Origin of the sequence: Marinomonas spartinae (genome assembly GCF_016461715.1) — a bacterium.
Lineage (GTDB): Bacteria > Pseudomonadota > Gammaproteobacteria > Pseudomonadales > Marinomonadaceae > Marinomonas > Marinomonas spartinae_A.
The window spans coordinates 57,672-160,927 of record NZ_JAEMUI010000009.1; the positions used below are offsets into that span (position 1 = coordinate 57,672).

Sequence of the window (103,256 nt, forward strand, 5' to 3'; positions counted from 1 at the left end):
CATTGCAAGCTCACGTAATGCAGATAAATTGGAGAGCGAAAAAAAAGTATCTAACGCCACTCGCGCGTATTCAGGAAGGTAAACTTTTCCTTGCTTAAGCCGATCAATCAACGCAATGGGGGGCAAATCAATAAAGCGAATGTCATAGGCATCATCGATGACGTTATCCGGTACGCTCTCGTGAACCGTCACCCCTGTAATTTGAGCAACCACATCACGTAAACTCAAAATATGCTGGACATTGACCGTGGTATAGACGTTGATTCCAGCCGCTAATAATTCAGCAATATCTTGATACCGCTTAGTATGGCGACTTCCAGGAACATTGGTATGAGCAAGCTCATCCACTAAAATCAATTCTGGTTTTTGCTCAAGCGCTGCATCCAAGTCAAACTCAGTTAAAACAGTATCATGATAATGGACTTCCTTACGTGGTAAGACATTCAACCCAGCCATTATGTCTTGTGTCTCTTTGCGCCCATGAGTTTCCAACAAGCCAACGAGCACCTCGACACCTTGCTGAACGCTTTCCTTTGCCGCGCTAATCATTGCGTAAGTCTTCCCCACACCAGGAGCTGCACCAATAAAAATAGTCAGCTTACCCTGCGAAGATTGTTGTAACGCATTTAAAATGGCGTCTGCTTTTTGATCACGATGCTCTTCGCTCATTTTCGCGCCCTATGTGGTAAGTGCTTCAACTAATCTTATCTAGTCATTATTTGGACTGAGTGTTATTAGTATCGGAGAGTGTATCTAGCGCTAAATTCAGCATCAAAACATTTACTCTTGCCTGACCAAAAATAGCCCATTGTGGGTGTTCAATGTGCTGATCAACTAATTTTTTTACCGTATTAACAGACAAATGCCGTTGCGCGGCCACCCTATCCACCTGCAACAAAGCTGCTGCTGGAGAAATATCTGGATCCACACCTGAACCGGATGCTGCCAATAAATCCACTGGAATTTGACTCGCAGTAACATGATCCGATGTCTGAATCGCCAAACTACGTTGCTCCACTTCTGCGCGCAATTTAGGGTTACTCGGCGCAAGGTTGCTACCGCCGGTAGACTTTGGGTCATAACCTACTGCACTAGGGCGCCCATGAAAATAATCTGCACTTTGAAATAATTGACCAATCAATTTCGAACCAACAGGTTTGCCATTATGGTTAATCACACTGCCCGTTGACTGAAAAGGAAACAGTGTTTGCGCTACCATAGTGACACTACCTGTATAAATAATACCGCAAAGCACCAGCATCACTAGTGACATTCTGACAGCCAAAGCGATTTGTTTGGATAAACCACCTTGATGCCATTGAATAGCACCCTCATGTAAATCGTCTGTTACTTGTGCATTCATGATCGTGGCTCCTAAAAAAATGAACTGATAATAACATCAAGTATCTTTATGCTAATAAAAGGCAACAACACACCACCAAGCCCATAGACCAGCATATTGTTTCTTAACAACTTCTCAGCCGTAATCGCTCTGACTTTAACTCCTTTCAATGCAAGCGGAATTAAAGCGGGAATAATCAAAGCATTAAAAATCAATGCCGCAATAACGGCCGATTGTGGGCTATGGAGATGCATCACATTGAGTGTTCCAATGGTTGGAATCGCGGTAACAAAAATCGCCGGTAAGATAACAAAATACTTTGCCACATCGTTTGCAAGAGAAAAGGTCGTTAAAGCGCCGCGTGTAATCAATAACTGCTTACCGATTTCAACAACGGACAGTAATTTCGCAGGGTCGGAATCCAAATCCACCATATTGCCAGCTTCTTTCGCCGCTTGTGTGCCTGAGTTCATGGCAAGCCCAATGTCCGCTTGTGCTAAAGCAGGCGCATCGTTTGTTCCATCCCCCACCATGGCAACTAAGCGCCCTTTGGCTTGTTCTTCTCGAATCAAAGCAAGCTTATCTTCTGGTTTGGCTTCGGCGATAAAATCATCCACACCGGCTTGCGCCGCTATCACCCCAGCCGTCACGGGATTATCGCCAGTTACCATGACAGTGCGAACACCTAAGGCCCTTAGTTGGGCAAAACGCTCTGCAACGCCTGGTTTCACCACATCGGATAAGGCAATCACCCCCAAAACGGCTGTATTTGAAGCAACGACCAGAGGTGTGCCTCCCTGTTTAGCCACTTTGCGGACAAGACCATCCATATCATCAGGCCAGGATAATTGGTGATCTCGCGCCCACGTCTTCATGGAATCACTCGCTCCCTTCATCATCAAAGAGCCGTCAACAAGCTGAACACCAGAAATACGAGTTTTCGGCGAGAAAGGAATAAATTCCGCATCCGCAGGCGCTTCAGGTTTATCAATGCCCTTGTTTTCCGCGAGCAAAACCACAGATTTCCCTTCAGGGGTTGGATCATCAAGGGACGACCACACCGCCGCTTTAATCATCTCGATGCTATCCGCATCTTTGGAGACCAGAAACTCCGTAGCTTGTCGATCACCAAAAGTAATCGTGCCTGTTTTATCCAGTAGTAAGGTGTCAATATCACCAGCGACCTCAACCGCTTTCCCCGACTTTGCCACCACATTGGCTTTTAGCGCACGGTTCATGCCCGCAATACCAATGGCGGGTAACAAACCACCGATGGTCGTCGGAATAAGGCAAACCAGCAAAGCTATCAGCATGGTGTCATCCAAGCGGGCTCCCATAAAGTTCGCCATCGCAGGTAGAGTCATGACAATCAATAAAAACACAGCACTTAGCGAAGAAAGCAAAACAGTCAGCGCTGTTTCATTCGGTGTTTTTTGTCGCTGAGCACCCTCAACCAAACCAATCATACGATCCAAAAAACTGTTACCAGGGTCATTCGCTACTTCCAAAACTACTTCACCACTGAGCAATTTTGTGCCACCGATGACACTAGAGTGATCTGTGCCAGATTCTCTCAATACCGCTGCCGATTCGCCAGTCACCGCAGACTCATTCACTGTTGCCACTCCGACAATAATGTCACCATCAGCCGGAATATATTCGCCTGCCCTGACTTTGACTCGATCGCCTTTTATCAGATCAGCAGCAGCCACCCAGCTTTCACTTTCACCTTTGATACGACACGCCTTGAGAGATTGTTTTGCAGAACGAAGACTAGAGGCTTGACCTCGGCTTTTTGCCTCAGCTACTGACTCGGCCAAGTTCGAAAACCAAACCGTTAAAAACAAAATGATGGTCGTAATCAGCGCCATAGCATAAGGCTTATCTTGCACGGCTTGATATAGCGTAATGGCTGCACTTAACAAGGTACCCACCCAAACGATAAACATCACAGGGCTGGACGCCATTTTTAGTAAAGATAGTTTTTTTAATGAGTCCACGCTGGCTTGGCGCAACTCAGACATTGTCATGGTTTGAACTGTTTGATTTTTCATTGATTAATTCCCCACATGAACAGCAGACAATTGCAATGCTTCGCCGATAGGTCCAATAACTGCGGCAGGAAGAAAAGACAACACATTAAGAACCAGGATGACGGCAATCAGCGTGACACAGAACGTTGGTGTTTCTAATGTCAAACCACCAGAACTAGCTGGAGTCACACGTTTTTTCGCCATGAGTCCAGCGATCATTAAGGGAATTACAAGAGGCAGGTATCGTCCTAACAGAATCATAAAAGTCGCACTGAGATTCCACCATGTCGTGTCATTTTTCAACCCTGCCATGCCAGAACCATTGTTTGCAAACGCTGAGGCATACTCATAAAAAACCTGTGAGATTCCATGAAATCCTGGATTACTGTTCCCCGTAATACTTGGGAAAGACACGGCAATGGCAGTGAATCCCAGAATACACAAGGCAGGCAGCACGATTAAGCTAGATAACAGAGTCACTTCTTTAGTTTCAATTTTGCGTCCGAAAATTTCTGGTGTACGACCTATCATCAAACCAGATAAAAAGACCGCCAACCATACATAGACAATAAAGTTAACAAAGCCACATCCAACACCGCCCCAGATCGCATTAACCAGCATTCCTGAGCGCGCCATCAAACCACCGAGTGGATTGAAAGAATCCATCGAGGCATTCACTGAACCATTCGATGTTTGTGTGGTTAATGCTCCCCATAAGGCAGAAAGTTCGGAGCCGAATCTCACCTCCTTGCCTTCCATGTTGGGACCCATTGCACTGGCTCCAACAAATGCGGCATTGGCTTGATTTTCACTGTAAATTGTCGCTGCTGTAAAAGACACACTGAGAATAGCCATAGCAGCAAAGGACATCCACGCAAATTTTTTGCGTCTTATCAGCCCCCCTGCCATAAAAACAACAGCAATAGGAATCAGGACAATGGCAATGGTCTCAATCACATCGCTCAAAGGCGTTGGATTTTCTAACGGGTCGGCACTATTTGATCCATACCAGCCCCCACCATTGGTTCCTAGTTGTTTAATCGCTACCATGGCAGAAACAGGGCCAACAGGAATCGTTTGCGATGACATGGATGATTGTGTATCCAGCGTCTGGACGTGCTGCGCACCGAAAAAAGTACTCGGCACACCTTGCCAAGCAAGCAAGAGCGCAACAATAAGAGACAAAGGCAGAAAGACACGCACTACGCCACGAACCACATCAACATAATAATTACCAAGGTCCCGTTCTTCTCCTTCTTTGGCTGTCTTATTATTCTTACCACCTATCATGCCACGTAATACAGCCACGCAAATCGCCAACCCCATCGCCGGCGAAACAAATTGTAGCGTCACAATAAGAAAACCTTGGGAAAGATAAGAAAGCTGAGCTTGACCTGCATAATGCTGCTGATTGGTATTGGTAATAAATGATATAGCGGTATGAAATGCCACATCCCAGGAAAGGGGCCCAATATGATCAGGATTAAACGGCAGTACTTGCTGGAATTTAAGAAGCAAAAACGCCACGACACCTAAAATCAGGTTGCTCATCAAAAATGCCATACCGTAGGTACGCCACGTCATGGACTCATTTGGATTCACTCTCATCAGGCGATATAGAACTGATTCAATAGGAGAGAAAAAACCATCGGTTATGTGTTTTTGCCCAGAAAACACTCCTGTCATATAGGATCCTAGTGGAATGGCCAACGCCACGGCAATTAGGCAGATCAGCACAATTTCAAACATAATCTTGCCCCCCTAAAACTTTTCTGGTGCAAACATTGCCACCATCAGATAAATAAAAAGCACAATGGATAGTACCAGCAGTAACCACGCCATCTTCTGTCTCCTCATGGATGTAGTAGGTAAGGAGACAATAGAGATGAGCGGCGTAAAATATCTAGATAGATATATTGAGAAGGCGTAAAAAATCCATAAAGACTGACATAGCATCAAGCTTTATTGGCACTGAATAGAGCGTTTATTGAAGAGGCTTATAGAACAAAATAGAAAACAAAAAAGCGCTTCTTAGGACAAGACAAACAAAAGCGCTTTCACTGCTGTAAATATCGTAGAGAGCATCACGAACACCTTAATAGGTTTTCTTATTTTTGCTCTTATCAGACGATTTAGCTGGTGCCTGAACTGAATGTTGAACGTATTCTTCTAAAATACCAGCGGTAAAGGCTTCGCGCTCAGAAAGAGACGAAATACTCTCCGCCTCCCAGTTAATCAGACGGATGAATACCGAATACTTTTTGATGTATTCATAACCTATGTCTCGAACACTGATACCGTGGCTACCCATCAAATGTATCACTTGTTCTAGATTTTTTTGGGTTTCAAATTGCCCCCCTTCGTTTGCAGCAATCAACAACCGCTGAATGTGTTGAATGGGGTTTTCAGAAGCTTTAGATTCCTTTTTTACCGCGCTGGCGGTCAAAAACTTATCCAGCATTTCTTCGGTGTATAACTCTCGCTGATGAATGTCTTCGATTTGTGCTGTTTCTCGCTCCAGAAGACGAATAAACAGGCTTTTGTTTTTAATGTCGGAAAACTCTAAATCTTTTAAGGACAAGCCGTTGTCTTGCATAATATCGAGAACAGTCGCGTAGGATTCAGACGACTCAGGACTTGAAGAAACGGCTAACGCGAGATGCCGACGCAGCTCGTGCATTATTTTCGCCGCACGGTAATCTTCCTTACGCTGCAAATGCTGTTTAAAAGCCTCAACATGCTGATTAAGCGACTGCGTCAGCGACTCAAAACCATGCAATGCTTCTTGCTCATCCCGCAGGCTGGACAAGCGAATACGCGCTCGTTCTTGCTCCCATGCTTCATGCGCTTTGGCACGAGCTTGAAACGCTCGCTCCATAGCCTCTTCAAAACTTCGCTCAATGCGTGCGCGCTCAGCTCGTTCCAGTAACTCCTCTTGTTCTTGCTCTAACCGATAGCTCTTTTTGACCTGCAAATTCTCTTCTGCCAATTGCAGCTGCTGTTTAAGAGCGTCCATCTGAGACTGTACCTTGGCTTCATCAAAATCCGCCAAGCGCTCATAAATCTTAGACCAATACCTGTCATCGGAAAAAGGGATGGCTGGATCACTGGTTGAATATTGGGTTCTCAGGGTATCAGCGAACTCCTGTGTGTTAGGACGAAACGCTTGTGCAGCATTAATGACATTGTCAGATGACATGGTTCCAGACGTCACATTGACGCTTGATATAATCGATTCATTCGAATTAGACATAGGTTGTTCAGTATCCAGGTGAAGATTGTCCATCGGTTCCGCTACTTTTTCATTAGAGACTGTACTTTTATCATCAGTTTCATACTGCTGTACTGATTCATTTGGCTCAACTGCTTGGCTTTGTTCTACTGACTGAGTTTGGTTTGATTCTGTACTTGCAACAGGCGCCTCCTCTTCACTGTTAGTCTCAGTATCAGCATTTGACACTTCGGGTTTAGAATCGTCTTCATCCAGACCCTTTTCCACTCCAGCTTGATTGCCATATGAGTGTTTAACGGCTTCAGAAAAAGGGTCCTCATTCGATGAGTGAGCTTGCTCAACCAACCCTTCTTCGATGTCATCTAAAATTGTCCTGACCGATGCATAAGCTTTACTCGGATCCACCGTCTTTTCACTGAAACGACGTTGATAGACTGACTCCTGAAACACAGGTTTAGCTGGCACTTCTTTTGTGTGTCTTGGCGCCGCCCCTCCCCAACTAACACGGTACAACATACTGGTATCACACAATTGCAGAATAGGTAATTCACGCTGCAGTATAGAATATTGTCGAATTAAAGATTCCGCATGACGAAGCGCAACAACGGATTCACTAGAGTTTGTAGAAGTCGCTAAATTAAGCAACTTAACAACCTTACTAATGGCCTTCTTTCTTCTACGTATATTCATACAAATTGCCTTTCCTATGTCTGCCAGTGTCGTCCGTTCGTTAATAATACAGTTCGGCATCGCCATCGGGTAGTGTCAAATCATCTGACAATAGCGATCTAACCTTTTGCAAAATACTCACCAACTCTTCTTGAGAATACGCAATGGCAGGCAGTTTCCCCCAAACTGGCTCAGGCCAACAGGCATCATCTTCAAACCTAACAATGTGGTGATAGTGAAGCTGTGTCACTTTGTTACCAATCGCTGCAATATTGAGTTTGTCTGCGGAAAAAGCATCGTGCAACGTTTCGCTTAACAGGCAGCTTTCTGCCATTAACATGCTGCGGTCCTCTTCAACCAATTGATATATTTCACTAATACCATTGCGTTGTGGCACCAGTATAAACCAGGGATACTGACGATCATTGATAAGTCGCACCTGGCAAAGTGGCAAATAACCGATCAAGATAGAATCGCGTTCTAGAGTGGGATTTAACTCAAACATCTTATACATTCCTATTTACATCAAAGCCTTTCATAAGCACTATAGCACTCCTACATTAAAATCACCCAAAGACTTGGAGTCAGCATGACTGATATGCAATGTGTTTTGGACGTACAAGCCAAATTAGCAGAATGCCCACGTTGGGATGAACACACCCAAACGCTTTATTTTGTTGATATTGATGCTTTCAAATTACACGCATTTAACATTAATGCAAACACCTTAGAAACCCGTCAATTCGATGAAGAGATTGGTTGCTTCTCTCTTACTGAAAATGGGGGCTTCATTGCCGCCTTTCGATCTGGTGTATACCAATTTGATGATTTCAATGGGCCATTGAATACCTATTGGCTGGCGACCTATGATCAGAATACAACACGTTTTAATGATGGTCGATGTGATGCAAAAGGACGCTTTCTTGCCGGCACCATGTATAGCCCAAAAGATGCATTTAAGGGAGCATTGCATCAATTTACCAACGGCAAACAAACTGTTATTGATCAGGCTGCTTGGACATCTAATGGCCTAGCCTTCTCACCTGACAACAAAATCATGTATTATTCCGACACGCCGAATCATATCGTCTATCAATTTGATTATGACCTTGAGACTGGGCAAGCCACCAATAAACGAACCTTTATTGAGTTCCCCCGTGGCAATGGACGCCCTGATGGGGCTGCTGTCGATAGCGAAGGCAATTATTGGTCAGCCCTGTATCAAGGTCAACGAGTGGTAAAAATCAGCCCTGAAGGGAAGATTTTAAAAGAATATCCTGTTCCAGCCATTTATCCGACCATGGTCGCCTTTGGTGGCCCCGATATGAAAACGCTGTTTGTGAGCACCTGCCGAAGCGCACAGACCGACGAAGAGTTACAACAATTTCCACAGGCTGGCGGTATTTTTGCCATTGATGTGGACATTGCAGGCTTAACTGAGCCACGCTTTGCTGGCTAAGACATTAACTTTTATAAGACATAGACTCTATTATCATGCGCGCAAGCAACTATTTATTTTCTACATTACGTGACACTCCAACCGACGCTGTTGTTACCAGCCACCAATTGATGGTTCGTGCTGGCATGATCCGCCAAGTTTCTAAAGGTTTATATACTTGGCTACCAACTGGCGTGAAAGTTTTCCGCAAAGTGGAAAGCATCGTACGCGACGAAATGCAAAAAGCCGGTGCTCTTGAAGTGATTATGCCGGGGGTACAACCTGCGGAGCTTTGGCAAGAATCTGGCCGTTGGCAAAAATATGGTCCTGAGTTACTTCGTCTTGTAGACCGCCATGGTCGTGATTACTGTTTGGGACCTACTCACGAAGAAGTCATTACGGAACTTGCTCGCAATGAACTCACCAGTTACAAACAATTGCCTGTTAACTTCTTCCAAATTCAAACTAAATTCCGTGATGAAGTCCGCCCTCGTTTTGGTGTTATGCGTTCACGCGAGTTCAGCATGAAAGACGCGTATTCATTCCATATCAGCCCAGAGTCGTTGCAAGAGACATACGATGTCATGCATAAAGCGTACTGCAACGTCTTTGATCGTATTGGTTTGGATTACCGCCCTGTTCGCGCAGACACTGGCAGTATTGGTGGTGCATACTCCCACGAATTCCACGTTTTAGCGGATTCCGGTGAAGACGACATAGCTTTCAGTGATGAGTCCGATTTTGCTGCGAATGTTGAACTTGCAGAAGCGGTTACACTAAAAGAAAAAGCCGATCCAGCCACCCAGGATATGACAGAAGTCTTTACGCCTGACTGCAAAACCATTCAGAAAGTGGCTGAGTTTCTAAAGCTGGATGTCACTCAAACAGTAAAAACCATGCTGGTTAAAGGCATCGACGAAAACGAAGTAAGTACCATTGTGGCCTTGGTTCTTCGTGGTGACCACAATATTAATGAACTGAAAGTTGAGAAACTAAAGGGCATTGTTGCTCCATTCGAATTTGCCAGCGAAGAAGATATTCTCAACAAAATTGGCTGTGCCCCCGGCTCTATCGGCCCACAAGGTTTAAAAGAGAAAGGGATTCGCATTATTGTCGACCGCTCAGCCGCCGTGATGTCCGATTTCTGTGCTGGTGCCAACAAAGACGACTACCACGTCACTGGCTTAAACTGGGAAAGAGATTGCTCTGATTTTGAAGTGGCTGATCTACGCAACGTTGTGGAAGGCGACCCTTCTCCTGATGGCAAAGGAAAAGTCGTTATTAAACGCGGCATTGAAGTGGGTCATATTTTCCAACTGGGTCAACAGTACGCAGAAGCCTTAAAAGCCACCGTGTTAGATGAAAATGGTAAAGCCCAAATCATGCACATGGGTTGTTATGGCATTGGTGTGTCTCGTATCGTGGCGGCAGCCATCGAACAAAACTTTGATGACAAAGGCATCCTTTGGCCAGAGAGCATCGCGCCATTCAGTGTTGCTATTATTGCGATGAACTACGACAAATCCGAAGCCGTACGTGAAGAGTGCGAGCGCTTATACACCGAACTGACGGCAAAAGGAATTGATGTCCTTCTGGATGACCGCAAAGAACGCCCTGGTGTTAAGTTTGCTGACTGTGAATTGCTCGGTATTCCACATCGCCTAGTAGTGGGCGACAAAGGCCTTGCAAATGGCACGCTAGAATACAAACATCGCTCTAAAGGCGATAACCAAGACATCGCGCAAGCTGATGCAGTGGACTTTATTGTTAAGCAACAAGCTTAACCCTTATAAGCCGCCTAGTGACAAGTTAGGCGGCTTATCTCTCCTAATATAGCACGACAAATAAAGGAAGCAGCATGACGACCATTTACCATAACCCTCGTTGTTCCAAATCCCGACAAACACTTGCTTTACTCGAAGAAAATGGCATTCAACCCGAAGTGCGCTTATACCTACAAGATGTACCGAGCATCGCTGAGATCAAAGAATTGATTAAACAGCTTGCTCTTTCCCCTATCGAGTTGATGCGTACAAAAGAAGCCTTGTACAAAGAACTTGGTTTATCCAAAGAATCGACGGACGAAGAGCGTATCCAAGCCATGCACAACAATCCGAGTCTAATCGAACGTCCTATCGTCATCCACAACGGCAAAGCAAAGATTGGACGCCCACCCGAGCAAGTGCTGGAATTATTCTAATGGGTACCCCCTATGTTTTAATTTTGTTTTACAGTAAGCATGGTTCAATTGCCGAAATGGCCAAACACATTGCCAGAGGCGTCAACAGTGTTGGTGGTATTGAAGCCAAAGTCCGTCAGGTTCCCAATGTGTCTGAGACCTGCGAAGCCACCGCACCCGAAATACCAGACGAAGGCTCTCCCTATGTTACATTAGACGAGTTGGCAGAGTGCTCTGGTCTGGCAATTGGCTCGCCTTCTTATTTTGGTGCCATCGCTGCGCCACTTAAACACTTTATCGATCAAACCTCCATGCTTTGGCTGACAGGCCGTTTGATCGATAAACCCGCCTGTGGGTTTACTAGTGCGAGCAGCATGCATGGTGGTCATGAGCAGTGCCTTCATTCCATGATGACACCCCTTTTGCATCATGGCATGGTTTGGGCTGGTTTACCCTACAACAATAAAGCGCTCCTCAGTACCACTGCAGGAGGAACGCCTTATGGTGCAAGCCACCTTGCTAGCAAGACGAACGAACATCAGCTGACAAATGATGAAAAGTCTTTATGTGAAGCACAAGGTAAACGCATTGCTGAGCTGACTATAAAACTGGGCAAATAGTCCCTTTTATTCCTCATTTCAAAATCGCTCAATAAAAAGGCGAAGTGACATTGACTATCACTCCGCCTTTTTCCTTTTACTTGTCCCATCATTGCCTAGATATATTAGATGCTTAAAGCCTTGGCAACTCTATATGTTTAAAAAGTTGCTCAGCATCTTGTCGATTCGCGGCTTCCATTGCCGCAACAACGACATCCTTGGTTAAATGAGGTGCAAATGATTCAATAAATTTATACATATAGCCACGAATAAAGGTATTGCTACGAATGCCAATTTTTGTGCAACTGTCTTCAAAAAGATGTGAAGCGTCAAGGGCTACCAAATCAGAATCCTGCTCAGGGTCAAAGGCCATAGATGCCACGATACCCACCCCCAAGCCGAGACGAACATAAGTTTTAATGACGTCTGAATCGGCTGCGGTAAAGACAACATTTGGATCTAAACCTGCCTCTTGGAACGCTTGGTCCAATTGAGAGCGTCCGGTAAAACCAAAAACATAAGTCACAATGGGATGCGCAGCTAATGCCTCTAAAGTCAATTTGCTCGATTGGGCCAGCGGATGCCCTTTGGGTACAACAACGCAACGATTCCACATATAACAAGGCAGCATGACTAGATTGCCGAACAATTCTAGCGCCTCGGTCGCGATAGCAAAATCCACTACACCATCATTTGCCATCTCGGCAATTTGCATGGGTGTCCCTTGATGCATGTGCAGCGTCACATCCGGATAACTGTCAATGTATTCATGAATCACTTTTGGCAAAGCATAGCGCGCTTGAGTATGCGTTGTAGCAATATCCATGGCGCCTTTGCGTTCATCGCTAAACTCATTGGCTACACGTTTAATGTTTTGCGTTTGATTCAAGATCTCACCCGCTAAGGCAATAATCTTTTCGCCCGCTGGGGTAATGTGTGTTAAATGCTTGCCGCTTCTTGCAAAGACCTCAATACCTAACTCATCTTCGAGCAAACGGATCTGCTTACTTACGCCTGGTTGTGAAGTATAAAGGCTTTGCGCGGTGGCCGAGACGTTCAAATCATGACGCGCTACTTCCCATATATATCTTAGCTGCTGTAACTTCATCGGACACCTTATTCTAAAAAGAGTTAAAAACATAATAAAATATTACTTTATAGAATAGTAAAAAACCTCTAGTGTTTCCAGCTCGAATCGCCATAAAGACAGAGTACGATGGATTTTATTTGGTATATTTTAGCAGGCTCCGTTGTAGGGCTTGCCATTGGCATCACGGGAGTGGGCGGTGGATCACTTATGACGCCACTTTTACTACTCTTTGGTTTTCCTCCCCATATTGCCATTGGCACGGATCTTATGTATGCAGGGATTGCCAAAAGCACCGGCGTCTACTTACATGCCAAAAAGGGCAATGTGAATTGGCGTATTGTTGGCGCTATGGCAGCAGGCAGTTTACCAACCTCACTTGTCACTATATGGTTACTGTCCCAGTTTGACAAGCCAGATAACTATCAACACATCTTAACCACAACCTTAGGGTTAATGCTGTTAATAACAGCTCTTGTCATTATTTTTCGCAGTAAGTTACTAAGCCGCTTTGATTTGCGCTTACCGGAAAGAACCAGCTTGAAACTGATTTTTGTTTGCGGCATTGCACTAGGGGTATTAGTAACGCTGACTTCGGTTGGAGCTGGCGCACTAGGGACAGCGATTATGATGATTCTCTTTCCCGTCATGCGAGCCAAGAACATCGTTGGTACTGATCTCGCTCACGCTGTGCCACTTACATTGATTGGGGGAATTGGGCACCTACTGCTTGGCAATGTGGACTATACCCTACTGGCCGGCCTTTTAATTGGCTCCATCCCAGCCATTTACCTTGGCACCTATGCTTCCAGCTATCTTCCCAACAAAGTATTACAGCCCCTTTTAGCCACAGCATTAATGGCATTTGGCCTAAAATACCTCTTCTTTTAAAAAAAGATCCTTAAAATGGGGGGCAATAAGGTTCATAAAAGATGTAAAACACGATAATGTTCCAACACGTAAAAAAATAGTAACTAGGAATCCCTTGTAATGAGTAATCGACATCTTGAGGACTTAAATATTGCCTCATTCTCTCCTTTAGTCACTCCAACAGAACTAAAGGCTGAACTACCTATTAGCGAGTCCGTAAGCAAAGCGATTGCGCAATCTCGTGAAACAATAAAAAACATCATGGATGGTAAAGACCACCGCCTTGCCATTGTTATAGGTCCCTGCTCTATTCATGATCCAGAAGCCGCCCTTGACTATGCAAGACGCTTGAAAGCATTGGCTGAAAAAGTAGATGACTCGATTTATATCATCATGCGCGCCTATTTTGAAAAACCAAGAACCACGGTAGGCTGGAAAGGCCTTATTAACGATCCCAACCTTGATGGTACCTTTGATATTAATAAAGGCTTGCGTATCGGCCGTAAGTTATTAATTGATCTTGCGGAACTTGGCTTGCCATTGGCCACCGAAGCTCTTGACCCCATTTCCCCCCAGTATATCCAAGACTTGATCAGCTGGTCAGCCATTGGTGCTCGTACAACCGAATCACAAACGCATCGAGAAATGGCGTCTGGCCTATCTGGCCCTGTAGGCTTTAAAAATGGTACAGATGGCTCAATGACAGTAGCAATAAATGCGATGCAATCTGTTTCACATCCGCACTCTTTTTTGGGAATTAATGAAGCAGGCCAAGTCACGGTTGTTAACACCAAAGGGAATGATTACGGACATGTTGTCTTGCGCGGTGGTGGCGGTAAACCCAACTACGAAGCGCAATTTGTCATTGAAGCAGAAGAAGCGCTTGCCAAAGCCAACCTGAAAGCGAACATCATGGTGGACACATCCCATGAAAACTCCAGTAAAAAACCAGAACGCCAGGTCATTGTCGCCGAAGACGTTACTCAACAAATTCTCGATGGTAACCAATCCATTATGGGATTAATGATCGAAAGCAACATTGGATGGGGCAACCAAAAAGTCCCTGCAGATAAAAAAGACCTCACCTACGGTGTATCCATTACGGATGCCTGTATTGACTGGCAAACATCGGAGAAGACAATCACTGATATGGCCAATGCGTTAAAATCTGTTTTGCCCAAACGCAAGCGCTAATAATTCATACATTCTTCTTCAAGAAACGTAGTTAAAATGCAAAAAGGGACGATAGAAATATCGCCCCTTTTTGCATTTGACTGTCCTGTGCACTCAACCACAAACACTGACAGGGTGAATTCAGTACAATAACAATGGTTACATAAAGGCATTGTCCGTGACGGTATGGTCAGTTGCATCTTTCACTGCGGTCAAACCAGCCACTTTTTCAATCAAGGTTTTTTCAACACCTTCTTTCAAAGTTAAGTCGACTGCACTACACCCCTGACAACCGCCACCAAAGCGAAGTACAGCAACTTGCCCATCAATCACTTCTACTAAGGTTACCTCCCCGCCATGAGCGGCAAGGCCTGGGTTAATATCTGAGTAAAGAATATAGTTAATTTGATCTTCGATTGGACTATCCGCTGAAACTTTCGGCATTTTAGCGTTGGGCGCTTTAATGGTTAGCTGCCCTCCCATCTTTTCCGTCGCATAGTCTATATAAGCTTCATCCAAAAAGTTCACTGAATTTTTCTCAATGTAGACTTTCAGTTTAGGAAGATTCAAAATTTCGTCTGTCTCATTCACTTCATCAGGACGGCAGTAAGCAAGACAAGTCTCCGCATAAGGCGTACCTGGTTGTTGGATAAAAATACGCACAGCAATCCCCTCTACACCCTGTTTTTCCAGCAGTGAAGCAAGGTAGTCTTGAGCGCCATCAGTAATAGTAATATTCATAACAACCCTTCTAAATCAGTCATACATCTAATGAGTACATAGTAACTCAGATTGACAATAAAGCCAAAGACCAACTAAAAAAGTAGGGTATTTTTCCACTATTCATTTTTGCTTGAACCGTTGATTAGAGGAGTTAATTAATTGAATAAGGCTTATTAGAAAAACCGCTAAAGATATAGATAAATATTCATTTTTAGAATAAAGGAAATTTGCTAGAGTTACGCCATTAAAATTTATTAACCACGGCTTATTTCTCTATGTACCAATACGACGCAATTGACCAACAGCTTGTTAATGAGCGTGTAGCACAGTTTCGCGACCAGACACGCCGCTACTTAAATCAAGAACTAAGTGAACAAGAATTCTTACCACTGCGCCTACAAAATGGCCTCTATGTTCAGCGTTATGCGCCAATGTTGCGTATTGCCATTCCTTACGGCATGCTATCCAGTGATCAACTAAGAACTTTGGCAGGCATTACCCGCCGCTATGACAAAGGCTATGGACACTTCAGTACTCGTCAAAACCTACAACTGAATTGGCCAAAGCTTGAAGATGTGCCAGATATTTTGGCTGAGCTTGCTCAAGTACAAATGCACGCCACACAAACCAGTGGTAACTGTATTCGTAATACAACGACAGACCAATACGCTGGCGTTATTGCGGACGAAGTTGTTGACCCACGCCCTTACTGTGAACTGATTCGTCAATGGTCTACCTTCCACCCAGAATTCGCCTTCTTACCGCGTAAGTTTAAAATTGCGGTGAACGCCACAGAATCGTCTGATCGGGCTGCGGTTCAGGTGCATGACATTGGTCTACAAATTAAAAAAAATGACGCTGGCGAAATCGGCTTTAAAGTCATCGTTGGTGGCGGTTTAGGTCGCACTCCGATGGTTGGTTTAACCATCAATGAATTTGTACCACGGGAAGATTTGCTAACCTATTTAGACGCCATCATTCGCGTCTACAACCAAAAAGGCCGCCGCGACAACAAATACAAAGCGCGTATTAAAATCCTAGTTAAAGCCATGGGAATTGATGAATTCCGCAAACTGGTCGATGCTGAATGGCGACATATACGAGGCAAAGAAAGCACCGTCCCCATGAGTGAGTTCACACGCCTGCAAAGCTTTTTTACCGAGCCAAACTATGAAACGCTAACAGACAACCCTGAAACACTCACTGCTAAGTTAGCAGACAGTACAGGCTTTGCCCGCTGGTTTGAGCGCAATACCTTTGCCCACAAAAAGCCTGGCTATCGCATTGTCACTTTATCATTGAAAAAACCAGGTCAAGCTCCTGGTGATGCCACAGCAGAGCAAATGGAAAAAGGCGCAGACTTCGCTGATCAGTATAGCTTTGGCGAGTTACGAGTTAGCCATGAGCAAAACCTTGTGCTAGCAGATGTACGCCAAGACCAATTAGTTGAATTATGGGAAGCCGCTAAAGAGGCTGGGTTCGCAACCCCTACTTTGGGTCTATTAACCGATATGATCTGCTGTCCAGGTGGTGATTTCTGTGCGTTGGCTAACGCAAAATCCATCCCTATCGCACAGCAAATCCAAGAAACCTTCAACGACTTGGATTATTTATACGATTTAGGAGACATCGACCTAAACATTTCCGGCTGTATGAATGCCTGTGGCCACCATCACGTTGGCAACATCGGCATTTTAGGTGTTGATAAAAAAGGCGAAGAGTTTTATCAAATTTCCATGGGGGGCTCCTCTGGCCATGATGCCAGTATTGGCAAAATTCTCGGCCCTTCATTTGCGCAAGAAGAAATCAGCAGCGTGATCCAAAAGCTGATGGATGTCTATGTGAGTCATCGTACAGATGAAGAACGTTTTATCGATACCTTCCGTCGTATTGGAATGGCACCATTTAAAGAGGCTGCATATGCTAAAGTTAATTAAAAATGGCAAGATTATCGACAATGAACAAATCTGGATTCAGGATAATGACACGCCAATAACCAGCAATGCTATCGTGCCTTTAGCAAGATGGCACGCTGAGCAAGAAGCCATTGGTAAGGTCGCTGGTATTTGGATAGACGCAGGAGAAGGCACAGAACAACTTGAAGGTGTAGACCTAACTCAATTCGCTGTCATCGGTATCAATTTCCCTGCCTTTACTGATGGCAGAGGTTTCAGCTACGCACGACTATTACGAGAGCGCTTTAACTATCAAGGTGAGATCCGAGCCTTAGGTTATTTCATTCCAGATCAGCAAGGTTATCTTTTACGTGTTGGTTTTAACGCTTTCCAATTCAATGCTGACGTTGACCTAGAAAAAGCATTACTACTGCACAAAAGCTTTTCTGTTGCCTATCAAGGGGATGCAAATGACCCTAGACCGATGTTTTTGCGTCGTTAAACATTAAATCTTTTGTCAACACTCCAATAAAAGGTCCATTCATGGGCCTTTTTCTATTGCGTATTTAGGTCTCGCTGATTATCGTAGGAAACGAGTCAAAGTGATTGATTGTTAAAGGGTCTTAACGTGTCTAAAAAAAATATAACTTGCCTTCTTGTAGGGTTATTACTATCAGCCGTTGCGCAAGCAACTACTGTCTACGTGTCTGACGTTCAATTTGTCGCGATTCGTCAAGGACAAGACAATAATTCGCCCGCCGTTGAGCGCGGTATAAAAAGCGGTACACCTTTACAAGTCTTGGAGAAAAGTAATGGCTACACCAAAGTAAAAACCCCTAGTGGGAATGTAGGCTGGGTGGCGGACTACTTCTTAAGCGACGATCAAGTCACACGAGAGCAAGTGATTCAGCTTCAAGAGCAGCTCACTAAACTATCGCAAAGCAAAGTCGACTTAAACAAGCAATATGATGAAAGCCAGCAAAATGTTGCTGCCCTTACAACACAAGTATCAAACCTTGAAAAGGACAAAGCCCAACTGACGCAGCAACTTGCCTCAATGAAGGCCCTGACCGACAAAGCAAAGACAATTGTTGAGAAAAACGACAATGTCGCTTATCAAATTGATACACTAAAACAACAGTTGGCTGCTGCTAAAGCCCAAGCCAAGGACAAAGGCGATAGCAATCAACAGAAATGGTTTGCCATTGGAGCAGGAACGCTTCTTGGTGGCGTACTCATTGGTATTCTCATTCCGTTGACACGTCGCAAAAAAACCAGCTCGGGAACGTGGGTATAACACAAAGTATTATTATCTAAGGGAACCAAATGGAAGCATCCATCGTACACTCCTTCTTTTTGATTTTTGCAGGAGCGGCTGTTGTTGCTTCCATTGCTTTATATACAAGGCAACCCATGATTATTGCCTATATTGCTTTAGGGGCTTTGTTTGGTCGTTATGGGTTTTCTTTAATCACTGAACCAAAACTCATGGACCAAATGAGTCATATAGGGATTATTTTTCTACTCTTTCTTCTTGGCTTGGATATGCAACCTAGCCACCTTATCAACATGCTTAAAAAAGCCGCCTGGATAGCCCTATTAAGCTCCATTGTCTTTGCAGCCGTTGGCTACATGGTGGCCATTGCTTTTGGCTACACGAAAACAGAAAGCTTGATCATTGGCATTGCGATGATGTTCTCAAGTACCATTGTTTGTATCAAACTGCTGCCAACAACGGTGTTACACCACAAGCATACAGGGGAACTGGTTGTCGGATTATTACTCCTGCAAGATATGATTGCCATTGGCGTTTTACTGGAACTAAACAGTTTTGCCGCTGGTGCGGATAACTCAGCGGTGCAGTTTTTAAGACCTCTCATTGCCCTCCCCTTGCTTGTAGGCGGTGCTTTTCTATTCGTAAAGTATATTTTGATAAAATTAATCACTAAATTTGATCGATTCCACGAATATATCTTTTTAGTGTCCATTGGTTGGTGCCTCTCCATGGCCGTATTGGCTGAATCTTTAGGCTTGTCAGCTGAGATGGGGGCCTTCATCGCTGGCGTTGCCCTTGCAACCAGCCCCATATCCCAATACATTGCAACCCATTTAAAACCACTAAGAGACTTTTTCTTAATCCTATTTTTCTTTACCATAGGCGCCAGTTTTGATTTCAGCTTATTAGGAGTAGTGATTGTGCCAGCCTTAATACTGGCCATTAGCTCAATGCTGATCAAACCTGTTGTTTTTCGATTCTTATTGAAAGGCATCAAAGAAGACGCGAGTACGTCTTGGGAAGTGGGCTTTCGCCTAGGCCAAGTCAGTGAGTTTTCGCTGCTTATCGCCTACCTTGCGGCCAATATTGGTTTAATAGGCACAGCGGCCTCAAACGTGATTCAAGCAACGGCAATACTGAGCTTTGCTCTGTCTACTTATGTCGTGATATTGAATTACCCAAATCCCATCGCAATTTCAGATAAATTGCGTCGAGATTAGGCCAGATTTCCATGTCGATTGAAGATTTTCTACAATGCCAAACGCTTTTATTGAAAGGTTTGAAGCTTAGTCTTTCTTTAGTCACATAAAATATAATAGAATAGCGCGAAATACCTGACTGCTAACAAAAAAGTCTTGTATAATATCGCGCAAATTTCGTCCTCAATTATTTAGAGTAATGTAATGGCTGACTTATCAAAATACAGAAACATCGGTATTTTTGCTCACGTTGACGCGGGCAAAACTACTACTACTGAACGTATTCTTAAACTTACCGGTAAAATTCATAAAATCGGTGAAGTTCACGAGGGTGAATCTACTACTGACTTCATGGAACAAGAAGCTGAGCGCGGTATTACCATCCAATCTGCAGCGGTCACTTGTGAGTGGAAAGGTCACCGCCTAAACGTTATCGACACACCTGGACACGTTGACTTTACCGTTGAAGTATACCGTTCCCTTAAAGTACTCGATGGCGGTATCGGTGTATTCTGTGGTTCTGGCGGTGTTGAGCCTCAATCAGAAACCAACTGGCGCTATGCGAACGAATCCGAAGTATCTCGTTTGATCTTCGTTAACAAACTAGACCGTCTAGGCGCTAGCTTCTACCGCGTTGTAGAACAAGTGAAAAAAGTACTTGGTGCTACTCCTTTGATCATGGTACTTCCAATCGGAACAGAAGATGAATTTTCTGGCGTTGTAGATCTTCTAACTCGTAAAGCTTACGTTTGGGATGAAACTGGACAACCAGAAAACTACGAAATCAAAGATGTTCCAGAAGACATGCTTGATCAAGTGGAAGAATATCGTGAAAAGTTAATTGAAACGGCAGTTGAGCAAGACGACGATCTAATGATGGCGTATATGGAAGGCGAAGAGCCTTCTGTTGAAGACCTTAAGCGCTGCATCCGTAAGGGTACTCGCGACCTTGCTTTCTTCCCAACTTTCTGTGGTTCTGCCTTCAAAAACAAAGGCATGCAACTTCTTCTTGACGCAGTTGTTGATTACCTACCAAGCCCAACTGAAGTTGATCCTCAGGATCTTACTGATGAAGAAGGTAACCCAACGGGTGCGAAAGCAATCGTTGATGCGCAAGAGCCTCTTAAAGCGCTTGCCTTCAAGATCATGGATGACCGTTTTGGTGCCCTAACGTTCGTACGTATCTACTCTGGTATGATCAATAAAGGCGACACTATTCTTAACAGCTTCACTGGTAAGACTGAGCGTGTTGGCCGTATGGTTGAAATGCAAGCAAACGACCGTAACGAGATCTCTTCTGCACAAGCAGGTGACATCATTGCGATTGTTGGTATGAAAAACGTACAAACTGGTCACACGCTATGTGATCCTAAACACCCTTGTACTCTTGAAGCAATGGTATTCCCAGAGCCAGTAATCTCTATCTCTGTTACACCAAAAGATAAAGGTGGTAACGAGAAAATGGGTATCGCAATCGGTAAAATGGTTGCAGAAGACCCAACGTTCCGTGTTGAGACTGACCAAGATTCTGGTGAAACTATCCTTAAAGGAATGGGTGAGCTTCACCTAGATATCAAAGTAGATATCTTGAAACGTACTTACGGCGTGGATCTAATTGTTGGTCAACCTCAAGTTGCTTACCGTGAAACGATCACGAAAGAAGTTGAAGATACTTACACTCACAAGAAACAATCAGGTGGTTCTGGTCAGTTCGGTAAAATCGACTACCGCATCAAACCTGGTGAAGTGGGTTCTGGCTTCAAATTCTCTTCTTCTGTTGTGGGTGGTAACGTACCGAAGGAATTCTTCCCGGCAGTTGAGAAAGGCTTTAAGTCTATGATGGATGAAGGCGTCCTAGCTGGCTTCCCAGTTCTAGACGTTGAAGTTGAATTGTTCGACGGTGGCTACCACGCAGTTGACTCTTCTGCAATTGCCTTCGAAATCGCTGCAAAAGGCGCTTTCCGTCAGTCTATGCCTAAAGCTGGTCCACAACTGATCGAGCCTATCATGAAGGTCGACGTGTTCACTCCAGATGATAACGTTGGTGATGTCATTGGTGACTTGAACCGTCGTCGCGGCATGATCAAAGACCAAGAGAAAGGTTTGACTGGCGTTCGCATCAAAGCAGACGTTCCTCTAGCAGAAATGTTTGGTTACATCAGTACTCTACGTACGATGACATCTGGTCGTGGTCAGTTCTCTATGGAGTTCTCACACTACCTACCATGTCCTAACAACGTAGCAGAAACCGTTATTGCGGCTCAAAAAGAAAAGAAAGCTAAAAAAGACTAATCTTTAGCTTTTTGCTAAATTTAAAAAGCCGATGCACTTGCATCGGCTTTTTTATTTCCCCCATGCTGTCATGCAGAACATCTCTGTTCATTGCGGAGCAAAAAAAAGCCGACACACTTACGCGTATCGGCTTCACTTATTTAAGTTTTTACTAGAAAGGCACGGGATATTCTCTCAAGACCGCCATGATATCACTCAGGGCTTCTTCAGATAACACCATATCAAACGCCGCCATATCTTCTTTTAATTGCGCTAAAGACGTGGCACCAATAATAGTGGAGGTAACACCATCAACTTGATCACACCAACTCAAAGCCAGCTGAGCTGGAGTCATATTATGCTTAGCAGCGACTTCTAAGTATTGGCTAACAGACTTTTCAACCAGTGCTGTATCTCTGAAAAGGCCATTACGTTGAGCGTATGTCCAACGACTCCCTTCAGGACGAGCACCATTTAAATACTTGCCAGTCAATGCACCAGCCGCCAAAGGAGACCATGGTAAATACGCAACATCTTCATGCACACAATTTTCAACTAAATATGGCCAATCTTTTGTATGCAATAGGCTAAACTCATTCTGAATGGAAGCAACACGTGGCAAACTGTGCTTATCACTTAGTCGGATAAACTCATTAATCCCCCATGTAGTATCGTCAGATAAGCCAAAATGACGGATCTTACCAGCTTTAATGCAAGCCTCAAGACCCTGAAGAATGTCGAGCATTTGTATGGACTGCTCATCGCGATCTACATTGGTAAAAGAAATATCCCCTGGGAAATGTTTGGCAAAATGAGGTGTTGTACGATTTGGCCAATGCAGTTGATACAAATCGATATAATCTGTCTGTAAACGCTTTAGAGATGCGTCAACGGCTTCAATCACGGTTTTGCCAGAGATATTGCTCCCACCACGCACATAAGACATACCAGGCCCCGCTATTTTCGTCGCAAGAATAAAGTCTTGACGACGAGACGGGTGACGAGAAAGCCAATTACCGATGATGGTTTCAGTTTTCCCATAAGACTCTTTCGTTGGTGGCACAGAATACATTTCCGCCGTATCCATGAAGTTCACAGCATTATCTAGAGCGTACTCAATTTGCTCATCGGCATCCGCTTGAGTATTTTGCGTGCCCCATGTCATGGTTCCCAAACACACTCTTGACACTTCAAGCCCTGTACGACCAAGCGGTACATATTTCATTGCTTTCTTCCTTATATTTGGTTATACGCATGCAGAACATGCTGGATAAAAATCTCGTTAGCCAATGTAATAAAATTGATTGCTATGCGCCAGTTTCATAAATGAAAACAATAAGGAGCGCTCTACCTTATTACATAAATAAAACGCTCTCATGCAAAATCATCTATCCGCTAATTTTGCTCCGGCAACGTCACATTCAACTCTAACACCGAACAATCATCTGTGTTTTCGAGCTGAATTTGCACGTCTTCATTACCGATTTCAACATACTTACGAATGACATCAATAATTTCCTGCTGCATCTGAGGGAGATAATCAGGTTGATGACGCTTACTGCGTTCATGAGCCACAATGATCTGCAAACGATCCTTTGCAACCGAGGCGGAACTGGGTGTTTTCTTTGCTTTAAAATAATCAAAAATGCCCACATTAGCCCCCTAACAGCCGTTTAAAGAATCCTTTTTTCTGGACATCCAAGAAGCGCAAAGGACGCTCCTCTCCCATTAACCTATCAACCGCATCCGTATAAGCCAGTCCCGCTTCGGATTCTTGATCCAAAATAACTGGGGTTCCTTGGTTAGAGGCCTTCAAAACCGCTTCAGACTCAGGGATAACGCCCAACAAAGGAATGGCAAGAATATCTTCCACATCGGTCACACTCAACATTTCCCCAATAGCAACGCGCTCTGGGTGGTAACGAGTAAGCAATAAATGCTCTTCAATTGGCTCTTTGCCTTCTTCCGCGCGGCGAGACTTACTCTGTAAAATCCCCAGAATACGATCCGAGTCCCGCACAGAGGAGACTTCAGGGTTCGTTACAACAATCGCTGCATCAGCAAAATACAGGGCCATTTGCGCCCCTTTTTCGATACCTGCAGGCGAATCACAAATAATGTATTCAAACTCTTCAGACAGCTCATCTAATACCGCTTGAACACCTTCTATCGTCAAAGCATCTTTATCTCTAGTTTGAGAAGCAGGTAAAATAAATAAATCTTTAGTGCGTTTGTCTTTTATCAGCGCCTGAGAGAGAGTTGCTTCTTTATTGATCACATTCACAAAGTCATACACGACTCTGCGTTCGCACCCCATGATCAGATCTAGGTTACGTAAACCCACGTCAAAATCGATAATAACCGTTTTATGTCCTTTTAATGCAATGCCAGTCCCTATTGCTGCGCTGGAGGTGGTTTTACCCACTCCCCCCTTGCCTGAGGTGACCACGATGATCTTTGCCAATGCTGTATCCCCCGATCACTCACTCGTGAGTAGATCTAAATATAAATGAAAAATAGTTACTAAAGTGGTGTTATATCTAAGCTATCGTCGATTAATACAACTTGTGCAGGTTCTTTCCAAATAATTTTTCTCAATGCATCACTTAGCATGAAATTACCCGCAATAGAAACCAACTCTGCTTCTAAACTCTTACAAAAAATCCTAGCTTGAGTATCACCTTTTACCCCAGCCAATGCCCTGCCACGCAGCGCACCATAAACATGAATATTGCCATCCGCTAATACTTCGGCGCCAGCGCTTACTTGGGTGAGAATAATTAAGTCCCCCTCCGCATACACTTGCTGACCAGAGCGAATTGGCTTGGTTATCACCTTGGTTGCTTGAGGCACGAGGCGTTCCTCAACAACGGTTTTAACGACCACATCAGGGCCCGTATCTTTGGGCGTCGCTTCTGGCACCAAAATGGGACGCGCCTTACTTGCGGGCAACATAGGTATTTTAGCCTGAGAAAACCAGACCGGCTTATTTTCTTGATCACAACGCCAGCCAATGACTCCCAGCCCCAGATCTGCTAACGAAATAATCAATGTATCAAAAGCATCAAGGGGTAAATCTTGCTTCAACTTGGAGAGATCAATAATAATAGGTGCCTGATTAAAAAAGTGTGGCACTTGTTCAATCTTTTCTCTTAATTGAGCCACAATACTTTCTAACGACAAGGTTTGAATTTCAAGTAAAATGGTCGTTACGACACTTCCTTTTAATTGGAAGCCTAAGTCTGTCATGCAAACTGTCCTTTTTTTGTGCCCTATAAACGCTCAACAAGATAAGTTTTGTGCTTAGAGACTAGATGAGTTTTTAAAACCCTTATTCTATCAAGCCTGTCGATTAAAGAAAGACATCAAAGATAAGTCTTTGATGTCCGTTAATCTTTATTACACGCTCTATAATAGTGCCTGATTACTCATGCTTTGTACAATAATGAATAGCCAAACAACCCATTGATTTTACTAAAAATTTAAAGCTTATTTACAAGGTTGTTCTAGTACATCTGGGGAAAACTTTTGCATCATAAAAACCCCTGTATCGATAACGCTTATCCAGATAAGCAAAGTGATACAAACGCTAGCTCTGCGTATCCTGTATGGCAAATTCTGGAGCTAATCGACTGACCCCCAAACCACTTTGCTTGGTTAGGCGGATTTGCACAGGAATCCGCTCTTTGAGTGCAGAGATATGGCTAATAATGCCAATGGTTTTACCAGAAGACTGCAAGTTATCCAATGCATCCAAAGCAGACTCCAAGGTTTCATTGTCCAATGTGCCAAACCCTTCATCTAAAAACAATGAATCAATACTGGTTTTATGGGAAACCAAGTCAGACAGGGCTAACGCTAAAGCCAAACTCACCAAAAACGATTCACCACCAGATAGGGTTTTGGTATCTCGCGAGGCATTGGCCTGCCAAGTATCCACCACAGCAAGTGCTAACGCCTCTTCAGCTTTGCGCTCTAGCTGATAACGACGATGCAATATAGTAAGGTGCTGATTCGCCAAGTATACAAGGTGGTCCAGCGTTAAACCTTGGGCAAAGCGTCTAAACTTAGCCCCATCGGCCGAGCCGATTAAATAATTCAGCTTATCAAGATAAAGCATACCATCACGGCGTTCTTGCAACTCTTTCGCCGCCTCTTTGGCATCCTCCCGGCGCTGTAACTCCTCCTTGATCTGTTGCGAAACAACGCCCCATTGACGATGTAGGGTTTGCCGATCCTGCTCTAACTCAGACACCTGATCAGCAAGTGTGGTTAAATCCACATCAGCTTTTTTCGCCTCTTCTGGCTGAGTGGCTTGCAGTTCTGTTAACTGTTTTTCAGCTCGATTCACCAACACGTCAGCTTTAGAGAGTGTCTCTTTAAGAGTTTGGTAAGTGGCTTTTAATGACGCTATTTCATCTTGCGTCAAACACGCTTCATGCCAAACCGCTTCAGTTTCAAATTCAGCTTGTCGTAAGGTAGCAGACCAATGCGTTTGAGCCGTATCAACCTCGGCTTTTAATATATCAAACGCTTTTGTCAGCGCTTCGACCCTTGCCCTATTCGACGTCAAGACTTGTTGCGCTGTTTGGTATTGCGCTACCAGTGTTTCATGCTGCTGCTCCGCCTCTTCAAACTGAGCCTGAACACTGGTTTTCCACTCATTCAGCTCTTTGCCATCTAGAATTTCCGCAATGTCTTGTTTTATGGATGTGAGTTGCTGATCCAGCACCATGAACTCCTGCTCAACGCTTGCTAACTGTTGAGCCAATTCAGCTTTGCCGTCATTGAGCGTTTTAATCTCAAAGCTTAGCTGTTCCAGTTGCTGATGCTGTTGGTCGTAATGACTTTTCGCAGAGCGCCAATCCTGCATGGCGTGCTGCAGGGCTTCGATACGCTCAGAAACTGGCATTGCCATGAAGGCTTCTGGCAAGTCAACTGCGCGCATCGATTGCTGCAACGCCATATCTCCTTGCTGAAGCGATTCACTCAGCTTAGCAATGTTGTCATTTAACCCTTTAATAGACTGTGCCAATAATAGCCTTTGTGACTCATGCTTAGAGACTTGTTCACGCTCTGCTTGCAACTGCTGATTCAACGTTTGCCATTGAGATTCCAATTGCGCTTTTTCTTGCAACAAAGGTTGTAGCTCAGCAGCAATTTGCTGTTTCGCTTGCCAATCCGCTTGTAACGACGATACAAAAGCACTCACTGCATCATGACTAAATACATCCAAAGCCGCATTCGACGATAACGTCTGACCAAGGGCAATTAACTCGCTTTCTTGCTGGGCTAATTGCTCTGCCAGTTGCGATTGCTGGGCAGTCAGCATATCCAACTCACGCTTAGCAACCTCGCTATCCGTCTTACGCTGCTGTCCTTCTTTGGTAAGTATGTCGATCTCTTTTCGAAGTGTCTCTAATTCTGCCTGGCTCCCTGAGTCCGTCTGATAATGCGCATTCTCAAGCTGATGATGAACAGAGCCGCATAAAGGACAAGGATCGTGCTCACCCAATTCGTCACGCAAACGTGTCAAGGCCGTAATCTGACGTTCGGCTTCAACCAGCTTTTCTAGGCTCTTTTGATGACGCATTTTATCTTTGTAAAAGGCTCGCTGCTGCTCCAATTGCTGATGTTGTTCGATTAGATTGCTATTTAGCATCGCAAGCTTGCGTTTGAGCTCTTCTTGGGAATAGCGACTGTTCACAACGGTTTTATGAAGTTGTAAAAAGTATATAGAATCTTGCTGGCGTAATTGTGCTTGCTGATACGCCTCTTGCCACTGAGCGGGCTCAGTTTGCTCAGTTAACCCCATTATCTGAGCCTGCAACTGCTCTAATCGCTGAGTGATTTGCGTATACTGAGCTTTCTTCTGCTCAAAACTTTGATTGGCTTCAGCAAAAGCCTGCTGCGCCACTTGATGCTTGTTAGTTTTCTCTGCCAGCTCGTTTTGCAATTGCGTCAGCTGCTCTTGAGTATTAGAAAGCGACTGAAACTGATGGCGCCAGCCAGTCAATTCTGCCTCAACTTTTTCCCCATTGGGCCACTGGTTCAGCTTAGCTAACGACTCTTCGCTGGCTCTGGTTAACGTTTCGAACGCCGTCTGTTTTTGTTGGCTTAGCGTTTCTTGCTGGCGAAGCTTATCTTTATGCTGCTTAACACGTGTTTGTACCGTTTTATGCTGCTCTGTAAGGCTTTCTTCTTTGGAAATCAACGGCTGAATTTGGTTAGCAATAATCTCTTTCAACGATTCCCATTGGACGGATTTTTCTTCAAAAACGACTTTGGATTCGCTCTGCTGCTGTTCAAGCGCTTGAAACTGACTTTCGCTCTGGGTTAGCGTCTCTTTTGCTTCTTGCCACTCAACTTCTTGGCTTGCTAAACGCGAGACTAACGCTTGTTTTTTATCAAACTCAGCCATTAAGGCATTAGCCCTTTCTGCTAGTTCGAGCTTATCTAATTCTGGCTGAAAGGCGTCTAGTGCTTGTTTGGCTTCAGCATGACTGTCTTGATAACTTTTAAGTTCCGACTCCGTTTGTTGGAACTTTTGATACCAATCCAACAATGCCTTTTGCTGCTTATAGAGCGTTTCAGATTGTTGGTCTTTGGCTTTAAAGCCATGTTCCTGCTCTTTTAGCACTGTAAAGGCTTCATCACTTAATAGCTTTCTTTGCGCATTGGCCGACTCCAGCGCTGCAATGGCTTGCTTTTCCTGCTTATGCTTTTCAAAGACCCATTTGGAAATATCGCCGTAAATTTCCGTGCCAGTCAGCTCCTCAAGCAATTCTGCTCTGTCGTTGGCTGTAGCATTTAAGAAAGCAGAAAAACCGCCTTGAGCAAGGAGCATGGACTTGGTAAATCGCCCAAAATCCAACCCTGTCAGCTCAGCCACCTTGGCAATTTTTTCATTGATTTTGCTGGTAATAATGGTGCCATCGCGCTCACTTAATTCACAAACAATGGGTTGTAAATTACCATCGCTTAAACCACGGGAACGGCGTTGGCTCCAAAAGGCACGATAGCCTTTGCCCTTGATTTCAAATTCCACTTCTGCCAAGCATTCCGCCGTATGGCGCGTCATTAACTCATTTTGTGTAGGCGAGACTTTTAAGCGCGGTGTTTCATGATAAAGCGCTAAGCAAATGGCATCCAGCAAGGTCGATTTACCGGACCCCGTTGGACCGACAATAGCAAACACGCCGGCGTCATCGAACGGCGCTTTGGTAAAATCAATCTCCCATTCGCCTTTTAGAGAGTTTAGGTTTTTAAGACGTAGTTTACAAATCTTCATACATCGCTCTCTTTGCTTTCTTCCATCTCAACCAAACAGGATTCAAATAATGAGGTAAGCTGCTTCGTCTCTTCCTCATCTAGTGTCATGGCACTGGTTAGGCTTTGTTGAAACACATCCGCCACCGTCAATTCTGACAAGGTTTGGCGCTGTTCAAATGTCGATGAAGCTGGCACATCGCTCCGCTTACGCATCACTCTTAACAGTTCGATTGGCCTCTCTTCGATCGCTTCCATCAAACGCTTTTGTACATCACTTAAGTAATCATCTGCCACCACAGTGACTTCCAGCCAAAGGGTTTTGTCTGCTTGTACCTCGATTTCAGAAACCGACTTCAGCACCTCATCCAAACTGCCTTTTAGACTCAACATAGGCTGAAAATTGGGAATGGTCACCAAACGAACAGGGTCCACTGGCTCAGCAAAAAGATCGTCGACAAAACCGTCTTCAGATAATAACTCGCTGTCTATGATGACAAGCGATTTATCTCGGCCTAACTCATCAAAGCTCAAAGGAATAGGTGATCCGCTATATCGATAACGACCACTACCATTGATGGCTTGAGCACGATGAATGTGTCCCAGCGCCAAATAGTCAAAGGCAGGAAACACAGAGGTGGGTAGCGCTTCTAACGTACCCACATATAAATCACGAACCGACTCACTTACTTGCCCGCCCATGGCTGTTAAATGGCCTGTACCAATAATCGGAACAGGCTGACCTAAGGCTTGATTCTTTTTCTCCGCAAAAGCAAACACATCTTGGTAAAAGTCTGCAATCTGCTGCATCAAACTTTGCTTTTTCTCTTGTTCAGATTGCCCTTGAATACTGGTCATAACATCTCTTGGGCGTAAATACGGCACAGCACATATCCAAGTAGCGATTTCACCCTGTTCATCGAATAAAGGTACAACATGGGAATCAAGAGCATCTGGCGAGGCACTTGCCAAGACGTGAGTGCCAAGATAGGACAGCAAGCTTTTCGATTCATTAAGCATGCTCACCGAATCATGATTCCCCCCCACAATCACCAACTGGCAATTCAATGCTTTTAAATCAAGTACTAGCTGATGGTACATTTCTCGCGCATAGCTCGGTGGCGCACCGGTATCAAATACATCCCCCGCGATAATCATTGCGCCTATGGACTCTTGCTTTATCAAGGCAAGTAGCCACTTAATAAAAGCCTCATGTTCATCTCGACGAGACTTACCCATAAAATGCTGGCCTAAGTGCCAGTCGGACGTGTGTAGTATTTTCATTTAAAAATGGTCCATGATCTTTATTCAGTGTGGCAAACGCACGATATGGATTTGATTAGGCCGGATATAAAAGGCACTCAGCAGCCGATTCCATTCTTCTTGGGTCAAACCAGCGGCTTGTATAATGATCTCGATATTTGAGGTATTAATGGCATTGAACGCTATAGCCAATTCTTCTTTAACAAGCGGACTGTTTTCGGACAGAGAATTGTTGGCTGTGAACACAGATCGCCCTAAAAAATTCGCTCCCACTGAGCTCAAAGTCGTTTCCCAATAGGGTGAAAAACGCTCCGTGGCGGAATCGCAAATCAACCAAACAGATCGGTCAACTAAATCAAGCTCGGTTAATAAACGCCCTTTTCGCTCACCAAGCCGCGTTCTAACAACAAAGGAGTTGGTTTCAGAGTTCGTAATAAGCGCCCATTGAGAGGCGCTCACATCGCGTTTTGAGAGTAATAACACCAGTGGTTCGCCAGCAGAGTTTAACGCCATACATTCTATGGTGGTTTTATCCGCATCTGAAAGTTGCAACTCAACAAAATCCCCAAATGCATCATCGCTGGGGCCAAGCAGTATCAACTCAACCGTTGTTTCATCAAGAAAACGACGCTCTAATACTCGAAATAAATCTTCTTTACTAGGTAAGAGTCGGCTTAGTATCAGCGGTTCTGAAACGCTAGACTGACAGGATAAAATCGTCCTATTCGACGTTTCATCATAAAGTGCGCAAGCCCCGCAAACACCCGCCCGACAACTAAAATTCATATCAACATGATGAGATAAACAGGAGGTTAATAGGTTATCACCCACCTCTGCTTGAAAAGATTGATCATCCACCTGAATGGTGACCGAAGAAGCATCCATAGACATTACCCAACAATGGTTTCAATCTATTATGCCACAGCCAGACAAGCCTGTGATGCCCATAGAGCGAGAAAGGAAAACACCCAATCAAAAAAATGGCCACCTTAAAAGATGACCATTTCTCTAAAAATTCGATAAATCTAGCGATACTAGGTTACCTATAACACTCAAACGCCCAACTTACGACAATACGTGTTTAACTTAATCAACCCAGACTCAAGCTCAAATTTTTGAACATTGGGGCTTTTAAACTTGAATGCATTGGATATATGCGTCTTAATCATCGCCGCCATGCCCTCAAAACCTTCTGGCACCGATGCCATCATACCGTCCATCATAGAAACAAGAGACTCTTGTTTTTCTTCGATTAGCGACGGATCTTCGTACACGTCCCGCAGCAACTTAACAAAAACAGAAAAATTGACCTCTTCCATAACTTGCTATCCTTAAACCTACCTAAAACCACATACCCTATGAGTTTTCAGCTTTATCGGCAAGTTTAATTTGCTCAAATAGCCTGTTTGTTGGTCTAGGTGGTAGTTTGCTCCAACGCAATGTGGTTACCAAAGGTTTGTTGGATAAGACGGTTTTGTTTGTCGTATTGGAATACGACTAAGGTTTGTGATGTATTTTCGTCATTTTCACTTAACTCAATGGCCATTAGCTGGCTGTGTTGGTTGTAGTGATAGTGGAGGGTTTTACCATCGTGTAATCGAGACGTGACGGCCAAAGTCGTCATAGTGCTCAAGGTATGGGTGTGTAGCCCTTGTGTTTGTTGGCTGCTGTGTAGTCGGTTGCCTCGATCAAAGGTGCCTTTAAGGTAACGTCAGCGACGAGTCTTTCTACACACTACTGATTAATTAATTCTATATAAGGCCAGACCAGATCTCAAATAAAGCTATGAGTCAGAACTTCTAGGCTTTATCTTTTCTAGCGCTTCAATGATCGACCTATCAGGTACAAGGTTGTGAACGGAAACAAGGTGCAAAATTGATGAATCTACAACTAAGTCAGTCAAACCATTTGGGATTCTAAATTTATAAGCCGATATTTTCTTTCCTGTAGATGCTAATGTAACATATTCATTACATATTGGACAGACTCTTACATCTCGCAATCTATTGATAATCTCTACATGCTCTAGCGCCGAAAAAAACCAACATTGAAACTTCTCTTTTTCTTCTATCGTTTTAAACTCATCTTTCATTAATGTTAAATTGACACTAACATCGGTACTTTTACAAGATATCATTTTTAACCCTCACATCAATAACAAACCCCACAGAAAAAACTGAATCACATTTGAAATCCATCGATCTCTCTACATCGAAATTTAATTTCATATCAAGCTTTTAACCTATAGGCTAGCTCGGTTTACCAAGTCAAAACCATCAACATAAAAACTCTAGTTATATTTAGCTGCATTAATTTATAGTAATATCTAAACAAAAACTTTATATGCAGAATCACCTTCATAAGTAGCAATAATGGAAAATTTTTCACCTGAAGTCATAGATATAGAGTGTTTTCCCAATAATACTATTCCAGTGTTATTTAGCTGGTCATTTACTTGGTACAAAGCAGAAACATTTCTGCTTTCCAACTGTTCAAAAAACTTTTCATCTGGAACAAAGTACCTTGTCCTAGCTAAAAATGAAGCACAACCTTCATTAAGTATAGTTAACATAGCCTCTTCATTTTCATTACCGATTAGGAGTAACACGCCTCCATCAGAATATTGCACAGCCATCGGAGGCCAAGAATCTATTTCGCTTAACTTCAATTCTTTAAAGGCAAGATAGTGGTCATTTCTAACATAGGTATTCCAGCCATTCTTTAGGTATTTTTTTTCTATTACCTTTGCAGCAACAGCGGATTTACCAGGTAAGTTAATTAGCCAAGACACAGCAACCACAACTTTCAAGCCTATTTGGTTTAATAATTCACAAATTAACATAGGGATCGAGTCAGGAGAGCCGCTCTTACTTACAAAACTGTAACGGTTAAGCTCCCGACCTTTTGATTGATCAAAATTGAGCTTATCTTCTCCATTGTTTCTTTCATACAAGGATGCATTATTTGCTATGGGTTCTTCTTTGCCAAATTCAAACACTATTCATCACCTATTATTTTGAGGATTATGAGTTGATGGATAAGTATGGTGGGTCGTCCCACCTGAGGTATCTACACCATAGTGAGGAGGAACATTATCTTTTTTATGTCCATAAGGGTCATGATGCACTATTCTCCCTGTATCGGTCGAGCGGACTTCTGTACGAACTCCAGGACTCCCCTGTGGTGACCTTGATCCAGGCCTCGAAGGCTGATCTGGAAGCTGTTCTCTGCCTCCATGTTTACCCATCCCTGCTTGACGCTCTGCTGCTCTTCTCGCGGCCTTTTGCGATTTATGAGGAACATCTACTCGCCCACTCGTTGTAACTTTGCCTCCACGTAACTCCTCATTATATACAGAAGAAGCATTACGCTGCCCTTCATTATCTCCTTCTGAAAGACTTTGCCATTGACCATTTTTTAATTGAGAATATTGATCTGGACCATCATGTCTAAATATACCTTCCGTATGATGAATTATGTTGTCATTCTCATGTCCTATTATACTTGCACAAGCAGCCCAATGACAGTCTCCCATATTTTCAACAAGTAACTCGGATATATGCGTAGGCTCAGATACTTGAATAGAACTATCACTCAATTCCAAATCACCGGGGTTGTCAAGCAGCACATATCCCGGAATGGTATCGCCTGCCTTATAAACTTTTTTATATAGGCCTGTACTAATTGGATCTCCACTTTCAATTAGCTGCCCGAGATCTTCTGTAATTGTTGCACCATCCCAGGCATAAACAGTCAACGTAGTACCCGTAGGAACGACAAATGACTTAGACTGATCAATAGAACCATGACCTGCAAAAACAGTTCTTTGAGCACCTTCCTTACAACTCAACCCCATCGGATCGACCCAATTCACTGGATTGGGAGCGTACTGGTAGTGGTTGATGCCACCCACTATACCAATTGGGTCTTGGTGGATAAAGCGTTGTTGTTTTGGGCAGTAGTAGCGGAATCGGTTGTAGTGAAAGCCACTTTCTTGGTCGAAGTATTGCCCTTGGAAACGTATTGGTTGGTAGAAGTCTTTGCTTTTACCTTCTCGTTCAGCTTGTTGTTTATTGTCTTCGTAGCCATAGGCATTGGCGGTGTTTTCCCAGACCACTTCTGCGGCTTTGTTGGTTACGAATCTCGGTGTATTAAGTTGATCAAGGTGGTAGTAATAAATGCCATCTTGTTTGATCAGGGCAACCGGATGGAATTCATTTGGGCGGTTGATGTACCAGGTGTATTGCCCATTTAGGTATTCCCCTAGCAGTTGGTTACCATCCCAGATAAAGTCAATTTTGCCTTGTTCGGTATGTTTGGCAATCCGACGGCCCAGTGGGTCGTAGTCGTATTGGGTAAGGACCCCGTCTTTTGCAAAGCGGGTGAGTTGGTTAAAGGCGTTAAACGAACGCTGGGTTTTAACACCTACACCCAGTTCGCTGATTTGGTTACCGCAATCATCATAGTCGAAGTCGATGTCGGCAAATTTGAGCAGTCGATCCCCTTCCGTGATCGCTTGGATAGACGGATCATTCTCTGCAAATGCGACAACACTTTCTTCGCTCTCAACCGCGCTTAGGTCGCCTTTGTTCTCTTCTTTCTCATTAGGATGACTTTTTGCTTTATCGTTCTCAATCACGGTGCGTTGGGCGATGGGATTGCCCACACTGTCCCACTCAAATTCGGTGTGTTTGCGCTGTGAACTGTGTGATTGATGGCCTTGCGTATAAGCCACGCTTTCTTTAATCAGTTGACCAAGGGCGTTGTATTCAAAGGCTTCTTGCTTCGCTTGTGCGAAGCCGCCCTCTTCTTGCTGCGATGTTTGCGTTTGGCTTTGTCGGCCGATCAGCTGATCGATACCATCGTATTGGTAAGCATACTGATCGTAAAGTCGTTGCTCTGGATGCGTGAGCGTTTGCTGTGTTAAACGATGGAACACATCAAAGGTTTGCTCTAACGTAATTTGGTTACCAAAGGTTTGTTGGATAAGACGATTTTGTTTGTCGTATTGGAAAACGGCTAACGTTTGCGAAGAATCTCCTGCGCTTAATTCAATGGCCGTCAGTTGGCTATGTTGGTTGTAACGATAGTGAAGCGTTTTACCATCGGGTAATGCTAAACGTTTTCGATGGCCAAATTCATCGTATTGATAATGGAGCGTATGTTGTTGGGCGCCTTGTGTTTGTTGGCTGCTGTGCAGTCGGTTGCCCCGATCAAAGGTTTGTTTTAAGGTGACCTCAGGGTTATGCGCACGAACAAGGTTGCCATTCACGTCGTATTGATAGCGGTTGGTATTGTTGACGATCTGTTGATGAGATTCGCCACAATGCTTTGTCTATGCTTAAGCGCTCTATTAGATGCACTGTATAGATGCACTGGCACCACCTTAGCCACAAAAGCGTTAGCTAACCAAGCGAGTTCATGAGGAGGACGACCTGTCCGATACGAAAAGGTTGAACCAATTCTTCGATACGAGACCATGCCAAGATATGAATCAGTTTTTCAAGTTTTGGGTTCAATAAGCCTATTTCTTGGTGTAAGACAGGAATCAATTGGCCTTAAATGATTTGCCCGCGTTGCATTATTTATTGGGGCGTCGTAGCATTCATAAAGTGGGTAAGGTGATGTTGTGTGAGAACTCTATCATCGCCAGAAACATTAGACCACGTCTCTTCTTTTTTTTTCGTTTTCTATGAATAATTTTTACTTATATCGACAGTTTTGCAATTACCTCCATTAGCTCGACTTTATTGTCTACCCCTAATATTCCGCTACTTTTAAACAATATTCACCTGCTTCGTTTTCATCAGCATATAAATTATCATCATATTTGAAAGTTGATGGTTCTGTATCTACCAATCTATGCTCACGCCAGTAAACATGGTTGGCATCTTTTGAAAAACGATCTGAAATGATTGTAAAGCTCTCTGGATCTGCTCCATTCATAGCCGTGCCGTGGTAAAAGACTTGATTAGATATACGGACAAATGCACTCTCACTTAGATCGAGCACAATAACATCTTCAGGCTTAACATTTTCTAGCTTTTTGTTTCTCCCATAAACTTCGTTGTTATAAACATAAAAATCATTAGTGATTTTTTCAATATCATCGCTTGGGACCAGTATTACCGTTGTAGCATCTAGATGAAGTGAATCCCATTTCCACATCTTTTCTAGTTCATCAGCGTCAGAACGACTTACTTCAGATGGTTTTTTATTTTCAACGACATTACCTCTGTAGTAGAGGTTTCTTTGATCCTTTGAAATAGTATCATTTAATACTTTAAAGGTGTTTGGATCACTTTTAAGAATAGGTGTATTAAAGTAGTAAGCTTGATTTTTATCTTTTCTGTAGTATGGGGATATAATAGTAAAACCATCAGGGACCATCTCTTCAACAATCTCACCATAGGAATAAATATGGAATGTGTCTGTTGAATATTCATCACTGATAATTTTAAAACTGTTGGCTTCGTTACTAATGACTTGACCTTGATAAATCACCTGCTCCTTATGTCTAATATAGTGCTCGTTGGCATTTGAAATTGCTGCAGGGGTCAATTTAAGGGGAATTTTTATATCAATATAATAATATAAATAATCTTTATCCATGGAGTATAAACCATGAAGGTAAACGAAAGTGGTTGGTTCAGCCCCTTCAATAACATCACCATAACAGAACACTTTATCGTTACTAATGAGGTAACCAGAGTTAGCACTGTTTGCGTTAAGTTCTGATTTAACAAATTTTACTGAGCTAGGACTGGCTCCTACAACCGACTTACCATTGAAATAGACATTATTGATGTCTTTAGCATAGGACTGATCTATCACCTCAAAGGTATCTGAATCCGCTCCTTCGATTTCTTTCCCTCCGATTTGAAAGAAATTGCCATTCCTGACAAAAACAACTTTACCATCCTGCCTATAATATTGATTACTCACTTTACTATTATAAGCGGTAGCATTATACATACTTGGACTACTAACGTAAAATGAAAAAGCAGCGACAACTATTACACAAATAATAAAGATAAATAATAATACAATACCAATCCACATTAAAATTCCCATTCAACTACCCCCTAATTTAGGAATTATATTCTCGTATAAAACAACACACTTATAAAAAGAATAGTATTGCCATGGCTTTAGTGCTTTTTTACTGTTTAAAATTATATGCAAATAACCTTGAACAATTCCTGATACTAGGGAATATGCAAAAAACCTATCTCATAAGATAATCGCTTTTTAAGGCTTTGAGCCTCAAGCAGGCCACCCATTAAATTGTATTAATACGGAGAAATGGCATTTTTCAAGGTAGTTGTCACCTAAAATAAAAAATCACTTATAAAGATGGCAACTCTAATATAAAAACAATGCAAGCTAAATAGTTTGAGTAAAAATCAAACCCCCAATTTACGGCAATAGGTTTTTAACTTAATCAACCCAGACTCAAGCTTAAATTTTTGAACATTGGGGCTTTTAAACTTGAATGCATTGGATATATGCGTCTTAATCATCGCCGCCATACCTTCAAAACCTTCTGGCACCGATGCCATCATACCGTCCATCATAGAAACAAGAGACTCTTGCTTTTCTTCCATTAGCGACGGATCTTCGTACACGTCCCGCAGCAACTAAACAAACGTTGAAAAATTGACCTCTTCCATAACTTGCTATCCTTAAACCTACCTAAAACCACATACCCTATGAGTTTTCAGACTTATCAGCAAGCTTAATCTATTTAAGAAATTACTTGTAGAAGTTTTGAGGGATACCTTTAAAACTCAAGAGTCTAAAAATCAAAGCTCAATCACTTCAGTGCCATCAAAAAATCCATCAGGAACATCCTCCAACTTAACAACTGGCATAGAAGAAGAGTATTTAAATGAACTAGATGTGTATGAAATTATCATATTATCTTTAGAGTTCTCTAATAATACTGCTATTTCATCACTATCATAAAAATTTTTAGATCCTTCCTCAGTTTTTCTAACAAACACTTTTATAGATATAATTTTTTCTTCAATCATACCTATCCATTTTTTTTTATTTGAGTATTTTGGATGATCATATTTAAATGAGTTACCAACCCTTGCTAAATAAGTATTAGTTTTAATCCCATTTCTAATATCAAACCAAGCCACAACAGACCTTTTAACATCATCAACAGTAAAACCAATTACATCTTCATTTTCCAAATATATAAAAATGCTATTACCGCCGTAACCAAATAAGTCTTCCTCAGATACATTTCTTCTTTTTTTATACCTACTCATACCAAATTCACTATATGGCTTAACGATATCAACTATTTTATTTTCCTTAAGAGTCGATACTATTTGATCATTGATCGTGAGACCTTTCGATATACTATCCATTTATCACCTAGCCATTAATAATATTTAATATCATTTCATACTCATGCACGATTATATCTGTACTTGAGTCGACATATTCAATAGCAGAATTAATCGAAACATTTTGTGGGTCTGCAACCCTTGGAAGACCATCTTTACCATACATAAACTGAAGGTCTTTAATTGCTATTCCTTTTTCCTCAAAGGTATCATGAATTTTTTCTAGCTCATCTAAAGTCTTTTGGGAGACGATATTTTTTACTTCCTCAGGTGTGATATTTCTTCCTATATCACGTCCATTAAATAGCATTCTTTCTTGTATTCCCCCTTGAATAACTTCTCCATCATCGGTCGTTAATTCACCAAACTCAGTAATCGGTACCACAGGAAGCCCCAGCTCTTTAACTTTGTCTAAGTCACTTGCCTCTTTCTTAATATCTTCAAAGGTGGCGGGGTTCATATTGTTAGAGTTGCGTTTCGGTACTAAGAAGACCTGTTTGTCATCAATTGCTAATGCTTCTTTATAACCGCCTGCCCCCAATTTATTATCTAAAACACTGGATGGAAGCTGTCTAAACTGAATGGGATCAACCTCAGTTGCGGTTGCAGTACCGAGTAGCTTCTCTTCAAGCTCACTGCTAACCCCTGTATTATTGCTTAAAGAGGCACTATTACTCTCTTTACATAACCCCATAGGATCGACCCAATTCACTGGATTGGGAGCGTATTGATAGTGGTTGATGCCACCCACTATACCAATTGGGTCTTGGTGGATAAAGCGTTGTTGTTTTGGGCAGTAGTAACGAAACCGGTTATAGTGGAAGCCGCTTTCTTGGTCGAAGTATTGGCCTTGGAAACGTATGGGCTGGTAGAAGTCTTTGCTTTTACCTTCTCGTTCAGCTTTTTGTTTATTGTCTTCGTAACCATAGGCGTTAGCGGTATTTTCCCATACCACCTCTGCGGCTTTGTTGGTTACGAATCTCGGCGTATTAAGTTGGTCAAGGTGGTAGTAATACACCTCATCTTGTTTGATCAAGGCAACCGGATGGAATTCATTGGGGCGGTTGATGTACCAGGTGTACTGGCCGTTTAGGTATTCCCCTAGCAGTTGGTTACCATCCCAGATAAAGTCAATTTTGCCTTGCTCAGTATGTTTGGCAATACGACGGCCCAGTGGGTCGTAGTCGTATTGGGTGAGGACTCCGTCTTTTGCAAAGCTGGTGAGTTGGTTAAAGGCGTTAAACGAACGCTGCGTTTTAACACCCACACCCAGTTCGCTGATTTGGTTACCGCAATCATCATAGTCGAAGTCGATGTCAGCAAATTTGAGCAGTCGATCACCTTCCGTGATCGCTTGGATAGACGGATCATTCTCTGCAAATGCAACAACATTTTCTTCGCTCTCAACTGCGCTTAGTTCACCTTTGTTCTCTTCTCTCTCATTAGGATGACTTTTTGCTTTATCGTTCTCAATCACGGTGCGTTGGGCGATGGGGTTGCCCACACTGTCCCACTCAAATTCGGTGTGTTTGCACTGTGAACTGTGTGATTGATGGCCTTGCGAATAAGAAGCCACGCTTTCTTTAATCAGTTGCCCAAGAGCGTTGTATTCAAAGGCTTCTTGCTTCGCTTGTGCGAAGCTACCTTCTTCTTGCTGTGATGTTTGCGTTTGGCTTTGTCGGCCGATGAGCTGATCGATGCCATCGTATTGGTAAGCACTCTGATCATAAAGTCGTTGCTCTGGATGCGTGAGCGTTTGCTGTGTTAAACGATGGAACACATCAAAGGTTTGCTCTAACGCAATGTGGTTACCAAAGGTTTGTTGGATAAGATGGTTTTGTTTGTCGTATTGGAAGACAGCTAACGTTTGCGAAGTATCTCCTTCGCTTAATTCAATGGCCGTCAGTTGGCTATGTTGGTTGTAACGATAGTGAAGCGTTTTACCATCGGGTAATGTTAAACGTTTACGGCGGCCAAATTCATCGTATTGATAATGGAGCGTATGTTGTTGGGCGCCTTGTGTTTGTTGACTGCTGAGCAGTCTATTACCACGGTCGAAGGTCTGTTTTAAGGTGACCTCGGGATTATGCGCACGAACAAGGTTGCCATTCACGTCGTATTGATAGCGGTTACTATTGTTGACGATTTGTTGATGAGATTCGCTACGACCTTGTTGAGCACTAGCTTGTTGTGCGATGACACGGCCCATGACATCTCGCTGGATGTGGACAACACGCTTATCGCTTTCTTTGAGCGAGATTAACCGATTGTTGCCGTCGTATTGGTAACGCTGCTGTTTGCCATCGAAACCGGTGATCTGGATGGGGTTTTCGTTGGCATCGTAGGCAATTCTGTAATGAGCGTCGTCATCTCGACGAATGCCCGTTAGGTTACGCTCTTGGTCGTAGGTCAGGTGTAAGGCGCTGCCATCAGGCTGGATGATGGTGCTCGGTTGGCTCAAACCTTCAAAGGTTTGTCGGGTGATCTCGCCTTTGTTGTTTTTACTGGCGATAAGACGACCAGCCTCATCGTATTCAAAGTAGGTGTGTTGTTTGTCGTCAGGCGCGTTTTCATCAAAGGCGACGGTTTCAATCAGTTGCCCTCGTTCATTACGTTTGTACTGAACCAGTAATCCACTGTCAGATAAGGTGGCATTAATACGCCCTAAGCTGTCGTAACTGTAGCGGGTTAAACGGTCGTTTTCTTGTTTTGCTAGCAGTTCGCCCTGTTCGTTCCAACGGTATTTGGTGACTTGACCGTCAAAGCTGATGTGCTGAGCCAAGTGGCCTTGGGGGTCGTAGCTGTATAACGCAACACGTCCATCGGGATGGGTTTCGCTGAGCAGTAAACCGGACACATTGTACTGGCGTGCAATGGTGGTTTTGTCTGGTAGGACAGTGAGAATGCGCTGACCCAGTTGGTTGTAGGCAAAGGTGGTTTTATTGCCATCGGGGGTGGTGACAGATTCCAGCTGTCCATATGGTGTATAGGTCAGGTCAGTTGTGTTGCCCTGAGGATCGATTTCGCGGATTTTTTGCCCATTGTGGTTATACACATAACGACGTATATTGCCATTGGGGTCCGTGTGTTCGGTGAGTTTACCTTGCTCGTTGTGAACAAAGCGCTCCCGATTGCCGCGTGAGTCAATACTGGTGGTTGTGCCTTTTTCAGGGCCGTATTCGAATTGGTAGCAGTAGGTGTCATTATCGCCCCATTGTTTGATGCATTTTGCATCATGGGCATAGCTATCCCATTCGAAATGATGGCTAAAGCCACTGGCACGAGTTCGTTTGGTAATGAGGTTGGCTGCGTTATAGGCGTACTGTTCTTTTTCCCCCGCGTGGTTCACTGCTGCGATGAGGTTGCCCGCTTCATCATAGTCATAGTGGGCTAATGGTGTTTTAGAAGTGACAAACTGCTCTTTCTCATTGACATGATACGCTTTGACATCGACCAGCCATCCTCTCGCATTATAATTGAGTAAACAGCCACGGGCTTTGTTGACTTCAATGCGTGCTAAACGCTCCTTAGCATCGTAATAAAAACGTGTGCTTTGACCTGTTTCGTTGATAATTTTTTCAAGCAACCAAGCGGATTCGCCCGCTTTAAAAGTCAGGTGTTCATCCTTGGGGGTTACTAAGACTTGTTTACCATTGGTTTGATAATGCAAGGCTAACTTGCTACTTAACTGATAACTAGATTGACCAGGTTTGACCTTTTCAAAACGATGGGAAGCACCGTGTTCATCATGGTATTCGAGCCAATAGGTGCCCTTTTGCTTTGGACCCACTTTCGGAGGGGGGAGATAGTGCTCCGTCAAGCGCACCATAAAATCATGTCGCCAGCCATTGCCCAAGGCCGTTTGCTGGTTTGAGTGAGAAGAACGATACAAACGACGCCATACTAAGGGGCGGCTAGCAGTCAAAGTAAAGTCAATGAGAGGGAGAATTTCTTCTCCTGTCAGCATTGAGACAGGGTCTGAGCGGCATTCTTGGTCGGTAATCGGCGTTTCACTAGGATCATTGTTCGCAACGGCACCGGTGCTGTTGACACTGGCTTCCGTGGCCTTTTTACCGACGACTTTTTCCGATCCCTTTTTCTTTTTACTCTGAGTACTGCTATCGCCACTAGCGGATAAAGTGTGTTGCACATTTTGATGATAGCAGGCAATCAAGCCCTTCATGAAAGCAGACTTCAACGCTCTTGCTGTTGCCGCTCCTGTCGCGTCACTTGGACAATCTATACCCACGGCTTGCAACAGCTGAATGACATTAAGGCGCTCGGAAGGGTCGGAAACCAATGTTGGCCCAATTTCTGCTATTTGATTGTTGGCTGCATCGGGGGTGTCCGTGGTCACCTGATGGTATCCAGAAGGTATACGACCATCTTCACCGATCAGGCAAATGGGGTAGCGACTTCCCTTTAGTACAACTGAATAACGATCCATTAACTGTGTGCTTCCTCATTTATCCATACATATGATCCAACAGCTTGATGAACAGATTGCTCTTGAGAAATCATTAATGCATGCTGTGAATCACGGTAACAAGGGTTATTTATGAGTGAATAAAGGTTAATAACCCCACTCATTGCTCCAATTTTTCCCAACAAGTAGGCAGGAAAAACATAATCAATATTCTCACTTAAATGTGGAGAGAGCAGCTGCAAGCTATGCAACCAAGTATCTCCATCCTGAGCAACCCCATTTCCTGGTGAAAAAATTATATCAATTGGTACAATTAAGCCTTCTGACACGTCCTGAAATAATGCCTGAAACGCATCATGCTGTACAAAATCAACGGTGGTTTCGTAATGAAAAAAGCGCTGTGACCAGCCCTCTTTTACCCTTTCAAATTTAGCAATCAAACCACCTACACCGTAATAACAATACTCCGCGCTTGAATTTGGTAAGTAGACACCATCAATTGCAATAATATTTGCCGCATCGATACTTTGATCAATCATCATTTGTATCGACGCATCCATACCGCTAGAACCAAGACAAAATACAAGTTCAGCCGTTGTTGAGAAAAGTTGGTTGAAACTTTCAACCACAACCTCCTTTTGCTGATACTGAAACGCCCAAGCAGGCAATAACCAAATGGTAGGCAAACTGGCATCTTGCAATAACGGATATAAGGTTTTTGCCTTTATGATGCAGTCGTAAGTAAAGGCCTGCCATGTCGCCTCTCCAGACAAAGCGTCGCACTCTAAAAGGTTCCCTGTCAGAACATCGTCGACAGATAAAGCATGAGGCAACGAAATATCCGCAATTGATACTGAAAAAGCCGTCATATTTATTCCGCTCCAAGCGCTTCCTCAGCAGGCTGCAGGGATTGATACGCCGTCAACAAATCGATCAATAAGAGATTTGAAACACTAACAGCACACCTACTTCCTTCATTAAATGCAGAAGACAAAGGATAGCCACTTATCATTCTCTGACTAGCAAATTCATCTTCATACTTAGGCCAGCTCAATGCAAACTCCTGCTGAAAACGTTTGATAGCACTTTGCTCTCCTTGCCAAGCAGCCAACTGAGTATCAAACTCAACCAAGCTATCAAGAGAACTGCCTAATAAATCACGCAACGCTTGGAGTAGTTTGGATGATGCGTCAGAGTGAGCAAGAACAGAGTTAATGAGAGGTGCATGTTTCACCATACCACCTCGCCCTAGTAAACACAGAGCCTCATCCGCTGATAAAACATTGCTCGCAACATTGCCAATAACATTTAGTTGACCTGGACTTAACACAAGCAAGAACAATGACATGACCTTCGTATTCAGTAAGCCCTCTTCCACTAGATCTGTAAACATACGCAAAACGGCATCACTAGAGAGCGGCTCTGATGTATTTAACCAAGGAAAGCAGTCATAAAGCTCATGTATTGCTTCTTCATTATTTGTCATGCCCATCAGCTTACTAAGCAACAATTCTTTATCTGACACAGCGTCACTTAATAGATGATATGAATCCGTGATATCAACAATGCCCTTGAATAAGCCCTGCAGTTTTTCAGAAAAATACAGGGCATTGATGTATTCTGCTTTTTGTTCATCGCCCATTTCGTCTATAAAAAAAGCAACAGCATCTGTCAGAATGCTCTCATCCAATTCAGACGACAGCAACTCAGATACCTCAGCAAAATCCAAAGCATTCGCGCTATCTGCCCCGTTATGTCGATTAAACAACCAATATTCTTTTGTGAGTTGTTTTTTACACTGAGCATAATAGCCATATGAAGAAAAAGGGCTTATTCTTGCCCCATTCAATGCTTGTAATTGATGATAAAAGCGATCAACAAAAATAGATAACAAATCAGCCACCTATCAAAACAGTAGGGTTTCCTACTACTATTTTTCCACCATGGGAAGTCGCATCCCCAAGCCTAGCTGCTGGCTTACCATTAATGGTCACAGAACCTGAACCGGCATTAATGCTATCCGGTGGTCCGACACAGACTGCCATGTCCCCTTTCCTTGCTGCTGGCATGCCGCCGATGAGCACGTTAGGAGATCCTACAGCGACCGGACCACCAACATGCGGAACCGTCCCCGTTGTTTTAGGGCATACATGCATACTACCAATTGTTGCTGCAGGTTTTCCCATATTGACGCTCCTTATCCTGTGATAACTTTTATCTATTGTTCATAGAGAGGAATAACCAAGAGCTTTCCTGAAGCAACGAAATAAGCAAGCTCATCGATTAGCCCTTCCAACGTTAAATCTGAAACAGAGGCATTAGAAGCCGTCACATGCAGATATAGAGTTGAAATAATATTGGTACGATTCAATCTCGGGTGTAAGGTAGAAAAAAATTGCACAGCGAAATACCCATTGCTCACTTTTAAGTGAGTCAAAGCCGGACTTAGAAGAGGATCATCAGGTCGATTGATCGGCAAACAAACCAAATGAGGAAGACCATATCGACAATAAACGATAAAACCAGCATTGAGATCAGACTTCATCGCCAATTGAGTAGAGCTGTCTATAATTTCCATATTACATACTTCAATTTAGTTAAGTTTAATCGTTCCAGCCGATAGACTAATAGCGCTTCCGTTAACTTTTACATTGCTTCCCTTAATATTTATATTGCTGCCTTCGATGGTAATATCACCACTACTAGACATTTTTATTTGAGCAGAGCCTGTTTTAATAACAATCTCATTTCCTGCTTCAATATTTAAAACCTTACCAACCTTTAAGGTGTCATTCTCCCCAATATCGGAAGAACGATTCATTTTAACCTTAAGGGTTTCGTTATTCCCTATCTCGGTCTTAACATCATTATCAACTTTATCATTACGATTATTTTTCACATAAAGTTGCTGGTCTTTCTCAGCCTGCAAATAGACAAGCTCGCTGCCTTTTTTATCTTCAAAACGCAACTCATTAAAATTATCTGCACCACCCTCTTTCGTTGAACGAGTTTTAATGCCGCTCTGCGTTTTTTGTGCAGGTAGATCATATGGTGGCATAAGATCGGCGTTATAAACAGCACCGCTAATAATAGGCTGGTCTGGGTCGCCATTTATGAAATCGACCAATACCTCTTGGCCAACACGAGGAAAAAAGAAAGCACCCCATTTTTTTCCGGCCCAGTTCTGCGCAACACGAATCCAGCAAGAACTCTGCGAATCTTTTTTCCCTTCTCTATCCCAATCAAACTGAACTTTGACACGGCCATATTTATCAACCATGATTTCATCCGCACTATCCCCTGTGACAATGGCGGTTTGAATGCCTTGAATGGTTGGTTTTCTTTTTACAGCCTGAGGACGATATGGTACGTCTTTAGGGACACACTCAAAATGATTGCTGTACACTTCATTAATAGACGAAGTGGATGCGCCAGACTGGTTTGGTACAGAAACGGTAGTAAGCATTGAGGTAATGACAAAACTCTTACCTTCTAAGCGGGGGTCTTCATGCTTTTTAAAACTAAATAATTTACCGACACTAAAGCTACGGCAATCACTTTTACCGCTACACAGTTTCATATCACGCTGCAGTGACTCTAGCTGAATCGATGCTAAATTTGCGGCACGAGCATTGCTTTCGTCTTCCCCTGTGTACTCAAAGACTTCAGCAGAAGATTGCGTGGGTAATGTTGATTTCTTTTGCTCACCATCTGGATAACGGGCAGGCTGCTTAAAATCATAACCAATGCGTTTGAAAGATCCTGGGGCGAGGCTTAATCCGCCCTGCCAACTTGATACGTGAGGATCACTCAAGTGCCCTGTTGAATAAGCAACTTTAGATTCATCACACTCTTTATAGGCGGTTACATCATCGGATAAGATAAGAGTATGATTACTTTTAGTATGTTCGAAAAAGTAGAAAATACCTTCTTCTTGTAATAAACGCTGAATAAAGTCAAAGTCCGTTTCTTGGTACTGAACACAATATTCATACTTAGGGTAGGTTTTGGTTGTCTGATCTTTAAAAGTGACATTATGCTGACCAAACAAATCTGAAAAAATCTCTTTGATCGTCTTCTTCTGGTAAATGCGGCTATTCTTACGATTGCGCATTGAAGATGCATAAGGAACAATGATGACTTGATAGTCAATAAAGTTCTTCTGCTCATTTGTATCGGCGACTCTAGACCCTTTTGAAATCAGATCGCTTACAATTCCGTGGAAATAACGCTCACCATCATTTTTTGAATTTTTAACCAATATACTGACTGGCTTGCCCAATAGATCTTCGTGAGCGATTTGACGACCTAAAGCATAAACAGAAGCTGAAATGACAAATAAATCCGACATTGCTTCTTGAGCAACAATTCTAGATAAATACAACGCATCTTTACCTAGAGGGGTGTTGATCTGTATGACGTTATTTTTTTGCGTTTCGTTTTGCATTCCTTGCCTTACCCATCAAAATAAACAAAAAAGCTCTGAGCTAATACCCAGAGCCCCTTTAGAAGACAACAAATTACATTTGTTGGCCTTTGCTACCGCTGTAACCATAAACAAGAGGTGCAGAAATAGCATTCTTGTCATCTGTTGGGGTAACAGTCATCATCATTTCAGTATAACTGATAGTGATGGTTTCATAAGGACGATCATTTTGAACAGATACTGAGTAGCTAGAAATCATAGCGTCAGTCAATTCGATTTTCATGATCTCTTCCACTTTATCACCTTGCTTAGTGATGTGGAAAACCGCAGGCTGACCTTTACCGATAGTCGCTTCTTTAAACAGATCTGGAGAAGCTTTATCTTGAAGTTTAGTGATTGTCACATCACCAAGACGAGTTGCACTTGACTCACGATCCATTGATGTACCAGTATGGGAAGTGATCTCACGGCTTACGTTCCAATCCATAGAAAGCACTGTAATCATATCCTTGAAAGATTCAGCCGTCGCTTCGCCTTTGATTGAACCGTATTTTAGATAAGTATTAGCTTGCATTTGATAACGCTCCTTTATTTAATTTTCGCATCCTAAAACTGGATACTCATAACTTTGGTTTCCCAAATTCCCTTGAAATCATTATCTTTTATATTGCAATGAAAGGAGTACTCTTAATCCCCTTCCCTGGTTAAGACAATGTCTCAAAATGTCCTTCTTATGAATTAAGACATGGGAATTATAAGGTCGAGCCTAGGAAGAAACAACCCTATATTCCTGTCTTTTTTATATCCACATTATTTGCAAAATTCAACTATTCGCTTACAAAAACTGAAAAGTCATTGTCAACCAGTGACAAGCAGACTTTATCAATTTTTTTGTTTTCAACCATGCTACTTAATAATACTTCAGACAACAAAGGTAGTACTTTATTTTGTAATATTGCATGAATATTACGGGCACCTGAACCAGCATTTTGGCAATTATCAACAATATGACCCAATATTTCATCATCATAATCAAAGGCACAATCATAGTTTGATTGAATTCTGTTTTTAATTTTTACCAACTGGAAATTAGCAATTTCTGAAATAATATCATTACTTAACGGTATATATGGAATAACATTGATTCTACCTAGAAAAGCGGGTTTAAAAACAGCTAATAAATCGTCTTGCAAAGCATTTTGTAGACCTTTAATACTAGGCAAAGCTTCCTCATCTTCAAAAAGCCCCATGGTAGTATCTGTCCCCACATTAGACGTCATAATAATAATTGTGTTTTTAAAGTCTATATCGCGACCTTCACCATCTTTTATCATCCCCTTGTCGAAGACTTGATAAAAAATATCATGAACACCTGGGTGAGCTTTTTCCATCTCATCCAATAGAATGACGCTGTATGGTTTTCTTCTAACAGCCTCTGTTAAAATACCACCTTCACCATACCCGACATAACCCGGAGGAGAACCCAATAACAAAGACACTTTATGCTCTTCTTTAAACTCCGACATATTGATAATGGTAATATTGTCTTCGCTACCATACACTTCTTGGGCAAGAGTAAGCGCCGTTTCTGTCTTACCAACACCACTTGGCCCAGTCAGCATAAAGATGCCATTTGGTCTATTTTCATCGGCCAATTGAGCTCTTGAAGTTTGCACAACCTTAGCGATAAGATCGAGAGCATGATCTTGACCAACCACGCGCTGCTTCATCGTTTCTGCCAAGTTCAGAACACCAAGAATTTCATCCTGCTGCATTTTACCCACGGGAATACCCGTCCAGTCTGAAATTACTTGCGCGATCACTTCTTCATCGACCTGCCAATGAACCATATTACTGGCAAAGGCAGAGAGCTCCAGCTTGCCATTTTTGAGTGATTCTAAAACGTCTGCATCAGGGGTATCATCATGACTTATCTTATGAAAGGCATCTGATAATTTGGAAACAACCGCCTTCTCTTTTTCTAGCTGCTCTTGTAAAGGCAACAGTGACGTTTGCAAATTTGCTGACTCTTCATTCAATGCTGCAATTTTAGTGCTATGATCTAGACCAGACTTTTCTTCTCTCAACAACATGTCAATTTGCGAATCAATATCCGCGATTTTATTTTCAAGCTGCTCAATGACATTAGGAACAGAGGCCTGACTCATTGCGACTCGCGCACAGGCCGTATCAAGCAAACCTACCGCTTTATCGGGTAATTGTCTGCCAGTGATATACCGATGAGATAAGTTGACCGCACTCTCAAGTGCCTGCTCCGAAATAAAGACTCCATGATGTTTTTCCATCACAGGAACCAAACCTCGGAGCATCGAAATCGCTTTTGCTGGCTCAGGCTCTTCAACCTTAACTACTTGAAAACGACGAGAAAGAGCGGCATCTTTTTCAAAGTATTTTTTATACTCAGCCCATGTGGTTGCCGCAATGGTTCTTAGCTCTCCTCTGGCTAACGCAGGTTTAAGCAAGTTTGCCGCATCATTTTGTCCTGCCTGACCACCACTCCCTATCATGGTATGAGCTTCATCAATAAAAATGACAATGGGGTTAACTGAGTTTTTAACCTCTGTTATTAAGGTTTTTAGACGATTTTCAAACTCACCTTTCATGCCCGCTCCTGCCTGTAGCAAAGCAAGATCCAGACTGTGGATTCGAACATTTTTCAACACATCAGGAACAGATTGCTGCGCGATTCTGAGCGCCAGGCCTTCAACTACCGCCGTTTTTCCTACACCTGCCTCACCGGTTAATATCGGGTTATTTTGCCTACGCCGAGTTAAAATATCGATCATCTGCCTGATTTCAAAATCTCGACCTAAAATAGGGTCGATCTTTCCATTTTCAGCCTGCGCAGTTAAATCAATCGTAAACTGATCCAAACTGGGCGTCTTACTCATGGATCCCGTTGGTTTTTCTGCCGTGTCTGAAACGAAATTCGACTCTTGAGATTGAGAAACAATTTCCGGCCAAGCGTGCAACAATTGACCTGGATCGATTTTATTAAAATGCTTACTGCATCGAGTAAGTATGCTCGACAAAGTATCATCTTTTATTAACGTGTAAATAACATAAGCACTTCTGATTTGCGTATCGGTAAATTCAATACTTGTACTCAACCACGATTGTCGCAATAAAGTAGTCACATGGAGTGATAAACTAGGTGAAGACTCGCTCCCTGTCTTAAATGACTCTAAAGAGCGATTTAGATCATTTTTGACCGCATCAGCATCCACATCAAATGCACTTAAGATCAATCTAACATCGTCAAGCTGATGCTCTAGCATAGCAAACAACCAATGCTCTAACTCCACAACAAAATGGCTACGGCTATTACAAATAGCAACCGCCTTCTCCAAGCTCTGTTTGCATTCCGGGCTAAGTTTTTCAACCAGTTTATTCAATGTCATAGAAGACATATACTCTTCCTTATTAAAGTGAATTATCCTTTACGAGAAAGACGCAAGTGTTTTTTAGTATTCAATCGACTAAAAGCTAAAATACTATTTCCCCCTAGGGCCACATCTTTCTTATTCAATCTAGCAATATCAGAGTTATCAAAATCAGACTCAACAAGAATCCGGAACTGAACACTATTTCCGACATAATCTCTAATGATTTTGCAGGCAAATTTATACGATTCTCCATTGGGAAATAAATTTTTAAGCTGGTGTGAATTGTGTGGAAAAATATGAATATTAATAAGTGTTGAAATATCCCACATACGACTACCGATGAAAGCGTTCACACCAAGCCTAGCATACTGTCCCTCGAATAAAGTTTGACTCGCCAACCTTGTCTGTTCAGAGGGTTTTAAATGCTGCCACTTCCCAACTAACTGTTCAATTTTAACCTCACACCTCAAGTAAGAGGTTAAAATATTTTTCAGATCAGAGACATTTTTTATTTTTCTAAAAAACAATCCGGAAAAAAATAAATTATGGTTAGAGTTACCACCACTCAATAATGATAGAATCTTAGTGTGAGCATCTTGATGACTAACATTATTGGATAAATTGAGCGAGTGTTTATACTTTTTCCAAGAACGATAATACAGAGATATTAAACGGTGATTGAACATGTCATAAAAATCACGCATCGCGGTATCTTTGTACTTCATCCTTAATAGAACCAGTTCACTATAAAATTGTGGCATTACACCAGAGGAACCAGTTAATCCCATAAAAGAAATATCAACGTTCACTCTTTCAAACCCATTGGGATCACCCACTGGTTCGATTCGACTAATAGATGTTCCAGGAAAACCAAATTTCTGAGTCGAAGAAAACCGCACAAGCTCGTTTTTGGGGTCACAATCATAACCCACTTTTCGATAAGCCATTTGTCCTTTATCTAACTGTTTTTCTATCAGATAAATCGCTTTATAAAAATCCAGCTGTGATGCATTCGCCGACAATTGCTTCATCATAATAACACCTGCCCACCCACTCGAGCTGGCCACTGATGATAGACTTGTTCTTGCTCCTTCAGTTTCAAGCACACTCTGGTAAAACTGTTAATAGCCGCAAATTGCGCGAAAAAATGTTCAAGAACAGAGGCAAAAAAGAATACACCACTGCCCGAAAAATCATCATTGGCAAAAGTGATTTCAATATCACTGCCACTTGCGAAACACACCCGTCCGCGCTGAACCACACGAGCAGTTGATGGCTCTATAACCACTTTATAAATATTATTAATTAATGCCTTACTCTGTGGTGATACCTTAAAGTCATATAATCTCAATACTTCTTTTAATCGCTCACTGGCATCTGGTCCTGTAAAGTAGTCAAGATTTAAATGATTAATGAGCTGCCACCGTGTGGCGTCACCAAGTACCGGCCTAACGGCGTGAGTCGGTGGAACCAAGCAGCGTATTTTTTTAATAATATCGCCTTTTTCTGGCATCATTAGACCAAGCTCATCATCTCCAAAGGGTAAGCTGGCAGGCAGATTTCGGTTGCTACATTTCGCTCGAACCGTGATAACCGTCTTATCTATGTCTTCATCCAAATGCGCATTACCAAAAGAAGCATCGACAAGAGAGAGGTACGTTTCAGTTCCTGCTTCCACGTATCCGCCAGCCCACATGGCCGTTTCTCTCCGAATGTGCCAAAATAAATCTTTGCTGCCTTGATACTTAGGGTGGGTTTGTCCATAGAAAGGGGCAGCAACTTGCTTATTACCCTTTGAATCAAAAACAACCACCTCCTCAATGCTGATGACTTCTGATATTTCGGCATCCATATATCGAGGAGACAGCTTGTATTCGTATTCACTAAGTTGTGGTCTGATAGGCTCAATTTCTTGTTCAAAGAGATTGATAATCGGAGTACAGCCCAGCAAAAAGCTCTCGCTATCAATTTGCTTCTCTAACTCCGAGGAATCGGTATCAATATAGAAAAATATACTGGTAGTGCCGGATTTCTTAGGCAACATGGCTCTAATGTCTTTCAACTCAAAGAACCGAAATTTTTCAGGAAATACAAAATTCTCAACCAGCATTCTAAAACCTGAGGAAGCATGGTGAGAATATGGAACAACCGTTTCAGTATCTTTAAACCCAACCGAATGAAGCTGCTCTTTGGATAGGTATCGGACCCCCTCTTGACTGTTGTCAAAGGCAATACCAATACAATTCTTAAACAATAACTCGTATATCTTTAAGGTATGATGCCATTGACCATTAAGATAAAATCTTAAATTATTTAAGTCTGTTTCATACAATGAAACACCTTCATATTCACAAACCACATCCAACTTGAAAATTGACTTAACCGGTTTTTCCCATTTTGATTTAGGCGCAACAAATGGCGCGTTTTCAAACTTTGCAGCTTGGATCTCGACTGGCCACAAGTTTGTTTCAAAACACGTTTTAAACTTGCACTGCTTCATACCCTCGACATTCGATTCAACTTCTGCACCAATAGGTATCACTACCCCAGTTGTCGAAAGGTTCTCGGCTTCAAGTTTAATAATAGACATAGAAGGTAGCGTTGCTTGGTAATCTGGAAACATTTGACCAAGCAAGGCGTCTGTTAATTCTGGAAAACTATCTTCAAGTTTTTGCCTAATATTAGCCGTCAAAAAAGCAAATGACTCGACGAGACGAGAAACATGAGGATCCTCAATCGTATCGCCATTAAGTTTTAACCTACCGGCTACTTTAGGGTATTTTTCTGAGAACTCCCTACCCATTTTTCGAATAAAAGACAACTCTCGATTATAATATTTTAATAGTTCATCATTCATAAAGAAGCCTCAATTATTTTCATCCCTAAATTTATAGGCTCAACTTCTGAGTTAAAACTGATAAATTCAGGCTCCGGATCCGCGTAAAGCAAGGCATTTATTCGCAAGTTTAATATTCTATTAAGGGGCAGATCCTCATCAGTAAAAACTTCAACCTCAATAAATCTTGGCTCAAACTTTTCAATTGTCTTTTTGACGATATCACATAATAAATCACGACCATCACTGGAGCTAACGGACATACTCGAAAAATCGGGCAATCCATAAGAAAGAATCGATGTTGATAGCTCTTCGTATTGTTCCGGCCAAGTATGCCACTGAATTCTGGCATTAAGTAACGCTTCAATATCTCGACGAATATTTCTTCGTAAATCCGAGACACTTATCCCCTCGGTTCTAGAGGGTGAGTCTTGAACATCTGGATCATCATCAATCAGGCGATCCAGAATAGAGGCTTGAAGCTGCTGCTTACTTTCTATCATGATTAATCTATAGCTACCTCTTTGACCTTAGAAATACTCAAATCAGAAATTAGCGTTGCTTCGTCATTGATAAAAAGCATCTTCATACCTCGCCCTAAAGTCACGTTATCAGAAAGGTCATTCCATTCTGTTATTTGACCTAGCTTTTCAATATCACTGGTTGATTGGACGTATACCAAAGGCAAGTGAGCAGTTCCCGTTGGTCCATCTTTTATGGTCATTTCAACTCTAAGCCAGATGTTTTCCAATACAGAATCAACTGGTTCAACCTTAAGGGTTTCAATCTCGCTAAAACGCGCTAAATAAAATTCGCCATTTGTTCCCAATACTTCTAAATAAGGATTGAGCATGTCATCCAAATCTCGAATCAAACTCTGAGGCTCATCGTCATTGAGAGACTCAAGACGTAATGATTCAAGTTTTGCGCTCATTGTATCCAACGATTGTGAGTCACCTTCTAACTTTGCAAGATGCATATCAAGAAATAACGTATCTAATTCGTCGGCCTGATGAAACAATTTTGGAATACTTTTCCCATCATAGAAATCCATTCTGGATTGCTCAGCACGTATGAGATGCCTTAGATTAACCGCCCCCACAGCAAACTCAGGTTTTTTCTTTACCATAAAGTCAAGCTGCTTATCTGCACGATCTAGTTCACCATCGATACATAGCAACTCAACATAAGCGCTTCTAATATCAAAATTCAAAGGCTCATCTTTTAGTAACTCAGTACAATAATCAATCGCTTCAGATAACTTACCATTCTTAATGAACTCGAATATTTTTTTCATGTCTTATTCCTTAATTTGATGGTGTGGGCTTAGCTCTGTAATCAGCCGAATACTAGACACCATTTGATCCAATTGAAAATGAGGCTGAAGCTGAAGAAGAGAGAAAAAATGCCCCGGCCTTGACTTATTTTCACTCACTTTGACTTTGGCATTACTAAGCGGATATTTACTCCTCACGTGCTCAGATGCAGAGTCCGAAGCAGTGGTATAATTATTTATCCAAGCCTGTAAATCTCTCTCACAAGCCTGTGCCGTGGTATAGCTACCAATACGGTCACGAGCCAGAACTTTTAAGTAATGGGCAAACCTAGACACACATAGAATATACTGAAGCATAGATGACAGGCGTGCATTAACATTGGCAACATTACTATCGTAGTTTTTTGCTAATTGAGCAGACGCATTACTATAAAAAACAAGATGCTCTGTATTAGTAACAGAAGATACAGGGATAAAACCCAATTCAGATAATTCTTTTTCAAGCTTTGTTGTGACAATTAGATCGACAGGCGGCTTTCCTTCTTTTTGATAAGAATCGTTCTTAAAGTAATCTTTAGCAATACCAGTCACCATTCCCTTTGAGATTTTACCAGGATCCATTCCTCGTATATGACCAAACCAACCACTAGAACAATAAGCTCGAATCAGCGTTGAAACAAAAGGAAAAGCGGCGTTCCCCCATAGCATATCTTTATCTGAATCACGAATATTCTCGACAAAATAAAAGCTCTCGGAACGCTTTCCATTATTTAAATAAGGAGATCTAACTAATACTCTCGGCAAAGTCAAACCAACAAAGCGAGATTCTTCCATGCTACGAAAACTTCGCCAGTTAATATACTCTGGCTGTTCAAACTGTGAAAATAAGTCATACGCATGACCTAGTTCAGAAAAAGCATCCACACCAAATAGACTTGAATCACCTGCACACACAAAAGGTGAAAAAGCGGCCGCAGCAGTTTTAGAAATTTCTTTTAATGTGGCAATATCATTATATAAAGAGCCATTTGATTGGGTGTTCGTTATTTCATAATTACCAATAACAACACCAAAAGGTTCACCACCTGGATGATCAAATTCACTTTGATACACTAATTTAAAAAATGCGCTCTGATCGAAATCAATTGCTTTACTAACGTCTCGAGACAATGTCATCCAATTACAATTTAAAAGTTTGATTTTAACTTTTCTTTCATTATCCATTTGTTCGGCTTGAGATAAAAGCCAAAACAGGCTACGCCACCCAGATTCTAATTTTTTAAATTTTTCTTCATGAATAATGATATTGATCTGTTGACAAAGCTTTGCATCAATATCAGTAATCACTTGTTGTATATAGGAACTGATGGATTCCTTATCCCAAAGTAAAGGTGAGTCTGAAGAGCTTTCAAGCCAAAGCAAAAGCGCTTTATTGAGATCTTTTTCATTAAGAAACCGATCCAACAGGGAGTCGCTGTCACTTATTCTATACTCAGTTTGTCTTCCAAAAGCTGAGTTTTGACTTATAAACGAAAACTCTTCAACACTCATTTACTACATCATCCTTAATTTTAACGCTTAAATCGCTGCTTTTAATTAACCCACTTCAGGTATTTTAGCGACCAAACGTAACGAGGACGTTAACTCTTCCATTTGCAACCAAGGCTTAAGCCAGGCAACAGCGTTATAAGCCCCTGGCTGACCAGGAATCTCTTTAACCCTAACTTTAGCGTCAGCTAATGGATAACGAGCACGAATGTCCTGACCACCACCTTCTGTTGCATTCACATACGACAAAATCCAGCGATTAAGCCAAGCTTCAACATCTTCCGCTTCCATAAAGCTACCGATTTTGTCTCGCGCCATCACTTTTAAGTAATGCGCAAACCGAGATGTCGCCATCAAATAGGGCAACCTAGCTGAAATAGCTGCATTAGCCGTCGCATCAGGAGTATCGTATACTTTTGGTTTCTGACAGCTCTGACCACCAAAGAAAACCGCATAATCTGTATTCTTATAGTGACACAAAGGCAAAAAGCCCAATTTACTTAATTCCGCCTCACGACGATCAGTAATGCCAATTTCAGTTGGGCATTTCAAATCAGGATCACCATCGTCACTGGTAAATATATGAGTAGGCAAGCCTTCTACCTTACCCCCTCCTTCTGCACCACGAATAGCGGTACAGAAACCATACTGAGAGTATGCCTTGGTCATATTGGTTGCCATCGCGTAGGCAGCATTACTCCAGCAATAATCACCATTAGCAGTACTCACAGAACGGCCAGCTTTAGGCTCTACCTCAAACTCTTCAAAGTTAAATTCTTCAACAGGTTTCGAAGCTGCCCCATATGGTAGACGAGATAAGAATCTAGGCATGGTCAAAGTAACGAAGCGTGAATCATCGCTTTCTCTAAATGAACGCCATTTAGTGTACTCTAATGACTCAAATACTTTTTCCAGATCTCGTGGCTTAGTCAACTCTTCCCAGCTGTCAAACCCAAACAAAGAAGGAGAAGAAGCTGAAACAAACGGACAAAAACCAGCCGCAGCTACGTTGGACATCAGGCTAAGCGTTTCAATATCTTCAGGGTGATTGGTGAATTCATAATCCCCAACTATCGTGCCGTAAGGCTCACCACCGGGTGTACCAAACTCTGATTCATAAATTTTCTTGAATGTTTGGCTTTGGTCGAATTCAACCGCTTTGCTCAGGTCTTTATGAAGCTCTTTTTTCTTCATATTCAACACTCGAATTTTCAGTGTTGAATTGGTCTCAGAGTTCATTACCAAATGATGAAGACCTCTCCAAGTCCCCTCCAGTTTCTGGAACTGATCGGTATGCATAATAGCGCTAAGTTGTTTTGATATTTTACTATCAATCAAGTCAATCGCTTCATTAAATGTCACCGTCATATTCTTATTCCACTGAACCGTGCCTTTTAAGGCTTCCTGCGTCAGTGTTTTTAACAATTCTTCTGCTCGGCTGGATTCGGTCTGTTTGGTCGCACCAATGGCCTGCTCTAAAAGAGAGACACTTTGCTCAACAACCGTGTCCGTGCTGCTTAAAGCTTCTTCCGTGCTCATTTGTCTTCCTCCTCAATGCTCAATTCCTTCGCCATTGCTTCAAGGCTCGCTGTATTACTTAACACCTCTTCCAAAACATTTTCCAACTCTTCAGATCGGTCTATTTTGGTCATGAGATCACGCAATTTATTACGTGTTTCCATCAATTTACGTAGAGGCTCAACTTGATTCACAACAGCCGCTGGCTCAAAGTCACTCATTGTTTTAAAGTTTAATTCAACCGAAAACTGACTATCATCATCCGTTAGCACATTATCAACTTTCATTGAAAGGCTTGGACTCATACGCTTCAAAACATCATCGAAACTGTCACGATCAATCTGGATGAATCGTCTGTCCTTCAATGGCTTCAATGCATCTGTATTATCACCAGAGAAATCCCCCATTACACCTACCACAAAAGGGAGCTCTTTTTTTACAACAGCCCCTTCCGTTTCTACGTCATAAGTAATATGAACGCGAGGCTTTCGAACCCGCTTTAGTTTGTCATGAATGCTCATTAGAACTCCTTTTACTATGTTTCAGTTTCGCTGACTCGAATACCAGACAGCTTAAAATAGCCTGTTCTAGCATCATTGTCTGTAATTAATTCATCCAACAATTCAGGAAGAGATAGTTTGCTCCAACGTATCACTTGCTCAATAGTATAAGACATTGGTGAGTGCGGCTCGGTCTCTCTAAAATAAGCCGCAATTTCTGACAGTTTTTTAATGGCACTGGCCCTTGAGTCAATTTTTCCATTATCCAAGCGTTGCTCAGATACGTTAGTTTGTCCCTCTTCTTTTGACTCTTCAGATAACACTTCTGGTTCAGAAATAGCCGATTCAGCGGCTTCTTCTAATTTTTCTTTACCAATATGTTCAATGGCCGTCATGCTCAAATCGAGCGCACGTTTAATATTAGAAGTCGGCTGAGGACTGCCTGTTACCTTATCCATGACATCACTAAGAATGGAAAAATGTTCTATTGATTTTTCAATATCTTTTTTTAGATTAATAAAAAAGTCAACGCTTGTTTCGCGAGCACTTTTTTCAACCTCTTCATAATCAACTGCGCCTTGAGCTATTTTCTTTTCACGCTTATCATCAGGCATTCTAGAAATGTCATAGGCTTGCTGATATTCCCAATAAGTAAAGGGCCCATAGTTAATCCCATCTGTAATAGGGATATTCTTTATCGGCATAACAAGTGCGCCCTCTTGGGCAATACCATTTAGACCAACTAGGGCAGATAGTTTTTCGGATAATTCTTCACCCTCTTCAAGGGTAGGAAAAAGATCTAAAAAGTGTTGTTCAATCAGCGTATGGGCAATTTCAAAACCTAGCGCAAGACCTTTGAAACCTTCTAGGCGACATAATGATTCAATAAGCCAAGCAATATATTCAATATCCTTGCTCTCAGTTTTTATTGCTTCCTTACATTGCTCAAAAAGAGGCAACCATTCCCTTGTTAACAAAGAAAATCCGTCTTCATCAACCAAAGCATTCCGCTCTGCTGCTCTTAGTTGATTACGTAAATCTTTTAGGGTGTAGTAGGTAGAATTCGGAGAAATATCGGCACGTGGATCAGAGCCTGCAAACTGATCCTCTGAAATCGGAGAAATATATTCTTCTAGTGTTAACATTCCGTCGTCCTGCTCTAGTAGCATAAAATTATCGATTGGAATTTTACTAGCCCCTTACCTTCTTTACAAGGCAAGGGAAAGTAAAGCTTTTGCGAAATGTAAGCGATTTAAAAAAAGTCAAGTTTAACAAAGAATTAATCGTCAATAAAAAAACGAAATAGCACTATTTTCTCAATTTTCATGGAGCACTTTACAAAAAACGAAATAAAAAACAGCGGCGTGAGCCTGCTGATTTTTAAGTACCTACCTGAGAATACCCACAAACATTAAGACATACGGTTTGATGAGCGACCAAATAAAGGCACTGTCTTTTCATCAGGTGAGTCAAATTCATCATCTATAACAGGCTTATCAACTCCGTTATAAACAATAACAATACAAGTAACGTTATCTTTAGCTCCTCTCACTAATGATGAGTGCATAAGAGCAAGCCCAGTATCAATAACGCTCTGTGAATCTAGCATCGAACAAATTTCTTGATCTGATAACTCTCCAGTAAGGCCATCAGAACACAACAGAAACATATCTTCGCTACACACTTCACGTTTTATCACATCAATATTAATATCATCTGCGACACCAACCGCTCGAGTAATAACATTTGACAGAGGATGTGAACTCATTTCGCTTTTGCTAATCACACCTTGAGCAACCAATTCATTCACTTGACTGTGATCACTCGATATTTGAGTAAAATCACCATTTCGAAGTAAATATGCACGACTGTCGCCAGCCCACACAACAAAGAACTCATCATCTTTAATAAACAACACAACAACTGTACTGCCAGCTATTTTTCCGCCTAAGTGAAAGTGGCTATATTGCTTTAAATCATGGTTTGCTTTCTTGACTGCCGCAACAATATGGTCAACGGTTAACTCTTCATAAGTGTAATGCAACACTTTTGATCGTATTGCATCCACAACTAACTGACTGGCATAATCACCCGCTTCATGCCCTCCCATACCATCAGCGACCACCCATAAATTATGACTAGAAATTTCCGCAAATGAGTCTTCATTAAGCTGTCTTACCACCCCTCTATGAGAGATCGCGTAACTGGTGTTAGTTCTTATCATTATCCCTAACCTGCACGTGATTCCATTGCCATTGCTGCCACCTACCATCAAACATAGCTGCAGCCTGATTAACAGAAGGTAACCCTGAAGTAATAATAACGGAAGGACTCAAGAGACATGAGCCATGAGTCCACCAAATACTATAACTGCCATATTTCTTATATAAGAGAGCATGCAACACATCTTTCATTACCCCCCCACCAAGCTCCGTCCCTGCAAACTCAAACACTTGCGCGGTTTTATTTTCATCTGGTGAAGAAAAATACTTGTAACGCTTTGTAGGATCGGCGGATGGTTTAACGACTTGCTCAACCTCTTTTCTCCAACTAAACAGATCAACCGAGTCTTCTAGGACCGCCAAAACCGCATCTTCATATTCAAGCGACAATGCATCGGATTCCATAACTTCAACGGGCAAATTATCTGTATCCGCCACAAGCGTAAAAGGGTATGGTCTTCCTACCACATCCATGCTTGGCATCACCGTTCCCATTTTTGCACTGTCTCCTGCTATGCCCGGTGACATGCCAAAATGCCATACTGGGCCCGTTAAGAATTTATCCTTCCAAGAGTCTCCCATTCTTTCCTTACTCACAGAAAGAACTGCCTGCAACCAGCGGTCCCACACCTCCTGAAAGCCAGTATCAACATTATCTTGAAGAAAGTCCCCTACACTAGGCAACTTTCCAAGATAACCAAAACTTACAACTTGCTCGGACATGTAAAACTCTCTAATGAATCATTCCAAAAAGGATTTCTTACAGAATTCGGTAATAACTTGATCACAGCATGATTACCTTCAACATCAAAATGCATGTTTAAATCCTTGGCAGTTTTCGAACGTTTACTTTGCAGGGCATCCAGCATCCTGAAAAATGACCACTCACCATCGTAGCTTTGACTGATTAAGCGGCCACCTCCGATCAAACTAAACTCAACCTTTGTTCCGGCAAGGGGTTGAGGGCCAGGCCAAGACATACTGATAACTCGCTGTGGTCCATGACGATAGACTAGAGATTGCCCATTAATATCTAATTTAATACTTGAAACACTACGATCAAGCACTTCTGGTTTCAAGCCAAAGCCAACACCCAAAGCACCACTGCTGTTATCAAAAAACACCTTACGTATTCTATAAGCTTCATGAAACATCGTCAGAGAAGAAAGACTCATACCAATATCTCTCTTAAATGACCATCTATCACTCCCCATATTCACACTCGGTGCAACGTAGGCTGTGAAGAACTTATCCAGCGTACCTCCTGGACCAAAGAAATGGGTAAAGTCCTTTAAACTGATTTCTTGCTTGCTGTTTTTAGAGATAGGGTATCGACCCGCGATGGCTGCTCTGTACTCAGGCAGCACATCATTACGCCACATTTTGTTAATCACTCGATCTGCATTGATTTTAACAATATTTGACGTGTCACCAGCAACACCTTTAAGCCAATCAGAGAAAGGAGCAACAATATCACTAGACGATAATTGACTAATAAAATCAGGCTCACCCTTACCGCTTAACTGCTCTTTAATGGAAACGGTCATATCATCACTTTGGCTAATTTTGTTAAGATAAACATTAAGTGCCTTGAGGTCTGACTGAACCTTATCAAGCTTTGCTGGATCCAGACTCAAAATCCCTTGAAATGCCTCCTCCACTTCATGACCAGGAAGTAGCTGTTTCGCCGGTACTGATTCAGGTAGGAACTTGTTGATTCGTTCTGCTTTTTCAGCAATGGCAGCATTTGCCCCCCCCGCTAAATCAGCCGCTTTTTTTAGCGCCCCATTCGCTTGGCTTTCAGGAGCATTTGTCAAAGCAACATTTCTTTGAACCACTGAAATAATGTTTTTAATCGGTGCTTCTGGTCCAGATAAAGCATTAGTTACCTTAATGCCTTCAGAAACTGAATTAAAATCTTTAACTTTCAAATTATCCAAAAAGGTTTTCCAATAATAGATGTAGTCTTGAAAGTAGCGTCTTTCAAGCTCCTTCTCTACCTGTTGCTTTGATACATCATATGTACCAGCAGCCTCTTTTCCATATACCCAATTACTGGAAATTAAAGTGCCTAGCATCTTGCTTTTTTCAACATTGAAAATGCCGTAAAAGCCATTATAGGTGTATAAACCTGGAATGGTATTAGACGCTTCAGAAGGATCCTTCAACTCAAACGACTCAGCTGTTTTAGCACTAATAATGTCTGTCAACCTAAACGGAGGAATACTACTATTCATATAGTCCGCTCTTAAGCGTTGATAAGCTCTTTCTGCTACAGGAAGCTTGGTTAGAGCCAGCCGAGCATCGTGCACTGCATCACTGTCCATTTGGGTTTGGCCTAGTTTAATAGACAACAAGGTTGCTAAATGATGATGTAAGTCCGCTCTAATTTGAATATTTTTATCTCCTGGTAACTTACGATCAAAGTAAGCATCAAACCAGGCCTCAACATCACTCGCATCAAAGTGTTCGGGCATATAAAGCATTAAATAGGTTCTAAGCGTTTCATAAAGATAACTTAAATGCTCCGCATTATTTTTCATCTCAGACAAAAGCACTTTAACCATATAAGGCTCAAGGTAGGTTTTAAGCGAGCGCTCGTAGGCACTCATCGACGCTTGTTTTAGATTGGACATTTTGTCTAAACCAACACCGACTAGAGAGCCTTGATCTTTTGCATCAGGATTAATCGCTGGTAGATCACGCAAAGCATTCAGGCGATCATTCAATACAACTAAATTATTAGTATCAAAGACCCCTGAGTCCACTTTCTTATACTGTGTCACCAACTGATCAGTTTGTTCTATTAATTTGGAATTCGATAAATAGCTTCCATACGCGAGAAAGCCAAAACCCAACAATCCAAAGCAACCAATAGAAACGGCCGAGATTCTAAGCCATTTATTTTGTTTGTCGTGATATTTATTAGTACTAGCCAAGTTTTGCTCAGGAAAAACAACACTCTCTAACACTTTTTTAATAAAGAAGCTTCTAGATTTATTAATATGACTACTATTGGCTACTTTTTTATCACTCAAAAAGCTAGAAGGCGCCCCTTCTTGAGTCGCACTTGTTAAATAAACACCACGGAATACAGGGGGCTGCTCATAAGTATTGGGGGTAAAAATTTCTTTCAAAAAAGAATATGAAACTTCTTGCAAAAATCTAAGTTGATGGGGAAATTCAAAGACTTTAGCTCTTACTGATTCATCTCGCTCATTAATCAGCCTGCGATTTAGCATACCCGTCAAGTTAGCAATCAGACCATGGAATTCTTTATTAAACTGCTCAATTTGGGTGCCATTTTTTGAATCCATGGGAAAGGTGATACCCCAAATTTGATCACTCTCTTCTTCTGTTAACTCATTAAAAAAATCACGGAAGCCATCAATAAGATCCGCTTTTGAGAGGATAACATAAACAGGAAAAGTCATACCTAGTTGGTTTTGCAGTTCCTGTAAGCGCTGCTTTATTGCTCTCGCATGTAAGTTCCGCTCCGTTTTCGTCTGCCCCATCAGCTCGGAAATACCCATGCTAATGACAACACCGTTAATCGGTCTTAATGGACGATATTTTCTAAGAAGCCCAAGGAAGCCTTGCCAAGCTTTCGAATCGTGCTTAGCGTGACTATCTTGGGTGGTATAACGGCCTGCCGTATCAATCAAAACCGCTTTATTTGTGAACCACCAATCACAATTACGCGTCCCACCAACACCTTTAATTAAATCAACACCTAACTTATCTTTTAATGGATAATCTAACCCAGAGTTATTGATAATAGTGGTTTTACCTGCCCCTGGTGGACCAATCATAATGTACCAAGGCAACTGATATATATTTCTACCTTTAAACAGTTTAACGTCTTTTAGAAGCGCGATGGCATCCGACATACGATTTTTCAGCGTATTGATTTCTTCGTTTATGTCGTCATTGTCAACACTGTCATCTATCAGCTCTTCTGCCATGTTTGTATTACGCTTACTTTGCTTGGATAGCTGGTAGATCTTAGTCACAGCGACAGCAAGAATAATGCATAGTATTAGAATGACACGCGCTAATATACTTTTAAGTGGAACAAAACCAGCAATAGCGATAAGAGGACCACCAAACCAAATCAAAAGAAACAAACATAAAAACCCAATAACAAGCATCGCTGTTCTTGAGGTTAATATGTAAGAGAGTTTCTTACATCTTTTTATAAAACTCATTTCAACTCCATTTAGAAAAGTAAGTCAATTTCTACTCTGCGATTCATTGCTCGGGATTTACTGTCAGTATTTGGAACAATAGGATCAGCGGCGCCCCTTCCTTCAGGCCATAGGCGGCCACTTAAATTTGTATTTTTAGCCATCGCATTTGCCACCTCGTTAGCTCTAGCAAGAGACAATAACCAATTCGAAGGGTATTCAGCTGTCTTTATTGGCGTATCATCAGTGTAACCAGTAATAAGAATACGTCCTTGGGTACCTTCTAAGCTTAAGGCTAGTTTTTGCAAAATAGGCACTACAGATGGCAGCAAGGTCGCTTCACCAGGCTTAAACAAATCTCTGTTGTTGATCGTTAAACGAATTCGATCACTCTTTTTCTGAATGCTAATAATGCCCTTTTGGATTTCCGTTTGCAGTAACTGCTCAAGCACCAAAAGCTGCTTATCTTTTTTATCGACTGTTTTCTGTAGATCAATGGGATGTATTGAAGCCAAAGAGGTATCCACTTTCGAGAGTTGATCATTAAGCTGCATATTCAGAAAAAGATACAAGGCTAAACCAAGCGCCCCAAGAATAGAAAAAACCACCCAAAGTGGCGTTTTTTGCCTCAACTCTCCCCCATTAGCCACTTTCCGCTCCCAATCAGGTGACAGAACGTTCTTTATGGGGCCATCTAATTGATTTAGGATGTTATAAGCTCGATTCCGATAATCTTCCACACCACCATTTTGATTGTTACTCACTCTAAATTTACCTTTAAAGCCAAGATTCAAACAGTGGTACTGGAGCTCTAGGAAATCTCGATTATGTTCAGGATAATGAAGAGAATCATCGATTAAGGTATAAAAATACTCGCCACCAAATGTCTCTTTATGAAAAATGGATAGCAAACTCTCTTTTGCCCACTCCATCGAGCTCCAACGAGAATTAAGCACACTCTCATCAAGCAATGCACAGAGGCAATAGCGTGCATTAAAAATCGTCTTATCTGGTATGCCTGCCTCACGAGCCTCAAATTCGAAAGACTTAATAGCATCTATGCATCGGTGCTTAAAACCCGATAAATCAGGCAAGCTTTCAGCCTGATTAACAAAGATTGCCAGTGACAAACAATCTGATGCAGCCTCTAAAAGACCATTTTTGAAAATCGAAACTTTCGGTCCGTTTTGTTTTTGCAAAGGAATTGCATTTGATGATATTTGTGTTTTATCAGAGCTATCATCTGCAGAGCCACTGTTTTCAGCATCTCGACCAAGGCGACCAGGTCTAGGCTTTATTTTAGTCTCATCCACTGAAACACACTCCTACTAATAATTAAGTTCTTACTGCCCAAAGCGTAATTTGTAAATCAGGATAATTACCTGAAATATGCAAAGCGATACCACCACTGCTAGACAAGCTGTTCCATTGATCACCCTGCTTATTCAACTCAAAATAATGATAGCCAGCATGATAAGGTACTTGTCGTGGCGCGGTCGGTAATGTACTAATCGATATGCCTGGCAACTGATTATTAACAAGGTTTCTGATCGTCTCCACACTACCTATTTTGATTTGAGAAGGTAGAGAACGTCTTAGTTCTTCGTGAGGGACACTGGCTTTTACCGCGAGAATAAACTGACCACTTTTTAGCACTTCTTTGTCTTTTAATGCGCCAAAAGAGATACCATATTTACTCTTCTCTAACTTAATTTCTGTTGCAGTTTGCTCGATCACTTGACTTAAAGATTGATATAAGAAATTAGTTACTTCCGAAAAAATCAGCATCAGATTGAGGTGATCATATTTAGGTAATTTAGGTACTAACTTATTCGCAGAGCTGAATGTTGCTAACTCACCTGACAGCTCAATTAATCTAGAGTACAGGTTATAAGGGTGAACATTTTCCACTGCTAACAAACTATTAAAAACAGCATCGTATTTATTCAAGGTTTGCAGCATGATAAAATCTGAGACAGAGGTACTACCAGCATAGCCTTGAGACAACCGACCAGCAATATTCTCAGCCCGCTGCTTAATCAACGCTGAAATCTCTCTTACAATACTAAAAACTGGCTTACAGTGGCCAATATTTAAATGTGGCGGAATGTACTTACTGTCTAAACGAATTGCCCCTTCATTACTAACCTCCACAATACGAGCAACAGGCAACACAACATAGCCAGACACATCGTCAGAACTCAACATTAAGCGACAATTCAGCTTAGAGATTTGGATAATCTCATCTGAATCACGACCTAAACAATCATCAGAGACCGTTAGGTCTTCCAATTTAAAACGCGTCACCTGAGTATCATCAACAGAAGACACATTAACACTATTATTTTTATAAGAGGGAATCGCTAGATAAACAAGCTGATCAACTACGTCTTTGCCAACAATTAATGGATCTGGAATAAGGGCATTGTCTAAGAAGCTCACTGGAGTTAGATCTGGCATAATGCCCTTAAAGCCATCTAAACAAAACTGCCCTGTATTGAGCAAGCTTGCATCAATGCTTTGATCCACCATCCCCCACGAATAATTAATATTCATACCAAGCAGATCTTTCATCGTGTTGTCTAAATGTTTATCAGACTGTTGAAAGTGTTGCGGCCTCAAAAACATGCCTTCAGTCCAGGCAACGGGAGAAAAATTATTCATATAAATCCTTTTATTCCTCTTTCAAATAGGTTGCGATAGACTCAACATTGACCCGTACATCATCATAGCCAGTTGGATCCGCTTTAACGACAGCTCGCCATTTTGCTTTATCTATGTCTCTATACGCGACGATGATACCTATAAAGCGTGTGTTTTGATTTAATTTCATTTTGTAATCAAGTTTCTGACCTGGCTGTAACTCGATTTCATCTTTCTTAAGCAAGTCTGGACCAAGCGCCTTTTCAGCATTGCCGTAAAGACTAAAGAAATCCTGTGTATCAAAAACCGCTCTAGAACTCAGTTCGAATACTCTAATCACCACAGGTGAAGGCCTACCATTTATGTCAGGGTTAACATCTTTCGCAACATTAATCTCTAAATCAGTTGACGGTGGCACAATGTAATTAACAGTCGAACAGCCCGTTAAGAACAAAAACAGAACCGCTAAAAACATGTTTGACAACTTGATCATTTTCACTGGAGGAAATCCTTTTTTAATTTTGTTTATTAACGTAATTATCGTATGCATTTAAAAATTCATCTGAAAGCGCCAAGACGCCTTTTTTATTTACTTCTTTAGAATATTCTTCAAACAACTCCTGATACAGCTTCCAACTTGTCGCCCCAGAGCTTTTCGGCATAAACTTTAGCAAGGAGTTATTTTCATCTGCTTTTTTGCTGATAACATCAGGCGATAAAAGCTTCAATAAAGCTTCTAGAGAACCCGATGCGGCAGCCATTATGGCTCCTTCATGTGTATGTAAATCTTCGAAACTTTCCTTTATCGATGCGGTTGACCCAAGAAAACTTCCACTTTTTCGCGTATAGAGATTCTGGATTGCATCGTCAATGGTGGCAGAAAACTTCAACGGATTATTTTGCTCTACCTGAAACATCGTCCGGTTTATCTTCATCTGATTCTTCATATTAGCGCGCTGTCTTAACGAATTTATTACTCCCATCAACAGTGCATTCAAACCAACACCCATTTCGAACCACTGCTTTTCCGTTTCGAGTTCAGCTCGAACCGCAGAAGAAATACCTAATCCTTCTAGGAAAGCCTGCATAAGCGCTTGCTGGTTATTATGTTGAGACATTTCACGCCTAGTGGGAGCTGATTGCCGCCCTTTCTCAAGCTCTTTAAGCTGCACCTCTGAAGGTTGCGTCTCTACCTGCTGAGTTACCGGAGGTGTAACGCTTTCCTTAGGAGGAGTAAACGACGGTTGTGGTTGTGGTTGTGGTTGTGGTTGTGGTTGTGGTTGTGGTTGTGGTTGTGGTTGTGGTTGTGGTTGTGGTTGTGGTTGTGATGCCATTTGATGATCATTAGCAAACGGATCCAAGCCATCATTACCAGAAAAAGAAAATACATCCCAATCCTCGGGGATAAAATCGACATGAGAGGATGCATTATCGGCAGAGCTTGCCTTATCGGCCGGGGCCATCTTTGGTGGAATCATCGATTCATCAAGAGCGTTATCATTAGCATAAGCGGGGGCCGATTCAAAAGAAGGCATCGCGTCGAAAGAGGAAACAGGATTTACACTAGACTCAGGCTGCACTTGGCTTGATGCAGATAAATTAGACTGATCTGCCTCAGGCAAATCTTGTTGAACACCTTGCAACGAGGTTTCAATCTGAAAGTCACCGACATTAAATGTATCGCCATCCACTAGCTTATGTTTATTTCCCTTTCCTAAGGGCGACACACTGTGATTAATGAATAGTCCGTTGGTCGAATAATCGTAGACATAGAATAGCCCCCCTTCATTAACAACCTCTCCATGTTTGTTAGAAATCACTTTTTCTGGGTCGGGCAGATGCCAATCGCATTCGCGAGAGCGCCCAAAGGTTAACGAATCTTTAGTAGACTTTGTCGCCTCAATTTCTGGGGAAAGACGATGATAACTAGTAATTTTTAATAAAACTTCCATTCTAATAGTTTCCTTGTATCTACATCCTGAAAATCATAAATGACTTTGCGGTTTACCTCAACAAGAAAGAAAACCGTCAGACGATCAGACCATGAGGTAACCTTTGCCTCTAATCACCAGCCATCAAGGTCTCAAAGCAAATTCCCATGCAATGATGCCTCAGTATTTTTTTACCCTTTTGTTCAGTTTTTACCCACTCTCCTCTCCGCTTCACATGCAATCTGCTCAGCCTACATTGGTCACCATCAGAAAAAAGCCTTCAAATCCCGCTAAGAATAACGCTGAACAGCACTAAAAAAATCTCTTTTATCTGTAAAAAATGCATAATAAATGGCTCCAATTGCAACAAACGTAAAGATTTTCACTATTTGTGCTGACAATCGAGTGCATTGCTAAAACTCTTTTTTTTTGTAAAAATGCCTTCCCTATGTAATGGATCCAAAGGCAGCCTTTGTCCTGGAGCAATACTAATCTATAGATAATGTGTTTGTTGTAACAAAAGGACGTCAGGATGAGCATTAATGATGATAAAACGCAGATAGTATCGGTTGTCTCATCAAAAAAAAACATTAGTCATTTCAACCATCAAGACTTTATTGGCAAACTCCTGTCTAACCGATATCTAATCGTCGAGCTTATTGGGCAAGGCGGCATGAGCTATATCTATCGCGCCAGAGATACGTTTTTAGAACGTAATTCGTCTTCCGATTACCCGATTGTTATCAAAATTCTAAGGGCAGAATTTTCTCAATCACCAGAAGCAATAAGATTACTAAAAGAGGAAGCCGCTCAGACACAGCCTCTTTCTCATCCCAATATCATTAAGGTGTTTACCACTGGCACAGAAAACAATATTCATTATATTGTAATGGAATGGGTGAATGGAGAAACATTAGAGCAGCTTATCAAGCGTAATAAACCAACAGGGATTAAATTTAAAACAGCCTATCCCATTATAAAGCAACTTATCAGTGCCTTAGATTACGCCCATAAGCACGGTGTGATACATAACGACCTCAAGCCATCGAACATTATCATTACTGGCTCTGGGGAATTAAAAATATTAGATTTTGGCATCGCCAAGCAACTTACTAATAATGATGCTTATGCTTTTATAAAGAAGAACGATCATGAAGTCATTGGTGGGTACACCCCTTCTTACGCCAGCCCTGAACAACTTGACGGCTATTCTGCCGATGTAAAAGACGATTTCTTCTCGCTAGGCTGCATTATTTATGAAGTTCTAAGCAGTCGACACCCTTATGATAGAAAAGCATCTAATACACTAGAGGACAACACTAGACCTAAGAAACCTAAAAACAGCCCACTTTTTTATTGGCCAGTCTTAAAATCAGCCATTTCATTGAAAGCTGATAAGCGTCTAAATATGCTTGAACACTTAAGTCGTCAGCCTTTTCAAGGTTTAAAAGCAATAATGGCTACTGTTCTTATTGTACCGATTATTTTTCTTTCGGGTTATTATGTTTATCAAAACATTCATGCAGCAAATTCACAGCTCATCGCAGAAAAAAACAATGCTGTTGCTATGAACCATCAAATAAATGAATGGATGTCATGGGATGCACAAAGAACACTAAACTATTTCAACCAAATCCCGCCTCAATTTAATACAATAAAACAAGGGCTTTTAAAAACACATCAACAAGAAATTATACAAATATTCGATGATAGAATTGCAAATGTTAAAAATATTGAAGGGAAAATAAAGAACTATCCTGCTATCTCTGATATTTACCAGCAAGCCTTAACCTATTACCCTGATTCAAGAGTGTTGCATACCCAATACAATAACATGCAAGTTGAGCGTCAATCCATTAGCATGGATATCATGACACGCATAAACAATATGCTCAATCAAAAACGTTACTTTGAAAAAGATCAAAACAATATTTTAGATTTACTTCATAAACTAAGTATTATTGATGGTAAAAATACGTTTAGTCCGACACAACAACAAACTAAAACATTCAAAGCTGCCCTCAAGAAGGCTCAAGCGTCTAAAAATAAAGCTCAGACAAAAATACTTATGAACATTGATAAAGCACTGTTTGACACTACCTCATAGGGCAAGTCAGGCTAAGCGTATAGATTAGCCTGACTTATTCAGATTTATTTAACAGACTCCAATAGGGCTACTAACAGTCGCCAAAAATCGCTTACTGAAGCAATTTCCATACGCTCTGCTGGTGAGTGAGCGCCACGAATATTAGGCCCGAAAGAGACCATTTCCATGCCTGAATATTTCGCCCCAATAACGCCACACTCCAGTCCAGCATGAATGACTTTCACATTAGCCTCTTTCCCTGTGACCTCTTTATGCACTTCGAGAAAGTGTTTTAGCAAGCCGGATTGAGGATCAGGATGCCAGCCAGGATAACCATTCTCTAATGCTACATCAGCGCCAATTAGACTAAATACCGACTTTACGGTTTGAGCATGATGTTCAACAGCAGAATCCAGAAGAGAACGAACAAGTAGGCAAGCATCGAAACACTTGTTTCCATCAGTATCATTCTTAAGATTAATGACCCCAAAGTTACAAGATGTTTCCGTCACACCCGGCAGATCTGAACTCATACGATAAACGCCATTGGGAGCACAGTTTAACGCATTAATCAGTGCAACCTGATCATCGAATAACAACTCATTCTCTACCTTCGCCGAACTAACAAAGACCTCTAATTTTGGCTCAGTTGTGGCAAATTCGATTTTCATCTCATTTGATATTTTGCTAATGAGACACTGAATAGCGACCTGTTCACTTGGTTGGTAATTGATAGTAAAAGAGGCATCGCGAGAAATAGCATTGCGCAATGTTCCTCCTGTAAAGTGAGTCAATCCAAAGTGATTAACCTCTTTAAGGGCATTTAATAATCGCGCAGCCAGTACATTGGCATTCGCTCGCCCTTTATGGATATCCAAACCTGAATGCCCACCTCGTAGGCCAGTGATGGATATCGTCATGGCTTTTGCATCCGCACGGGCCGTTTGTGTCAGATATCGTTTAGAAACATTGATATCCACACCGCCAGCGCAGCCTATATAAACATCCCCACTGTCTTCTGAATCTAAATTTAGAAGAATCTTACCATTTAAAATACTCTCTTCTAATTCCAATGCACCACGTAGGCTGGTTTCCTCTTCTATTGTAAATAGCGCTTCAATAGGACCATGTTTAATATCAGACGATTCCAATACAGCCAGCGCGGCAGCAACACCAATACCATTATCGGCACCAAGGGTCGTACCAGTAGCATGTAACCAGCCATCCATCACACGAGCAACAATAGGATCTTTTGTAAAATCGTGTTCGACATCGGCACTTTTTTGCGCCACCATATCAAGATGCCCTTGAAGAACCACGGTCTCAGCGCTTTCCATTCCTTCGGTCGCAGCCTTACGAATAAGCAAGTTCCCTGCCGTATCAACATAAGTAATTAGGCCAATGCCATGTGCCCACTCAATAAGATGCTCGCGGATAGCGGCTTCATGGTAAGAAGGTCTTGGAATGTTACATAGAGTCTGAAAATGCCTCCAAATCGCTTTTGGTTCGAGTGTGGTTAGAATCTCGTTCATGATCTCTCTTATCTTGTTAAGTCGTTAGCTTTATAGGGGGTTAAGGAAATGAGATGAGTGCCTCCAGACATAGCTGTTTATGCCCAAAACTCATCCTTGAGCACAGCAATATAAAGGGAACATCGGGAGTGAAACGGCACATTTCCTCAGTTACAGTATTAAAAGCTCAACAATCAAGCAATCGAAATAAAGATAACCGTTATAGAGAAAATGCATGCACTATCCTGCCTCCACTGAGCTGAGCGAACTAGAGAGGCAGAATGTCCTGCGACTTAAGCGTCTTTCGATAAATAAACTTGCGCTTCATGCTGTCCCATATACTTCGCAAGTGTTGATAAAGGAACGCTTTTAATATCGACAACGATTAGCCCATCCAAGCAATCATGAAAGGCTGGATCGACGTTAAAACATACAAGTTTACCATTCATTTTAAGGTACTGACGTAATAGAACAGGTACACCTTTTCCTTGATCAAGTCGAGAGACCACTTTTGATAAAAGCGACACACTGGTCAAAGAAGACAACAAATTTGGCTGCCAAAATGCATTGCCACTTTTTCTCATAGGTGAAAGCGGTGATACTAAATTGGCTTTTTCTTGATCGTAATAATGAATAGACAGGGTTTCGGCAAGAAGCTGCCGAGAAATCAGACTATAATCATTACTGATACTCACCGGACCGAATAAATGAGTATAGCTAGGGTTGAGAGACACAAAACGAGCAATCCCCTTCCATAACAGCAATAGAGAATTAAGGCTTTTTTGATAAGGGAGTGCGACCACAGAGCGCCCTATTTCTAAACTCTTATCAAGAGACTCAATAAAGGCTTGGTCATAATTAAACAGACTTCGTGAATAAAGACCATCTAATCCTTTTGTTTCAATCAATTTATCGACTTGACCCAAACGATAGGCCCCAACAATTTGTTTGTCGTGTTTATGCCATACGAACAACTGATGGTAGTAAGCATCATAATCATCAATATCACAAGACTGCCCACTGCCTTCACCCACCGCTCGAAAACATACCTCTCGGATTCGTCCAATCTCTTGCATTAAGTTCGGAATATTTTGAGTGTATGAGCAATACACCTCATAGTCACCTTGACTCAACAGCAAATCGGTATCAGGTAGCTGTGCGATTTCCTTTTCTAGTACCCCAGTATCTAATGCATCAATGATCGGAAGATCGTGAGCCTGCGTAGATGTTTTTGGTGCCTCTTTATGCTGAGACCCCATCAAATAGGTATTCAGCCGAAAATAGTTCACCATGTCTTTGTCATTTGCAAACTCATTGACTTCGGAAAATGCAATAGGACTACCAATGGAAATTGAAATACGGCTTAACTTTTTATTAAGCAGTTCACGCCCCAGCAAAGCCGTTCTTAACAATGGGTGAATACGTCCCGCTCCATAAAACAAAGCACTGTTTTTACCATTAATAAAAATCGGAACCGTGGTCGCTTTGCTGTACTTGACAAACTTAGCAACCGAATTACGCCATTCGATGTCCAATAATTGCTTGGACCCTTTCGCATAAGAAGAAACTTCTCCTGCCGGAAAAATAATCAGCAGTCCTCCTTCAGCAAGATGCTTATTGGCATCAACAATAGCACGGCTGTTGGTTTTTTTTGCCTTAGCCCCTCCAAACACATTCACACCAATGAACAACTCTCGAATTTCAGGGAGTCGTTTGAGCATTTCATTTGCTAACACCTTGACATCAGGACGAATCGAACCAATCAACTCAGCCAAAATCACCCCTTCAATAGCACCAAGAGGGTGATTTGCCACAATTACAACTGGCCCTTCTTTTGGAATATTATCAATAGAGCCTAACGACACCTCATATTCAATATTGAGTGCTGACAAGGTATAACGCATAAACTCAAAACATGATAACCCTTGAGGCCGTTGCTGATAAAGACGATCTAACTTGGCTAATCCCGTAGCCCATTCAACTATGGATTCACCCACACCAAATGGTGTGATGTGAGGCAAACGAAAAGGACTGCAACTCATTTTTTTCCCTTATTCTGCATGAGCAATACTAAAAAAAACAATTTGGTCAGGTTACATCTAGCATAATAAAGACACAACCAAACAAAACGCCGCATTGCCCACTCATTATATTCTACAAATGTTTTGAGCAATTAAAAAAGTGCACACACGGCACACTTTTTTCATATTCAGCAGTATTGAGTGAGAAAATGATCACTTGCGAGGCTTTAACGCTCCTTCTGAGAAAGTCACAAACTCTTCCGCACTTGTTGGGTGCACACCAACCGTCGTATCAAAATCTGCTTTAGTCGCGCCAGCTTTCAACGCCACCCCCAAGCCTTGAATGATTTCGCCTGAGTAATCCCCTACCATATGTACACCAATGACCTTATCGTCCGAATTACTGACCAGCAACTTCATCAAAGCCCGTTCAGTACTGCCGCTAAGCGTGTGCTTCATCGGACGAAAGTCCGTTTGATAGACTCGAAAATCCAAGCCTCGAGATTCAGCATCTTGCTCCGTTAAACCAACCGTACCAATGGATGGCTGACTAAAAACAGCGGTAGGAATATTATCATAGTCAAAATCGATCTCTTTACCATCAAACCAGTAATCAATCAGTGCCATCGCTTCTTTGATCGCGACAGGTGTCAACTGAATATTATCGGTGACATCACCAAGAGCGAAAATACTTGGTACACTGGTAGTGAAGTTATGGTCAACCTTGATTGCTCCATTATTTGATGTTTCTAAGGCAACGTTCTCTAGCGCTAAACCACCCACATTTGGTACACGTCCAGTGGCGTATAATACCAACCCAAACTCATCATGGCTGCCATCTTTAAAATGCACAACTCGGTGACTCGACTCATTCGCAGGATCCACTAATTCAATGCGCTCAACATCAGTATTTAAGCGCACATCAATACCTGATTTTCTATATTCTTCACAAGCAAAATCACGTACATCTTGATCAAACCCTCGAAGCAACTGTTCGCCACGATAAATTAACGTGGTGTCAACATTCAAGCCATTAAGAATGCCTGCAAATTCCACGGCAATGTAGCCGCCACCAACAACCAGTGCTTTTTCAGGAAGTTCGTCTAGATAGAACATTTCATTAGAGCTCACCACCCATTGTTTACCATCAAACTCAGGGATAAAGGGCCTCGCTCCAACTGCAATGAGAATTTTCTCTGCCGTATAGTGAACCCCATTCACGGACACTGTATGATCATCAATAAACGAGGCAAAACCTGAAATTATCTCAACACCAGCCTTTTCAAGCATCATTTGATAAATGCCATTTAAACGCGCAATCTCATTGGTTTTGTTGTCTCTTAAAGTGGCCCAATCAAAGCTCACACCATCATACTTCCAACCGTAACCAGCGGCCTGCTCGACACCATGACCAAACTCCGAACCATAAACGAACAGTTTTTTAGGAACGCAGCCAATATTAACACAGGTCCCACCTAACGAACTGCCTTCCGCGACCGCCACTTTATAGCCTTTTGAAGCGGCAACACGAGACGCACGAACCCCACCAGAGCCAGCACCAATAACAAACAAATCATACTGATAAGACATTTTTCGACTCCAAATTGTGTCATGAAATAATTTGCAGCAAGTTTAACAGCCCTACTCTCTAAGAAGAAGGTATCCGTTCATTCCTTACTTTGGGCAAAGTCACAACAAAGGCTAAAAAGTCATTTTTTGATGTGATCTCTATATGCCCTTGGTGTAAATACACAATGCGTTGAACAATGGCCATACCGAGCCCAACACCATTCACTTTGTTTTTAGTTTGACTTCCACGAAAAAACCGTTCGAAGACCCGATTAATCTCTTCTTGAGACATCCCAAGCCCATTATCAGTCACCGCGATACGAATCTTGTCATTCTCTTCCCTAATGTCGACACAAATACTGGAACCTTCCCCCGAGTAACGGATGGCATTATCAATTAGATTACGAAACAAACACCCAAGAAAAATTTCATTTCCTTGAATTTCCAAGGTTTGTCCTTCGGTTTCAAGCGTAATTTTTTGACTCTGTTTGAGCGCTAGTGGTACCAATTCGGCAATCACCTCCTGTAAAAGTGAAGTGAGGTCAACAGCATGACTAAAATCTATCAGCAAACCATTATCCACTTTAGCAAGTGTCAACAGCTGCTCTATGGTCCTTTCAGAACGCTTAATACTTCGTTTAATCTGCTCTAAATGATAGGCTCTTTGTTCTAGGTCGGTAGTCTGCAAGGCATTTTCAGCATTAAGCATTATCACTGCCAACGGCGTACGTAGTTCATGAGCCGAATCTTGATTAAAGCGTTTTTCTCTTTTCCATGCGGCATCTACCTCATGAAACAAAAAGTTTAAGCGTTCGATAAAACTATAGAGTTCCGTCGGCACGTTTTTCGTATTAAGGGGTGTCAGGTTAGTAATTGACTTTCTGGAAACTTCCTTTTCTAGCCGATTAATCGGAGCAAACAGACGATTTGTCAATAAAACCAGCAACAAACACAAAAAGGGGGTAGTGATAACAAGGGGAGCAATCGCAGGAATAACGATTTTTTCTTCTACTTCGGCACGCAAATGCATGTCTTCTCCAAACCAAAGCCACATAGGGAGCCCAGTTTGTGGATCCGTCAGTCTCATTGTTACTCCTCGCCAGATTCCCTTATGCCTTGGGTCTTTTATATTATCGAACCCTAGATGGCGCATTTGGATCAGATCTTCTGGAGGGGCGTTTTTGGACCTTGCTAATACTTTGCCATTAGAATCCAGCAAAAGATATGAATAACTTTGTGAAGTGGATTCATTTTTCATGGTATCACCAACCACTTTTTCAGCATCAAAATCACACCCTTTTTTTGCTGAGGAATTGGTTAGCAAAAGCAGCGTGAGAAGCTTTTCATTAATCTCCTGAAAGTGATCATCATTGACTTCCAAGATGGCTTGACGTGTACCAACATAAACCCAAATAGCTGAGACGGTAATCACCGCTAAGCAAAGAAGTACACTGGTAAAAACAAGGCGACGCTTAACGGAGTGTAACTTCATGCTCTTGTTGGATGATATATCCAACACCTCTTATATTTTTAATCGAACCTTTAGGCATTTTCTTTCTGAGGTTATGAATATGAACCTCTATCGAATTCAGACCCGCACTTTCATCCCAACCATGCATATTTTGCAAAATTTGCGTTTTACTAAATACACGGCCGGCATTAGTTATCAAATATAAGAGTATCTTGAACTCATTGGGGGTTAAGTTAATTTGTTCATCAGCCACCATGACTTTATGAGAGGATAGCGATACAGCAATATCACCGACAACAATGGTATCATCCGCAACACCAGCTGAGCGCCTAATGATCGCATGAATTCTTGCTAATAACTCTTCAACCTGAAAAGGCTTAGTCAAGTAATCATCTGCTCCATGATTAAGAGCATAAACTCGATCATTCAACTCATCTCTAGCACTTAGTATAAGAACTGGAGTTTTGTTTGCTTTACTCCTGAGCTCTTTTAAAACAGTGAGGCCGTTAATACCAGGTAAAGAAATATCTAAAATGACAAGCAAAAAACATTCTGTTTGTAATGCGTGTAAGGCACTTTCCCCATCCTTAACCCAGTCAGCAGCATACTGACTCTTGTTTAATGAGTCAGTAATGGCTTTTCCTAGCATAATGTCATCTTCGACTAATAATATACGCATAGCTATCATCCTTGTATCATCTATAACATCGCAGCAGTATAAAATCTGTAGAAATAGCTTTTAATCGATTTTAAATCCTTATAAAACCCCCATCCTTTTAAGTGTCAACCTTGTCGAATATAAGTGTCATAATCATCTCTCCCTGAATGGAAAACTGACAATTTAGTATTTTTTTGATTCCTGACTTTTCAATTAAAAAAGGCGATAAAGCAAAGTATAATATTTGCCTCTCTCGATCAATTTTTACTAAGTTGGCCTCCTCAAAACCAAAGTATTCACCAACAAGAGGGTACAAAGCTTTGAAAATACTCTCTTTAGCTGAAAAAATAAGAGTCAAATCAACCTCGTTACTAAACCCAATATTCTTCATATACATTATTTCATCGGAAGTAACAATAGAGTTTTCAATTTCCTGACATGTCTCAAGGGTTAATATTTTTTCAACATCAATTCCCAGATAATAATTAGCAGAAGGTAAGTGTGCCATAACACAAGCAGCTATATTTTGACTGTGCGTAATCGAACCAAGCACGCCATTTGGCCAAACAGGGCGACGGTCAGGACCTATTATTACCTCAACGTCTTTTAAATCGTCGCTCCCTTCTTTTAGTAGCATTTGTTTAGCGAGATAACGACCTGCTAAAAATTCTGCACGGCGTGACACCACTACCCTTTCTAACGATAGAGGAAAACGAATCCCTAATTCAAAAAAGAGAGAGTCACAATATAACGAAGGGTTAAACTGACAAGAAGAAAGACATATAGGTCCTAAATCAAAATATTGCTCCTTGCAAATAAACTCATCACCACAAATATCTGGCCAATCAGAGCAGATCGGCATAAGACAATTTTCAGGTAATCTAAAATCCACAGGCTAATTCCTTGTATCAACTGTAACAACCGCAGATAGTCCGCTATCTAAATGAACAGGCTTATCGAAAACAATTCTAATAGGAACACGCTGCACCACTTTAGTAAAGTTGCCTGTGGCATTATCAGCAGGTAACAGTGCAAAAGTCGATGCGGTTGCAGGAGCAATACTCTCTACTCTCGCCTTAAAAATTTTACCTGGATAAGCATCAATCGATACGTCAACCGCCTGACCTTTATGCATCCTCGCTTTTTGGGTTTCTTTAAAGTTGGCGTTCACCCAAGGGGTTTCATCTGAGACAAGGCTCACAACAGATTGCCCAGGTTGCGTCATCATCCCCACCTGAAGGTTGCTATTACTCACAGTACCGTCAATAGGGGCAATAATACGAGTATAACCAAGTGATAAGATAGCCTGAGATAAATTGGCCTTAGCTTGTTTCACCATGGCTTTTGCTTGGTCAATTTTACTTTGCAAAACCTTTAGATTATCCTCCTGCGTTTTTAAACTCGCTATGGCTTGCCAATAATCCGCTTGATCAATATGAAACTCGGAAGCACTTTGATCAATGTCCTTCTTAGAGACAAAGTTTTGCTTTTCCAACGACTGTAAACGCTTATACTGCTCAAGGGAATTACTGTACTTGGCCTTCATAGAATCCACTTTACTCTGGTACTCACGAATCACACTTTTTTGCATCTGATAAGACGCTTTCGCATTAGATAATTGAGCGATACTCTGATCCAAAGCCGCCTCAGCAAGCTTTTTTTTAATAACAAACTCACGATCATCTAATAGCGCTAATAAATCCCCTTTTTTAACTTTCTGATTATTAATGAAATTAACTTTAATAACTTGAGCATTAATGTGCGAGCTCACATTGGTAATATCAGCTCTGACATAAGCATTATCTGTAGATTGAAAATAGCGGGCATAATAATACCAGTAGGCACCTCCCGCCATGGCCATCAAGGCAATAGGAATGACAATTTTAGCTATTTTTTTCACAATAACGCCAACTCATTTTAAAGTTAAATCATATTAAACATGTACTAATGCTTTACCCAAATGCTTACCTTGTAACATATTAATAAATGCAGTTGGCGCATTTTCTATGCCTTCAGTAATGGTTTCTCGAAATTGAATCTTCCCTTTTTCTACGGCATCAACTAACCACAAAACCGCTTCGGGAGACTCATTCATCCATTCAGTAACAAGGAAAAAACGGTTTTCTGGAGATGACGGTAGTGATGAAAAAAAACGAGATAATGTCGCACTGTCGACATCTTTATCTTTGTCATATAAAGAAGCGCTTCCGCAAATAGGTACTCTAGAACCTTCATTGAGATAACGAGCAACAATAGACGACACTCGTCCCCCTACATTTTCAAAATAAATATCGACACCGTCTGGGCAGAACATCTCAATCGATTCTGCTAAATTATCTTCCTTATAATTAATGCAAGCATCGAATCCCAAGACATCAACAACATAACGGCATTTTTCTTGGGTTCCTGCAATGCCAACAACACGGCATCCCGCCATTTTTCCTAATTGGCCAGCGACGGCCCCTACCGCTCCGGATGCGGCTGATACCACAAGTGTTTCGCCTCTTTTGGGCTTACCAATCTTGCGTAACCCAAAGTAAGCCGCCAAACCTGGTGTACCGGCTACCGTTAAAAACAAACTGATAGATAAGCGTGTTTCGGGTAAATGTTTTGTTAGAAAGTCTGCATCACTGGATATATAGTACTTCTGCCACCCTGAGAAAGTCGCAACATAATCACCCACTTTATAATTCGGATTTCGTGAATCTATGACTGTCCCTACCGTTTCCCCTTGGATAGCTTCGCCAAGCTTAATAGGGTCTACATACGCGGTGTACTCATTCAAACGTGGCCGTGTATAAGGATCCATTGAGAGAAAATTGTTCTCCACCAGAAACTCGCCTTCTTTCAACTCACCAACAGGACGATCTTCTAACCGAAAGTTATCAATGGACGCTTTACCAGTAGGGTGACTATGCAAGACAATAGTCGGATTTTGAAATTCATTCATCAAGAAACTCCCTTTAAAAATTTATTAAAAACGTAAAAGTCATATTTCACATTTAAGCTATTTTCGTTGTAGACCAACGTAATCTAGGCCAATAAACACTAAACGCAATCATAATCAATGTTAATGGCCATGAAAAAAGAAAAACAAAATCATTTGATAAATTTGGTTGAGTTTTATAAATAAAAATAACCATAACCGCTTTAACAATATAAATAAGCATCCATACCAAAGAAATTTCTTGCCACACTCGGCAATATTTTGGTGTTCCATAGGAAGGCAATTGACTTAGCCTTGGCATGGCATTTTCTGCTTGAGTTCGAATAACAGGACGCCCAATCAAAGAATAAAACCCAAACACTAATACAACAGAAAAAGCTCCTCCGACTGATAAAAAAACGCCTTCTTCATTAATTCCAAAAAAACTATAACCATTAAGATAAAGATAATGAATCACACCGGAGAAAATAATAATTGAAATAATGGAGAATGAGCCAGGACGTTTACTAAAGACTTCTAATAATCCTGAATAACAGGCTGTCAAAATAACCGCCATGCCTGCACCAAATCTCCAAAATACAATATTATAAATAAGAATCGGAATAATAATAGTCAGTCTTGCTTCCGATGACATCAGATAAGCCATGATGCTAGATTGTTTTTTACCAGTCATTATTCATCTCCCTTTTTCAAATAGAGTTGAAACTCTCGATTTGAAAACAATACCATCATAGCGGTTCCAAACATCATAACCCCCATAATAAAAAAGAGATTATTGAATGCCATTATTTCTGCTTGTTTAATCATTCTATTTCCCATTAAACCTATTGCTACCTTTTGTACATCCACCTGATTACTCGCAACACCTTGCGTTATTAAAAGGTGTTTAACATCAGAAAAATAATGATAAAGCACCTGACTCCCCTTCAATATAACTGATTTTACCCCATCAAAATGAACGTAAACCTGTGCTGAAAAATACGTCGTTAATATTGCTGTTCCCATCGAGCCACCTATACTACGAAAAACATTAATCAGCACAGCGGAAGACATAGCATCCTCTGCTTTAATATTTTGTGTGGCTAGCATGGATAGAGGAACCATAATAAACGGCTGCCCAACAGCACGAATCATCATAGACAAAACCATTTGAGGACCAGAAAAATTCAAATCCATATGGCAATTCATAAAGGCACTGATAGAAAGCCCTATAAAACCAATGCATATCAAATATTTAGGGTTGTAAATTCGCACTAAAAAGGGAATTAAAGGCAATACAATCAATTGAGGTAGCCCCATCCAAATAACCACATGCCCTATTTCCGTCGCGTTATAATCATGAACCATTGTCAAATAGTAAGGAACTAAAAACAATGTCCCGTATATGGCGACACCCAGCATAGAAAAAACAATCAAAGCATAAGAATACTGAAAATCTTTAAATAACCTTATATTAACAAGAGGGTTTGTACTGACTACTTGATCATAAATAAAAACAATAAAGCTAATAAAAGAAATGATCGACAATATACAAATCATATTGGAGTCAAACCAGCTCTCCTCTCTTCCTTTTTCTAAAATAACCTCTAGTGCACCTAAAAAAAGCATCACCGAAATCACTCCAACAAAATCTCCCTGCCGGATGATTTTCCAATTAACCTTAGGATGTTGAATTGACTGATATATCAATGTAAAAGCCAGTACAGATGGAATCGCATTTACATAAAAAATCGCCTGCCACGAAAAATGATTGGTTAACCAGCCCCCCAAAGCAGGACCGATTGCCGGTGCAAAAGTGGCAATTACGCTAAACATTGACATGCCAATAGCACGCTTCTCTCGTGGTAAAATCTCAATGATCAATCGAAACGACAAAGGAATCAGTGCGCCCCCTGCAAGCCCTTGAATGGCCCGAAAAACAATCATCGAATCCAAATTCCATGACCAGGAACACAAGGTAGATGAGACAAGAAAGCCAGTGATACAGCATAATGCATAACGCCCCGTCCCTAATGCTTTTGCCAACCATCCACATAAAGGAATCGCCACAATCTCTGCGGTAAAATATGACGTCATCAGCCATGAACTTTCATCCAAAGACGCCGACAAAGCGCCTTGAATGACCTTCATAGAAGAATTGGTTATCTGAATATCCAGTATAGCCATGAAGCCGCCAATCAGACCGCCAATGATAGCTAACCACTCTTTTTGAGTGACAGTGACATCCACCTTCGCTTGCTCAGCTGTCATTGTGCTCAAAGCACTTCTCCCTTGCCTATCACGCTAATGACAATGTTACCCATCTATCTACTAAATACCTGACCAAAGTTGCTCAGTCTCGGTTCTGCTTAAAGCAGAACCGATTTAAGCTGCTCTGCTAATGAGCGTATATTGGGTGGATTCATCATCGACAGATGATCGCCTTGCGCAGGAATAATAGTCACTTCTTGTTCACTATAGGCTTGCCATCCGAGACCAGGTTCATCAAGCTGCGTCCGCCCTTGCAAAATATCATTGGCTTCAGCAACAATGACGGAGCCTGAAAAACGTCTGCCCATGTAGCGATCAGTTGCGGTCATATGCGCCCATAGGATCCCCAAGAAATATTTAAAGTCATCGACACTAATATTATCTGGGACAAGATCTGCTTGCCGGAATCCATCTAAAAACACTTCTGTACGTTGTTCATCTGGCAACGCGGCCAGTGCCGAACTTGAGGTGTTAAACGAAATACCAGTAAAGAGTTCAACCTTATGAGCAAAATAAGCCAGTCTTTCGTGCTCTGACATACTTGCACTATTATCCACATTGACTTGTGGTGCAGGCTGATCAAAAACCACAACCGATGGTTCAATGCCATAAGCCTGATTAATCTGATAAGCCATTTCAAAAGCAATCGTGCCCCCTAGAGACCAACCACCGACTACCAACCGAGAATTAGAAGAAATAATACTTTGAACCTCTTCTAAATAATGGGCAGCCAAAGCCGTAATATCATGGTTGTATTCAGGATTATTTCTGAAGTCAGCAACTTGCACCCCATAGACGGGGTAATCGCCACCTAACTCTTGAACTAATTCGTGATAACAAAAAACATTACCGCCTGCAGGATGAACTAATAATAAAGTCGGCTTACTACCAACAAGACCCTCATTCAGCCTCACTAAAGACGAACCTAATTGATTCCCCGACTCACTATCCGTCATCTGCTCAATCAATGCCGATAGCTCAACAATACTGCTATTTTCAAACATTTGACCTAAATTGAGAGCGGTATTGAATGCCTTATTCACCTCAATGATTAATTTAATCGCACTAATAGAATTGCCACCAAGGTCTAAAAAGCCGTCGTGAATATCAATCTTGTCAATGTTTAGGGCATTCTGATAAAAGCCCAATAAGCGTGACTGTACATCCGTTTCAGGCTGGCTTACGGTACGCTGCTCGTCATGTCTTTTGTCTGTATTAGGCAGTGCGTGGTAGTTCACCTTTCCATTTGCCATCAATGGCATTGCATCCATCCAGATCCACGACTCTGGTAACATGTAATGTGGTAGTAGCTCTTTTAACGACTGCTTTAAAACATCTTGTTGTGCTAAGTTTTCAGCTGGGTTGTTGTCACACACCAGGTAAGCCATCAATGTGGAAGTACCATCACGGTATTCTTGATGCTTCACTGCTGCTTGGCGAACACCGGATAACGACATAAGAGCCTGTTCGACTTCTGCTAACTCAACACGGTATCCTCTAATTTTACATTGACGATCTAAACGCCCTAAATAGGCTAAGTTACCATCCGCTAGAAATCGTCCTTTATCACCTGTCCGATAAAGACGCTCACCCGCAACAAAAGGGTGCTCAATAAAACGTAGCTTTGTTTGCTCTGGAAGCCCAACATAGCCATTCGATAATTGACTCCCACCAATACAAATCTCACCTGGAATCCCCACAGGCACAAGCGCTTCATTCTCATCCAGGATTAACACATGGCAGCCATCTAACGGTTTACCAATGGGTACGGACTCAATATCCGACACTAGATCATTAGGTAGTAAGAAAGTAGATACGCCCACCGTTGTTTCTGTTGGGCCATAATGATTGATAATACGACAGGTCGGAGTCACGGTTTGGATGCGCTTTATCAGCGATACAGGTAAACGCTCACCACCAAGTACCAGCACGTCTCGAGGTAGAATCGCTCCGGCATCAGGCAAAGCCATTAAGGCGGACAAATGCGTGGGCGTAATCTTCATGCAGTCCAACGGATAAGACGATAGATACTCCACTAGGTAAGTAGGGTTTTCTAGCATATTTGCGGACATCACCACTAACTCTCCCATCTGAATCAGAGAGGGGAACAACATAGTATGAGCCAAATCCGTTGTGAAAGAAGAAAACATGCCATAACGCGCGCCCGAAGGCTGATTCAGCACTGGAATAATCGCATGGCAATATTGGCTGAGCTGGGCATGAGAGACACAAACACCCTTCGAAACACCTGTACTGCCAGAGGTGTAGATAATATAAGCGGGGGAATCAGGGGTTAGCGACGCGCTGTTAAACTCAACTAAGGAAGTCTCGCTGCCAGCCTTATCATTATTCGCAACATCTAACCACTGTATTCCTTGTTTTGAACTCAACCCTGAAAGAGAATCTGGCAGCCCACCTGCAACCAAGGCAAAAGAGACAGAAGCATCATCTAAAATATACGCTACTTTCGACTCTGGTAATGCAATATCCACAGGGACGTAACAACCACCAGCTTTCATAACTGCTAACAAAGCCGCGACAGAATGCTCACTTTTATCCATCAATATAGCAACAGACTGCCCCGCTTTTAAACCTAGTGATATTAGCTCTGATGCCAAATGGTTAGCCGCTGCATTAAGCCCACTATAAGTAAAAGAACGCTCTTCACAGCGTACAGCAACCTCTGTAGGGTTTGCTATGGCCTGCTCCTCAAAGAGTCGAAAAACTGGAGGGAATGTCTGAGCCTCGCTTGGTTGACATTTTTCGAGAAGATATTCTCTCTCCTCTGGGGTAACGAGAGATAATGACTTAACAGGTAATTGAGCGCGCTCAACAAACTCCATCAACAAGCTTTTAAAGCTAGCGAGCATTTTTTCAATAGTGTGGCGCTCAAATAAGTCAGTGTTGTAATTCAATGTGAAAACGAGGCCATCACCATCTTCCTCTACCCATAAATTCAAATCCAACTTTGAAACGCCGTAATCGACTTTAATTGGACTAAATGTGAACAATTCATGAGTATTGCGTGAATGTGGGTAAACCTGATAAGTAAGGACAGCTTGATACAGCGGGTTAATGCTTGGATCACTTTTATAGTGCAGCGCTTCTAAAATACGATTGAGTGGAATAGATTGATGTTCTGCCGCACTTTCACTTTCTGCCTTTGCTGCAGATACCAATTCTTCAAGCGTGGTATCTTTATCAATATGAAAACGCAGTGGCAAGGTGTTCATAAACAACCCCATCATCTCCTGCGTTTGAGACAGCATCCTATTGGCAAAAGGCACACCCAACACAATGTCTTGCTGCCCACTGTATTTATGCAACAGCATATGATAGGCCGCTAACATTAAATGAAAGGTCGTTGCTCCCTTTTTAGCAGCAAACGACTGAATCTCCTGATAGGCCTTTGCCTCTAAGGATAAACTGACAATCCCCCCTTCAAAAGACATTGTCTGCGGACGAGGATGGTCCGTTGCTAACTCAAGCACACCATGCACACCCTCAAGTTTTTTAACCCAATAGTCTAACCCTTGGTTAAACTTGCCCTCCTCATACCAACGACTCTCTTCAAGGGCATAATCAGTAAACTGTGGAACTTTTTCGTTCCCACCAAGATCAAAGTAAAGGCTCATAAACTCTTTAATGCACAAGCTCATTGTCCAACCATCTGAAATGATGTGGTGGAACGTTAGCATAATGACAGATTCGCCTTTATTCGTTTTTACCATATGCCATCGTACTAATGGCCCCTTTTCTAGGTCGAAGTTTTTACGCCCTTCTTCTCGAGCGACTTTCATAATCCACTTATCTTTCTCCACCTCAGCCCAATCAGAAATATCATCATAGGCAAAATCAAACCCGGCATTACTGTCGATACACTGGCTAGGTTCATCATCTACCAAACGAATAGTGGTACGAAAGATATTGTGCTTATTGGCTAAAGTATCGAGTGTTTTGCGGACTTTTTCTGGATCAAATTCATGGTCTAACCGACAGCGAATCGCAAACGGATTATTGTAAGCCTTATTATCATTAAGGAACTGATCTAAAGCCCACATGCCTTTTTGGGCATTAGTTAATGGAAAAACGGTTCGGCTTGATGATGAGTTGGCAGCATTTTGTGCTGCCGCTTTCTCCTTCTTCTCACGAGCTAACCGTTTAAGTTCTTCAAGCCCCTTAGAGCGAAGTATTTCATTTGTTTTCATATTCATCGGAAGCATGCCTTTTGCAGAGATGAAAAATGTTGGCTATATGATGATGCAAATCGGTACACCGATGTTCGCCATATAGCACAACGCTAGGTTTGCTATATGGCCTGAATAGATACTATTCAGGCATTCACATCACATTAGTCCTCTAGCAAAACTGACTCAAATGCGTCAAAAACCTGCTCTGATAAGCCTTTAATCGTTTGGTTTTTATAGAACAAATCCACCCGAATACCGACTTCGAACTTCGCCGAGACTTTCGACACGACTTGTACCGCTAGCAATGAGTTCCCGCCAAGCTCGACAAAGTTATCGTTCACACCAATGCCTGAAATACCAAGCACCGACTGCCAAACACTGGCTATCTCCTGCTCAATATCGTTTTCTGGAGCCACATACTCAACCGTTAGCTCTGGGCGTGTGTGCCCATTGCCCGCTTGCTCTTCCTGCACAGCAACCTCGTCTTCTTCATAGTCAGGACGCCCTTCAACCACCAGCTGATTAAGATCACTTGTCAACACAAAGAGCTGCTCAAACTCTAAATGCGAAAGTTGACGTTTAAGCGCATCCAACCCTTCGTAGAACAAGATATCCCGATCAGCCAGATCCAACTTCACAGGAGCATTTTGCCGCGCTGAATCACCATCACCATCGACTTGGTTGTTCTCACTCATTTTGACTAAGGTATAGTTTTCTAATACCAATAGTGGTTTGTTTTCGGCCGACAAGAAGACGACATCCACCATAATGGTATTGTCTTCATCTCTATAGGGCTGTTTCATACGAATATGAGCATAACAATCCACATCTAATGGCGCTAAGAAGCTGATATTGCCGTAACTAATAGGTAAGAAGTTCCCTTGTGTGATGTCATTAATACAACGAATTGATACCGCATCGACCAACGCAGGGTGGTAAGGATATCGAGCAAAATCCTCTTGGAATTCGCGAGACAAATTCTTATGAATTAACCACTCATCCTTGCCTTTATAAACCTCTTGAACACAATTCCAACGCTCACTTAGCGATAAGAAAGCCTCGCCGGTTAACGCATTCTTATATTCAAGGGAAAGTGGCTCAACGGGTAACTGAGTGGTACAGCGACCGCGAATCGCATCAAGAGAACCCACTTTGTCACTAACCGCTTCTTGTTTATTGCCGATACTACCAATAGCGTGCTCATCCCACTGAATATCTCTGACGCCACGGCTTCTCAAGCTGAAACTGTATCCCGCGCCTTCCGCTTTCACAAAAAGATGCAGCTGACGAGGCCATGCATGGTGATAAATCACGGGTTTGGTTAATAGCAAGCTTTTCACTTGCAAGGTTTCTTGCGGCTTAAACTCAGTGATTAAGCTATTCAATAAAGACAAGATAGTCGTTCCCACTAACGTAGGTTGTTCTGATAAGCGGTGCTCATCAATGACCCAGTCTTCGTTAACCGCTAGGTTAACAACATACTCCTCTTCCATGCCTTTACGGTTAAACAATTGCAGCAATGAACCGCTAGAGTCTTTGCTAATTTGATTTTTACCGTCTTTCTCATCCAGCTCTTTGATGTATTTAAACGCCATCCCCACATCGCCCCATTTACCCCAGTTAATCGCAACAGTACGACCACTGCGGCTCTGGTTACGATAATGAGCAAACGCATCTAAAAAGGCATTACCAGAACAGTAATCAATACGCGCACTGTCCCCGACCAATGAGGTAATAGAGGAGAACAAGATCAAAAAGTCTGGCTGACTGTCTTTTGTTAACTCATCAAGAAGCAAAGCGCCTTTGACTTTAGAGTCCAATACACTGGCACAGTCTTCATCTGTCTTAAGAGGGATAATACCGCCACCAGCGATACCAGCTGTATGGAAAATACCATCGACATGGTAGTAACTTGCAAATAAATCAGACATGCCTTGGTAATCACAAACATCTACCTCGACAAGGTCCACCTTATTGCCTTTACTTTCAAGATGCAGTATTCCAGCAAGCTTAGTACTCATTGTATCGTCAACTGGATGCTCTTTTATCCAAGTATGCCACTGATCGCGCGGCGGTAAACTGCTGCGATAAGTCAATACCAAGGTCGCATTACATGTATCGGCAATGTACTCGGCAACCAATAAACCTAGGCCACCTAGCCCCCCAGTAATAAGATAGACACCATCGTCTTTAAAGTTAGCGGGAAGGCCAGGAATATCTTGGCTGACTTTTACAGGTTGATAGTCTTCTTGGAAACGACAAGCACCACGATAAGCCACCAATTCCCCATGATTTTCGATCTTGCCTTCAGCAATCAAACAACGTGCGGCTTTTTCTATCGACCAATCCGCTTTCATTGGCCAATCAATATCAACAAGATGACATTGCACTTCGCCGTATTCATTATTGAAAACACGTCCTGGACCGACCAGCAAAGCTTTTTCAGGAGAAGACACCTTTTCCCCTGCAATACTGAAAATATTATTACCAACAAGAACGAGGTGCATATTCTTCAACACATCTTCGTTTACCAAGGCCTGCTGAAGATACAAAGGACTGTAGAAAGCATCTAATTCTCGTGTTCGGTAACCTTCAATATCAACGGTTTCATTGTCAGGAGACAAATTCCAAAGGTGAACCACTCGAACCGAGTCTGTCTCAAATTCTTTAACGGTTCTTAACACTCGAATGTAATCATCTCGGGAAGACGGATTAATGATAAAGCTGCTGGCTTTGCCAGTAGACAGAACATCTACTTGATAACTGTCGCCTTTAAACACGAGAACCACTTGATGACCCGCATCAGAAAGTTGACGATTTAGCTCATTCGCTACACCGTACTCATCAACGAACAATACCCAGCAGCTATTTTCACTATTGTGTCGTTTGCTTGCCAAAAATTCGGCTGGAACAGTTCGTTTCCAAGCTGGCATATAGAACCAATCGGCGATGTCATCTTTTTTGCGTTTTAAAGCTTGTTCATCCACAGCTGAAGATTGGGAAACCTGTTTACTTTCAGGCAATTTGAATGTCTTACGCTCAAACGGATAACCAGGTAATGAAATACGGCGACGTTCTTGTCCACCATAAAATGCAGCCCAATCGACAGCGACACCACAAGCCCATAATCCGCCAAGGGTTGCAACAAAATGCTCACCTGAAATAGACACTTCTTTTGCCGTCGGTAATGACGCTAAAATGTCCGCAGTAAACTCTTCGTCTTCACGTAAATGCTGTTTAGCCGCTGACTCTAAGGAACGGCCAGGACCCACTTCTAAACAAACCAACCCATCAAGGTAATCCGCCATTAATGTTTTAAACGCATGCGAGAAAAGTACCGGGTTTCTCACATGACGTACCCAGTAGTCACTATCTTGAGCAAGCTCATCCGTAATCCACTGACCATTCACGGACGAGACAAATGGAATGCTAGGCGCATGAAGCGCAATGCCATCAATCACTTCTTTGAAGGCTGGCAACATTGGATCCATCATACTGGAATGGAAGCCGTGGGAGGTATCGAGGTGTTTACAGAAAATACCCTCTTCCTCTAGCTCGTATTGGAAAGCTTTAATTGCCTCTAATTCACCTGCAATCACACACAATTCAGGGTAATTAACGGCAGCAATATCCAAATCACTATTTGCCAAGCGTTGAGTTAATGCCTCTTCATCCATCAGTACCGCTAACATCGCCCCAGCGGGTAACGCTTGCACCAATTGACCGCGAATAGCGACCGCTTTTAATGCATCTTGCAAAGAAAACACACCAGACAAACACGCGGCAACATACTCACCAACACTATGACCGATCATAATATCGGGCTTAATTCCCCAACTCATCCAAAGTTGTGCAAGGCTGTACTCCACTACAAATAATGCGGGTTGAGTGTATTGAGTTTCATTGATTTTCCCCGCCATTTCATCGTTTTCAGGGAAAATAATTGCTCTTAAATCCTGTCCCAGAATAGGGGTCAAATAATCACAGCACAGATCCATTTGTTGTTTAAACACATCGTACGTTTGGTACAGATCTGCTGCCATGTTCACGTATTGGTTACCCTGACCTGGAAACATAAATACTATAGGTCGACCACGTGACGTACTGGTTGTCGTAATAGGAGAGCTACTTCCCAATGCCTCAATTAATGAATCTCGGTCTTTACCAACAACCGCCGTTGAAAACTCAAACTGCTTACGTCCCACTTGCATGGTATAAGCTGCATCCGCAAGATTGGTATCAGGATTGGCTGAAAGAAACTGTGCAAAACGCTTTTTCATTTCATTCAGAGCTGAACGGCTGCGAGCTGAAAAAGGAATCACAACAGGAGAAGTATATTGTTCACTTGGCGCAAGTACTGGTGCAGTTTCGAGAATAACACAAGCATTGGTACCCCCAACGCCAAAAGAATTGACGAGCGCATTACTTGACTTACCCTCCTCATTAAACGTTCCTGTTTCTGTATGAATAACAAAAGGACTGCCTTCAAACTCAATATTAGGGTTAGGTGAAGCAAAGTGTAATGAGGCAGGCAATTTGCCCGTCTTAAGTGCCAATGAAGACTTAATTAAGCTTGCAACACCTGAAGCGGCATCTGTATGACCAATGTTTGTTTTAACCGAACCAAGACGACAAAATTGCTCTTTGTCTGTGTAATTACGGAATGTTTGAGACAAAGACGAAAATTCAATCGGATCTCCTAGCGCAGTTGCGGTGCCGTGAGCCTCAACAAAACGGATGTTTTCCACATCAATGTCTGAGTTTTTAATGGCTTGTTTAGCAACACTAACCTGCCCTTCAATACCCGGTGCGGTAAAGCCTGCTTTTAAACTGCCATCATTATTGATTGCACCACCTTTGATGACAGAATAAATATGGTCTCCATCTCGCACCGCATCCGTTAAACGTTTTAATAAGACAACGCCCACACCTCGACTAAAGACTGTACCATTGGCTCTTGAATCAAATGCATAACAACGACCATCAGCGGATTCCATACCGCCTTCCATGTATCTATAACCTTGACGCTCTGGTGTATCCACAGAAACACCACCGGCGACGATTAAATCACTTTCGCCACTGAGCAAGCTATTGACCCCCATCACAACAGCGACCAATGCCGTTGAACAAGCGGTTTGAACGTTGACACTCGGTCCCTTCAGATTCAACTTATAAGAGACACGAGTAGTAACATAATCCTTATCATTATTCGTGACGACTGATGCGCCACTAGCAAACTGACTGACACTGGGGTGTGATTGCACTTTATTAAGGTGCCACGCCGTTCCTGTTCCACCAAATACCCCGACTTTACCGGGATACGTAGAAGGCACATAGCCAGCATCTTCAAAAGCATGCCAACTTGTTTCTAGGAAAATTCGATGCTGAGGATCGGTAATTTCAGCATCCCGGGGTGTAAAATCAAAAAAGTGCGCATCAAAATCTTGCGCTTGGCCAATAATACCGCGACGAGGAATGTAATTTGGCGAAGCAATCAGTTCCTCATCTATGCCCGATTCCCGAAGCTCTTCATCCGTAAATGTACTGATCGTTTCAAGCCCTTCGGTGAGATTATGCCAAAAAGACGTAATGTCTTCTGCCCCAGGAAAGCGACCGGACATCCCTATGATCGCGATATCCCTATCACGTAATGTATTTTTCCCTTTCATTATTACACCTCTTGGTTTTGATTGTTTAAACATTCATCCAGAATATTCATACACATTTTCTAGAACATAATAAATGACATTATTTCGTCATTACCTTTGAATACTTTTTATAAATATTATGACTCAATGATTCGATCGTCGGATATTGAAACAATTCTACTATGTTAATAGGCATATTAAACTGTTTCTTTAATTCCCTATGTACTTTCGTCATTAACAATGAATTTCCTCCGGCTTCAAAAAAACTCTCATTGGCCGAAATTTTTTTCGACCCCAAAGTTGTTTTCCAAATAGAAGACACTTTATTTTCAATATCTAATTGTGTTAACAATGATGTATTTTGCATATAGTTGTATCCTTTCATTCAATCAAGCTCAGTGCATTTTTATTAATTTTTCCATTAGGAAGGGTAGGCAAACTATCAAATGAGTAATAACGATACGGCTGCATATAATAAGGCAACACTTTCGACAAGGCTTCTTTAATAGTTTGTAAATCATCAATATCTTTATTCGTAGGTGTATAAAATGCTTTTAAATAAGGAGAGGTTTTATTCGTGTCGTCCACAATAACCGCAGCCAGCGAAATATTTGGCAGGGCTTGAAGCTGAGCTTCAATTTCAGTTAACTCGATTCTATGACCTCGTAATTTGACTTGGTAATCCGCTCGACCATGAAATAACAGTACGCCATCCTCTCGCATACTAACCAAATCCCCTGTGCGGTACATTTTTTGACAAGGGTCTTGAGCAAAAGGGTTAGGGAGAAAACGTTCTTCCGTCAGTTCTTGCTGACCAATATAACCTTTTGCCAATGTATCCCCAGCGAGATATAGCTCTCCACAGTCTCCTATAGAGACTTCCTGAAGATTGTCATCCAAAAGGTAAATTTGAGCATAGGGAACGGGTTTACCAATAGGTACCATGGTTTCATTAAGATTAGGCAAACAGCGCCAGTGACAGGAAAATATCGTGGCTTCGGTCGGCCCATATAAATTATGAATCTTACCGGAAAACTGGGCCGCCAATTCGTCCACTAAGCGCTGTGATAACGCCTCTCCCCCAGAAAAAATATGTTCAAGTGAGGAGCATTGCTGAAGAACATTACTGTCAACCAGCGTTCGCAGGGATGTAGGAACAAACTGAGCCATGGTCACCTGATGTCGACGAACAGATTCCGCCAGTAGGACAGGATCGTATTTGGCTTCCTCGGCGATCAGAACACAGCTTCCACCAGAGATTAACGGCAAGAAAATTTCCCAGACAGACACATCAAAACTGATTGTTGATAAATTCAATATTCGACTGTTTTCAGACAGCTCAAACTCGCTTTTCATCCACAATAAATAATTGACCACTGTCCGATGGGAAAGCATCACTCCTTTAGGGTTACCAGAAGACCCAGAAGTAAAAATCACATAACACATGGCCTCCTCATCGAGATAAGACAAGGTTGGCGCCACGGGCAATGTAAAATCGACCTGATTAATATCTAAACGTAGACAATCACTATCCAGCCAATCCATCTCCTCAAAATTATCGCTCACAACAAGAGTCGTATTCGCGCGATTCACCATATAGGCCAAACGTTCTTCAGGATAATAAGGGTCTAGTGGAAGGTAACAGGCACCGGCTTTTAAAATCCCCAATAACACCGCTACCAAATTCTCGCCTCGGTTCATGTATACACCAATCACATCGCCACTTTGGATGCCACCATTTATTAATATTTGACTAATAATATTGGCCCGTTGATCCAACTGACGATAGGTCATGGTTCCGCTATCACTCCGTAAAGCAATAGTATCTGGAGTATTATTTTTTTGTTCGGAAAAATAATGATGAATTAACTTTAACATTCCTATCCATTCCTTTTGATAGATGTGCCAGGAGTAACCAAGTACAAAATCTAAATGAAAGACCTTATATCCCTAACGAGCTAGAAATCAGCTGCAAATAGCATTGCGCAAAACGAGACATTTCTTCTTTAGTAAATGCGCTATGCTCATAATCAAAATTTAAAACAAACTCAGGACAATCGTCGACAGTAAGAATTAAGTCACAGCGTCCAAATTGTTCAACAATATGAGTTACGTTAAATTCACATTGATCAACCTTAATAGTGGAAGCCACATTGGTGAGAAAATTAAAAATAACGGGAGAATGAAGCCTGTCAGCCCAGCCTTTTTTTCTTAGCTCAGTTGATAGCATTTGATACGGAAGTGTCTGATTTTCTAGCATTCCATACAGTTTTTTACTACTCGCCTCTAATTGCATAGTAATATTGCTTGTGTCTTCTACTGGCTCGAAGTACGTCATCATATTAACAAAACAACCAATTTGATTATTTCCTTGAAGCAAGGCACGGTTTGATACTGGCAGACCAATCGTTGTCTTTTTATAAGGTGTCTCACGATTAAGAGCCAAGTTAAATAACGTTAAAAGCACCACATAGGCAGTGGTATTCTTTTGATGAGCAAAGTGTCGAATTGCTTGACTAAATGCGTCGGTCAATGTGATCGATAACCCTCGTCCTGAGGGAGACGTTTTCATTTCAAACGCCGAAGCATCCGCCCCTCTTCCTAAGTAGCCTTCTAACGTCGTCAACCAAAAGCGCCATTCCTCTTGGTCAACCAATTTATCACTATGACATGGCTGTGCTTTTTGCCATTTAACATAGGGGGCATACTGGTGGTAAACCTCACTGGCGAAGCTGTAATCTCCCGCGATAAAAGCTCGGTATGCCTGAGTAAATTGATCAAAAAACAAACCAATTGAATCATGGTCGAATACTGAGTGATGCACACGACAAATCAGCATATAGACATTTTTAGGAAACATTAATATGGCAAGGCTAATCGCTGGCGTATTTTCCAGATCAATATCAGGCAAATCAGCTAACGCCAACAAGTCTTGATGGCTCAAATGATCACTGCTCATCCCCATAGACTGAAAATCACGCTTGGCGATATGAATAGCCTCTGTCGCAATACCGCCCTCTTTAACTGTAAAATGATCAAGATCAAACTGAGAGCGCAATACAGGATTGCTTTCCAATACCCGTTTTACACTCCACTCAATTCCTTGAATATCCGCTTTACCTTGAGCACGAATAAGAAAAGCGGGGTGATAAGCTTTCGGCTGTGAGCTGGTCTGCTCAAGTGCCAAAAAATAAGACTGTTGCGAAGAAAGCTCAGAAAAGTCCTCTGCTGGAATAGTGAGTGACTCAGTAAACATCTGACTCGCCATATCTTCGTCATCGATATAGTAAGGTACTACCATTGCCAGTTTGCGTGGTGTGGTGTTATGAAAAAACAAACTAAAATCAATATTGCTGTACAAGCGCTGACGAATTAAAGTGCGAGCCCGCATGGCATGTAATGAATTACCACCTAAATCAAAAAAATCATCCTCAGCACCTAAGTTACAAAAACCTAAAACTTCTTGCCAAATATCAATAAGCTCTTGCTCAAGGTCATTGGCGGCAGGTTGAAAAATGGTATCTAGATCAGGTCGAACGGGGGCTGGAGAAGGCAATCGATTGCGATCAAGCTTACCATTTGGTAACTTTGGAAACGCATCAAGACATATAAATTGTGAGGGGATCATCGCCCCCGGACATCTTTCTAACATGAAAGATCGAAGCTCATTCACTTTAACATGCTCCCTGCACAGCAGATAAGCCATCAACCCCATGTCTGTGAACAAAACCACCGCATTGGACACATTAGGATGCTGACGTAAATTCTCTTCAATATCAGCAAGCTCTATACGCACACCATTGACCTTGACCTGATTATCTTGTCGTCCTAAATAGAGCAATTCGCCATGATGATTAAATTGTCCGAGATCACCTGTACGGTATGCTTTTTGTTGCTGGTGGACGAAAAAATGTTTTGCCGTTAGCAAAGGTTGATTACTATAACCGTAAGCGACCCCAGGCCCTGAAACACATATTTCGCCAACCTCACCATCACCAACCAGTACGCCCTGTTTATCCAACAGAAAAATATGGCTCCCTTCGATGGCTTGTCCTATCGTGACAGGCACCCCTTGCTCCAATTCAGAGAAAGAGCAATTCGCGACCGTTTCTGTAGGACCATATAGATTAAACAAACGTACATTATCGACTTCTGCAAAAGTGCGTTCCTTTAGCGCTTCTGAAACCGCCTCTCCTGACAAAAACAAGGTTTTTGGTAATACAACACCCCTATCAAGAGATTGTTTATAATCTAATAGCTCACTCCAAATAGTGGGCACGCAATATAAAGCAGCATTTGGCTTATCTTGATACCATTCTAATAGCGCTTCAGGTTGATTAAGTATCCCTGCGGGAAGAATATGTAACGTATCGCCCCTTAGCAGCGGTGCAAAAAGTTGAGTTAACGAAGCCGCAAAACTTAGTGATGATGTAAGAGGTAAAATAGCTTCTGTTTTAGGCCATAAATGCGAGTTAAACCAGTTAAGATAATAAGATAGGCTGCTGTGTTCCACCTCCACGCCTTTCGGCCTGCCTGTCGACCCAGACGTATACAAAATATACGCAATAGAATTCTCCATAGTATCGATGATAGGTCGATCACTTAAGCCAGCTGATAAATCAATATCATCCATGATCAAAGCTGGTGTCGTTTCAACCACCGCATAGTATTGTTCGAATAAGCGTCGTGATGTAATGGTAAGACAAGCCCGAGAGTCATCAAGAATCTGCTGAATACGTTTGGCGGGTAAAAAGGATGATAGCGGAACATAACTCAATCCGGCCTTCATAATCGCAAGAATAACGACAGGAAGGAATACGCTTGGTTCAAGAAGCACTGCTATTGTTCGTGAATCTGTGCCTTTATTAAAGTCTGAGTTTTCTATCGTAGGGTAATTAACAACTAGGCGATTAGCAAGCCGGTTGGAATAACAATCCAGATCAGAAAAGGATAAGCTTTCATTTTGAAATACGACAGCTTTTTTCTTAGGTCTTAAAACCGATTGTTTTGAGATAGCACTAAAAACCTGATCTTTTTTCAACATAAAATCTCCTTAAATTATCGGCTTTTTTAAACACTAATAAAGCCAATCGATCATTCCTAAATCGACTATGTACATAAAATAACAATACGATACTTAAGATTTCATTAAGAAATATTAAGTATCAAAAAAAAGTGAAAAATTCTTAATAATGTTGATCTAAGTCTAAAAAATATAAAACTATATTTGTTAACAAAATTGTTTATGTAAATAACATTTATAAAACACAACCAAAGCAATGAAAAACGACATCCTTTTCCATAATGTACAAGATACCATCAAATTAAAAACCATATAAAAATTAAAAAAACCAATATTATCAAATAGTTATAAAAAAATAATTTGATACAAAACCAGCTTTTCAAATAATTCACTGCTGTTAAATGGGAAGCTCTAAAATTCACTTTCTTAATAAAAAATTAAGTTTTTTCCAATACCATCTAGCTGTTAAAAAACCTTTTATAATCAATAAAACAGGATGGTTTTATGAAAACTATGGACTCTATAGGGAAAATCTCTGAAATAATGATGATGCCATTAGCGGCTAAATCATTGAATGTTGCTGCAGAATTAGGAGTAGCAGACATAATTAATCAAAATGCCGTACATATTGACATACTATCAGAATCTATGGCCGTCGATAAAGTCATACTGCTAAACCTGTTAAAAGTTATTAGTTTATTTGGTTTTTTCACAATAGATAACGATGGGTTCGTAACAAACAGTGACTATTCAATGTTCCTGATGACAAACCACCCGCAATCGATGAGACATTTTTGTCGGCTATTTGGACATGAGTATTACAACGGCTATGATGGTTTGTTGTATACAACCAAAACGACTAACTCAGGGTTCAAACATATCTACAACAAAACGTTATATGATTATTTAGATCATACGCCTGACAGAGCATTGGTCTATGATCTAGCAATGCGTGACTTTTCACGCCCTGTCGGAAAAGAAATCACGAAAACCTTTGCAACAATGTTTTCTGACAGCAAAAAGATTATCGACATTGGCGGCGGAAGTGGCGTGATTACCATCGAAGTACTGAAGCAATTCGATCACTTAACTGGGTGTATTTTTGATCGAGATGATGTTTGCACAAGAAACAAGGATCACCTACCAGAATCGGTCAAAGATAGAATAACCCTCCATCCCGGTGACTTTTTTGACTCCGTGCCATCTGGCTACGATGTCTATATTCTCAAAAATGTTCTGCATAACTGGAACGATCAGTCTAGCAGCACTATTCTCAAAACCATATCGAGATCCATCGTCAATGGTCGGTTACTCATCGTCGAACCCATTGTTACCAAACAAGACGACTCTCCTAGATTAATCTTTAACGCACTCTTTCAATCCGTCATCTGTGAAGACGGAACACACCCAAGGGACACATCGGATATTGAAAGCCTGCTAAACGATGCTGGATTTACAGTTGTAAGAGCCGAGAAACTCCTCACAGGCCATACGGCTTTCGAACTCGTCAAATCTACTTCTATGTAACTCTCTAAAAAGCAATGGCGCTATCAAGGACAAAACGTCATTGCCTCTTCTTCCCAAAAATACCCCGAAATAATCCAGCAAAACCATCGAACTCAAGAGGCAAACTGCTTTATGACCATTCAACAACTCGGTATCATTAAATAAATTCGCCAAACAAGGAATCACCGTGAAATTTGTCTCATTTAATATCAATGGCTTACGAGCACGACCTCATCAGATACAAGCGCTGGTGGAAAAACACGCGCCAGATGTCATTGGCTTACAAGAAATCAAAGTAGACGATGCCGCCTTCCCCCATGATATCCCTAAGTCCGTTGGCTACCATGCTTATTACTATGGGCAAAAGTCTCACTACGGCGTGGCCATTTTCAGTAAACAACCCGCTTTAAATGTGGAATATGGGTTTCCAGGGGACGATGCAGACGCACAGCGTCGCATGATTATCGCCACTTTCGAAACCTCTGAAGGGCCAGTTAAAGTCCTCAATGGCTACTTCCCTCAAGGCGAAAACCGTGACCACGAAACCAAGTTTCCTGCCAAACGTAAGTTTTACGCGGATCTAATGGCTTATCTGGCCACCCACTCCCCTGACGAAAAAATCATAGTGATGGGTGACATTAATATTTCCCCTACGGATTTAGACATTGGCATCGGCGATGCTAACGCCAAGCGTTGGTTAAAAACCGGAAAATGCAGCTTCTTACCAGAAGAAAGAGAATGGTTTAAAACATTAACCGACTGGGGCTTTGATGATACTTATCGCCAACTCAACCCAAATACAAACGATCGCTTTAGTTGGTTTGATTACCGCTCCAAAGGGTTTGATGATGAACCTAAGCGTGGTCTGCGTATTGATGTGATTTTATCATCAAAAGGACTCACGCCCTATTTAGCGGATTCCGACGTGGATTATGAGCTACGCGCCTTAGAAAAACCATCTGATCATGCTCCGATTTGGAGCACTTTTAACGTCAACTCATAGGAAAAAAACAGGGCGACTACTGGTCAAAAAACACACAAATCCAGTAAGGGCCGCCCTGTCTGGCAAGGATGCTTATTACCTCCTTCTACCCCCAGATTTATCCACAGTCTTTGTGGATGCTTTTCATAAATTCGCAACACTCCCATAAATTAGCCTTCTACCCCCTAAAAAAAGCTTTGATTTTTTGGCAAAGCCAGAGAGGCTGTTCTAGAGTCACCATATGGCCACAGTGGCTTGCTATATACACCTCAACCCTTTTATTCTCCTGTGTTGATGTTTTGCATTCTTCTAAAGCGCGTCGGTTTTGTGGAGAAATCAACGAATCTTCTTCCCCTAAACAAAAGCATAAAGGCATACCCAAGGTCAGTAAGTTGAACAGAATATCAGGTCGCTCCAAGCTACTAGACAATTGTTGTATAAGCACCTTCTCTCCTAACGATGCATCCATCTCTTTGATCAACTCGATAAGGTACTCATGGTGCCTATTACGCTGTGCCAACATAGACATGGCTTTCTTAGGGGGAATCCCTTTATAACCATTCTTGGCCACCCAATTCAGCGCAAGCTTGCGTTGGGCTATTTCACTTTCTTGTAACCCCTGAGCCGTATTGGAAACAACCATCAACTTAGCCACTCGCTCAGGGTATTTAAGCGTAAACGCACTGGCAATATAGCCTCCCATGGAGAAGCCTAAGAGAAGAATCGGTGAGCTTGGCAAACTTGCCGCCAAGGACTCAACAATCGCCTTAATACTCTCTTCTTGCGGCAACGAGACATGCTTAAGAGTAAAGCCGACCAGTACCTTGTCAATAAATTGCCAGAGGCGTTCATCACACATCGTTCCGGGTAAACAATAGATCACTTTTTCTGCGATATTAGTTAACGCCATTATTGAAAGATCTCTCATAGGTGAAATGAGTTGCACTAAATATCGTATTTCCAGACAGCTTTAATTTTCAATCCAATATATTATTTCTGCATTTTTTACTAAACAACTTTCTTCATTTTCAGCCCCCATGACCATCGATAAACATGTAAGAACCCAGAACCCAATACTACTCAAACCCATTATCCTCTAAACCAAGCCCTGCTTAACGGGGATGCTTTAAAATACAAGTCTCCACTCCCAACAAACTCTGTTGCACTTTAACCACATCGAGGGTATAGATTGTCCTCAATGACAAGTAAATTTTACCAGATGTACAGCAAACCTAGCGATAGCTAAAGCGTAGTGATTTAACACTAATTGGTTGTTAATGAGACTCAATTACCAATAGTTATCGCCAATTTTCTCCAGTAATAATAGTCAAGTATTTCTTCTGATATAAACTTTTTAATTTTATTGAGTATTGTGTTTATGAAATTTTTATAGTGCCTTATATAGACTAATCAAAAATTATACTTTTGAATTCAGTACAGTGAACGCACAGTTTTTGTGCACAACGTTCCATTTTTGCGCACAAATTTATTTAATGCATTAATCTATATAAGGATAGGTCTTTTTGAGATAATATTTTTGACGCTTAAATCACGATATGAGAAAGAATTGACTCCTTCCAAATTGAACGTAAA

General features: G+C 41.8%; 77 protein-coding genes (1 of these 77 only partly in view). 14 read left to right on the top strand and 63 right to left on the bottom strand.

Translation table 11 applies throughout. The features are described 5' to 3' along the window. From JHD45_RS10190 to JHD45_RS10220, 7 genes are all read right to left on the bottom strand, one after another. On the bottom strand, nucleotides 1-669 hold the beginning of the coding sequence (locus JHD45_RS10190) for a sensor histidine kinase (protein ID WP_199476409.1). 1,995 nt of this gene lie to the left of the window's left edge; 669 of the gene's 2,664 nt are visible here — the first part of the coding sequence; it begins with the start codon at nucleotides 667-669; its stop codon lies beyond the left edge, outside the window. 46 nt (nucleotides 670-715) lie between these two features. After that, nucleotides 716-1,363 carry a potassium-transporting ATPase subunit KdpC gene (gene kdpC / locus JHD45_RS10195; protein ID WP_199476410.1) on the bottom strand — a complete coding sequence of 216 codons (648 nt, stop codon included), beginning with the start codon at nucleotides 1,361-1,363 and terminating at the stop codon, nucleotides 716-718. Between the two features lie 11 nt (nucleotides 1,364-1,374). Then, nucleotides 1,375-3,396 (bottom strand): potassium-transporting ATPase subunit KdpB, encoded by a 2,022-nt coding sequence (gene kdpB, locus JHD45_RS10200; protein WP_199476411.1) that lies wholly within the window; start codon nucleotides 3,394-3,396, stop codon nucleotides 1,375-1,377. Nucleotides 3,397-3,399: 3 nt separating this feature from the next. Beyond that, nucleotides 3,400-5,124: a potassium-transporting ATPase subunit KdpA gene (gene kdpA / locus JHD45_RS10205; RefSeq protein ID WP_199476412.1), complete on the bottom strand. Its 1,725-nt coding sequence runs from the start codon at nucleotides 5,122-5,124 to the stop codon at nucleotides 3,400-3,402. Nucleotides 5,125-5,136: 12 nt separating this feature from the next. After that, entirely contained in the window at nucleotides 5,137-5,331 is a 195-nt protein-coding gene (gene kdpF / locus JHD45_RS22610; RefSeq protein WP_418903777.1) for a K(+)-transporting ATPase subunit F, read from the bottom strand. 139 nt (nucleotides 5,332-5,470) lie between these two features. Continuing rightward, nucleotides 5,471-7,297 (bottom strand): DUF2786 domain-containing protein, encoded by a 1,827-nt coding sequence (locus tag JHD45_RS10215; RefSeq protein WP_199476414.1) that lies wholly within the window; start codon nucleotides 7,295-7,297, stop codon nucleotides 5,471-5,473. 40 nt (nucleotides 7,298-7,337) lie between these two features. Continuing rightward, on the bottom strand, nucleotides 7,338-7,781 hold the full coding sequence (locus JHD45_RS10220; RefSeq protein WP_199476415.1) for an HIT domain-containing protein: 444 nt from the start codon (nucleotides 7,779-7,781) through the stop codon (nucleotides 7,338-7,340). An 84-nt stretch (nucleotides 7,782-7,865) separates the two neighbouring features. Between JHD45_RS10220 and JHD45_RS10225 the strand changes: the two genes are divergently transcribed. From JHD45_RS10225 to wrbA, 4 genes are all read left to right on the top strand, one after another. Then, nucleotides 7,866-8,735 (top strand): SMP-30/gluconolactonase/LRE family protein, encoded by an 870-nt coding sequence (locus JHD45_RS10225; protein WP_199476416.1) that lies wholly within the window; start codon nucleotides 7,866-7,868, stop codon nucleotides 8,733-8,735. Between the two features lie 35 nt (nucleotides 8,736-8,770). Then, on the top strand, nucleotides 8,771-10,498 hold the full coding sequence (locus JHD45_RS10230; RefSeq protein ID WP_199476417.1) for a proline--tRNA ligase: 1,728 nt from the start codon (nucleotides 8,771-8,773) through the stop codon (nucleotides 10,496-10,498). A 74-nt stretch (nucleotides 10,499-10,572) separates the two neighbouring features. Further along, nucleotides 10,573-10,914, top strand: a complete 342-nt coding sequence (gene arsC, locus JHD45_RS10235; RefSeq protein ID WP_199476418.1) for an arsenate reductase (glutaredoxin) — start codon at nucleotides 10,573-10,575, stop codon at nucleotides 10,912-10,914. Then, nucleotides 10,914-11,513: an NAD(P)H:quinone oxidoreductase gene (gene wrbA, locus JHD45_RS10240; RefSeq protein ID WP_199476419.1), complete on the top strand. Its 600-nt coding sequence runs from the start codon at nucleotides 10,914-10,916 to the stop codon at nucleotides 11,511-11,513. The genes arsC and wrbA overlap by 1 nt, the downstream gene beginning before the upstream one ends. Nucleotides 11,514-11,625: 112 nt before the next feature. Here wrbA and cysB read toward each other — a convergent pair whose 3' ends face one another. Then, nucleotides 11,626-12,600: an HTH-type transcriptional regulator CysB gene (cysB, locus tag JHD45_RS10245; RefSeq protein ID WP_199476420.1), complete on the bottom strand. Its 975-nt coding sequence runs from the start codon at nucleotides 12,598-12,600 to the stop codon at nucleotides 11,626-11,628. 108 nt (nucleotides 12,601-12,708) lie between these two features. Between cysB and JHD45_RS10250 the strand changes: the two genes are divergently transcribed. Further along, nucleotides 12,709-13,470, top strand: a complete 762-nt coding sequence (locus tag JHD45_RS10250; protein WP_199476421.1) for a sulfite exporter TauE/SafE family protein — start codon at nucleotides 12,709-12,711, stop codon at nucleotides 13,468-13,470. Between the two features lie 99 nt (nucleotides 13,471-13,569). Continuing rightward, on the top strand, nucleotides 13,570-14,643 hold the full coding sequence (locus tag JHD45_RS10255) for a 3-deoxy-7-phosphoheptulonate synthase (protein ID WP_199476422.1): 1,074 nt from the start codon (nucleotides 13,570-13,572) through the stop codon (nucleotides 14,641-14,643). 138 nt (nucleotides 14,644-14,781) lie between these two features. Here the strand turns inward: JHD45_RS10255 and nfuA are convergent, their stop codons facing one another. Next, nucleotides 14,782-15,363, bottom strand: a complete 582-nt coding sequence (gene nfuA, locus JHD45_RS10260; RefSeq protein WP_199476423.1) for a Fe-S biogenesis protein NfuA — start codon at nucleotides 15,361-15,363, stop codon at nucleotides 14,782-14,784. A 257-nt stretch (nucleotides 15,364-15,620) separates the two neighbouring features. On the opposite strand from nfuA, the gene JHD45_RS10265 reads away from it, so the two are divergent. The 5 genes from JHD45_RS10265 (at nucleotide 15,621) to fusA (ending at nucleotide 22,007) form a co-directional block, all read left to right on the top strand. Next, on the top strand, nucleotides 15,621-17,282 hold the full coding sequence (locus tag JHD45_RS10265) for a nitrite/sulfite reductase (protein WP_199476424.1): 1,662 nt from the start codon (nucleotides 15,621-15,623) through the stop codon (nucleotides 17,280-17,282). Further along, complete coding sequence (locus JHD45_RS10270; protein WP_199476425.1) at nucleotides 17,266-17,742, top strand: DUF934 domain-containing protein; 477 nt, start codon at nucleotides 17,266-17,268, stop codon at nucleotides 17,740-17,742. The genes JHD45_RS10265 and JHD45_RS10270 overlap by 17 nt, the downstream gene beginning before the upstream one ends. 126 nt (nucleotides 17,743-17,868) lie before the next feature. Next, complete coding sequence (locus tag JHD45_RS10275) at nucleotides 17,869-18,537, top strand: TIGR04211 family SH3 domain-containing protein (protein ID WP_199476426.1); 669 nt, start codon at nucleotides 17,869-17,871, stop codon at nucleotides 18,535-18,537. A gap of 29 nt (nucleotides 18,538-18,566) precedes the next feature. Beyond that, nucleotides 18,567-19,736 (top strand): cation:proton antiporter, encoded by a 1,170-nt coding sequence (locus tag JHD45_RS10280; protein ID WP_199476427.1) that lies wholly within the window; start codon nucleotides 18,567-18,569, stop codon nucleotides 19,734-19,736. Nucleotides 19,737-19,919: 183 nt separating this feature from the next. Continuing rightward, nucleotides 19,920-22,007: an elongation factor G gene (gene fusA, locus JHD45_RS10285; protein WP_199476428.1), complete on the top strand. Its 2,088-nt coding sequence runs from the start codon at nucleotides 19,920-19,922 to the stop codon at nucleotides 22,005-22,007. A gap of 151 nt (nucleotides 22,008-22,158) precedes the next feature. Here fusA and JHD45_RS10290 read toward each other — a convergent pair whose 3' ends face one another. From JHD45_RS10290 to tagH, 38 genes are all read right to left on the bottom strand, one after another. Then, nucleotides 22,159-23,211, bottom strand: a complete 1,053-nt coding sequence (locus JHD45_RS10290; RefSeq protein ID WP_199476429.1) for an aldo/keto reductase — start codon at nucleotides 23,209-23,211, stop codon at nucleotides 22,159-22,161. Between the two features lie 170 nt (nucleotides 23,212-23,381). Then, complete coding sequence (gene minE / locus JHD45_RS10295; RefSeq protein WP_199476430.1) at nucleotides 23,382-23,639, bottom strand: cell division topological specificity factor MinE; 258 nt, start codon at nucleotides 23,637-23,639, stop codon at nucleotides 23,382-23,384. Between the two features lies 1 nt (nucleotide 23,640). Then, a complete protein-coding gene (gene minD / locus JHD45_RS10300; RefSeq protein WP_199476431.1) occupies nucleotides 23,641-24,450 on the bottom strand; it encodes a septum site-determining protein MinD in 810 nt (269 codons plus the stop codon). A 59-nt stretch (nucleotides 24,451-24,509) separates the two neighbouring features. After that, nucleotides 24,510-25,235 carry a septum site-determining protein MinC gene (gene minC / locus JHD45_RS10305; protein ID WP_199476432.1) on the bottom strand — a complete coding sequence of 242 codons (726 nt, stop codon included), beginning with the start codon at nucleotides 25,233-25,235 and terminating at the stop codon, nucleotides 24,510-24,512. 340 nt (nucleotides 25,236-25,575) lie between these two features. After that, nucleotides 25,576-29,277 (bottom strand): AAA family ATPase, encoded by a 3,702-nt coding sequence (locus JHD45_RS10310; RefSeq protein WP_199476433.1) that lies wholly within the window; start codon nucleotides 29,275-29,277, stop codon nucleotides 25,576-25,578. Continuing rightward, nucleotides 29,274-30,539, bottom strand: coding sequence for an exonuclease subunit SbcD (sbcD, locus tag JHD45_RS10315; protein ID WP_199476434.1), 1,266 nt, complete (start codon nucleotides 30,537-30,539; stop codon nucleotides 29,274-29,276). The genes JHD45_RS10310 and sbcD overlap by 4 nt, the downstream gene beginning before the upstream one ends. A 24-nt stretch (nucleotides 30,540-30,563) precedes the next feature. After that, the gene (locus JHD45_RS10320; protein WP_199476435.1) at nucleotides 30,564-31,403 is read right to left on the bottom strand and encodes a 2Fe-2S iron-sulfur cluster-binding protein; all 840 of its coding nucleotides are present in this window, start codon (nucleotides 31,401-31,403) and stop codon (nucleotides 30,564-30,566) included. 167 nt (nucleotides 31,404-31,570) lie between these two features. Further along, nucleotides 31,571-31,837 carry a hypothetical protein gene (locus JHD45_RS10325; RefSeq protein WP_199476436.1) on the bottom strand — a complete coding sequence of 89 codons (267 nt, stop codon included), beginning with the start codon at nucleotides 31,835-31,837 and terminating at the stop codon, nucleotides 31,571-31,573. A 95-nt stretch (nucleotides 31,838-31,932) separates the two neighbouring features. Then, nucleotides 31,933-32,142 carry a hypothetical protein gene (locus tag JHD45_RS10330; RefSeq protein ID WP_199476437.1) on the bottom strand — a complete coding sequence of 70 codons (210 nt, stop codon included), beginning with the start codon at nucleotides 32,140-32,142 and terminating at the stop codon, nucleotides 31,933-31,935. Nucleotides 32,143-32,301: 159 nt separating this feature from the next. After that, a complete protein-coding gene (locus JHD45_RS10335) occupies nucleotides 32,302-32,655 on the bottom strand; it encodes a hypothetical protein (protein WP_199476438.1) in 354 nt (117 codons plus the stop codon). Nucleotides 32,656-32,844: 189 nt separating this feature from the next. Next, nucleotides 32,845-33,516: a hypothetical protein gene (locus JHD45_RS10340; protein ID WP_199476439.1), complete on the bottom strand. Its 672-nt coding sequence runs from the start codon at nucleotides 33,514-33,516 to the stop codon at nucleotides 32,845-32,847. Between the two features lie 6 nt (nucleotides 33,517-33,522). Next, nucleotides 33,523-35,790 carry an RHS repeat domain-containing protein gene (locus JHD45_RS22535; protein WP_199476440.1) on the bottom strand — a complete coding sequence of 756 codons (2,268 nt, stop codon included), beginning with the start codon at nucleotides 35,788-35,790 and terminating at the stop codon, nucleotides 33,523-33,525. Between the two features lie 488 nt (nucleotides 35,791-36,278). Further along, complete coding sequence (locus JHD45_RS10350) at nucleotides 36,279-37,592, bottom strand: DKNYY domain-containing protein (protein ID WP_199476441.1); 1,314 nt, start codon at nucleotides 37,590-37,592, stop codon at nucleotides 36,279-36,281. Nucleotides 37,593-37,924: 332 nt separating this feature from the next. Further along, nucleotides 37,925-38,125 carry a hypothetical protein gene (locus tag JHD45_RS10355; RefSeq protein WP_199476442.1) on the bottom strand — a complete coding sequence of 67 codons (201 nt, stop codon included), beginning with the start codon at nucleotides 38,123-38,125 and terminating at the stop codon, nucleotides 37,925-37,927. Between the two features lie 198 nt (nucleotides 38,126-38,323). Beyond that, complete coding sequence (locus tag JHD45_RS10360; protein WP_199476443.1) at nucleotides 38,324-38,902, bottom strand: hypothetical protein; 579 nt, start codon at nucleotides 38,900-38,902, stop codon at nucleotides 38,324-38,326. A 7-nt stretch (nucleotides 38,903-38,909) separates the two neighbouring features. Continuing rightward, entirely contained in the window at nucleotides 38,910-43,328 is a 4,419-nt protein-coding gene (locus JHD45_RS10365; protein ID WP_199476444.1) for an RHS repeat-associated core domain-containing protein, read from the bottom strand. Continuing rightward, nucleotides 43,328-44,176: a hypothetical protein gene (locus JHD45_RS10370; RefSeq protein ID WP_199476445.1), complete on the bottom strand. Its 849-nt coding sequence runs from the start codon at nucleotides 44,174-44,176 to the stop codon at nucleotides 43,328-43,330. Before JHD45_RS10370 ends, JHD45_RS10365 begins: the two co-directional genes overlap by 1 nt. A 2-nt stretch (nucleotides 44,177-44,178) precedes the next feature. Continuing rightward, entirely contained in the window at nucleotides 44,179-45,201 is a 1,023-nt protein-coding gene (locus JHD45_RS10375) for a hypothetical protein (protein ID WP_199476446.1), read from the bottom strand. 1 nt (nucleotide 45,202) lies between these two features. Next, nucleotides 45,203-45,493, bottom strand: coding sequence for a PAAR domain-containing protein (locus tag JHD45_RS10380; protein WP_199476447.1), 291 nt, complete (start codon nucleotides 45,491-45,493; stop codon nucleotides 45,203-45,205). Between the two features lie 32 nt (nucleotides 45,494-45,525). Then, on the bottom strand, nucleotides 45,526-45,885 hold the full coding sequence (locus JHD45_RS10385) for a hypothetical protein (RefSeq protein WP_199476448.1): 360 nt from the start codon (nucleotides 45,883-45,885) through the stop codon (nucleotides 45,526-45,528). Between the two features lie 15 nt (nucleotides 45,886-45,900). Next, nucleotides 45,901-47,754 carry a type VI secretion system Vgr family protein gene (locus JHD45_RS10390; RefSeq protein WP_199476449.1) on the bottom strand — a complete coding sequence of 618 codons (1,854 nt, stop codon included), beginning with the start codon at nucleotides 47,752-47,754 and terminating at the stop codon, nucleotides 45,901-45,903. Nucleotides 47,755-47,827: 73 nt separating this feature from the next. Next, complete coding sequence (locus JHD45_RS10395) at nucleotides 47,828-48,307, bottom strand: Hcp family type VI secretion system effector (protein ID WP_199476450.1); 480 nt, start codon at nucleotides 48,305-48,307, stop codon at nucleotides 47,828-47,830. Between the two features lie 253 nt (nucleotides 48,308-48,560). After that, complete coding sequence (gene tssH, locus JHD45_RS10400; RefSeq protein ID WP_199476451.1) at nucleotides 48,561-51,164, bottom strand: type VI secretion system ATPase TssH; 2,604 nt, start codon at nucleotides 51,162-51,164, stop codon at nucleotides 48,561-48,563. 23 nt (nucleotides 51,165-51,187) lie between these two features. After that, nucleotides 51,188-52,174 (bottom strand): type VI secretion system baseplate subunit TssG, encoded by a 987-nt coding sequence (gene tssG, locus JHD45_RS10405; RefSeq protein WP_199476452.1) that lies wholly within the window; start codon nucleotides 52,172-52,174, stop codon nucleotides 51,188-51,190. Further along, nucleotides 52,171-53,997 carry a type VI secretion system baseplate subunit TssF gene (gene tssF / locus JHD45_RS10410; RefSeq protein WP_199476453.1) on the bottom strand — a complete coding sequence of 609 codons (1,827 nt, stop codon included), beginning with the start codon at nucleotides 53,995-53,997 and terminating at the stop codon, nucleotides 52,171-52,173. The genes tssG and tssF overlap by 4 nt, the downstream gene beginning before the upstream one ends. Next, nucleotides 53,994-54,479 carry a type VI secretion system baseplate subunit TssE gene (gene tssE / locus JHD45_RS10415; RefSeq protein ID WP_199476454.1) on the bottom strand — a complete coding sequence of 162 codons (486 nt, stop codon included), beginning with the start codon at nucleotides 54,477-54,479 and terminating at the stop codon, nucleotides 53,994-53,996. The genes tssF and tssE overlap by 4 nt, the downstream gene beginning before the upstream one ends. A gap of 2 nt (nucleotides 54,480-54,481) precedes the next feature. Beyond that, entirely contained in the window at nucleotides 54,482-55,273 is a 792-nt protein-coding gene (locus JHD45_RS10420) for a type VI secretion system accessory protein TagJ (RefSeq protein ID WP_199476455.1), read from the bottom strand. 3 nt (nucleotides 55,274-55,276) lie between these two features. Continuing rightward, on the bottom strand, nucleotides 55,277-56,803 hold the full coding sequence (tssC, locus tag JHD45_RS10425) for a type VI secretion system contractile sheath large subunit (protein ID WP_199476456.1): 1,527 nt from the start codon (nucleotides 56,801-56,803) through the stop codon (nucleotides 55,277-55,279). A 45-nt stretch (nucleotides 56,804-56,848) separates the two neighbouring features. Next, nucleotides 56,849-58,339: a type VI secretion system contractile sheath large subunit gene (tssC, locus tag JHD45_RS10430; protein WP_199476457.1), complete on the bottom strand. Its 1,491-nt coding sequence runs from the start codon at nucleotides 58,337-58,339 to the stop codon at nucleotides 56,849-56,851. Further along, nucleotides 58,336-58,839, bottom strand: coding sequence for a type VI secretion system contractile sheath small subunit (gene tssB, locus JHD45_RS10435; protein WP_199476458.1), 504 nt, complete (start codon nucleotides 58,837-58,839; stop codon nucleotides 58,336-58,338). The genes tssC (JHD45_RS10430) and tssB overlap by 4 nt, the downstream gene beginning before the upstream one ends. 14 nt (nucleotides 58,840-58,853) lie before the next feature. Beyond that, nucleotides 58,854-59,963 (bottom strand): type VI secretion system protein TssA, encoded by a 1,110-nt coding sequence (gene tssA, locus JHD45_RS10440; protein ID WP_199476459.1) that lies wholly within the window; start codon nucleotides 59,961-59,963, stop codon nucleotides 58,854-58,856. A 266-nt stretch (nucleotides 59,964-60,229) separates the two neighbouring features. Continuing rightward, nucleotides 60,230-61,042 carry a PP2C family protein-serine/threonine phosphatase gene (locus JHD45_RS10445; RefSeq protein WP_199476460.1) on the bottom strand — a complete coding sequence of 271 codons (813 nt, stop codon included), beginning with the start codon at nucleotides 61,040-61,042 and terminating at the stop codon, nucleotides 60,230-60,232. Then, nucleotides 61,029-61,763: a type VI secretion system-associated protein TagF gene (tagF, locus tag JHD45_RS10450; RefSeq protein WP_199476461.1), complete on the bottom strand. Its 735-nt coding sequence runs from the start codon at nucleotides 61,761-61,763 to the stop codon at nucleotides 61,029-61,031. Before tagF ends, JHD45_RS10445 begins: the two co-directional genes overlap by 14 nt. Beyond that, nucleotides 61,745-65,248, bottom strand: coding sequence for a type VI secretion system membrane subunit TssM (gene tssM, locus JHD45_RS10455; protein WP_199476462.1), 3,504 nt, complete (start codon nucleotides 65,246-65,248; stop codon nucleotides 61,745-61,747). Before tssM ends, tagF begins: the two co-directional genes overlap by 19 nt. Nucleotides 65,249-65,259: 11 nt before the next feature. Continuing rightward, nucleotides 65,260-66,540: a type VI secretion system protein TssL, long form gene (gene tssL / locus JHD45_RS10460; protein ID WP_199476463.1), complete on the bottom strand. Its 1,281-nt coding sequence runs from the start codon at nucleotides 66,538-66,540 to the stop codon at nucleotides 65,260-65,262. 22 nt (nucleotides 66,541-66,562) lie between these two features. After that, nucleotides 66,563-67,891 carry a type VI secretion system baseplate subunit TssK gene (gene tssK / locus JHD45_RS10465; protein ID WP_199476464.1) on the bottom strand — a complete coding sequence of 443 codons (1,329 nt, stop codon included), beginning with the start codon at nucleotides 67,889-67,891 and terminating at the stop codon, nucleotides 66,563-66,565. 10 nt (nucleotides 67,892-67,901) lie between these two features. Beyond that, the gene (tssJ, locus tag JHD45_RS10470) at nucleotides 67,902-68,363 is read right to left on the bottom strand and encodes a type VI secretion system lipoprotein TssJ (protein ID WP_233407759.1); all 462 of its coding nucleotides are present in this window, start codon (nucleotides 68,361-68,363) and stop codon (nucleotides 67,902-67,904) included. A gap of 22 nt (nucleotides 68,364-68,385) precedes the next feature. Next, nucleotides 68,386-69,822 (bottom strand): type VI secretion system-associated FHA domain protein TagH, encoded by a 1,437-nt coding sequence (gene tagH / locus JHD45_RS10475; RefSeq protein ID WP_199476466.1) that lies wholly within the window; start codon nucleotides 69,820-69,822, stop codon nucleotides 68,386-68,388. Nucleotides 69,823-70,333: 511 nt separating this feature from the next. Between tagH and JHD45_RS10480 the strand changes: the two genes are divergently transcribed. After that, on the top strand, nucleotides 70,334-71,908 hold the full coding sequence (locus tag JHD45_RS10480) for a serine/threonine-protein kinase (protein ID WP_199476467.1): 1,575 nt from the start codon (nucleotides 70,334-70,336) through the stop codon (nucleotides 71,906-71,908). Between the two features lie 44 nt (nucleotides 71,909-71,952). On the opposite strand, the gene JHD45_RS10485 is transcribed toward JHD45_RS10480, so the two are convergent. From JHD45_RS10485 to JHD45_RS10555, 15 genes are all read right to left on the bottom strand, one after another. Then, on the bottom strand, nucleotides 71,953-73,419 hold the full coding sequence (locus tag JHD45_RS10485) for an aminoacyl-histidine dipeptidase (protein ID WP_199476468.1): 1,467 nt from the start codon (nucleotides 73,417-73,419) through the stop codon (nucleotides 71,953-71,955). 272 nt (nucleotides 73,420-73,691) lie between these two features. Continuing rightward, the gene (locus JHD45_RS10490; RefSeq protein WP_199476469.1) at nucleotides 73,692-75,440 is read right to left on the bottom strand and encodes a lysophospholipid acyltransferase family protein; all 1,749 of its coding nucleotides are present in this window, start codon (nucleotides 75,438-75,440) and stop codon (nucleotides 73,692-73,694) included. A 192-nt stretch (nucleotides 75,441-75,632) separates the two neighbouring features. After that, nucleotides 75,633-77,009 carry a glutathione-disulfide reductase gene (gene gorA / locus JHD45_RS10495; RefSeq protein WP_199476470.1) on the bottom strand — a complete coding sequence of 459 codons (1,377 nt, stop codon included), beginning with the start codon at nucleotides 77,007-77,009 and terminating at the stop codon, nucleotides 75,633-75,635. A 58-nt stretch (nucleotides 77,010-77,067) separates the two neighbouring features. Next, nucleotides 77,068-78,480: a sensor histidine kinase gene (locus JHD45_RS10500; protein WP_199476471.1), complete on the bottom strand. Its 1,413-nt coding sequence runs from the start codon at nucleotides 78,478-78,480 to the stop codon at nucleotides 77,068-77,070. Then, the gene (locus JHD45_RS10505) at nucleotides 78,461-79,138 is read right to left on the bottom strand and encodes a response regulator transcription factor (protein ID WP_199476472.1); all 678 of its coding nucleotides are present in this window, start codon (nucleotides 79,136-79,138) and stop codon (nucleotides 78,461-78,463) included. Before JHD45_RS10505 ends, JHD45_RS10500 begins: the two co-directional genes overlap by 20 nt. 97 nt (nucleotides 79,139-79,235) lie before the next feature. Continuing rightward, the gene (locus tag JHD45_RS10510; protein WP_199476473.1) at nucleotides 79,236-80,009 is read right to left on the bottom strand and encodes a 4'-phosphopantetheinyl transferase family protein; all 774 of its coding nucleotides are present in this window, start codon (nucleotides 80,007-80,009) and stop codon (nucleotides 79,236-79,238) included. A 3-nt stretch (nucleotides 80,010-80,012) separates the two neighbouring features. Next, complete coding sequence (locus tag JHD45_RS10515) at nucleotides 80,013-81,017, bottom strand: HlyD family secretion protein (RefSeq protein ID WP_199476474.1); 1,005 nt, start codon at nucleotides 81,015-81,017, stop codon at nucleotides 80,013-80,015. Nucleotides 81,018-81,050: 33 nt separating this feature from the next. Beyond that, complete coding sequence (locus tag JHD45_RS10520; RefSeq protein WP_199476475.1) at nucleotides 81,051-82,067, bottom strand: NADP-dependent oxidoreductase; 1,017 nt, start codon at nucleotides 82,065-82,067, stop codon at nucleotides 81,051-81,053. A 52-nt stretch (nucleotides 82,068-82,119) separates the two neighbouring features. After that, complete coding sequence (locus tag JHD45_RS10525; RefSeq protein WP_199476476.1) at nucleotides 82,120-82,737, bottom strand: hypothetical protein; 618 nt, start codon at nucleotides 82,735-82,737, stop codon at nucleotides 82,120-82,122. Next, nucleotides 82,737-84,314 carry an MDR family MFS transporter gene (locus tag JHD45_RS10530; RefSeq protein ID WP_233407762.1) on the bottom strand — a complete coding sequence of 526 codons (1,578 nt, stop codon included), beginning with the start codon at nucleotides 84,312-84,314 and terminating at the stop codon, nucleotides 82,737-82,739. The genes JHD45_RS10525 and JHD45_RS10530 overlap by 1 nt, the downstream gene beginning before the upstream one ends. Before the next feature lie 98 nt (nucleotides 84,315-84,412). After that, nucleotides 84,413-88,528, bottom strand: a complete 4,116-nt coding sequence (locus JHD45_RS10535) for a non-ribosomal peptide synthetase (RefSeq protein ID WP_199476478.1) — start codon at nucleotides 88,526-88,528, stop codon at nucleotides 84,413-84,415. Between the two features lie 137 nt (nucleotides 88,529-88,665). Beyond that, on the bottom strand, nucleotides 88,666-94,173 hold the full coding sequence (locus JHD45_RS10540) for a type I polyketide synthase (protein ID WP_199476479.1): 5,508 nt from the start codon (nucleotides 94,171-94,173) through the stop codon (nucleotides 88,666-88,668). Nucleotides 94,174-94,252: 79 nt separating this feature from the next. Then, nucleotides 94,253-94,519: an acyl carrier protein gene (locus tag JHD45_RS10545; protein ID WP_199476480.1), complete on the bottom strand. Its 267-nt coding sequence runs from the start codon at nucleotides 94,517-94,519 to the stop codon at nucleotides 94,253-94,255. A gap of 14 nt (nucleotides 94,520-94,533) precedes the next feature. Further along, nucleotides 94,534-96,030 (bottom strand): non-ribosomal peptide synthetase, encoded by a 1,497-nt coding sequence (locus JHD45_RS10550; RefSeq protein WP_199476481.1) that lies wholly within the window; start codon nucleotides 96,028-96,030, stop codon nucleotides 94,534-94,536. 64 nt (nucleotides 96,031-96,094) lie between these two features. Beyond that, the gene (locus JHD45_RS10555) at nucleotides 96,095-99,196 is read right to left on the bottom strand and encodes a non-ribosomal peptide synthetase (protein WP_199476482.1); all 3,102 of its coding nucleotides are present in this window, start codon (nucleotides 99,194-99,196) and stop codon (nucleotides 96,095-96,097) included. Nucleotides 99,197-99,679: 483 nt separating this feature from the next. Between JHD45_RS10555 and JHD45_RS10560 the strand changes: the two genes are divergently transcribed. Together JHD45_RS10560 and xthA are read left to right on the top strand one after the other, a co-directional pair. Then, nucleotides 99,680-100,702 (top strand): methyltransferase, encoded by a 1,023-nt coding sequence (locus JHD45_RS10560; protein ID WP_199476483.1) that lies wholly within the window; start codon nucleotides 99,680-99,682, stop codon nucleotides 100,700-100,702. 166 nt (nucleotides 100,703-100,868) lie between these two features. Then, nucleotides 100,869-101,684 (top strand): exodeoxyribonuclease III, encoded by an 816-nt coding sequence (xthA, locus tag JHD45_RS10565; protein ID WP_199476484.1) that lies wholly within the window; start codon nucleotides 100,869-100,871, stop codon nucleotides 101,682-101,684. Nucleotides 101,685-101,841: 157 nt separating this feature from the next. Here the strand turns inward: xthA and JHD45_RS10570 are convergent, their stop codons facing one another. Beyond that, a complete protein-coding gene (locus JHD45_RS10570; RefSeq protein WP_199476485.1) occupies nucleotides 101,842-102,573 on the bottom strand; it encodes an alpha/beta fold hydrolase in 732 nt (243 codons plus the stop codon). Nucleotides 102,574-103,256 lie beyond the last annotated feature (683 nt).

Coding starts and splice junctions, on each gene's coding strand:
- JHD45_RS10560 (WP_199476483.1), top strand. CDS start 99,680: ATGAAAACTATGGACTCTATAGGGAAAATCTCTGAAATAATGATGATG.
- JHD45_RS10320 (WP_199476435.1), bottom strand. CDS start 31,403: ATGGATGCTTCTTCGGTCACCATTCAGGTGGATGATCAATCTTTTCAA.
- JHD45_RS10480 (WP_199476467.1), top strand. CDS start 70,334: ATGAGCATTAATGATGATAAAACGCAGATAGTATCGGTTGTCTCATCA.
- tssH (WP_199476451.1), bottom strand. CDS start 51,164: ATGTCTTCTATGACATTGAATAAACTGGTTGAAAAACTTAGCCCGGAA.
- tssK (WP_199476464.1), bottom strand. CDS start 67,891: ATGAATAATTTTTCTCCCGTTGCCTGGACTGAAGGCATGTTTTTGAGG.
- JHD45_RS10395 (WP_199476450.1), bottom strand. CDS start 48,307: ATGCAAGCTAATACTTATCTAAAATACGGTTCAATCAAAGGCGAAGCG.
- tssB (WP_199476458.1), bottom strand. CDS start 58,839: ATGAGCATTCATGACAAACTAAAGCGGGTTCGAAAGCCTCGCGTTCAT.
- JHD45_RS10250 (WP_199476421.1), top strand. CDS start 12,709: ATGGATTTTATTTGGTATATTTTAGCAGGCTCCGTTGTAGGGCTTGCC.
- JHD45_RS10525 (WP_199476476.1), bottom strand. CDS start 82,737: ATGACTGGTAAAAAACAATCTAGCATCATGGCTTATCTGATGTCATCG.
- kdpB (WP_199476411.1), bottom strand. CDS start 3,396: ATGAAAAATCAAACAGTTCAAACCATGACAATGTCTGAGTTGCGCCAA.
- tssE (WP_199476454.1), bottom strand. CDS start 54,479: ATGATAGAAAGTAAGCAGCAGCTTCAAGCCTCTATTCTGGATCGCCTG.
- JHD45_RS10225 (WP_199476416.1), top strand. CDS start 7,866: ATGACTGATATGCAATGTGTTTTGGACGTACAAGCCAAATTAGCAGAA.
- JHD45_RS10270 (WP_199476425.1), top strand. CDS start 17,266: ATGCTAAAGTTAATTAAAAATGGCAAGATTATCGACAATGAACAAATC.
- JHD45_RS10365 (WP_199476444.1), bottom strand. CDS start 43,328: ATGGATCGTTATTCAGTTGTACTAAAGGGAAGTCGCTACCCCATTTGC.
- gorA (WP_199476470.1), bottom strand. CDS start 77,009: ATGTCTTATCAGTATGATTTGTTTGTTATTGGTGCTGGCTCTGGTGGG.
- JHD45_RS10485 (WP_199476468.1), bottom strand. CDS start 73,419: ATGAACGAGATTCTAACCACACTCGAACCAAAAGCGATTTGGAGGCAT.
- JHD45_RS10500 (WP_199476471.1), bottom strand. CDS start 78,480: ATGAAGTTACACTCCGTTAAGCGTCGCCTTGTTTTTACCAGTGTACTT.
- JHD45_RS10545 (WP_199476480.1), bottom strand. CDS start 94,519: ATGCAAAATACATCATTGTTAACACAATTAGATATTGAAAATAAAGTG.
- minC (WP_199476432.1), bottom strand. CDS start 25,235: ATGACAGACTTAGGCTTCCAATTAAAAGGAAGTGTCGTAACGACCATT.
- JHD45_RS10370 (WP_199476445.1), bottom strand. CDS start 44,176: ATGACGGCTTTTTCAGTATCAATTGCGGATATTTCGTTGCCTCATGCT.
- JHD45_RS10215 (WP_199476414.1), bottom strand. CDS start 7,297: ATGAATATACGTAGAAGAAAGAAGGCCATTAGTAAGGTTGTTAAGTTG.
- JHD45_RS10490 (WP_199476469.1), bottom strand. CDS start 75,440: ATGAGTTGCAGTCCTTTTCGTTTGCCTCACATCACACCATTTGGTGTG.
- JHD45_RS10530 (WP_233407762.1), bottom strand. CDS start 84,314: ATGACAGCTGAGCAAGCGAAGGTGGATGTCACTGTCACTCAAAAAGAG.
- JHD45_RS10350 (WP_199476441.1), bottom strand. CDS start 37,592: ATGGGAATTTTAATGTGGATTGGTATTGTATTATTATTTATCTTTATT.
- fusA (WP_199476428.1), top strand. CDS start 19,920: ATGGCTGACTTATCAAAATACAGAAACATCGGTATTTTTGCTCACGTT.
- JHD45_RS10335 (WP_199476438.1), bottom strand. CDS start 32,655: ATGATATCTTGTAAAAGTACCGATGTTAGTGTCAATTTAACATTAATG.
- cysB (WP_199476420.1), bottom strand. CDS start 12,600: ATGAAGTTACAGCAGCTAAGATATATATGGGAAGTAGCGCGTCATGAT.
- JHD45_RS10220 (WP_199476415.1), bottom strand. CDS start 7,781: ATGTTTGAGTTAAATCCCACTCTAGAACGCGATTCTATCTTGATCGGT.
- JHD45_RS10330 (WP_199476437.1), bottom strand. CDS start 32,142: ATGACGACTTTGGCCGTCACGTCTCGATTACACGATGGTAAAACCCTC.
- JHD45_RS10355 (WP_199476442.1), bottom strand. CDS start 38,125: ATGGAAGAAAAGCAAGAGTCTCTTGTTTCTATGATGGACGGTATGATG.
- tagH (WP_199476466.1), bottom strand. CDS start 69,822: ATGGAAGTTTTATTAAAAATTACTAGTTATCATCGTCTTTCCCCAGAA.
- wrbA (WP_199476419.1), top strand. CDS start 10,914: ATGGGTACCCCCTATGTTTTAATTTTGTTTTACAGTAAGCATGGTTCA.
- tssF (WP_199476453.1), bottom strand. CDS start 53,997: ATGAATGATGAACTATTAAAATATTATAATCGAGAGTTGTCTTTTATT.
- JHD45_RS10555 (WP_199476482.1), bottom strand. CDS start 99,196: ATGTTGAAAAAAGATCAGGTTTTTAGTGCTATCTCAAAACAATCGGTT.
- JHD45_RS10360 (WP_199476443.1), bottom strand. CDS start 38,902: ATGGATAGTATATCGAAAGGTCTCACGATCAATGATCAAATAGTATCG.
- JHD45_RS10420 (WP_199476455.1), bottom strand. CDS start 55,273: ATGAAAAAAATATTCGAGTTCATTAAGAATGGTAAGTTATCTGAAGCG.
- JHD45_RS10310 (WP_199476433.1), bottom strand. CDS start 29,277: ATGAAGATTTGTAAACTACGTCTTAAAAACCTAAACTCTCTAAAAGGC.
- JHD45_RS10230 (WP_199476417.1), top strand. CDS start 8,771: ATGCGCGCAAGCAACTATTTATTTTCTACATTACGTGACACTCCAACC.
- tssJ (WP_233407759.1), bottom strand. CDS start 68,363: ATGATCAAGTTGTCAAACATGTTTTTAGCGGTTCTGTTTTTGTTCTTA.
- JHD45_RS10380 (WP_199476447.1), bottom strand. CDS start 45,493: ATGGGAAAACCTGCAGCAACAATTGGTAGTATGCATGTATGCCCTAAA.
- JHD45_RS10570 (WP_199476485.1), bottom strand. CDS start 102,573: ATGGCGTTAACTAATATCGCAGAAAAAGTGATCTATTGTTTACCCGGA.
- kdpA (WP_199476412.1), bottom strand. CDS start 5,124: ATGTTTGAAATTGTGCTGATCTGCCTAATTGCCGTGGCGTTGGCCATT.
- tssC (WP_199476457.1), bottom strand. CDS start 58,339: ATGAGCACGGAAGAAGCTTTAAGCAGCACGGACACGGTTGTTGAGCAA.
- JHD45_RS10265 (WP_199476424.1), top strand. CDS start 15,621: ATGTACCAATACGACGCAATTGACCAACAGCTTGTTAATGAGCGTGTA.
- JHD45_RS10540 (WP_199476479.1), bottom strand. CDS start 94,173: ATGAAAGGGAAAAATACATTACGTGATAGGGATATCGCGATCATAGGG.
- JHD45_RS10325 (WP_199476436.1), bottom strand. CDS start 31,837: ATGGAAGAGGTCAATTTTTCTGTTTTTGTTAAGTTGCTGCGGGACGTG.
- sbcD (WP_199476434.1), bottom strand. CDS start 30,539: ATGAAAATACTACACACGTCCGACTGGCACTTAGGCCAGCATTTTATG.
- JHD45_RS10445 (WP_199476460.1), bottom strand. CDS start 61,042: ATGATAAGAACTAACACCAGTTACGCGATCTCTCATAGAGGGGTGGTA.
- JHD45_RS10255 (WP_199476422.1), top strand. CDS start 13,570: ATGAGTAATCGACATCTTGAGGACTTAAATATTGCCTCATTCTCTCCT.
- tssA (WP_199476459.1), bottom strand. CDS start 59,963: ATGTTAACACTAGAAGAATATATTTCTCCGATTTCAGAGGATCAGTTT.
- nfuA (WP_199476423.1), bottom strand. CDS start 15,363: ATGAATATTACTATTACTGATGGCGCTCAAGACTACCTTGCTTCACTG.
- kdpF (WP_418903777.1), bottom strand. CDS start 5,331: ATGCTATGTCAGTCTTTATGGATTTTTTACGCCTTCTCAATATATCTA.
- JHD45_RS10290 (WP_199476429.1), bottom strand. CDS start 23,211: ATGAAATATGTACCGCTTGGTCGTACAGGGCTTGAAGTGTCAAGAGTG.
- JHD45_RS10535 (WP_199476478.1), bottom strand. CDS start 88,528: ATGAATATGAAAACAAATGAAATACTTCGCTCTAAGGGGCTTGAAGAA.
- JHD45_RS10390 (WP_199476449.1), bottom strand. CDS start 47,754: ATGCAAAACGAAACGCAAAAAAATAACGTCATACAGATCAACACCCCT.
- JHD45_RS10520 (WP_199476475.1), bottom strand. CDS start 82,067: ATGAATGAATTTCAAAATCCGACTATTGTCTTGCATAGTCACCCTACT.
- tssG (WP_199476452.1), bottom strand. CDS start 52,174: ATGATGAAGCAATTGTCGGCGAATGCATCACAGCTGGATTTTTATAAA.
- kdpC (WP_199476410.1), bottom strand. CDS start 1,363: ATGAATGCACAAGTAACAGACGATTTACATGAGGGTGCTATTCAATGG.
- tagF (WP_199476461.1), bottom strand. CDS start 61,763: ATGTCCGAGCAAGTTGTAAGTTTTGGTTATCTTGGAAAGTTGCCTAGT.
- tssC (WP_199476456.1), bottom strand. CDS start 56,803: ATGAGTGTTGAAGAGTTTTCGTTTATAAGTCAAAACTCAGCTTTTGGA.
- arsC (WP_199476418.1), top strand. CDS start 10,573: ATGACGACCATTTACCATAACCCTCGTTGTTCCAAATCCCGACAAACA.
- JHD45_RS10280 (WP_199476427.1), top strand. CDS start 18,567: ATGGAAGCATCCATCGTACACTCCTTCTTTTTGATTTTTGCAGGAGCG.
- JHD45_RS10385 (WP_199476448.1), bottom strand. CDS start 45,885: ATGGAAATTATAGACAGCTCTACTCAATTGGCGATGAAGTCTGATCTC.
- tssM (WP_199476462.1), bottom strand. CDS start 65,248: ATGAGTTTTATAAAAAGATGTAAGAAACTCTCTTACATATTAACCTCA.
- JHD45_RS10505 (WP_199476472.1), bottom strand. CDS start 79,138: ATGCGTATATTATTAGTCGAAGATGACATTATGCTAGGAAAAGCCATT.
- JHD45_RS10550 (WP_199476481.1), bottom strand. CDS start 96,030: ATGTTAAAGTTAATTCATCATTATTTTTCCGAACAAAAAAATAATACT.